The organism is Burkholderia sp. L-4, assembly GCF_056856535.1.
In genome coordinates this window covers 456543-567598 of sequence record NZ_JBXEOX010000002.1, presented here as the reverse complement: position 1 = coordinate 567598, position 111056 = coordinate 456543, and the positions used below count along the sequence as shown (strand labels likewise).

The 111056-nt window shown below is 68.5% G+C and carries 109 protein-coding genes (2 of these 109 cut by a window edge); 58 read left to right on the top strand and 51 right to left on the bottom strand.

Features of this window, described 5'->3' with window-relative positions; translation table 11 throughout:
* Positions 1-1103, bottom strand: the start of a protein-coding gene (locus AC1VVG_RS19310; protein WP_482836040.1) for a heavy metal translocating P-type ATPase. Its footprint begins 1945 nt before the window's first position; the window shows 1103 of its 3048 coding nt (coding positions 1-1103); the start codon lies at positions 1101-1103; the stop codon falls past the left edge of the window.
* Between the two features lie 343 nt (positions 1104-1446).
* On the opposite strand from AC1VVG_RS19310, the gene AC1VVG_RS19305 reads away from it, so the two are divergent.
* Both AC1VVG_RS19305 and AC1VVG_RS19300 read left to right on the top strand, forming a co-directional pair.
* Positions 1447-2883: a DUF1254 domain-containing protein gene (locus AC1VVG_RS19305; RefSeq protein WP_482836039.1), complete on the top strand. Its 1437-nt coding sequence runs from the start codon at positions 1447-1449 to the stop codon at positions 2881-2883.
* 151 nt (positions 2884-3034) lie between these two features.
* Positions 3035-6850: a DUF748 domain-containing protein gene (locus AC1VVG_RS19300; protein ID WP_482836038.1), complete on the top strand. Its 3816-nt coding sequence runs from the start codon at positions 3035-3037 to the stop codon at positions 6848-6850.
* Between the two features lie 56 nt (positions 6851-6906).
* Here AC1VVG_RS19300 and AC1VVG_RS19295 read toward each other — a convergent pair whose 3' ends face one another.
* Positions 6907-7128, bottom strand: coding sequence for a hypothetical protein (locus tag AC1VVG_RS19295; protein ID WP_034187681.1), 222 nt, complete (start codon positions 7126-7128; stop codon positions 6907-6909).
* Between the two features lie 252 nt (positions 7129-7380).
* Between AC1VVG_RS19295 and AC1VVG_RS19290 the strand changes: the two genes are divergently transcribed.
* Positions 7381-9057 (top strand): alkaline phosphatase family protein, encoded by a 1677-nt coding sequence (locus AC1VVG_RS19290; RefSeq protein WP_482836037.1) that lies wholly within the window; start codon positions 7381-7383, stop codon positions 9055-9057.
* A gap of 100 nt (positions 9058-9157) precedes the next feature.
* Here the strand turns inward: AC1VVG_RS19290 and AC1VVG_RS19285 are convergent, their stop codons facing one another.
* Positions 9158-10054: a LysR substrate-binding domain-containing protein gene (locus tag AC1VVG_RS19285; RefSeq protein ID WP_034187683.1), complete on the bottom strand. Its 897-nt coding sequence runs from the start codon at positions 10052-10054 to the stop codon at positions 9158-9160.
* Positions 10055-10216: 162 nt separating this feature from the next.
* Between AC1VVG_RS19285 and AC1VVG_RS19280 the strand changes: the two genes are divergently transcribed.
* From AC1VVG_RS19280 to AC1VVG_RS19255, 6 genes are all read left to right on the top strand, one after another.
* Entirely contained in the window at positions 10217-11068 is an 852-nt protein-coding gene (locus AC1VVG_RS19280) for an ABC transporter permease (protein WP_482836036.1), read from the top strand.
* Positions 11069-11075: 7 nt separating this feature from the next.
* Positions 11076-12119 carry an ABC transporter ATP-binding protein gene (locus tag AC1VVG_RS19275; protein WP_034187685.1) on the top strand — a complete coding sequence of 348 codons (1044 nt, stop codon included), beginning with the start codon at positions 11076-11078 and terminating at the stop codon, positions 12117-12119.
* A 26-nt stretch (positions 12120-12145) separates the two neighbouring features.
* On the top strand, positions 12146-13234 hold the full coding sequence (locus AC1VVG_RS19270; protein WP_034187686.1) for an extracellular solute-binding protein: 1089 nt from the start codon (positions 12146-12148) through the stop codon (positions 13232-13234).
* 10 nt (positions 13235-13244) lie between these two features.
* A complete protein-coding gene (locus AC1VVG_RS19265; RefSeq protein ID WP_482836035.1) occupies positions 13245-14075 on the top strand; it encodes an ABC transporter permease in 831 nt (276 codons plus the stop codon).
* Positions 14076-14151: 76 nt separating this feature from the next.
* Entirely contained in the window at positions 14152-14607 is a 456-nt protein-coding gene (locus AC1VVG_RS19260; RefSeq protein ID WP_124608557.1) for a TIGR00725 family protein, read from the top strand.
* Positions 14608-14704: 97 nt separating this feature from the next.
* Positions 14705-14899, top strand: coding sequence for a YqaE/Pmp3 family membrane protein (locus tag AC1VVG_RS19255; protein WP_034187689.1), 195 nt, complete (start codon positions 14705-14707; stop codon positions 14897-14899).
* Between the two features lie 18 nt (positions 14900-14917).
* Here the strand turns inward: AC1VVG_RS19255 and AC1VVG_RS19250 are convergent, their stop codons facing one another.
* Positions 14918-15823: a LysR substrate-binding domain-containing protein gene (locus tag AC1VVG_RS19250; protein ID WP_482836034.1), complete on the bottom strand. Its 906-nt coding sequence runs from the start codon at positions 15821-15823 to the stop codon at positions 14918-14920.
* Between the two features lie 98 nt (positions 15824-15921).
* Here AC1VVG_RS19250 and AC1VVG_RS19245 point away from each other — a divergent pair, with 98 nt between their 5' ends.
* Positions 15922-16614 carry a hypothetical protein gene (locus AC1VVG_RS19245; protein ID WP_482836033.1) on the top strand — a complete coding sequence of 231 codons (693 nt, stop codon included), beginning with the start codon at positions 15922-15924 and terminating at the stop codon, positions 16612-16614.
* A 79-nt stretch (positions 16615-16693) separates the two neighbouring features.
* Here the strand turns inward: AC1VVG_RS19245 and AC1VVG_RS19240 are convergent, their stop codons facing one another.
* The 3 genes from AC1VVG_RS19240 to AC1VVG_RS19230 are packed head-to-tail and all read right to left on the bottom strand — an operon-like array spanning position 16694 to position 19294.
* Complete coding sequence (locus AC1VVG_RS19240) at positions 16694-16873, bottom strand: hypothetical protein (protein ID WP_034187692.1); 180 nt, start codon at positions 16871-16873, stop codon at positions 16694-16696.
* Positions 16845-17852, bottom strand: a complete 1008-nt coding sequence (gene cydB / locus AC1VVG_RS19235) for a cytochrome d ubiquinol oxidase subunit II (RefSeq protein ID WP_034187693.1) — start codon at positions 17850-17852, stop codon at positions 16845-16847. The genes AC1VVG_RS19240 and cydB overlap by 29 nt, the downstream gene beginning before the upstream one ends.
* A 29-nt stretch (positions 17853-17881) precedes the next feature.
* Entirely contained in the window at positions 17882-19294 is a 1413-nt protein-coding gene (locus AC1VVG_RS19230) for a cytochrome ubiquinol oxidase subunit I (protein WP_059559079.1), read from the bottom strand.
* Between the two features lie 503 nt (positions 19295-19797).
* Between AC1VVG_RS19230 and AC1VVG_RS19225 the strand changes: the two genes are divergently transcribed.
* The 3 genes from AC1VVG_RS19225 (at position 19798) to ltaE (ending at position 21825) form a co-directional block, all read left to right on the top strand.
* Positions 19798-20130, top strand: a complete 333-nt coding sequence (locus AC1VVG_RS19225; RefSeq protein WP_049033456.1) for a hypothetical protein — start codon at positions 19798-19800, stop codon at positions 20128-20130.
* 13 nt (positions 20131-20143) lie between these two features.
* Positions 20144-20695: a YMGG-like glycine zipper-containing protein gene (locus tag AC1VVG_RS19220; RefSeq protein ID WP_226252480.1), complete on the top strand. Its 552-nt coding sequence runs from the start codon at positions 20144-20146 to the stop codon at positions 20693-20695.
* A gap of 116 nt (positions 20696-20811) precedes the next feature.
* A complete protein-coding gene (gene ltaE / locus AC1VVG_RS19215) occupies positions 20812-21825 on the top strand; it encodes a low-specificity L-threonine aldolase (RefSeq protein ID WP_034187698.1) in 1014 nt (337 codons plus the stop codon).
* A 40-nt stretch (positions 21826-21865) separates the two neighbouring features.
* On the opposite strand, the gene AC1VVG_RS19210 is transcribed toward ltaE, so the two are convergent.
* Positions 21866-22774, bottom strand: a complete 909-nt coding sequence (locus AC1VVG_RS19210) for an HTH-type transcriptional regulator ArgP (protein ID WP_049028996.1) — start codon at positions 22772-22774, stop codon at positions 21866-21868.
* Between the two features lie 302 nt (positions 22775-23076).
* Here AC1VVG_RS19210 and AC1VVG_RS19205 point away from each other — a divergent pair, with 302 nt between their 5' ends.
* On the top strand, positions 23077-24147 hold the full coding sequence (locus AC1VVG_RS19205; protein ID WP_482836032.1) for an MBL fold metallo-hydrolase: 1071 nt from the start codon (positions 23077-23079) through the stop codon (positions 24145-24147).
* A gap of 121 nt (positions 24148-24268) precedes the next feature.
* On the top strand, positions 24269-24928 hold the full coding sequence (locus AC1VVG_RS19200) for a glutathione S-transferase family protein (protein ID WP_034187855.1): 660 nt from the start codon (positions 24269-24271) through the stop codon (positions 24926-24928).
* Between the two features lie 103 nt (positions 24929-25031).
* Here the strand turns inward: AC1VVG_RS19200 and AC1VVG_RS19195 are convergent, their stop codons facing one another.
* On the bottom strand, positions 25032-25724 hold the full coding sequence (locus AC1VVG_RS19195) for a phosphatase PAP2 family protein (protein ID WP_034187701.1): 693 nt from the start codon (positions 25722-25724) through the stop codon (positions 25032-25034).
* Positions 25725-26153: 429 nt separating this feature from the next.
* Positions 26154-27386 carry an MFS transporter gene (locus tag AC1VVG_RS19190; RefSeq protein WP_059559070.1) on the bottom strand — a complete coding sequence of 411 codons (1233 nt, stop codon included), beginning with the start codon at positions 27384-27386 and terminating at the stop codon, positions 26154-26156.
* Between the two features lie 101 nt (positions 27387-27487).
* On the opposite strand from AC1VVG_RS19190, the gene AC1VVG_RS19185 reads away from it, so the two are divergent.
* Positions 27488-28471, top strand: coding sequence for a LysR family transcriptional regulator (locus AC1VVG_RS19185; RefSeq protein ID WP_473375952.1), 984 nt, complete (start codon positions 27488-27490; stop codon positions 28469-28471).
* A 30-nt stretch (positions 28472-28501) separates the two neighbouring features.
* Here AC1VVG_RS19185 and AC1VVG_RS19180 read toward each other — a convergent pair whose 3' ends face one another.
* Both AC1VVG_RS19180 and AC1VVG_RS19175 read right to left on the bottom strand, forming a co-directional pair.
* Positions 28502-29140 carry a 2-hydroxychromene-2-carboxylate isomerase gene (locus tag AC1VVG_RS19180; protein WP_482836031.1) on the bottom strand — a complete coding sequence of 213 codons (639 nt, stop codon included), beginning with the start codon at positions 29138-29140 and terminating at the stop codon, positions 28502-28504.
* 142 nt (positions 29141-29282) lie between these two features.
* Positions 29283-30101: an IclR family transcriptional regulator gene (locus AC1VVG_RS19175; RefSeq protein ID WP_482836030.1), complete on the bottom strand. Its 819-nt coding sequence runs from the start codon at positions 30099-30101 to the stop codon at positions 29283-29285.
* Between the two features lie 172 nt (positions 30102-30273).
* Here AC1VVG_RS19175 and AC1VVG_RS19170 point away from each other — a divergent pair, with 172 nt between their 5' ends.
* The 4 genes from AC1VVG_RS19170 (at position 30274) to AC1VVG_RS19155 (ending at position 35063) form a co-directional block, all read left to right on the top strand.
* Complete coding sequence (locus AC1VVG_RS19170) at positions 30274-31260, top strand: hydroxymethylglutaryl-CoA lyase (protein ID WP_034187706.1); 987 nt, start codon at positions 30274-30276, stop codon at positions 31258-31260.
* The gene (locus AC1VVG_RS19165; protein ID WP_034187707.1) at positions 31257-32549 is read left to right on the top strand and encodes a CaiB/BaiF CoA transferase family protein; all 1293 of its coding nucleotides are present in this window, start codon (positions 31257-31259) and stop codon (positions 32547-32549) included. The genes AC1VVG_RS19170 and AC1VVG_RS19165 overlap by 4 nt, the downstream gene beginning before the upstream one ends.
* A gap of 83 nt (positions 32550-32632) precedes the next feature.
* Positions 32633-33940 carry an MFS transporter gene (locus tag AC1VVG_RS19160; protein WP_034187708.1) on the top strand — a complete coding sequence of 436 codons (1308 nt, stop codon included), beginning with the start codon at positions 32633-32635 and terminating at the stop codon, positions 33938-33940.
* A gap of 1 nt (position 33941) precedes the next feature.
* The gene (locus tag AC1VVG_RS19155) at positions 33942-35063 is read left to right on the top strand and encodes an amidohydrolase family protein (RefSeq protein ID WP_482836029.1); all 1122 of its coding nucleotides are present in this window, start codon (positions 33942-33944) and stop codon (positions 35061-35063) included.
* 15 nt (positions 35064-35078) lie between these two features.
* On the opposite strand, the gene AC1VVG_RS19150 is transcribed toward AC1VVG_RS19155, so the two are convergent.
* The 3 genes from AC1VVG_RS19150 to AC1VVG_RS19140 all read right to left on the bottom strand — a co-directional run bounded on the left by AC1VVG_RS19150 (position 35079) and on the right by AC1VVG_RS19140 (position 36505).
* Entirely contained in the window at positions 35079-35555 is a 477-nt protein-coding gene (locus tag AC1VVG_RS19150) for an SRPBCC family protein (RefSeq protein ID WP_034187710.1), read from the bottom strand.
* A gap of 127 nt (positions 35556-35682) precedes the next feature.
* Positions 35683-36168 (bottom strand): SRPBCC family protein, encoded by a 486-nt coding sequence (locus tag AC1VVG_RS19145; protein WP_059559063.1) that lies wholly within the window; start codon positions 36166-36168, stop codon positions 35683-35685.
* The gene (locus tag AC1VVG_RS19140) at positions 36140-36505 is read right to left on the bottom strand and encodes an ArsR/SmtB family transcription factor (RefSeq protein WP_482837186.1); all 366 of its coding nucleotides are present in this window, start codon (positions 36503-36505) and stop codon (positions 36140-36142) included. Before AC1VVG_RS19140 ends, AC1VVG_RS19145 begins: the two co-directional genes overlap by 29 nt.
* Before the next feature lie 205 nt (positions 36506-36710).
* Between AC1VVG_RS19140 and AC1VVG_RS19135 the strand changes: the two genes are divergently transcribed.
* The 3 genes from AC1VVG_RS19135 to AC1VVG_RS19125 all read left to right on the top strand — a co-directional run bounded on the left by AC1VVG_RS19135 (position 36711) and on the right by AC1VVG_RS19125 (position 38781).
* Positions 36711-37241 carry a GNAT family N-acetyltransferase gene (locus AC1VVG_RS19135; RefSeq protein ID WP_034187713.1) on the top strand — a complete coding sequence of 177 codons (531 nt, stop codon included), beginning with the start codon at positions 36711-36713 and terminating at the stop codon, positions 37239-37241.
* 11 nt (positions 37242-37252) lie between these two features.
* Complete coding sequence (locus AC1VVG_RS19130) at positions 37253-38038, top strand: YhfC family intramembrane metalloprotease (RefSeq protein ID WP_482836028.1); 786 nt, start codon at positions 37253-37255, stop codon at positions 38036-38038.
* Between the two features lie 164 nt (positions 38039-38202).
* Positions 38203-38781 (top strand): hypothetical protein, encoded by a 579-nt coding sequence (locus AC1VVG_RS19125; protein WP_482836027.1) that lies wholly within the window; start codon positions 38203-38205, stop codon positions 38779-38781.
* 15 nt (positions 38782-38796) lie between these two features.
* On the opposite strand, the gene AC1VVG_RS19120 is transcribed toward AC1VVG_RS19125, so the two are convergent.
* Complete coding sequence (locus AC1VVG_RS19120) at positions 38797-39381, bottom strand: TetR family transcriptional regulator (RefSeq protein ID WP_049030873.1); 585 nt, start codon at positions 39379-39381, stop codon at positions 38797-38799.
* Positions 39382-39719: 338 nt separating this feature from the next.
* Between AC1VVG_RS19120 and AC1VVG_RS19115 the strand changes: the two genes are divergently transcribed.
* Entirely contained in the window at positions 39720-40424 is a 705-nt protein-coding gene (locus tag AC1VVG_RS19115) for an SDR family oxidoreductase (RefSeq protein WP_034187716.1), read from the top strand.
* A 58-nt stretch (positions 40425-40482) separates the two neighbouring features.
* On the opposite strand, the gene fabV is transcribed toward AC1VVG_RS19115, so the two are convergent.
* Complete coding sequence (gene fabV / locus AC1VVG_RS19110; protein ID WP_034187717.1) at positions 40483-41685, bottom strand: enoyl-ACP reductase FabV; 1203 nt, start codon at positions 41683-41685, stop codon at positions 40483-40485.
* A 165-nt stretch (positions 41686-41850) separates the two neighbouring features.
* Between fabV and AC1VVG_RS19105 the strand changes: the two genes are divergently transcribed.
* The 6 genes from AC1VVG_RS19105 to AC1VVG_RS19080 all read left to right on the top strand — a co-directional run bounded on the left by AC1VVG_RS19105 (position 41851) and on the right by AC1VVG_RS19080 (position 47417).
* Positions 41851-42384 (top strand): GbsR/MarR family transcriptional regulator, encoded by a 534-nt coding sequence (locus tag AC1VVG_RS19105; protein ID WP_034187718.1) that lies wholly within the window; start codon positions 41851-41853, stop codon positions 42382-42384.
* Positions 42385-42472: 88 nt separating this feature from the next.
* On the top strand, positions 42473-43795 hold the full coding sequence (locus AC1VVG_RS19100) for an SDR family oxidoreductase (protein WP_482836026.1): 1323 nt from the start codon (positions 42473-42475) through the stop codon (positions 43793-43795).
* Entirely contained in the window at positions 43792-44262 is a 471-nt protein-coding gene (locus AC1VVG_RS19095; protein ID WP_034187719.1) for a DUF2269 family protein, read from the top strand. The genes AC1VVG_RS19100 and AC1VVG_RS19095 overlap by 4 nt, the downstream gene beginning before the upstream one ends.
* A 93-nt stretch (positions 44263-44355) precedes the next feature.
* A complete protein-coding gene (locus tag AC1VVG_RS19090; RefSeq protein WP_482836025.1) occupies positions 44356-45225 on the top strand; it encodes a thiol-disulfide oxidoreductase DCC family protein in 870 nt (289 codons plus the stop codon).
* Positions 45222-46721 (top strand): TIGR01777 family oxidoreductase, encoded by a 1500-nt coding sequence (locus tag AC1VVG_RS19085; protein ID WP_482836024.1) that lies wholly within the window; start codon positions 45222-45224, stop codon positions 46719-46721. Before AC1VVG_RS19090 ends, AC1VVG_RS19085 begins: the two co-directional genes overlap by 4 nt.
* 72 nt (positions 46722-46793) lie before the next feature.
* Entirely contained in the window at positions 46794-47417 is a 624-nt protein-coding gene (locus AC1VVG_RS19080; RefSeq protein WP_034187722.1) for a glutathione S-transferase family protein, read from the top strand.
* 81 nt (positions 47418-47498) lie between these two features.
* Here the strand turns inward: AC1VVG_RS19080 and AC1VVG_RS19075 are convergent, their stop codons facing one another.
* On the bottom strand, positions 47499-48911 hold the full coding sequence (locus AC1VVG_RS19075; RefSeq protein ID WP_482836023.1) for a serine hydrolase domain-containing protein: 1413 nt from the start codon (positions 48909-48911) through the stop codon (positions 47499-47501).
* A 242-nt stretch (positions 48912-49153) separates the two neighbouring features.
* Between AC1VVG_RS19075 and AC1VVG_RS19070 the strand changes: the two genes are divergently transcribed.
* From AC1VVG_RS19070 to AC1VVG_RS19050, 5 genes are all read left to right on the top strand, one after another.
* Positions 49154-49573 carry an HIT family protein gene (locus AC1VVG_RS19070; RefSeq protein WP_034187724.1) on the top strand — a complete coding sequence of 140 codons (420 nt, stop codon included), beginning with the start codon at positions 49154-49156 and terminating at the stop codon, positions 49571-49573.
* Positions 49574-49826: 253 nt separating this feature from the next.
* Positions 49827-49991, top strand: coding sequence for a hypothetical protein (locus tag AC1VVG_RS19065; RefSeq protein WP_167361907.1), 165 nt, complete (start codon positions 49827-49829; stop codon positions 49989-49991).
* A 155-nt stretch (positions 49992-50146) separates the two neighbouring features.
* Positions 50147-50806 (top strand): methyltransferase family protein, encoded by a 660-nt coding sequence (locus tag AC1VVG_RS19060; protein WP_069705710.1) that lies wholly within the window; start codon positions 50147-50149, stop codon positions 50804-50806.
* Positions 50807-51185: 379 nt separating this feature from the next.
* Complete coding sequence (locus tag AC1VVG_RS19055) at positions 51186-51626, top strand: hypothetical protein (RefSeq protein WP_034187726.1); 441 nt, start codon at positions 51186-51188, stop codon at positions 51624-51626.
* Positions 51627-52412: 786 nt separating this feature from the next.
* A complete protein-coding gene (locus AC1VVG_RS19050) occupies positions 52413-53249 on the top strand; it encodes a bifunctional allantoicase/(S)-ureidoglycine aminohydrolase (RefSeq protein WP_034187727.1) in 837 nt (278 codons plus the stop codon).
* A gap of 114 nt (positions 53250-53363) precedes the next feature.
* Here the strand turns inward: AC1VVG_RS19050 and AC1VVG_RS19045 are convergent, their stop codons facing one another.
* A complete protein-coding gene (locus tag AC1VVG_RS19045; RefSeq protein WP_034187728.1) occupies positions 53364-54299 on the bottom strand; it encodes a LysR family transcriptional regulator in 936 nt (311 codons plus the stop codon).
* A 377-nt stretch (positions 54300-54676) separates the two neighbouring features.
* Between AC1VVG_RS19045 and AC1VVG_RS19040 the strand changes: the two genes are divergently transcribed.
* From AC1VVG_RS19040 to AC1VVG_RS19030, 3 genes are read left to right on the top strand one after another with little or no spacing between them, the layout of a single operon-like run.
* Positions 54677-56113, top strand: coding sequence for an NAD-dependent succinate-semialdehyde dehydrogenase (locus AC1VVG_RS19040; protein WP_059559038.1), 1437 nt, complete (start codon positions 54677-54679; stop codon positions 56111-56113).
* Between the two features lie 12 nt (positions 56114-56125).
* Complete coding sequence (locus AC1VVG_RS19035; protein WP_482836022.1) at positions 56126-56503, top strand: carboxymuconolactone decarboxylase family protein; 378 nt, start codon at positions 56126-56128, stop codon at positions 56501-56503.
* Entirely contained in the window at positions 56500-57495 is a 996-nt protein-coding gene (locus AC1VVG_RS19030) for an NAD(P)H-quinone oxidoreductase (protein WP_034187731.1), read from the top strand. Before AC1VVG_RS19035 ends, AC1VVG_RS19030 begins: the two co-directional genes overlap by 4 nt.
* 177 nt (positions 57496-57672) lie before the next feature.
* Here the strand turns inward: AC1VVG_RS19030 and AC1VVG_RS19025 are convergent, their stop codons facing one another.
* On the bottom strand, positions 57673-58473 hold the full coding sequence (locus AC1VVG_RS19025) for an aminoglycoside phosphotransferase family protein (protein ID WP_175029330.1): 801 nt from the start codon (positions 58471-58473) through the stop codon (positions 57673-57675).
* Between the two features lie 243 nt (positions 58474-58716).
* On the opposite strand from AC1VVG_RS19025, the gene AC1VVG_RS19020 reads away from it, so the two are divergent.
* Both AC1VVG_RS19020 and AC1VVG_RS19015 read left to right on the top strand, forming a co-directional pair.
* The gene (locus tag AC1VVG_RS19020) at positions 58717-60837 is read left to right on the top strand and encodes a penicillin-binding protein 1A (RefSeq protein WP_482836021.1); all 2121 of its coding nucleotides are present in this window, start codon (positions 58717-58719) and stop codon (positions 60835-60837) included.
* Between the two features lie 8 nt (positions 60838-60845).
* Positions 60846-61457: a trimeric intracellular cation channel family protein gene (locus tag AC1VVG_RS19015; RefSeq protein WP_034187733.1), complete on the top strand. Its 612-nt coding sequence runs from the start codon at positions 60846-60848 to the stop codon at positions 61455-61457.
* 31 nt (positions 61458-61488) lie between these two features.
* On the opposite strand, the gene AC1VVG_RS19010 is transcribed toward AC1VVG_RS19015, so the two are convergent.
* From AC1VVG_RS19010 to AC1VVG_RS18965, 10 genes are all read right to left on the bottom strand, one after another.
* On the bottom strand, positions 61489-61872 hold the full coding sequence (locus tag AC1VVG_RS19010; RefSeq protein ID WP_034187734.1) for a VOC family protein: 384 nt from the start codon (positions 61870-61872) through the stop codon (positions 61489-61491).
* Between the two features lie 83 nt (positions 61873-61955).
* The gene (locus AC1VVG_RS19005; RefSeq protein ID WP_069705715.1) at positions 61956-62777 is read right to left on the bottom strand and encodes a heme ABC transporter ATP-binding protein; all 822 of its coding nucleotides are present in this window, start codon (positions 62775-62777) and stop codon (positions 61956-61958) included.
* 19 nt (positions 62778-62796) lie between these two features.
* A complete protein-coding gene (locus AC1VVG_RS19000) occupies positions 62797-63885 on the bottom strand; it encodes a FecCD family ABC transporter permease (protein ID WP_034187736.1) in 1089 nt (362 codons plus the stop codon).
* 15 nt (positions 63886-63900) lie between these two features.
* Positions 63901-64818, bottom strand: a complete 918-nt coding sequence (locus AC1VVG_RS18995) for a heme/hemin ABC transporter substrate-binding protein (protein WP_301741392.1) — start codon at positions 64816-64818, stop codon at positions 63901-63903.
* Positions 64815-65906 carry a hemin-degrading factor gene (locus AC1VVG_RS18990; protein WP_034187859.1) on the bottom strand — a complete coding sequence of 364 codons (1092 nt, stop codon included), beginning with the start codon at positions 65904-65906 and terminating at the stop codon, positions 64815-64817. Before AC1VVG_RS18990 ends, AC1VVG_RS18995 begins: the two co-directional genes overlap by 4 nt.
* Before the next feature lie 49 nt (positions 65907-65955).
* On the bottom strand, positions 65956-68226 hold the full coding sequence (locus AC1VVG_RS18985; RefSeq protein WP_482836020.1) for a TonB-dependent hemoglobin/transferrin/lactoferrin family receptor: 2271 nt from the start codon (positions 68224-68226) through the stop codon (positions 65956-65958).
* A gap of 235 nt (positions 68227-68461) precedes the next feature.
* Positions 68462-68689: a hypothetical protein gene (locus tag AC1VVG_RS18980; RefSeq protein ID WP_049034581.1), complete on the bottom strand. Its 228-nt coding sequence runs from the start codon at positions 68687-68689 to the stop codon at positions 68462-68464.
* A gap of 196 nt (positions 68690-68885) precedes the next feature.
* The gene (locus AC1VVG_RS18975) at positions 68886-69278 is read right to left on the bottom strand and encodes a DUF6232 family protein (RefSeq protein WP_482836019.1); all 393 of its coding nucleotides are present in this window, start codon (positions 69276-69278) and stop codon (positions 68886-68888) included.
* Positions 69279-69375: 97 nt separating this feature from the next.
* A complete protein-coding gene (locus AC1VVG_RS18970; RefSeq protein WP_011548992.1) occupies positions 69376-69636 on the bottom strand; it encodes a DUF2866 domain-containing protein in 261 nt (86 codons plus the stop codon).
* Between the two features lie 206 nt (positions 69637-69842).
* Complete coding sequence (locus AC1VVG_RS18965) at positions 69843-71000, bottom strand: porin (RefSeq protein ID WP_034187741.1); 1158 nt, start codon at positions 70998-71000, stop codon at positions 69843-69845.
* 308 nt (positions 71001-71308) lie between these two features.
* On the opposite strand from AC1VVG_RS18965, the gene AC1VVG_RS18960 reads away from it, so the two are divergent.
* The gene (locus tag AC1VVG_RS18960) at positions 71309-72115 is read left to right on the top strand and encodes a MetQ/NlpA family ABC transporter substrate-binding protein (RefSeq protein ID WP_034187742.1); all 807 of its coding nucleotides are present in this window, start codon (positions 71309-71311) and stop codon (positions 72113-72115) included.
* Between the two features lie 135 nt (positions 72116-72250).
* On the opposite strand, the gene AC1VVG_RS18955 is transcribed toward AC1VVG_RS18960, so the two are convergent.
* From AC1VVG_RS18955 to AC1VVG_RS18940, 4 genes are all read right to left on the bottom strand, one after another.
* The gene (locus AC1VVG_RS18955; protein WP_034187743.1) at positions 72251-73366 is read right to left on the bottom strand and encodes a succinylglutamate desuccinylase/aspartoacylase family protein; all 1116 of its coding nucleotides are present in this window, start codon (positions 73364-73366) and stop codon (positions 72251-72253) included.
* A gap of 226 nt (positions 73367-73592) precedes the next feature.
* Positions 73593-74375, bottom strand: a complete 783-nt coding sequence (locus AC1VVG_RS18950) for an ABC transporter substrate-binding protein (RefSeq protein WP_034187744.1) — start codon at positions 74373-74375, stop codon at positions 73593-73595.
* A 226-nt stretch (positions 74376-74601) separates the two neighbouring features.
* Positions 74602-75522 carry a LysR substrate-binding domain-containing protein gene (locus AC1VVG_RS18945; RefSeq protein WP_034187745.1) on the bottom strand — a complete coding sequence of 307 codons (921 nt, stop codon included), beginning with the start codon at positions 75520-75522 and terminating at the stop codon, positions 74602-74604.
* Positions 75523-75589: 67 nt separating this feature from the next.
* Positions 75590-76537, bottom strand: a complete 948-nt coding sequence (locus AC1VVG_RS18940) for a GlxA family transcriptional regulator (protein ID WP_059559017.1) — start codon at positions 76535-76537, stop codon at positions 75590-75592.
* Between the two features lie 110 nt (positions 76538-76647).
* Here AC1VVG_RS18940 and AC1VVG_RS18935 point away from each other — a divergent pair, with 110 nt between their 5' ends.
* Together AC1VVG_RS18935 and AC1VVG_RS18930 are read left to right on the top strand one after the other, a co-directional pair.
* Positions 76648-76956: a DUF3817 domain-containing protein gene (locus AC1VVG_RS18935; RefSeq protein ID WP_069707120.1), complete on the top strand. Its 309-nt coding sequence runs from the start codon at positions 76648-76650 to the stop codon at positions 76954-76956.
* Positions 76953-77342, top strand: a complete 390-nt coding sequence (locus tag AC1VVG_RS18930) for a CopD family protein (RefSeq protein ID WP_482837184.1) — start codon at positions 76953-76955, stop codon at positions 77340-77342. Before AC1VVG_RS18935 ends, AC1VVG_RS18930 begins: the two co-directional genes overlap by 4 nt.
* Before the next feature lie 9 nt (positions 77343-77351).
* On the opposite strand, the gene AC1VVG_RS18925 is transcribed toward AC1VVG_RS18930, so the two are convergent.
* The 3 genes from AC1VVG_RS18925 to AC1VVG_RS18915 form a co-directional block, all read right to left on the bottom strand.
* Positions 77352-77945 (bottom strand): hypothetical protein, encoded by a 594-nt coding sequence (locus tag AC1VVG_RS18925; RefSeq protein WP_124608540.1) that lies wholly within the window; start codon positions 77943-77945, stop codon positions 77352-77354.
* A gap of 224 nt (positions 77946-78169) precedes the next feature.
* Positions 78170-79558 (bottom strand): NCS2 family permease, encoded by a 1389-nt coding sequence (locus tag AC1VVG_RS18920; protein WP_034187749.1) that lies wholly within the window; start codon positions 79556-79558, stop codon positions 78170-78172.
* Positions 79559-80095: 537 nt separating this feature from the next.
* A complete protein-coding gene (locus AC1VVG_RS18915) occupies positions 80096-80773 on the bottom strand; it encodes a TetR/AcrR family transcriptional regulator (RefSeq protein WP_482836018.1) in 678 nt (225 codons plus the stop codon).
* A gap of 48 nt (positions 80774-80821) precedes the next feature.
* Between AC1VVG_RS18915 and AC1VVG_RS18910 the strand changes: the two genes are divergently transcribed.
* Positions 80822-81487, top strand: coding sequence for an O-methyltransferase (locus AC1VVG_RS18910; RefSeq protein ID WP_175029023.1), 666 nt, complete (start codon positions 80822-80824; stop codon positions 81485-81487).
* Between the two features lie 122 nt (positions 81488-81609).
* On the opposite strand, the gene AC1VVG_RS18905 is transcribed toward AC1VVG_RS18910, so the two are convergent.
* The 6 genes from AC1VVG_RS18905 to AC1VVG_RS18880 all read right to left on the bottom strand — a co-directional run bounded on the left by AC1VVG_RS18905 (position 81610) and on the right by AC1VVG_RS18880 (position 86973).
* A complete protein-coding gene (locus AC1VVG_RS18905; protein ID WP_124608542.1) occupies positions 81610-82128 on the bottom strand; it encodes a DUF3455 domain-containing protein in 519 nt (172 codons plus the stop codon).
* 187 nt (positions 82129-82315) lie between these two features.
* Positions 82316-83431 (bottom strand): alkene reductase, encoded by a 1116-nt coding sequence (locus AC1VVG_RS18900; protein ID WP_059559006.1) that lies wholly within the window; start codon positions 83429-83431, stop codon positions 82316-82318.
* Positions 83432-83496: 65 nt separating this feature from the next.
* Positions 83497-84303 carry a 2,5-didehydrogluconate reductase DkgB gene (gene dkgB, locus AC1VVG_RS18895; RefSeq protein ID WP_482836017.1) on the bottom strand — a complete coding sequence of 269 codons (807 nt, stop codon included), beginning with the start codon at positions 84301-84303 and terminating at the stop codon, positions 83497-83499.
* Between the two features lie 150 nt (positions 84304-84453).
* On the bottom strand, positions 84454-85404 hold the full coding sequence (locus AC1VVG_RS18890) for an LLM class oxidoreductase (protein ID WP_482836016.1): 951 nt from the start codon (positions 85402-85404) through the stop codon (positions 84454-84456).
* A gap of 13 nt (positions 85405-85417) precedes the next feature.
* Positions 85418-85741 carry a MoaF-related domain-containing protein gene (locus AC1VVG_RS18885; protein ID WP_034187756.1) on the bottom strand — a complete coding sequence of 108 codons (324 nt, stop codon included), beginning with the start codon at positions 85739-85741 and terminating at the stop codon, positions 85418-85420.
* Between the two features lie 29 nt (positions 85742-85770).
* Positions 85771-86973, bottom strand: coding sequence for an MFS transporter (locus AC1VVG_RS18880; RefSeq protein WP_034187757.1), 1203 nt, complete (start codon positions 86971-86973; stop codon positions 85771-85773).
* A 100-nt stretch (positions 86974-87073) separates the two neighbouring features.
* Between AC1VVG_RS18880 and AC1VVG_RS18875 the strand changes: the two genes are divergently transcribed.
* The gene (locus AC1VVG_RS18875) at positions 87074-88018 is read left to right on the top strand and encodes a LysR family transcriptional regulator (protein WP_034187758.1); all 945 of its coding nucleotides are present in this window, start codon (positions 87074-87076) and stop codon (positions 88016-88018) included.
* A gap of 83 nt (positions 88019-88101) precedes the next feature.
* Here AC1VVG_RS18875 and zwf read toward each other — a convergent pair whose 3' ends face one another.
* Positions 88102-89577, bottom strand: coding sequence for a glucose-6-phosphate dehydrogenase (gene zwf, locus AC1VVG_RS18870; protein ID WP_034187759.1), 1476 nt, complete (start codon positions 89575-89577; stop codon positions 88102-88104).
* A gap of 187 nt (positions 89578-89764) precedes the next feature.
* Between zwf and AC1VVG_RS18865 the strand changes: the two genes are divergently transcribed.
* Complete coding sequence (locus AC1VVG_RS18865) at positions 89765-90343, top strand: TetR/AcrR family transcriptional regulator (RefSeq protein ID WP_482836015.1); 579 nt, start codon at positions 89765-89767, stop codon at positions 90341-90343.
* A 167-nt stretch (positions 90344-90510) separates the two neighbouring features.
* Entirely contained in the window at positions 90511-91386 is an 876-nt protein-coding gene (locus AC1VVG_RS18860; RefSeq protein ID WP_034187761.1) for an SDR family NAD(P)-dependent oxidoreductase, read from the top strand.
* A 337-nt stretch (positions 91387-91723) separates the two neighbouring features.
* Here AC1VVG_RS18860 and AC1VVG_RS18855 read toward each other — a convergent pair whose 3' ends face one another.
* Positions 91724-92644: a LysR family transcriptional regulator gene (locus AC1VVG_RS18855; protein WP_034187861.1), complete on the bottom strand. Its 921-nt coding sequence runs from the start codon at positions 92642-92644 to the stop codon at positions 91724-91726.
* A 109-nt stretch (positions 92645-92753) separates the two neighbouring features.
* Here AC1VVG_RS18855 and AC1VVG_RS18850 point away from each other — a divergent pair, with 109 nt between their 5' ends.
* The 6 genes from AC1VVG_RS18850 (at position 92754) to AC1VVG_RS18825 (ending at position 99591) form a co-directional block, all read left to right on the top strand.
* Entirely contained in the window at positions 92754-93491 is a 738-nt protein-coding gene (locus AC1VVG_RS18850) for an SDR family oxidoreductase (RefSeq protein ID WP_482836014.1), read from the top strand.
* 56 nt (positions 93492-93547) lie between these two features.
* A complete protein-coding gene (locus tag AC1VVG_RS18845) occupies positions 93548-94630 on the top strand; it encodes an alkene reductase (protein ID WP_034187763.1) in 1083 nt (360 codons plus the stop codon).
* A gap of 161 nt (positions 94631-94791) precedes the next feature.
* Positions 94792-95628 (top strand): alpha/beta fold hydrolase, encoded by an 837-nt coding sequence (locus AC1VVG_RS18840; protein ID WP_034187862.1) that lies wholly within the window; start codon positions 94792-94794, stop codon positions 95626-95628.
* 76 nt (positions 95629-95704) lie between these two features.
* Entirely contained in the window at positions 95705-96094 is a 390-nt protein-coding gene (locus tag AC1VVG_RS18835) for a limonene-1,2-epoxide hydrolase family protein (RefSeq protein ID WP_034187764.1), read from the top strand.
* A 921-nt stretch (positions 96095-97015) separates the two neighbouring features.
* Positions 97016-98206 carry a M20 aminoacylase family protein gene (locus tag AC1VVG_RS18830; RefSeq protein WP_124670363.1) on the top strand — a complete coding sequence of 397 codons (1191 nt, stop codon included), beginning with the start codon at positions 97016-97018 and terminating at the stop codon, positions 98204-98206.
* Positions 98207-98259: 53 nt separating this feature from the next.
* On the top strand, positions 98260-99591 hold the full coding sequence (locus tag AC1VVG_RS18825) for an MFS transporter (RefSeq protein ID WP_069246018.1): 1332 nt from the start codon (positions 98260-98262) through the stop codon (positions 99589-99591).
* A 34-nt stretch (positions 99592-99625) separates the two neighbouring features.
* Here the strand turns inward: AC1VVG_RS18825 and AC1VVG_RS18820 are convergent, their stop codons facing one another.
* Positions 99626-100546: a LysR family transcriptional regulator gene (locus AC1VVG_RS18820; protein WP_034187767.1), complete on the bottom strand. Its 921-nt coding sequence runs from the start codon at positions 100544-100546 to the stop codon at positions 99626-99628.
* A 136-nt stretch (positions 100547-100682) separates the two neighbouring features.
* On the opposite strand from AC1VVG_RS18820, the gene AC1VVG_RS18815 reads away from it, so the two are divergent.
* Positions 100683-101456: a transporter substrate-binding domain-containing protein gene (locus AC1VVG_RS18815; RefSeq protein WP_069707130.1), complete on the top strand. Its 774-nt coding sequence runs from the start codon at positions 100683-100685 to the stop codon at positions 101454-101456.
* 65 nt (positions 101457-101521) lie between these two features.
* Positions 101522-102637, top strand: coding sequence for a succinylglutamate desuccinylase/aspartoacylase family protein (locus tag AC1VVG_RS18810; protein ID WP_069707131.1), 1116 nt, complete (start codon positions 101522-101524; stop codon positions 102635-102637).
* Positions 102638-102722: 85 nt separating this feature from the next.
* Here AC1VVG_RS18810 and AC1VVG_RS18805 read toward each other — a convergent pair whose 3' ends face one another.
* A complete protein-coding gene (locus tag AC1VVG_RS18805; RefSeq protein ID WP_049030051.1) occupies positions 102723-103709 on the bottom strand; it encodes a LysR family transcriptional regulator in 987 nt (328 codons plus the stop codon).
* Between the two features lie 151 nt (positions 103710-103860).
* On the opposite strand from AC1VVG_RS18805, the gene AC1VVG_RS18800 reads away from it, so the two are divergent.
* Together AC1VVG_RS18800 and AC1VVG_RS18795 are read left to right on the top strand one after the other, a co-directional pair.
* Complete coding sequence (locus AC1VVG_RS18800; protein WP_482836013.1) at positions 103861-105180, top strand: MFS transporter; 1320 nt, start codon at positions 103861-103863, stop codon at positions 105178-105180.
* Between the two features lie 101 nt (positions 105181-105281).
* Positions 105282-106793, top strand: a complete 1512-nt coding sequence (locus AC1VVG_RS18795) for a M81 family metallopeptidase (protein WP_034187772.1) — start codon at positions 105282-105284, stop codon at positions 106791-106793.
* A gap of 15 nt (positions 106794-106808) precedes the next feature.
* Here the strand turns inward: AC1VVG_RS18795 and AC1VVG_RS18790 are convergent, their stop codons facing one another.
* Positions 106809-107597 carry an IclR family transcriptional regulator gene (locus AC1VVG_RS18790; RefSeq protein ID WP_049028801.1) on the bottom strand — a complete coding sequence of 263 codons (789 nt, stop codon included), beginning with the start codon at positions 107595-107597 and terminating at the stop codon, positions 106809-106811.
* A gap of 226 nt (positions 107598-107823) precedes the next feature.
* Between AC1VVG_RS18790 and pcaF the strand changes: the two genes are divergently transcribed.
* Entirely contained in the window at positions 107824-109026 is a 1203-nt protein-coding gene (pcaF, locus tag AC1VVG_RS18785) for a 3-oxoadipyl-CoA thiolase (protein WP_034187773.1), read from the top strand.
* Positions 109027-109125: 99 nt separating this feature from the next.
* On the opposite strand, the gene AC1VVG_RS18780 is transcribed toward pcaF, so the two are convergent.
* The 3 genes from AC1VVG_RS18780 to AC1VVG_RS18770 all read right to left on the bottom strand — a co-directional run.
* Positions 109126-109647, bottom strand: coding sequence for a 2-thiouracil desulfurase family protein (locus AC1VVG_RS18780; RefSeq protein ID WP_482836012.1), 522 nt, complete (start codon positions 109645-109647; stop codon positions 109126-109128).
* An 84-nt stretch (positions 109648-109731) separates the two neighbouring features.
* A complete protein-coding gene (locus AC1VVG_RS18775; RefSeq protein WP_482836011.1) occupies positions 109732-110292 on the bottom strand; it encodes a GNAT family N-acetyltransferase in 561 nt (186 codons plus the stop codon).
* Positions 110289-111056, bottom strand: the 3' portion of a protein-coding gene (locus AC1VVG_RS18770; RefSeq protein WP_367188777.1) for a class I SAM-dependent methyltransferase. The gene runs 90 nt beyond the window's last position; 768 of the gene's 858 nt are visible here — the last part of the coding sequence; its start codon lies beyond the right edge, outside the window; its stop codon occupies positions 110289-110291. The genes AC1VVG_RS18775 and AC1VVG_RS18770 overlap by 4 nt, the downstream gene beginning before the upstream one ends.

Below are 111056 nucleotides of genomic sequence, written 5' to 3'. Positions count from 1 at the left end.
TCGCGGATGGCTTCGCGGCGCTTGCGTGCATCGGCATCCTGCGCGGGGCGGGCCGGTGGCGCGTCGGCGCCGGCCGACGGCGCGGCGACGAGCGATGCCTGGTAGCCGGCCGTGGTGACCGCCGCGATCAGCGTGGCAGCGTCGAGTGCGCCGGCGCCGTGCACCGATGCGCGCTCGGTCGCGAGATTGACGGACGCGCGTGCGACGCCCGGGACGGCGGCCAGCGCCTTTTCGACGCGGCCGGCGCAGGACGCGCAGGTCATGCCGCCGATCTCGAGTTCGAGGTCGGCGGAGGCGGGCGAGGCTGTGGCCGGCGCGGCGGCGGCGACCGGCGTCGCGCCATAGCCGGCCTGCTTCACGGCGTCCGCCAGTTGCGATGCCGAAACGCCCGCCGCCGCGTCGACGGTGGCACGTTCGGTCGCGAGGTTGACCGACGCGCGCGTGACGCCCGGCACGTTGGCCAGCGCCTTTTCGACGCGCGACACGCACGACGCGCAGGTCATCCCGTCGATATCGAGTTCGATGCTGGCAGGCGTGGCGGGGGCGGCGCTCGGAATGGCGATATCGGGCGCCGTCGGCGTCGCGCCATAACCGGCCTGCTTCACGGCATCCGCCAGTTGCGACGCGGAGACGCCCGCCGCTGCGTCGACGGTGGCACGTTCGGTCGCGAGGTTGACCGACGCGCGCGTGACGCCCGGCACGTTGGCCAGTGCCTTTTCGACGCGCGACACGCACGACGCGCAGGTCATCCCGTCGATATCGAGTTCGATCGTGGCCGCCGGGGCACGCGCCGTCGCGGCCGCGGACGGCGTGTCGTCATGCAACCCGTGAGCCGCGTGCGTCGTCGCGCCGGCTTCGAGCGCCGCGTCGCGCACCGCCGCGCGGTAGCCGGCCTCGCCGATTGCGTCGACGAGCCGGCCCGGCTCGACCGTGTCCTGCGCGGTCACCGTCGCCGTGTGCGTGTCGAGATCGACTACCGCATCGACGACGCCCGGCACGGCGGCCAGCGCGCGCTGCACGCGGCCCGTGCAGCCGCCGCAATGCATGCCGTCGACGCTCAGTTCGATCGTTTGCAGCGCCGCGGAGGCAAGTGGTTCAGTCATGTCGGATTCCCCAGAAACGCGGTTCGTGCCGCGAATGATTCCAGTATCAACATTCCCATGATGGCAAGGTCAAGCGTCTGCGACGGTCTCATCCATCATTTGAATGGGGGTTGGATCACTCCGAGCCAGCGCCGCCCTTGCCGATCGCGCTCGAACTACCGCCCGCCCCGTTATTCGGCATATTGGGGGATGCCCTTAGGCGCTATGATACCGGCCTGACATCAGCGCCCACCGTTGCGAAACGTTGCAAAACGGCATCCGGGCAGGCTGGGGTGCCTTGCATTCGCCGTTCGCGAGACGAACAAGGCGTTGACTCAAAAGAACGATATTCGGCCAGTAATCGATGATTGAAAACCTGCAGGAATCAGTTTCGCTGCGGCGCGCGTGCGCGTCGCTGGCCATGGCGGTGGTGCTCGCGGGGTGCGCGTCGCAACCGGACGCGATCCAGCGGAAAACCGGCTGGATGCGCGCCGAAGTCGCCGACTCCTATGTCTATGCGTATCCGCTCGTGCTGATGGACGTCGCGAAGGAAGCGGCGACGGGCGGTGACGGCGCGCAACCGGGGCAGGCGCCGCTCAACACGCTGCGCCACGCACAGGCGCTGCCGCCCGTCGGCGCGGTCAATCCGCCGCTGCCGGGCGTCGACACGCTCGATTCGACCGGCTGGCTCGACGTCGCCGCCGAACCCGTGATCGTCACGCTGCCCGATACCCGCGGCCGCTACTGGGACGCGCGCGCACTGGACATGTGGACGAACGTGTTGTGGTCGTCGTCGAGCGTCGCGGCGCGGGGTGCCCGCGGCGGCGCGCGGGCGCAAACGATTGCCTTCGCCGCGAAGGACTGGCAGGGCACGCTGCCGAAGGGCGCGCTGCGGGTCGACGTGCCGTCCGCCAGCGCATGGCTCGAAGTGCGGCTGCAGACGAGCGGCGGGCGCGACCTGACGAACGTGAAGAAACTGCAGCGCGCGATTCGCGTGGTGCCGCTGTCTGTTTACACGGGTGCCGCGCGCGGCGCGTCGGTCGCGGTCCATGCGGGCAGTGCGCCGGCCGAAGCGGTGAGCGGCGGCACGCCGGCCGAGCAGGTGGCCGCGCTCGACCCGAAGGCGTTCTTCACGCGCTTCGCGCAGGCGCTGCAGGACAACCCGGCGCCGGCCGACGACGCGCATGCGCAAGAACTCCTCGGGGACATCGGCGTGACGGCCGGCTATCCGGTGCTGTGGACGGGCGACCGCCTCACGGCCGCGACGGCCGGCGTGGCCGAGGCGCGCGCGCGGCTCGTGACGCCGCCGTCGAACCTGCTGAACGCGAACGGCTGGAGCTGGATCGGCGACACGGCTGGCAAGTACGGCCAGGACTACGCGCTGCGCGCCTATGCGGCCTACACGCAGTTCGGCACCGCGACGCGCGACGACGAGACGCTCGCGGTCGTCCGCGTCGACAGCGACGGCCATGCGCTGAACGGCGCGAACCGCTACGTGCTGCATTTCGCGCCGGGTGCGCTGCCGCCGGTGCGCGCATTCTGGACGCTCACGCCCTATACGACGAGCGGCGCGCTGCCCGACGTCGGGTCGGCGCGCCGCTCGCTCGGCGATCGCGACCGGCTGCGCCGCAACCACGACGGCTCGATCGACATCGTCGTATCGGCGTCGCCGGGCGCCGCGCATGCGGGCAACTGGCTGCCGGCGCCGCGCACCGATTTCGCGCTCGCGTTGCGCCTGTACGCACCGAAGCCGCAGGCAAGCGACGGTACGTGGATGCCGCCCGTCGTCGTCCGGAAATGAACGGTTGACCACCGCGGTTGTCCGACCCGCGGGCGCGGCGGCCGCATCCGACCCTCGTACCGTCACTACCTGAGCCTATACTTTCGGGATAGCGTGCGCGGCCGCCCGGTTGTCCGGCGCGGCCCGGCATCCATTCCCGAGGCATTCAAGCATGGCAAGCGCAGACAAAGAAACCGTACCCTCGACCCTCCATGCCCTCGGTGGCATTGCACGCTCGCGCCGGACCCGGCGTATCGGCATCGGCGTGCTGATCTTCCTCGTATTGTTCGGACTGCTCGGGTTCTTCGCGGCGCCGCCGCTGATCCGCCACGTCGCCGAACAGCAACTGAGCAAGCAGCTCGACCGGCCGGCCACGATCCGGCGCATCGCACTGAACCCGTACACGCTGAACCTCGAGGCCGACGGCATCCACCTCGGCGAGCGCGGCGGCCAGGGCGACTTCATCGACATCGGCAAGCTCGTCGTGAGGCCGTCGTGGTCGTCGCTGTTCCGCGGCGCGCCGATCGTCAACGAAATCCGGCTTGATTCGCCGCGCTTTCACGTCGTCCGCTACGACGCGCAGCGCTTCAACTTCACCGACCTGATCGAGAAGTTCTCCTCCGGGCCGTCGCCGAAGCCCGACAGCAAGCCGACGCAGTTTTCGGTGTCGAACATCCAGGTCAACGACGGCCGGATCGACTTCGACGACCGCCTGCTGAATGAGAAGCACGTGGTCGACAACTGGACGCTCGGGATCCCGTACATCGCGACGCTGGCCTCGAAGACCGACATCTTCGTCGAGCCGAAGCTGCGCGCGCGCTTCGACGGCAGCCCGATCTCGATCGACGGCAAGACCAAGCCGTTCGCGCAGTCGCGCGAATCGGAGGTCGCGCTGAAGTTCGATCGCCTCGACGTGCCGAAGCTGATCTCGTACGTGCCGGCGAAGCTGCCGGTGGCCGTGACGAGCGGCCTGCTGAGCAGCAACCTCACGGTCAATTTCGTGATGAGCGGCGAGACGCCCGCGCTGCGCGTGTCGGGCACCGTCGACCTGAACGACGCGAAGGTGACGGACCTCGCGTCCGCGCCGCTGTTCGCCGCGCGCGGCGTCCATGTCGCGGCGGCCAGCCTCGAGCCGCTTCGCAACGCGATGCACTTCGACGAGATCAGGATCGACCAGCCGGTGGTCGACCTGTCGCGCGACAAGCAGGGTGTGCTGAACGTCGAGAAGCTCGCCGCGCAGCCGGCCGCCGCGCCGAAGGCCGAAGCCGGCAAGCCGGCCGCGTCGGGCGCTGCCGCCGCTTCCGGTGCCGCGGTCGCCGCGGCCAGCGGCGCGAAGGCCGACACCGCCGCCGCCGCCGCGAAGGAAGCGCCGCCGCTCGACCTGACGATCCGTCATTTCGCGATCGACGGCGGCACGGTCAACGTCGACGACCGCGTGCCGGCGACGCCGACCGCGATCTCGCTGACGAAGCTCGCCGCGACGCTCGACGGCTTCTCGCTGCTGGGCAAGACGCCCGCGAAATACACGGTGTCGACGTCGCTGTCGCGCGGTGGCGACCTGACGGCCGAAGGCGCGTTCAGTCTCGCGGCGAAGCAGGCCGACACGAAGCTGACGGTCGCCGCGCTCGCGCTGCCGGCGCTGCAGCCGTACCTCGGCGAGGCGACGCGCGCGCGCGTGCTCGACGGCACGCTCGGCGCGACCGTCAACGCGAAGACCGACTGGGGCAAGACGCCGCTCGCGGCGGAAGTCGCCGACAGCTCGGTCAGCCTGAAAACGCTGAAGATTGCCGCACCCGACAACAAGGCGGCCGCGATCGTGCTGCCCGACGCGAGCGCGAAGATCGCGAAGGTCGACGTTGCCGCGCGCACCGTGGAGATCGCGAGCGTCGACGCGAGCGGGCTGGCACTCGACGTGAAGCGCCTGAAGGACGGCAAGATCGACCTCGCGGCGCTGGCCGAACCCGCGCAGGCGGCCGTGCCGAAGCGCACGGTCGCGCGCAAGGCCGCGGCCGCCGCGCCGACGTGGCACTACCGGATCGACGCGCTGAACGTGAAGGATGCGTCCGCGAACTTCACCGACCTGTCGACGCCGCGCCCGGTGAAGCTGGCGATCAAGCCGCTGGAGCTGTCGGTGCAGAAGCTGAGCGACGACATGACGAAACCGCTGCCCGTGCAGCTGAAGGCGACGCTGAACCGCAAGGGTTCGCTGAACGTGACGGGCGACGTGACCGCGCAGCCGCTCAAGCTCGGCCTGAAGATCAACGGCAACCGGCTGGATGCGGCCGCGTTCGAGCCGTACTTCGGCAGCGCGCTGAACGCGACGATCGCGAGCGCGCTGCTCAACGCGCAGGGCAACCTGACGTTCGCGCAGGTGAAGGACACGCCGCGCGCGACCTATCGCGGCGACGTCGCGCTGGTCGACGTGCGGATGCTCGACAAGGCGACGTCCGACCCGTTCGCGGGCTGGCGCTCGCTCGCGCTGTCGAACCTGAAGGCGAACTACGACGAGAAGGGCACCGATGTCGACGCCGCGCGCGTGACGTTCTCGAACTTCTACGGCCGCGTGCTGCTCGATGCGCAGGGGCGGCTGAACCTGAAGGACGTGGTCGCGAAGGAGACGGGCCCGGCGCAGTCGCTCACGCGCGACGCGAGCAAGGGCGAACCGGTGCCGCTGTCGCCGGGCGTGACGCCGCCCGCCGCCGCGCAGGCCGCATCGGCTGCCGCCGCCCGGCAGGCGTCCGCGCCGGCGGCTGCGTCGGCGACGGTGGTCGTGAAGGCCGCACCGCAACCGCAGAATCCGGTGCGGATGCACTTCGGCCAGCTCGTGCTGCAGGACGGCCGCGTGACCTACACGGACAACTTCATCAAGCCGAACTACACGGCGAACCTCGTCGCGATCAAGGGCACGGTCGGCGCGTTCGGCACGGATTCGACGACGTCCGCGCCGGTCGACGTGGCCGCGAACCTCGCGGGCAACGGCCCGATCTCGATCAAGGGGTCGGTGAACCCGCTGATCGAGAAGCCGGCGCTCGACCTGACGGCCACCGCGCACGACATCGAGCTGACCAACCTGACGCCGTACTCGGCGAAATACGCCGGTTATCCGATCACGAAGGGCAAGCTCAACGTCGACCTGCATTACCAGCTCGCGAACGACCAGCTGTCGGCGAACAACCACATCTTCATCGACCAGCTGACGTTCGGCGACCGCGTCGAGAACGACACCGCGACGAAGCTGCCGGTGAAGCTCGCGATTTCGCTGCTGAAGAACACGCGCGGCCAGATCGACGTGAACCTGCCGGTGTCGGGGTCGCTGTCGAATCCGGAATTCAGCGTCGGCGGGCTGATCTGGCACGCGGTGCTGAACCTGATCGCGAAGGCCGTCACGTCGCCGTTCACGCTGCTCGCGAACGCGTTCGGCGGCGGCGGCGAGGATCTCGGTTACGTCGAGTTCGCGCCGGGTTCGTACGAGCTGACCGACGCGCAGCAGAAGAAGCTCGACACCGTCGTGAAGATGCTGACCGAGAAGTCGTCGATCCGGCTCGACCTGATCGGCCGCGTCGATCCCGCGCAGGACACGCCGGGGCTGCGCGACGCGTACGTCGAGCGTCTGGTGCGCCAGCAGAAGCTGAAGGACGTGGTCGGCCAGGGCGAGAGCATCGATCCGATGTCGGTGAAGGTCGACAAGGCCGAATACTCGAAGTACCTGACGCGCGCGTACAAGGCCGCCGACTTCAAGAAGCCGCGCAACCTGGTCGGGCTGCAGAAGACGCTGCCCGATGCGGACATGAGGCAGGCGCTGGCCGATCACGCGCCGGCCGACGACAACGCGCTGCGTGCGCTCGCGCAGCAGCGCGCGCAGGCCGTGCGCCAGTACCTCGACGGGAAGATCGACTCGAGCCGCGTGTTCGTCGTCGCGCCGAAGCTCGACGCGAAGGGCATCTCGGACAAGGGCGCGACGACCCGCGTCGACTTCGGGCTGCAGTAAGCCTTGCCGCGATCAGCCGCCGCGCCCGCACCGGTCGGGCGCGGCGGCTTTTTTTGTCAGCGCGCGGCGATCGCCGGTTCGCGCTTGTCCAGTTCCTTCCTCGCGGCCAGCGGCAGACGCGCGTCGTCCCACTGCGTCAGCCATTCGACTTCCTTCGCGGTGAACACCTGTCCGTAGTTGCGCAACGCGTACTGCAGCGCGTCGACGACGTGGTGGCGAATGATTTCGGGGGTGCGTGCATCGTCCAGCACGAACCGGAGAGCTTCCAGGGTCGACATACTCGTGCTCCGGGTCAGGGAAAACCCTTTATCACACACCAATAGTCGCGGGCCAAGCCGAAAAAAAATCCGGCCGCACGGGTCGGCGCACGCAAGGGCCGCGTATTGCGACCGATTCTTGTCATTTGCGATTGGTTACGTTTGACAGAGAACAGAAAGCCTCGCTTCATGCGACCGCCGCACGATCCGGCGATATTTTGCGCGCCGGATGGCAAGTCGTGCAGTTCAAACGTCAATCGATGAGGTGGGGTGATGATTTCCAGGTTCGTCAAGCAACGAAACATGGCGGTGATGGTGGCGGGCGCGCTGACGCTCGCAAGCGCGGGCGCGCATGCGGCGCAGCAGGACGGCGACAGCCAGGGCGAGGGCAACGGCCATGCGGGCCGCGTCGTGAAGCACGTGCTGCTGCTGAGCGTCGACGGTCTGCACGAGCAGGATCTCGCGCGCTGCATCGGCGCGAATACGTGCCCGAACATCGCGGTGCTCGCGAAGAGCGGCGTGACGTACGCGAACGCCTATACGCCGGGCCTGTCGGATTCGTTCCCGGGCCTCGCGGCGCTCGTGACGGGCGGCTCGCCGAAGACGGCCGGCCTGTTCTACGACGTGTCGTATGACCGCAACCTGTATGCGCCGGGCGATACGACATGCTCGGGTAAACAGGGCTGGAACGTCGTGTTCGACGAAACGACCGGCATCGACGCGATCGACGGCGGCAAGCTCGTGCACCTTGACGGCGGCGGCGCGTTCAACCCGCAGGCGATTCCGCACGCGCGCGTGAACGGCCGGTGCGTGCCCGTTTATCCGCACAACTACGTGAAGACCAACACGGTGTTCGAAGCCGTGAAGGCCGGCGTGCCGAACGCGCGCACCGCGTGGGCCGACAAGCATGCGTGGGGCTACGACTGGCTGAACGGCCCGTCGGGCACCGGCGTCGACGACCTGATGCGCACCGAGATCAACTCGATCGACCCGGCGACGAACACCGACTACACGGATGTCTACTCGCACACCGCGCGCTTCGACAACCTGCACGTGCAGGCGCTGGTCAACCAGATCGAAGGCCGCGACTCGACCGGCACGAAGAGCGCGCCGGTGCCGACGCTGTTCGGCGCGAACTTCCAGACGCTCAGCGTCGCGCAGAAGTCGCCGGTCGCGAAGGGCGGCGGCTATCTCGATGCCGACTTCACGCCGAACGGGCAGGTCGCGAACGCGATCACGTACGTCGACAACGCGATCGGCCGTATCGTCGCGACGCTGAAGCAGGCCAACCTGTACACGTCGACGGCCGTGATCGTCACGTCGAAGCACGGCCAGTCGCCTTCCGATCACGCGAAGCTCGTGAAGAACGGCGACACGCTGACGAAGCTGCTCGAAACGAACAACTACCTCGACCCGAACGGCAACTTCGGCCAGAACAGCACGGCGACGGGCAACCTGAACGACGGTTCCGGCCTGGTCGGCACGGGCTTCGTGCAGACCGACGACGTCGGCCTGATCTGGCTGCGTGACCGCAGCCAGCGCACGGCCGTGGTCGAGACGCTGAAGGCGAACCTGGGTTGCAACGCGCCGGGGATCTGCGCGGACGGTGCGCAGGCGTCCATCCTGTACGGCGCGGCGCTGGCCGATCGCTTCGGCGATCCGGCCAACGGCCGCACGCCGGACATCATCGTCCAGCCGAATCCGGGCGTGATCTACACGTCGAGCACGAAGAAGGACGAGGAGCACGGCGGCAACGCGCCGGACGACAGCCACCTCGGCCTGCTCGTGTCGTATCCGGGCGTCCATCGCGCGCGCACCGTGAACGATCTCGTGGGCACGAAGCAGGTCGCGCCGACGATCCTCGCGCTGCTCGGCGCCGACCCGCGCCTGCTGCATGCGGTCGTGGCCGAGAACACGCGCGTGCTGCCGGGGCTCGGTATCGGGCGTTGACGCGGCAGGCCGGATGCCGCCGCCGGGCGGCGTCCGGTGCAGGGCGCGCGCGGCCGGCGGCGGCGCGCGCCGTTCGTTTTCAGGGCGGCGTGGGGCGACCCTACGCGCGCCCGGCTTCGTCCAGCATCCAGTCCCTGAACCGTCTCAACGCATCGCTCGTGTCGAGGCGCTCCGGCGCGTAACACAGGTAATGCCCCTGCGCGTCGACGTCGACCGGTGCGTCGAACGGCTCGACCAGCGTGCCCGCCGCGAGATTGTCGAGAATCAGGAAACGCGGCACGAGGGCCATCCCGAGCCCGGCCTGCGCGGCCTGGATCAGCACCGAATACTGCTCGAAGCGCGGGCCGGCCAGTGCGTTCATCTGCGACGCGCGATGACGCTCCGCCCACGCGGACCACGCGATTTCGGCCTGTTCGTGCACGAGGCGCGGTGCGGCGACCGCATCGGCGGGCGTATGCAGCGCATGCCGGGCGGCGAATTCGCGCGAGCAGACGGGCACGAAGGTGCGCCCGCCCAGGTAGTCGCTGCGCACCCCTTCCCATCCGCCGTCGCCATAGCGGATCGCCGCGTCGAGTCCGAACGGGAACACGTCGCCGGGCGCGAGATGGCGGCGAAAGCTCAGCGTGACGCCCGGCGCGGCGGCGAGAAAGCGCGTGAGGCGCGGCAGCAGCCACTTGGTCGTGAACGTCGGCACGCTCGCGATCGTCAGCAGGTCGCTGTTCTCGCGCGCGCTCAGCAGCTCGATCGACGCGTTGCCGATTTCGCGCAACGGCCCGACGACGCGTGCGTGATACACCTGGCCCGCCCGTGTGAGCGCGAGGCCGCGCCCCTCGCGCACGAACAGCTTCACGCCGAACAGCGCTTCGAGGTTCGCGATCTGCCGGCTGACCGCGCTCGGCGTCAGGCCCAGTTCGCGGGCCGCGTAGGAGAAGTTCAGGTACTTCGCGGACGCGGCGAATGCGTGCAGCTCCGCCACGTTCGGATACAGGTGCTTCATGGCGGGCTGTTCCGTCCTTGCACAGGTCGATGCGCGCTTTTTACGTTTTTTTCATGACGATGCCATGTCGAAACCGCACACTGCGCCGGCTTCGACAACGCAAGCCGGCCTCGCCCGGCGGGCGTCGCACGAAGTTTTCCCCGATCGTCAGCGAGTGTGCTCATGCATCCGTCAACCACCCCGGCATTGGCCGACGGTGTTCCGATTCGTCGTAACAGAACAGCGCATCCGCGTGTCGGCCGCCTGCTGCTGCAGGCGCTGCTCGCGGTGTTCGCGCTCTACCTGCTGCTGCCGATCGCGTTGCTGCTGATCGGCTCGGTGGGCGCATCGTGGACGAACACGTTGCTGCCCTCGGGTGTCACCGGGCACTGGTTTGCCGACCTGGCCGCGAACCGGAGCTTCACCCGCGCGTTCGGCGTGAGCTTCATGGTGGCGCTGGCGTGCTGCGCGCTCAACGCGGTGATCGGCCTGCCGCTCGCGTACGCGCTGCATCATCGCGCGCAGGCCGGCGGCGGGTTCGCGACGCGCGTCGTGATGCTGATGCCGGTCGCCGTGCCGGCGCTGACGCTCGGTTTCGGCTACATCGCGATCTTCAGCGGCGACACGCTGCCGTGGCTCGGCACGCTGCCGCTGATGATCGCGGCGCACGCGGTGCTGACGTTGCCGTATCTGCTGCAGACGCTGCTCGGCGACCTGCGCCACCTCGGCCTCGCGCGGCTCGAGGCTTGCGCGGCGACGCTCGGCGCGCCGCCGTTGCGCCAGTTCGTCACGATCGTGCTGCCGAACCTGCGGCACAGCCTGTTTTCCGGCCTCGTGATGGTGGCGGCGCTGTCGATCGGCGAATTCCAGATCTCGAACCTGATCGCCGGCTTTCGCTACCGGAATTATCCGATCGTGCTGCTGCAGGCGTTCTACGGCGCGACCGGGATGGCATGCGCGGCCACCGTCGTGCTGCTCGTGCTCGCGGTGCTCGCGACGCTCGTGTCCGTCGGCACCGTGCAACGTCTGAAGTGAGTCATCCATGAGTCTCGAATTCGAACACGTCAGTTTCCAGTATCCGGGCGCCCGCCATGGCGTCGACGACGTCACGTTGTCCGCCGCGCAGGGCGAACTGCTCGCGGTGATGGGGCGCAGCGGCTCCGGCAAATCCACGCTGCTGAGGCTCGCGGCCGGGCTGCTCGACGGCTGGCGCGGCCGCATCGCGATCGGCGGCGCCGACGTGGCCGGCGTGCCCGTGTGGCGTCGCGAAGTGGGGATGGTGTTCCAGCATTACGCGCTGTTCCCGAACCTGTCGGTCGTCGACAACGTCGCGTACGGGCTGCGCATGCGCGGCGTGGCGGCCGACCTGCGGCGCCGGCGCGCGCTCGACATGCTCGAGCGGGTCGGGCTGGCGGCCCATGCGACGCGCGGCGTCGCGATGCTGTCCGGCGGCCAGCAGCAGCGCGTCGCGCTCGCGCGGGCGCTCGTGATCGAGCCGAAGCTGTTGCTGCTCGACGAGCCGCTGGCGGCGCTCGATGCCGGCATCCGCCACCAACTGCGCGACGAGATCCGCGCGCTACAGCGCGCATGCGGCGCGACGACGCTGTTCGTCACGCACGACCAGGACGAAGCGCTGAGCATGGCCGACCGCGTCGCGATCGTCGACGGCGGCCGCGTGCTCCAGGCCGGCACGCCGCGCGACCTGTACGAACGCCCGGCCACCGCGCAGGTCGCGCGCTTCGTCGGGCATTCGACGCTGCTGCGCGGGCAGGTGCGCGCGCACGGCGAGATCGACGTGCGTTTCGCGACCCTGCGTGCGGAAACGGGTGCGCATCGGCCGGGCGACGCGATCGCGGTGCTCGTGCGGCCCGAGCACGTGCAGGCCGATCCGCCGGCGCACAGCACGAATCGCATCGAAGGCCGCCGCGGCGACGTGCGGTACTTCGGCGCGACGCAGCGCTACGACTTCATTCCGGACGGCTCGGCCGACGTGCTGCTGTGCGAAGGGCGCGAGCCGGCCGTGCGCAGCATCGCGCTCGACCCGCGCCATCTGCTCGTGCTGCCGGCAGCGCCGGACGCGCACTGATTCCTTTCGTTTAACGGAGATTCACGATGCTTGCAGGTTCCCCTCTTGTGAAAGCCATGCGCGCCCGCGTGCTGGCGCTGTGTGCGCTCGCGGCGCTCTCTTGCGCGGCGGCGCAGGCCGCGCCGCTGTACCCGGGCGAAGACGCGCTGTACGCGAAGGCGGCCGACGAAGGGCTCGTCGTGTCGTTCGACACCGGCCCCGAATGGGCGAACTGGAAGGCGCTGTTCGCCGAATTCCGCAAGCGCTATCCGAAGGTCGAGATCACGTACAACGACATCGGCTCGGCCGCGACCGTCGTCGCGCTCGACAAGTCGCGCCGCCGCCCGCAGGCCGACACCGCGTACTACTTCGCGGCGTCGGCGCTCGATGCGGCCGGCAAGGATGTCGTCGCGCCGTTCCGGCCGGTCAATTTCGACAAGCTGCCGGGCGTGTTCCGCGCGACCGACGGCCGCTGGTTCGCCGTGCATTCGCTGAACATCGCGTTTCTCGTCAACCGGAAGCTCGTCAAGAACGTGCCGCAGCGCTGGTCCGACCTGCTGAAGCCCGAGTACCGCAACGCGGTGGTCTATCTCGATCCGCGCTCCACGGGGCAGGGCCAGGTCGCGGTGTTCGCGGCCGCGTATGCGAACGGCGGCAGCGTCGAGAACCCGAAGCCGGGCGCGGACTTCTTCGGCAAGCTGAAGCAGGCCGGCAACGTGCTGCGCGTCGAGGGCACGACGCCGTACGCGAAGTTCGTGAAGGGCGAGATCCCGATCCTGATCGGCTACGAGAACGACGGACTCAAGGCGAAGTACGCGGACGGCATGGGCGACGCGGCCGACATCGTGATTCCGCAGGACGGCAGCGTGTCGGCGCCCTATGCGATGAGTCTCGTGAAGAACGGCCCGAATCCGTCGGCCGCGCAGCTCTGGCTCAACCTGGTGATGAGCGACGTCGGGCAGGCGCTGTTCGCGCAAGGCTACGTGCGCCCGGCGGTGCCCGGCACGCCGGTCGCACCGGAGGTCGCGGCGAAGCTGCCGAACGCGCCGCAGGTGCGCCCGCTCGACGTCGCGAAGGCGGCGGCGCGCAAGGCCGAGGTCGACCAGCTCTGGTCGCAGGCCACGCTCGGCCAGTAAGGGGCACGGAATGCAGGCCTCCTTACCGGCGCGCGGCGTGCTGCGCCGCTTCGGCGCGCTGCCCGCCGCGGCCTTGCTCGCGGTGTGCTTCGTGCTGCCGCTGGCCGCGCTGGTCGGCGCCGCGTTCGACGGCGGCGGCCGTGCGTTCGCGGCGGTGTGGCGCGATCCGCTCGTCGCCGACGCGATCGCGCGCTCGCTCGCGCTGGCGATGAGCGCCGGCACGCTGTCGGTCGGCGTCGGCGTGCCGGTCGCGTTCGCGCTGGCCGGGCAGTCGCCGGCCCGCCGCCATTGGTCGCTCGCGCTGCTCGGCATGCCGCTCGCGTTCTCCGGGCTGGTGATCGCGTACGGCTTCATCCTCGCGTTCGGCCGCGCGGGCTTCGTGACCACGCTGCTGGCCGCGCTGGGGGCCGATCCGACCGTGGTCGGCGGCGCGATCTACACGATGCCGGGGCTCGCGTTCGCCTACGCGTACTACCTGATTCCGCGCGTCGCGCTGATGATCTACCCGGCGCTCGCGAATCTCGACCGGCGGCCGCTCGACGCCGCGCTGACGCTCGGCGCGCGGCCGTGGCGCGCGTGGCTCGACGTCGCGTGGCGCGAGCTGTGGCCGTCCGTCGCGTCCGCCTGGTGCCTCGTCACCGCGATCGCGCTCGGCACCTACGGCACGGCGATCGCGCTGGCCGGCACGCAGATCAACATCCTGCCGCTGCTGATGTATCTGAAGCTGTCGGACGGGCAAACCGATTTTTCGCAGGCAGCCGTGCTGTCGATCGTGCTGACGGCGATCTGTACCTGCGTTCTGGCACTGGGAGAAGGCCTTGTTCGCCAACGACGTCATTGAATGCGCGTGGTCCGAACCGGCGCGCGACGCGCTCGCGCGGCTGGCGCAGCGGCAACGCGGCGCGCACCGGCACCGGATGCCGGCGGGCCTGATCGGCCCGCGCGACGCGACCGACGAGCAGATGCGCGTCGCGGAACGGATCGCGCACGCGGTGGCGTCGACGGGCGTGGCGCTCGTCGGCGGCGGCAAGCAGGGCGTGATGGAGGCCGCCGCGCGCGGCGCGCATGCGGCGGGCGGCTGCGCGATCGGGCTGTTGCCCGAGGACGATGCGACGCTGGCGAATCCCTACCTGAGCGTCGCGCTGCCGACCGGGCTCGGCATCACGCGCAATGCGCTGGTCGCGCGTGCGTCGCTGTGCCTGATCGCAGTCGGCGGCGGGCTCGGCACGCTGTCCGAAATCGCGCTCGGGTTGCAGTGGGGCAAGCCGGTATTCACGATCTGCGGTGCGCCGCAGGTAGCGGGCGTCGAGTGCTTCGACGAAGCGGACGCGCTCGTCGCGCGCGTCGCGCAGTGGCTGGCGGATTCGGCGTAGCGCCGATGGGGCGCCGGGCACGGGCTTGAAATGACGGGCGCCACCCGTCATATTGGCTGCGCATCACCCGTTCAACGACGCACCGAGAGGATCGTTCATGCGCCTTCTGCTTGCCCTGCTGCTGCCGTGGTTCCAGTTTTTCACGATCGGCCGCCCGATCGCCGGGATCATCTGCCTGGTCCTGCAAATCACGATCATCGGCTGGCTGCCGGCCGCGATCTGGTCGGTGTATGCGTTGAGCCAGTACAAGACCGACCGCAAGATCGACGCGGCGTTGCGCGAGCGGCGGTGACGCGGGCATCGCCGTCCGTTACCGCGGCGGCGGGCCGTCCAGTTCCTCGGCTCGCGCGAACAGCCAGTCGACGAACGTGCGCAGCGCCGGATCGCCGTCGTTGCGATACAGGCAATGAAACGGCGGCCCTTCCAGGTGCACTTCCGGAAACAGGGCAACCAGCCGGCCGCTCGCGAGCGCGTCGCGCACCACGGCGCGTGGCGCGAGGCACACGCCGAGCCCGCTCGCGGCCGCCTGGATCAACAGGAAGAACTCGCGATAGAACGGCCCGCGCAGCGTTTCGGTGACGTCCGTGCCGGCCTGGTGGAACCAGTATTGCCACGCTTGCGGCAGCCCGGCGTAGTGGAGCAGCGGCGCGTTGCGCAGGTCCGCCGGCACGCACGCCCGTTCGAGCACCGGATGGCCGGGCGCACACACGGGGAGCGCGACGTTCGCGAGCAGCGGGCGCGACACGAAGCCCTTGCGGCGGAGCTCCGGCGTGTACCGGCGGATCACGATGTCGCACGTTTCGTCGATCTGGTCGCGCTCGGCATCGGCGTTCGTGACGAGTTGTACGTCGATATCGGGATGCGCGGCCTGGAACGCGGCCAGTTGCGTCAGCAACCATCCATGCGCGAACGACACCGAGGCATTGACCCGGATCGCATGGCCGCCGACGGGCTCGAACATCTGCCCGGTCGCCTGCGCGAGCCGGCCGAGGCAGCTCGCGACGTCGACGAGGTAATGCCGCGCGCGCGGCGTGAGCCGCAGCGAACGCCCGTCGCGTTCGAACAGCTTCTGTCCGAAGAACGATTCGAGCACGCGGATCTGCTGCGCGATCGCGCTCTGGGTCACGTTCAGTTCCTCGGCGGCGAGGGTGAGGCTCTGCAGGCGGCCGGCGGCTTCGAAGCTGCGCAGCGCGTTCAGGGGCGGCAATCGGCGCATCGTGAGATCGCGAAGAAAAGCTACACAGTGAGTCTGAAAATGTCGTTTGTCGCGGCTGTGGCGCGTCCCTAAGATGACGCCGACAGGAGAAAACCGCGATGACGATCATAGCGCCCCCCGATTGCCGATCAACAGGAATTCGCCGCCGCCTTCTCGACCGCCGCACGGCGCGGCGCGCGATGCGCCGCGTGGCGGCGGTGCCGCCGGTGCGCGGTCGCGGTGTGCTGGCGCTCGCCTGCGCCGGGCTGCTGGCGATGCTGGCCGGGTGCGCGGCGAAGCCGCAAAACGAACGTCAGATCGGCAGCGGCGGATCGCTGGTGCGCTACAGCGCCAGCCAGACCGAAGTCGACCTGACGGACAGCGAACAGCAGACGCTGCGCATGATGAGCGATCGTTGTTATGCGGGGGCGACGCAGGCGCGCACGCTCGACGCGGCGGCGGCCGTGCTGCGCGCGCAGGGTTATGCGCCGGTGACGGTCGACCGCGATATGGGGCTGATCGAAGGCGGCCGCAGCGACACGCTGGTTCCGAAGTGGCGGCAACTGCTGCGCGGCGCGCTGAAGGCGAGGATCGGCGGCTTGCCGGCCAAACCGGATCACGAGCGCGTGGCCGCCGTCGTCGCGGTTCGCGTGACGCCGGCGCGCGACGCGATCGTGCGCGCGCGTTTCGACCGCACGGTATGGGACAGCAACGGCGATTCGCGGATGAAGACCGTCGTCGAGCCCGATTACTACCGGGCCTTCTTCAGCGCGATGGACAAGGCGATGTGCACGACGTCGTGCGAGCGGTGACCGGCTCGAAGCCGCGACCGCCAACGACAACGAAAAAACGGCCGCCCCGACCGTCGTTCGACCGGGGCGGCCGCCTGGCTTACTTCACGGCGAACAGCGTCAGGTTCATGAAGATCTTGAACGCATAACCGAGCGTGACGGCGCCGATCACGCCGCCCGCCCACAGCACGACGAACCACATCCAGCCGCGCATCCGCGGCCGTGGCGCCTCGGGCGGGCGATCGGCGGAATCAGTGGTGGTAGTAATGCTGGTCTTCATGGCGCACCTTGCCTCGGAATACCCAGTAACCCATCGTCGTGTAGGCGATGATGATCGGGAGGATAACCGCTGCGCCGACCAGCGTGAAGGTCTGGCTCGAACGCGGCGCCGCCGCTTCCCAGATCGTCATCGTCTGAGGAATCGCATACGGGAACAGCGTGACGAGCAGGCCGACATAGCCGAGCAGCACCAGCGCCAGCGCGAGCACGAACGGCGTCATGTCGTGCCGGTCGCGTACCGCGCGGCGCATCCACACCGCGCACCCGGCGACCAGGAACGGCACCGGCAGCAGGCGCCAGAACAGCCCCGAGTCGAACCAGCGCTGCGCGATGGCCGGATCCTGCAGCGGCGTCCACAGGCTGACGACCGCGATGAAGCCGAGCAGCACGACGGTCAGCGGCCACACGACGCGATGCAGGCGGCGCTGCAGGTCGCCTTCGGTCTTCGCGACGAGCCAGCAGCAGCCGAGCAGCGCATAGGTGACGATCAGGCCGAGGCCCGTCAGCAGGCTGAACGGCGTGAGCCAGTCGAACGCGTCGCCGGCGAACACGCCGTCCTTCACGTTGATGCCCTGCAGGAACGCGCCGAGCGCGATGCCCTGGAACAGCGTCGCGCCGGCCGAGCCGCCGATGAACGCGAGATCCCACAGCTGCTTCGTGCGGCGCGCCTTCGCGCGGATCTCGAACGACACGCCGCGAAAGATCAGACACACCAGCATGAAGATCAGCGGCAGGTACAGCGCGGACAACACGGTCGAATAGACGATCGGGAACACCGCGAACAGCCCCGCGCCGCCGAGCACGAGCCACGTCTCGTTGCCGTCCCATACGGGGGCGACCGTGTTCATCATCAGGTCGCGTTCCTTCTCGTCCGGGAAGAACGGGAAGACGATGCCGATGCCGAGGTCGAAGCCGTCGAGCACGACGTACATGAAGAGCCCCAATGCGATGATCGCGGCCCAGATTACGGTGACGTCCATAGATTTTCTCGTATGCGGATGGGGTGGGCTCAGACGGTCTCGATCAGCTCGTCGACGGCCGACATCGGGCGGCGCGCGGTGTGATCGGGGCGCGTGTCGGGCGTGTCGTCGTGCTTCACGTCGGGCAGCGCGGGGCCGGCCTTCATCAGCTTGAGCATGTAGTACACGCCGGTGCCGAACACGAGGAAGTACACGATCACGAACGTCATCATCGACAGGCTGACCTGCTGCACCGACAGCGGCGACACGGCCTGCGCGGTACGCATCACGCCGTACACGACCCACGGCTGGCGGCCCGCTTCGGTCGTCACCCAGCCCGCGAGCAGCGACACGAAACCGGTCGGGCCCATCACGAGCGCGAAGCGCTGGAACCCCTTCGATTCATACAGGCGGCCGCGGCGGCGCAGGAGCCACGCGAGCGCGGCGAGGCCGATCATCGCGAAGCCGAGGCCGACCATGATCCGGAAGCTCCAGAACACGACCGTCGAGTTCGGGCGGTCTTCCGGCGGGAACTCCTTCAGCCCGCGGATTTCGCCGTCCCAGCTGTGCGTGAGGATCAGGCTGCCGAGGTGCGGCACCTGCACCGCGTAGCGCGTCGTTTCCGCCTTCATGTCCGGGATGCCGAACAGGTTGAGCGCCGTGCCGCCCTTTTCGGTTTCCCACAGCCCTTCGATCGCGGCGATCTTCGCGGGCTGGTGCTTCAGCGTGTTGATGCCGTGCTGGTCGCCGATCACGGCCTGCAGCGGCGCGAGCACGAGCAGCAGCCACAGCGCCATCGAGAACATCTTCTTCACGCCCTTGTCGCGGCGGCCCTTCAGCAGGTGCCACGCGCCCGTCGCGGCCACCACCAGCGCCGCGACGATGAACGCGGCGATCGCCATGTGGAACAGGCGGTACGGGAACGACGGATTGAAGATGATCGCGAACCAGTCGGTCGGCACGACGCGGCCGTCGACGATCTCGAAGCCTTGCGGCGTCTGCATCCAGCTGTTCGACGCGAGGATCCAGAACGTCGAGATCAGCGTGCCGATCGCGACCATCAGCGTCGCGCCGAAGTGCGCGCGCGGGCTCACGCGGTTCCAGCCGAACAGCATGATGCCGAGGAAGCCGGCTTCCAGGAAGAACGCGGTCATGACCTCGTACATCAGCAGCGGCCCGGTGACGGCGCCGGCGAAGCTCGAGAAGCCCGACCAGTTCGTGCCGAACTGGTAGCTCATCACGACGCCAGAGACGACGCCCATCCCGAAGGCGACCGCGAAGATCTTCGACCAGAACAGACAGAGGGTCTTGTAGTACTGCTTGCCGGTCTTGAGCCAGCGGTATTCGAGCACGGCGATGAAGCTGGCGAGGCCGATGCTCAGTGCCGGAAAGACGATGTGAAAGGAGACGGTGAACGCGAATTGCAGGCGGGCCAGATCGAGGGCCGAAAGTGCGGTGTCCATACCAGATGACCGAAGCTGACGATACCCGCCGGCGGGTGCCGGCGGACCCCGGCGGACAGGCGTCGGGGTTGGCTGGAGTATGCGTCGCGATGTTGCACCGCGAAATGCGCCAACTCGTCGCAGATGTCCAGCCCGCCGCGCGCGATGTCGGGATAAATCGTTGATTCGTATCAAGAAGCCTGTTCGCGGCGCGGACGACCATGGCGTGGCGGTCTGACGCACGTGCGTCAATATGGCGCGCCGCGTCATCGGAACGGTTTCGATCGTCCGGAAACGGCGCGGCGGGCAGCCCGTGCGCGGCGCGCGAGGCAGCCGATCCGTTTCGGCGCGTTAGCGCGTAATGCACGCGGCCGTGGCGGCGGGGCGGTGCCGGGAGCGGCTGTCACACGGGTAACGCCGCGCAACATTGGCGCGGCCGGCCGTAATGGATGCCGGATCGCGCGCGGCGTAGCGTTTCGGGTGTCGGGTTCGTATCGGCGAACCGGCCTGCTGGAGAACGTGACGTGAATGGATTGAAGCTCGCGCTGGGCGCGGCAGCCGCGGTGGCGCTCGCGACGGGCGGCGTCGCGCATGCCGCCCGGGTCGGGGTCTATGTCGGCCCCGGCTTCGGCTACCCGTATTACTACCCTGTCGTCCCCGCGCCTTACTACTACCCGCCGCCCGTCGTCGCGGTACCGGTCGATCCGCCGCCGCCGCCCGAATATGTCGAGAAGGGCCAGCCGCAGGACAACGGCGACGCGAACCTCTGGTATTACTGCGACGCGTCGAAGCACTACTACCCGTATGTGAAGACCTGCAAGTCGGGCTGGCGATCGGTGCCGGCGCGGCCGCAGTGACGGAGGCGCGACGATGACATCCGCATTTCGATTCTTGCGCGTGCCGGCCGCGCTGGCGCTGGCCGGCTGCCTCGGCGCATGCGCGTACCTGCCGACCGGGCCGAGCGTGATGGCGCTGCCGGGCACCGGCAAGTCGTTCGACCAGTTCCGCGCCGATGACGGCAACTGCCGCCAGTACGCGTTCGGGCAATCGGGCGGCGTGAGCGCCGGGCAGGCGTCGACCGCCAGCGCGGTCGGCAGCGCCGCCGTCGGCACCGCGCTCGGCGCGGCGGCCGGCGCCGCGTTCAACGGCGGCACCGGTGCGGCCGTGGGCGCCGGCGCGGGGCTGCTCGCGGGCAGTGTCGTCGGCGCGGGCGCCGCGCAGGGCTCGGCCTACGACGTCCAGCGCCGCTACGACTACGCGTATCTGCAATGCATGTACGCGACGGGCAATCGCGTGCCGGTGCCGGGCGGAATGAGCGGCGGCAGTGGCGGCGGGTATGGCGGCGGCGGATACGGCGGCGCGCCGCGCGCGGCGCCGCCGATGCCGCCGGCCGGCGTCCAGCCGCCGCCGCCGCGATACTGACCATGCGATTGCCGCTCGACGGGCGGCACGCGCTGCGTGAATTGCGTACACTCTGAGTCTCGTTTCGGCAGGGCCGGGCGCAGCGATGCCGGCCCGCGTTTACTCAGGGCATAGCGATGATCGATTTACGCAGCGATACCGTGACACGTCCGAGCCAGGCAATGCTGGCCGCCATGACTGCCGCCGAGACCGGCGACGACGTGTGGGGCGACGACCCGACCGTGCTGCGCCTGCAGGCGGTGACGGCCGAGCGCGCGGGCAAGGAAGCCGGCCTGTTCTTCCCGAGCGGCACGCAGAGCAACCTGGCCGCGCTGATGTCGCATTGCGAGCGGGGCGACGAGTACATCGTCGGCCAGCTCGCGCACACCTACAAGTACGAAGGCGGCGGCGCGGCCGTGCTCGGCAGCATCCAGCCGCAGCCGATCGAGAATGCGCCGGACGGCACGCTGCCGCTCGCGAAGATCGCCGCGGCGATCAAGCCGCTCGACAATCACTTTGCCCGCACGCGCCTGCTCGCGCTCGAGAACACGATCGGCGGCCAGGTGTTGCCGGACGGTTATGTGCAGGAAGCCGTCGCGTTCGCGCGCAGCCGCGGGCTGTCCGCGCACCTCGACGGCGCGCGCGTGTGCAACGCGGCCGTCGCGTCGGGGCGCCCGATCGCCGAGCTGTGCGCGCCGTTCGACACCGTGTCGATCTGCTTCTCGAAAGGGCTCGGCGCGCCGGTCGGCTCGGTGCTGGTCGGCAGCCGCGCGCTGATCGAACGTGCGCAGCGCTGGCGCAAGGTGCTGGGTGGCGGGATGCGGCAGTCGGGCATTCTCGCGGCGGCGTGCCTGTATGCGCTCGACCACAACGTCGAGCGGCTCGCGGACGATCACGCGAATGCCGCGCATCTCGCGGCAGGCCTCGCGCGCATCGACGCGGTGAAGGTGCTGTCGCATGCGACGAACATGGTGTTCGCGCAATTTCCCGAAGCCGATTGCGCGCCGCTCGAGGCGTGGCTCAAGGCGCGCGGGATTCTCACGCAGATGTTGTATGCGTCGCGCTTCGTCACGCACTGCGACGTGTCGCGCGCGGATATCGATACCTTCCTCGGCGCGGTCGGCGACTACTTCTCGCAGCGGCGCGCGTAACGGCCGCGAGCCGGCTTCGTCGCCAGCGCGCCGCCTCAGGTCATGTCGGCAGCGGCGCGAGCAATCGGCGCGCCGCTTCGACGACGCGCGCCGACAGCGACGCCATCGTCGGCGACTGCACGGTCCACGCGTGCCAGTACAGCGTGACATCGGTCGGATGCGCGGGCGCGAGATCGACGAGCCCTTGCGCATCGAGCGGCGTCGCGCCGATCAGCGGCTCCGGCACCATCGCGTAGCCGAGCCCGTGCCGCACCGCCGCGAAGTGCGAGTGGGTGCCGGGCACGTAGTGGCACGGGTACGCGCCGTCCGGCAGCCCGAACTTTTCCTTCAGGAACGACGACTGCAGCGTGTCGCGCCGTGAATACGCGACGACGGGCGCCTTGCGCGCGCTCGTGCGGTTCAGCCCGCGCGGGAACCAGCGCACCGCGAACGCGGCGGCCGCGAGCAGCCGGTAGCGCATCGTGCCGAGCGGCGTCGCGATGCAGCCGCGCATCGGCTTCGGTTCGGTCGTCACGCAGCCGACCGCCATCCCGCTTTCGAGCAGCGCGAACGTATGGTCCTGATCCTCGACGATCAGCTCGAACAGGATGCGCTCGCCCGCGAGCACGGATGTCAGCGCGGGCAGGAACCACGTGCCGAGGCTGTCGGAATTCAGCGCGATCGTCACCGAGATCGGCGATTCGCGCTCGGTCGCGAGCGTGCTTTGCAGGTCGGCCTGCAGCAGCGCGACGCGGCGCAGATGCTGCAGCACGCGCTGGCCGGCCACCGTCGGTCGGCATGGCCGCGTGCGCAGCACGAGCGGCGTGCCGAGGCTGGCTTCCAGCGCGCGGACCCGCTGCGTGACGGCGGACGCGGTCACGTGCAGGCGCACGGCCGCCTGCTCGAAGCTGCCGGTGTCGGCGACGGCCAGCAGCGCGGCGGCCTGCTTCGGATCGATCGTCATCGACATGTCGGTGGCATTCCTGTGAACTGTGACGAAAACAGGCCGTAGTGTAAGGCAGTGCGCGCAACCATCCGGGCGTGGCGAATCGTCCCGGCGTGTGCGATTCGTCTTCGGAATCGGTCGCCGCGCACCGTACCCCGGCGGCGCATGCATTTTGATCTACGCTGTAGGGAGGGCGAAACGCAACGCGCGCGATGCCGCTCGCGCGACGGCGATGTCATCATGCCGACGCCGGTGCCGGACGACGATGTGCGGCACGCAGGCCCGCCCCCACCTCACCGAAGCACCGGCGACGGAGAACCCGAGCGATGATCTTCCGGCAACTTTTCGATCCGCAATCGTCGACTTACACGTATCTGCTCGCCGACCGCGCGTCGCGCGAAGCGCTGCTGATCGACCCGGTGTTCGAGCAGGTGCGCCGCGACGCGGCGCTGCTCGACGAACTCGGGCTGCGGCTCGTCGCGACCGTCGACACGCACGTGCATGCCGATCACGTGACCGGCGCGTGGCTGCTGAAACAGCGCACGGGCAGTGCGATCGCGATCTCGGCCGCGAGCGGCGCGCGGGGCGCCGACCGCTACCTGAACGACGGCGACCGCTGCGCGTTCGGCGCGCGTTACCTGACCGTGCGCGCGACGCCCGGCCACACGAGCGGCTGCATCAGCCTCGTGCTCGACGACGAATCGATGGCGTTCACCGGCGATTGCCTGCTGATCCGCGGCACCGGCCGCACCGACTTCCAGCAGGGCGACCCGCGCGCGCTGTATCGCGCGGTGCACGGCCGGCTCTTCACGCTGCCGGCCGCCTGCCTGCTCTATCCGGCGCACGACTATCGCGGGCTCACGGTGACGAGCGTCGGCGAGGAGCGCCGTTTCAATCCGCGCCTCGGCGGCGACCTCAGCGAGGACGATTTCGCGGGCTACATGCGCAACCTCGGGCTCGCGCACCCGCGCCAGATCGACGTCGCGGTGCCGGCGAACCTCCAATGCGGGGTCGCCGCGAACGCGCCCGATGCCCAGGCGGCGCCCAATTGGGCGCCCCTCGTCTATACGTTCGCCGGGTTCTGGGAAATCGATCCGCAGTGGCTCGAGGATCATCTGTCGGCCGTGCAGGTCGTCGACGTGCGCGAGCCGGACGAATTCACGGGCCCGCTTGGGCACCTGCCCGGCGCGACGCCGATTCCGCTCGGCGAGCTGGCCGCACGCGCCGGCGAGATCGCGCGCGACCGGCCGGTCGTGACCGTGTGCCGGGCCGGCGGACGCTCCGCGCAGGCCACCGTGATCCTGCTGAAGGCCGGCTTCGACGCGGTCGCGAATCTCGGTGGCGGGATGCTGCGCTGGCGCGCCGAGGGGCGCGTCGTGATGGACGGCCGGTCGTAGCGATCCGAAGCCGAAAAAAATGCCGGACCGATGTCGAAACGGCCCGGCGCCGTTCGTCGTCCAGGTATCCGACCACGTGGCGCCGCACGACGCGGCGCCCACCACCCAGAGAGGCCGCGCGATGATGCCGACGCTTTACGCCCATCCCTTTTCGTCCTACTGCCAGAAGGTGCTGACCGCGCTGTACGAGAACGGCACGCCGTTCGAGTATCGACTGCTCGCGCACGACGATCCGAAGCCGATGCAGGAACTGACCGCGCTGTGGCCGCTGAAGCGCTTTCCGGTGCTGGTCGAGGCGGGCCGCACGGTGATCGAGGCGTCGATCATCATCGAGTATCTCGGCCTGAACCATCCGGGCCCCGTGCGCCTCTTGCCCGACGATCCGCACGCCGCGCTCGAGGTGCGGATGATGGATCGCTTCTTCGACAACTACGTGTCGACGCCGCAGCAGAAGGTCGTGCACGACGCGTTGCGCCGGGAAGGCGAACGCGATGCACGCGGCGTCGCCGATGCGCGCGCGATGCTCGATACGTCGTATGCGTGGCTGGACCAGAAGATGGCCGATCGCGAATGGGCGGCCGGCGATCATTTCAGCCTCGCCGATTGCGGCGCGGCGCCGTTCCTGTTCTACGCGGACTGGACGCACCGGATCGATCCGCGGTTCGCGAACGTGATCGCGTACCGCAAGCGTCTGCTCGCGCGGCCGTCGTTTGCGCGGGCGGTCGACGAGGCGCGGCCGTTTCGCGCGTTCTTCCCGCTCGGCGCGCCCGATCGCGACTGACGTGCGCGGCCGGCGCGCGGCGCGCCGCTGCCGCGCAGGGCCGGCAGCGCATGCCGGGGCGACGGAACGACAGCAGCAGGGGCAGCATCGCGGCACCGGCCCGTCACATCGTCTGCGTGACCGACTGCGCGAGCGTCAGCAGTTCGTCGAACTGCGTGATCAACTCGAAGCACAGCAGGAACGCGAGCGTATAGGCCGGCGCGGGGAAGCGCCGGATCGTCTCCAGCACCTGCGGCGCGAAGCGCGACCGGATCGCGTCGCGCGTCAGCAGCCACGCGATCGCGATGCCGATCGCGGCGCCCGCGATCAGGTCGGTCGGGTAGTGGAAGCCGAGATACGCGCGCGGCAGGCAGATGAAGACGACCGAATACAGCAGCGCGACGATGCCGATGCGGCGCGCGATGATGAAGATACCGGTCGCGATCGCCATCCACAGCATCGCGTGATCGCTCGGAAACGAACTCCATGCCTGCAGCGTCGCCGCGCGCAGTCCGGCCGACGGGAAGTGCAGGTGGAGATCGGGGTTGTAGATCGGCCGCACGCGGAACGGCAGCACCTGGGCGAGCACCCGGCCGATCGCGAGCGCGACGAGCCCGCTCGCGATCGTCGCGACGACCAGCTCGCGTTGCCGGTCGCGGTTCGGGCCTGGCTGGAACCACAGCCAGCACAGCACGGGAATGAGCACGAAGCCCTTGAACGTGTACAGGCCGGCAATCACGCGAATCGCGTGATTCATCAGCGGGCCGAACGTCACGTGGGTGAGGAAGATCTGGATCGAGGTGTCGAAATCGTTCATGTTCCGGGCGACCCGGGCGGACGCGCAGCGCATGACAGGCGGCCGGCAGGATCGGAAAGCGCGCTCGCACCGGAGCGCAACGGGGGCCAGTATGTCAGCCGTTATTTCGAAGAAAATGCGAAAAAATACCGGGAATCCCCTGATAAAACGGGGTTGTGCGATGGGGTCGGATGGCAACGCGCCGCGCGGTGCGGCAGGGGCGAATCGTCCGACGTTTGCGTGCAGGCGTGCACCGCTGTTGCAAAAATTAATCGGTTGAACTGGCTAATTCGTCAGGCGGATGCGGATCTTGCACCGAATGAACGAATGCGCGCGTCGGTGCGTCCGAATCTGCCGGGCCGTGCGGCATCATGCATGCGCCGATCGAAAATAAAAGAAAAGGCGGGCAAGCCCGTGGGCCTGCCCGCCTCGTCCTCGCGACGGCGGATGTCAGTTGCGCCAGATCCGCACCGCGAGCGCGGCCAGCGACGTCGCGACGGCCAGCGCGGTCACGGCATTCCAGCCCAGTTGCGCGAGCAACAAACTGCCGATCGCGGCGCCGGCCGCCATCCCGATGAACATCCCGACGAACAGCACCGCGTTGAGGCGGCTGCGCGACGCGGGATCGATCCGGTAGACGATGGCCTGGTGCGCGATCAGCGTCGCCTGCACGCCGAGATCGAAGCCGATCGTCGCGAGCGCGAGCAGGACGAGCTGCGCATGCGGCGACATCAGCGGCGCGGCGGCCATCGATGCGAACGACAGCGTCGCGATGCCGATACCGATGCGCGTGACGCGCTCGGGGCCGTGGTGGTCGGCCAGGCGTCCGGCGATCGGCGCGGCCAGCGCGCCGGCGGCGCCCGCGAGGCCGAATGCGCCGGCAGCCGCGCTGCCGAGATGGAACGGCGCGCCGTGCAGCATCACCGCGAGCGTCGACCAGAATGCGCTGAAGCCGATGGCAAGCAGCCCCTGCGCGAGCGCGGCGCGACGCAGAGCCGGATGATCGCGCCACAGCGCGCCGAGCGAGGCGATCAGCGCGCGGTACGGCAGCCGCGTGGTCGGCTCGAAGCGCGGCAGCCCGCGCGCGGCCACCCAGCCGATCACCGCGACGCTGACGGCCGCGAGCGCGAACATCGCGCGCCAGCCGGCCGTTTCGGCGATGAAGCCGGCCACGACGCGCGACAGCAGGATGCCGAGCAGCAGCCCCGTCATCACCGTGCCGACGATGCGGCCGCGATGCGTGTCGTGCGCGAGCGTCGCGGCGGCCGGCACGACGTCCTGCGCCATCGTCGCGGCGAGGCCGATCGCGAAACTCGCCGCGAGCAGCAGCCCGAGAGACGGCGCGATCGCCGCGAGCAGCAGCGCGACGACCAGCGCGGCAGCCTTGGTCACGATCACGCGGCGCCGGTCGAAGCGGTCGCCGAGCGGCGCGAGCAGCAGGATGCCGAGCGCATAGCCGAGTTGCGTGAGCGTCGGCACGAAGCCGATCGCGCGCGCCGATGCGCCGAGATCGGGCCCGAGCGCGCCGAGCATCGGCTGCGCGTAGTAGAGCGGGGCGACGGCGAGGCCGGCGGCGGCCGCGAGCAGCAGCACGAGCCGGCGATCGGGCATCGAATGAGCGGCCGGATGGGCCGGGGCGTGCGCCACACGGGGCGCGGCGTCGAGACGGGTCGGGGTGGACATGGTGTGCATCCTTGGTTGGATAACGGGATGGACGCGAGTGTGGCGGTACGCGGCCGGCCACGGTAGTGCCGCCTCGCGCAGATTTGTTATACGCTGCACGAATGACCGAAAAATCTTCTGCTTCTCCCGCCGCTGGCGGGTCTCAGCGCGTTCAGGCCGTGCCGGTGGACGGCGCCGGCTATCGTTTCGAGCTGATGGAAACGTTCGTGCGCATAGTCGAGGCCGGCAGCCTGTCGGCGGCCGCTGCGCAACTGCATACGACGCAGCCGACCATCAGCCGGCGGCTGCAGGCGCTCGAACGGTCGCTCGGCATGCGGCTGCTGCAACGGACGACGCATACGATGCGGCTGACCGTCGACGGCGAGCGTTGCCTCAAGCGGGCGAAGGAGCTGCTGGCGAACTGGGCGGCGTTCGAGGCCGATTTGCGCGGCGCGCAGGAGGAGCCCGACGGGCTGCTGCGCGTCGCGGTGCCGCACGCGTTCGGGCAGGAACGTTTCGTCGCGCCGCTCGCGCAGTTCCTGCGCGACTACCCGCGCGTGTCGGTCGAGTGGCTGCTGCAGGACGAGGTGCGCGATTTCGTCGGCAGCGGCATCGATTGCGCGATCCAGGTCGGCGAGCCGACCGATCCCGGCGTGGTCGCGATCCGGCTGACGAAGGTGCCGCGCTTCGTGGTCGCCGCGCCGTCGGTGCTGAACGGCGCCGATCTACCGGGCGACCCCGACGCGCTGGCCGGGCTGCCGTGGCTCGCGTTGCGCACCTACTACCGCAACGAACTCGCGCTGACGCACGCGGTCACCGGCGACACGCGACGCATCGCGATCCGGCCGCGCATCACGACCGCGAACCTGTATGCGCTGCGTAGCGCGGCGCTGCTGGGCGTCGGTGCGTGTGTCGGCTCGTCATGGATGCTGGCCGGCCATCTCGCGCGCGGCGAGCTCGTGCATCTCGCGCCCGAGTGGCAGGCCGCGCCGCTGCCCGTCTATCTGACCTATCCGCACGCGCAGTTCTATCCGTCGCGGCTCGTGCGGTTCGTCGCGATGATGCGCGAGGCCGTGCCGACGCTCGTCGAAGGGCGCGAGGCATGATCGCGCAGGCGCGCGACGGCGGCCGTGCCGTCAGCCGCGCCGGATGCCTTCCGGCAGCGCGCTGATGCGGCGCACCTCGGGCGAGTCGAGCCACGCGCGCGACGTCGCGCAGTCGACGAACATGTCGGTCGCGTCCTCGCCCCAGAACAGGTCGCCGTCGAGCGCGAAGGTCGGCACGCCGAATACGCCGTCGGCGATCGCCCGATCGGTGTTCGCGCGCAGCGCGTCCTTGACCGGCTGTGCCTCGGCGGCCGTCACGCCTTCCGGAAAGCCGACGGCTTCGCATAGCGCCGCGAAGCTGTCGGGCGTCGATACGTCGTGGCCGTCGCGCCAGATGTGCCGGAAGATGCGCCGGATCGCGTCGCGCGAACTGCCCATCGCGATCGCGAGGCGCAGCGGCCTGATCGGGTTGAACGGGTGCGCGGGCGGCATCCGGAACGCGATGCCGAGCTTGTCCGCGCGATATTGCGCGTGACGATAGGTGAAGACGCGTTTGGCCGCGATCTCGGCCGGTGCTTTCTGGCCCCAGTGCGTGAGCAGCGCGCCGAGCACGATCGGCCGCGGCTCGAACGCGGCGGCCGGCGGCAACCGGTCGAACTGTTCCTGCTGCAGATAGGCGAACGGCGAAACGAAATCGAAATACCAGGCGGCGGGGCGTGCGGCGCTCATCGCGATTGTCTCCTCGTGCGGGTCCGGTTGGCGGTTATACGCCCGGTGTGCATGCGAGTGGCACACCGGGCGTGCATCGTCGGCCAGTGTCGCATGCGGCGGCCCGTCGTGCCGTCGCATCGCCGCTGTCGTGCGCAATCGCCTACGACCGTGCAGCGTCGTCGGCCGACGACGCGAGCCGGGCGAGGCTGTCGCGCACGGCGGCCGCGTCGTAGCGCGTGCCCGCGCCGCCGAGCGCGACGGTCGCCTTCTGCGCGAGCGGCAGCAGCATGGCGAGCGCCGCGGCCATCGCCGGCGCGGAGGCGAGCCGCGATTTCGGGCCCGACACCGTCAGCGCGCCGACGCATTCGCCGGCCGCGCCGAACACGGGCACGGATGCCGATGCCGTCTCGGGGTCGCGCTCGCCGTACGACGCGGCCCACAGCTGTTCGCGCACGTCGTCCCAGCGGGCGTCGTGGGTGTCGGTGAAGGCCAGCAGCACCTTCCCGGACGCGCCCTGGCGAACCGGAAATTCCTCGCCGACGCGAATCGACACGCGCACGGCGCGGGCCGGTTCGACGCGATAGAGCACCGAACGCATGTCGCCCTGGCGCACGTAGAACGAAGCCGTTTCGCCGAGTTCGCGGCTCAGCGCCTCGAGCAGCGGCTCGATCACCGGGCCGACGCGGAACGAACGCTGGTACAGCGCGGCGAGCCGCAGCGGCTCGTGCCCGATCGCGTACTGGCCGTCGTCGAGCTTGCGCATGAAGCCGCCGTGTTCGAGCGCCGCGAGCAGGCGCAGGATCGTGCTCTTGTACAGCCCGGTGCGGCGCGACAGCTCGGCGAGCGACAGCCGGTCGTCGGTCTGGCCGAACGCACGGAGGATCGCGAACGCGCGATCGAGCACGGCGACGCCGCTGGATGCTTCTTCGGCCGCCGGATCGGGCGTGTCGCCGGTGTGACCTGCTTGATGCGTGGGCACTGACTGCTTCCTTCGAATGATGGTCGGCCCACTATATCGTTCTGTCTGACAGAACTCAAGTTCCATAAAATCGCGATTTCACGGGTATACCCCGCTTACCGCTCGTTCGCAGCCCGCCTAAAGTTCTGTCAAACAGAATGATGTTCTTTCAGATAGAACGATGAGGTGTCGAATGAGCGTTTCCGAATATCCGAAGGTGCTGGTCAGCGAGGTCGGTCCGCGCGACGGGCTGCAGAGCATCAAGGCCGTGATGCCGACGGCCGGCAAGCTGCGATGGATCACCGCGCTGGCCGCGGCCGGCCTGCGCGAGATCGAGGTGGGGTCGTTCGTGCCGGCCCGGCTGTTGCCGCAGATGGCCGACGTGCGCGAAGTCGTCGCGCATGCGCGGGCGATTCCGGGGCTGCACGTCGCCGCGCTCGCGCCGAACCTGCGCGGTGCCGAAGGGGCATTCGACGCGGGCGTGCACAAGCTGACGCTGCCGGTCTCGGTCACGGAAGCGCATTCGCTGGCGAACATTCGCAAGACGCCCGCGCAGATGATCGACGAAGTGCGCGCGATCGTCGCGCTGCGCGATGCGCGGTATCCGTCGGTGCAGATCGAGGCCGGCGTGTCGGTCGCGTTCGGCTGCACGATCGCGGGCGCCGTCAGCGACGACGAGACGATCGCGATGGCCGCCGCGATGGCCGAATGCGGTGTCGACGAAATCGGCCTGTCCGATACCAGCGGTTATGCGAACCCGGCCCAGGTGCGCCGGCTGTTCACGCGGCTGCGGCGTGAAGTCGGCGACAAGGCGGGCGGCGCGCATTTCCACAACACGCGCGGGCAGGGGCTGGCGAACGTCGTCGCGGCGCTCGACGCGGGCGTGACGACGATCGACGCGAGCCAGGGCGGCCTCGGCGGGTGCCCGTATGCGCCCGGCGCGACTGGCAACATCGTGACCGAGGATCTCGTGTTCCTGCTCGAAGCGATGGGATACGACACGGGGGTCGACGTCGACGCGCTGCTCGCCGCGCGCGCGATCCTGCATGCGGCGTTGCCCGCCGAGGCGCTGTACGGCCACGTGCCCGATGCGGGTTTGCCGAAGGGTTTCCGCTATGCGGACGGGCGTGTCCCGTCGGCCGCGCAACCGGAAGGATGCCTGGCGGGAGTCGCGCAATGAACGAACGCCAACCGGCCTCGGCGCTGCCGTACGCAGGCGTGCGCGTGATCGAGATGACGCACATGGTGATGGGCCCGACCTGCGGGATGCTGCTCGCGGATCTCGGCGCGGAAGTGATCAAGATCGAGCCGATCGCGGGCGACGGCACGCGGGCGCTGCGCGGTTCCGGCGCGGGCTTCTTCGGGATGTTCAACCGCAACAAGAAAAGTCTCGCGGTCGACGTGAAGGATCCGCGCGGGCTGGAGATCGTGCTGCGGCTCGTCGCCACGGCGGACGTGTTCAGCGAGAACTTCAAGAGCGGCACGCTGGACCGCCTCGGCCTCGGCTATCCGTCGCTGCACGCGCTGAATCCGCGCCTCGTGTACGTGTCGCACAAGGGCTTCCTGCCGGGCCCGTACGAGCATCGCACCGCGCTCGACGAGGTCGTGCAGATGATGGGCGGCCTCGCCTACATGACGGGCCCCGAAGGGCGGCCGCTGCGCGCGGGTGCGAGCGTGAACGACATCATGGGCGGCATGTTCGGCGCGATCGGCGCGATGGCCGCGCTCGCGCAGCGCGAGCGCACGGGCCGCGGCCAGCAGGTGCAGAGCGCGCTGTTCGAGAACAACGTGTTTCTGGTCGCGCAGCACATGATGCAGTTCGCGGTGACGGGGCAGGCCGCGTCGCCGATGCCGAGCCGCATTTCCGCGTGGGCCGTCTATGACGTGTTCTCCGTCAAGGACAACGAACAGATTTTTCTCGCGGTCGTGTCGGACACGCAATGGGCGCTGTTCTGCGATGCATTCGGCCTGGCCGCGCTGAAGGACGATCCGCGCCTCGCGACCAACAACCTGCGCGTCCAGGCGCGCGAATGGCTGCTGCCCGCGTTGCGTGCGCGGCTGGCGTCGTACTCGGCCGCCGAGATCGGCGCGATCTTCGAGTCGACCGGCCTGCCGTACGCGCCGATCACGAAGCCGCAGGACCTGTTCGACGATCCGCATCTGCGCGCCACGGGCGGCCTCGAAGCCGTGACGCTGCCGGCCGACGCGAGCAGCGCCGGGCGGCCGGTGGACACGCGCACCGCGCTGCTGCCGCTCACGCTCGCGGGCGAGCGCCTGCGGCTGCGCTCGGCGCCGCCCGCGATCGGCCAGGACACGCATGCGCTGCTCGGCGAGCTCGGCTACACGCCCGACGACGCGCGTGCGCTGATCGACGCCGGCGTCGTCGCGGGCCGGGGCGGCGCGGACGACGCGGCGCACGGCGACGGGCCGGGCGGCGCGCCTTCGCCGACTGAAGTGGCGAGCGCGTAGCGCGGCCGCGATCCCCCGAACGAACACAGGCAGCCCGGCCGCGCCATGCGCGGACGAGGACCGCCGTATCCATGGAGACGAACATGACATCCGCTTCCCCGGCGCTCGCCGCCGACCGCGAGACCGACACGTCGGCCGAGCAGCGCGCCGTGCGCAAGGCCGCATGGCGCTTCATCCCGCTGCTCGCGCTCGCGTACTTCTTCAACTACCTGGATCGCACGAGCGTCGGGTTCGCGGCGCTCACGATGAACCGCGATCTCGGGCTGACCGCGACGCAGTTCGGCTGGGGCGCGGGGATCATGTTCGCGGGCTACTGCGTGTTCGAGGTGCCGAGCAATCTCGCGCTGTACCGCTTCGGCGCGCGCCGCTGGCTCGCCCGCATCATGATCACGTGGGGGCTGATGGCGGCCGCGACCGCGCTCGCGACCGGGCCGACGAGTTTCTACGCGATCCGGCTGCTGCTCGGCATCGGGGAGGCCGGCTTCTTCCCGGGCGTGATCTTCTTTCTCGCCGTGTGGTTTCCGGCGAGCTACCGCACGCGCGTGCTGGCGTGGTTCACCGTGTCGACGCCGCTGTCGTCGCTGATCGGCGGCCCGCTGTCGACGTGGCTGCTGCAGCTCGACGGCGTGCTCGGGCTCGCCGGCTGGAAATGGATGTTCATCGTCGAAGGGCTGCCGGCGTGCGCGCTCGGTTTCCTCGTCCTGAAGCTGCTGTCCGATTCGCCGGCGCATGCCGCGTGGCTGTCGGACGACGAGCGCGCGGCGCTGCAGCGCGCGTTCGAGCGCGAAGGCGCGGCGGCCGGCCGCAAGAAGGGCTTCGGCGTCGCGTTGCGCGACGTGCGCGTGTACGTGCTGGCGCTGATCTCGTTCGGCTTCACGATGGGCTCGTACGGGATCGGCATCTGGCTGCCGCAGATGCTGAAGGCGCACGGCATGTCGACGATGCAGACGGGCTGGCTGTCCGCGGTGCCGTACTGCTTCGCGACGGTCGCGCTGCTGTGGTGGGCGAAGCGGGTGGACCGTCGCGGCGGCCCGGTCGCGAACCTGGCCGTGGGGCTGTGCATCGGCGCGGTGGCGCTGGGCGTGTCGACGCATTTCCTGACGCTCGGGCCGGCGCTCGTCGGCATCACGTTCGCGTTGATCGGCACGATTGCCGGCCGCACGATCTTCTACACGCTGCCGTCGCGCTTCCTGTCCGGCCAGGCGGCGGCCGGCGGGCTGGCGCTGATCAACTCGATCGGCGCGCTCGGCGGCTTCGCGGGCCCCTATCTCGTCGGCTACCTGAAGGACAGCTTCGGCACGTTCACGGCCGGCATGCTCGGCCTCGCGATCGTGCTGGCGATCACGACGCTGCTCACGCTGTCGCTGTACGCGTTCGACCGGAGCGAATGACATGGATACGATTTCGATCAAGCGACGCCGGTTGCTCGGCGCGGCCGCGGCCTCGTTCGCGCTGCCCGCATGCGCCGACACGCCGGCCCACGATGGAGCTTCCCGCATGACGACGCAAGGCAACTATCTCGCGGTCCGCCCCGACTGGCTCGCGTCGGCGCTCGAACCCGCGCTCGAGCCCGACCTGCCGATCGTCGACGCGCATCATCACTTCTACGAACGGCCGGGCTGGATTTACATGCTCGACGACTATCTGCAGGACGCGCGCTCGGGCCACCACATCCAGGCGTCCGTCTACATGCAGGCGCAGACGCGCTATCGCGATTCGGGGCCGGCCGAACTGAAGCCGGTGGGCGAGACGGCCTACGTGGCCGGCGTGACCGAGCCGCTGCAGCACGGCCCGGTGGCCGTCGCCAAAGGTATCGTCGGCCATGCGGACCTGCGGCTCGGCGCACGCGTGCGCGAGGTCCTGGAAGCGCATCTCGAAGCCGGACGCGGCCGGTTCCGCGGCGTTCGGCACCTGACCACGTGGGATGCCGATCCGACGCTCGCGAATCCGCTGTCGGCGGTGCCGCGCGGGCTGCTGCTCGATCCCGCGTACCGGGCCGGCGTCGCGCAGCTCGCGCCGCTCGGGCTGTCGTACGACGCGTGGCTGTTCTTTCCGCAACTCCCCGAACTGTTCGACCTCGCGAAGGCAAACCCCGACACGCGGATCGTCGTCAATCACTGCGGCGGCGTCGTGCGGATCGCCAGCTATGCGGACAAGCGGCCGGAGGTGTTCGAGCGCTGGTCGGCGTCGATGCGTGAGCTCGCGCAACTGCCGAACGTGTACGTGAAGGTCGGCGGCCTCGGGATGCGCATCAACGGGTTCGATTTCGAGAAGTGCGCGACGCCGCCGTCTTCCGTGCAGCTCGCCGACGCGTGGAAGCCGTGGATGATGACCTGCATCGACGCATTCGGCCCCGGCCGCTGCATGTTCGAGAGCAATTTCCCGGTCGACAAGGGCTCGTATTCGTTCGTCAACGGCTGGAACGCGTTCAAGCGGCTGACCGCGCAGGCCAGCCGGGACGAGCGCGACGCGCTGTTCCGCGGCACGGTCACGCGCGCCTACCGGCTCGGCTGACGCGCGTGCGCGGCGTCACCCCGCTTCCACCAGCGCGGCCAGCCGCGCCAATGCCATCCGCCAGCCCGTTTCGTTGTCGGCGGCCGGCACGCCGGGCGGCACCCCGTCGTGCACGGCATCCACGCGCGTGCCGCCGGCTTCGTCGGACAGCGTGATGGTGATCGTCATCGCGCCGCGCAGCATCGGATCGTCGGTTTCGAACACGTCGATCTCGACGATCCGCTCGTCCGGCACGAGCGTGACGAAGCGGCCGTGATAGGTATCGGTGCGCGCGGTGGTCTTGCCGGTGTCGGCCGACGGCGCGTCGTAGCTCAGCGACACCCGCAGCGCGCCGCCTTCGCGCGCATCGTACGCGTGCACGCGGCACGTCATGCCGTCGGGCACCTTCCACTGCTCGACCGCGTGCGGATCGAGCAGCGCGCGGTAGACGCGCCCGCGTGGTGCGTTCAGGTGCCGGCTGACCCGGGTGGAATGCGTGTGCGTGTGCAACATGTGGCCTCCCGCGGAACGCGCGCGACGGTGCACGCCGGCGGCCGGCGTGTCGTCATGCTTCCTTCAGGAATCCTAGGCGCGGGCGCGGCGGCATGCAATGGCTGCCCGCGCGGGCGCGTTCAGCCGTTCAACGCAGGGCGGCGGCGAAGGCATCGAGCTGCGTGATGCAGGTGTTCCAGCCCTCGAAAAAGCCGAGCGCTTCATGGCGCTCGCGCGTCGCGGCATCGGGATGCATCACGCGCGCCTCGTAGCGGCTGCCCGCGTCGTCGTCGGCCATCGTGACGATTGCCGTGAAGCCCATCCACGGCGTCTGCGGCCGCCAGCCGCCCGCGAGCATCGACGTGAACGCGATGCGCGATTCCGGCACGATCTCGAGAAAGCAGCCGGGATTGTCGCTCGTGCCGCCGTCGGGGCCGCGCATGAACGTGTGGAAGGCGCCGCCCGGGCGCAGGTCGAATGCGCGCACGTCGGTGGTCCACGGCTTCGGGCACCACCACTCCTTCAGCAATTCGGGGTCGGTCCACGCGCGCCACAGCGCACGGCGCGGCGCGTGCAGCGTGCGCGTGATGACGAGATCGTGGGCTTCAGCGGGGTCGACGGGACTGGCTGACATCGTGCTCCTCCTGATGATGGCGTTCGACGAATTCGACGAGGCGGTCGGATCGCGCCTCCCACAGCGCGCGCTGGGCGGCGAGCCATGTTTCGGCCTCGGTCACCCGGCTGACCACCAGCGCGCAGGTGCGCGAGCGGCCGGTTTTCCGGGTCTGCACGAGGCCGCTGCGCTCGAGCACCGCGACATGCTTCATGAACGACGGCAGCGCCATGTCGAACGGCGCGGCCAGCGCGGAAACGGTTCGCTCGCCTTGGCCGAGCGCGCTGACGATCGCGCAGCGCGTCGGATCGGCGAGGGCGTGGAACACGTCGCTGATACCGGGTTGAAAGTTATCCATTCGGCTAAGTGTAGGCGACGTGACGGGTGATGCAGCGGAAATTTTCATCGCGTACGATGATGGGGCGGTAACGCGCGCCGACCGGGCGCGGCGTTGCCGGACGCCTGCCGCCGTTGCCTGAGCCTCGACGACCGGCCGGCGTGCGTTTGGGATCCCGGCCCATGCCGAAACCGTGCGTGCGGCCTGCCTGACTACCGGAGAGGGCATGACCGAATCTGTTACCGTCCGTCGGATCGACGCACGCGACGCGATGCGCTGCGTCGACGCGCTGGCCGACCTGTTGATCGATTGCGTGGAAGGCGGCGCATCCGTCAGCTTCATGTTGCCGATCGCGCGGCCGACCGCCGTCGCGTTCTGGACGCGCGTGGCCGAGGGCGTCGCGAACGACGAGCGCATCCTGCTCGTCGCCGAGGATGCGGCGGGCCGGATCGTCGGCACGGTGCAGGTCGTAACCGCGCAGCCCGAGAACCAGCCGCATCGCGCGGATATCGCGAAGATGCTCGTCGCGCGGCACGCGCGCCGGCAGGGCATCGCCGCGCGGCTGATGGCGGCGGCCGACGCGGCCGCGCGCGACGCCGGCAAGACCGTGCTCGTGCTCGACACCGTGACGGGCGGCGACGCCGAGCGGCTGTACGAGCGGGCCGGCTGGCAGCGCGTCGGCGTCGTGCCGAACTACGCGCTGATGCCCGACGGCGCGCTCTGCGCGACGACCTATTTCCACAAGCAGCTCGCGTAACGACAGCCGTCATGCATCCCGTCGCCCCGGCGCTGCTGTGCGCCACGCTGGCGGCCGGTGTCGCGGCACTGATCGCGCCGGTGTGGCTCGCGGTCCGCTGGCGGCGCCGCACGCAGGTGCCGCTGCGCGTGTTTTGCTACGGCATGCTGACCTTCTTCGTGTTCCAGTCGCTGCTGCGCCTGTCGTGGCAGGCGCCGCTGTTCCACTGGCTCGGAACCAGTCCGCGCTGGCATCTGCCGATGCTCGTGTTCGCCGCGTTGACGGCCGGGCTCTTCGAGGAATGCGGGCGCTGGGTCGCGTTCCGGTATCTGCTGCCGAAGCGGCACGATGCGCGGACGGCCGTGATGCTCGGGCTCGGGCACGGCGGGCTGGAAGCGATGCTGCTGGTCGGCGTGGGGTTCGTCGCGCTCGGCACCGGCTACCTGCTCGCGCACGCGGGTGTCGTCGTGCCGGCCGGCATGCGCTCGCTGATCGGGTCGGAGTTCGCGGGGATGACGCTCGTGTCGCCGCTGCTCGCGCTGTTCGAGCGCGTGAGCGCGATGGCCGCGCATGTCGGGCTGTCGCTGATCGTGCTGCAGGCGTTCGTGCGCGGCGCGAAACGCTGGCTCGCGTATGCGATCGCGTTCCATTTCATGTTCGACCTTGTCGCGGTGCTGCTGACGCGGTACTGGCACGTCGAGACCGTGCTGGTCGAGTTGCTCCTGTTCGTGTGCAGCGCGGGATTGCTGTGGCTGGGCGTGCGCGTGAGCCGTCGCGGAGCGGGCGCGGGCTCGGTGCGCAGCGAGCATGCCGCGTGACGCGTGGGGTCGGCCGCGGGCGTACGCGGCGCCTTCCTGGTCGCACCGCGAACTGCCCGGCGGCCGGTTTTCCCGCGGCATGAAAAGCCGGGCCGGAAGCGCCGCCGGTCCGATACCATGCACGCCGGAAGACTTCAACGAAACGCCAGGGAACCTCCGCCTCGATGAAACGCTCACACGTCGCCTTCGCCCTCACGGGCCTGCTCGTTGCGCTGCCGATTGCCGCGTATGCGCTCGTCAAGCCGCTGCGCATCGTCGCGCCCGCGCTGCTGCCCGGCGTGTCATGCCCGAGCGCCGACATCTGCACGGACGATGCCGCGAAGCTCGGCGACGCGCAGCGGCTGTATCGCGACGGCTATGCGCGCGCGGCGGCGGCCGTCGGCCCGTTTCACGATGCGCCGCGCGTCGTGTTCTGTTCGACGCGCGCGTGTTCCGACGCGTTCGGCCTGGGCGCGCGCGCGGCGCTGACACTCGGCAATTTCGGGGTGGCCGTCGCGCCGCGCGGCTGGACCCCCTATTTCATCGCGCACGAGCTGATCCATCATCGTCAGGCCGAAGTGCTCGGCAACCTGGCCGTCGCGACCAAGCCGCGCTGGCTGATCGAGGGGATGGCGTATTCGCTCAGCGACGATCCGCGCCATCCGCTCGCGCAGCCGTTCGAAGCGTGGCGCACGCGTTTCGATGCGTGGCATGCGGCGCTCGGCGGGCAACCGCTGTGGGATGCCGCGCGGGCGGTCGAGTAGCGCGGGAGGGCGGCGTTACGCAGGCGTGCCCGGATCGCCGCGTCCGGCGCCCAGCGTCTTGCGTCCCGCGTCGAGGATCTCGTCGGCCAGCGCGCGATCGGTGCCCGCGACCGCGCGCGACAGCACGAGCGCGCCGACCATCTGGCTGAAGACCGCCAGCGTGTCGCGACGCGTCTGCTCCGGCGTCGCGCCTTCCGCCGCCACCATCGGCGCCAGCCGGTCGAGATACGCGGCGAGACCGTGCGCGTAGCATGCGCGCGCCGCGTCGGTCAGCCGCGCCGCGTCGCCGGCGAAGCCGGACAGCGGGCACCCGGCCTCGATGTTGTCGCGATGCGCGGCCGACAGGTACGCCGCCACCTGCGCGTCGAGACTGCCGGCGTTCGGCGAATCGGCGCGGTCGTGCATCGCCTTTTCCATCACTTCGGCGACGAGCGCGTCTTTCGACTTGAAGTGGTTGTAGAAGCCGCCCTGCGTGAAGCCGGCTTCCTTCATCAGCTCCGTCAGCCCGACGGCATCGACGCCGCGCGCGCGGAACAGCCGCTCGGCGGCCGCGACGATCGCGCTCCGGTTCTCGGCGGCCTGCTGTCTTGATACGCCCATCGATCTCTCCCTGATTTTGCCGATCGCGTCGATTGGAAAACACAATTGCGATCACCATTGACATGAGGGCGTGGCGCGAACAGAATGCACCGCAAAGACAATGGTGATCAACATTGACATCGAGTGTAGTCGACTTGGCCGGCGATGCAAAGCCACGGCCGGACACGGATGGCAGTCGGTTGGCGTCTTTGGCGCCGCGGCTATCGGGCGGCGGACGGCTCGCCGCCCGCCGTCGGCGGCGCACCGGTTCGGCAAGCAATGGCAACCTCGTTTTCCACCGGATCTCATGCGCGCGGCGAGCCGGCGCGCAGGCGATTCATCATGCGAAAGGAACGATCATGAAGATCGAAGGTGCAGTCGTTTTCGTGACGGGCGCGAACCGCGGGCTCGGGCTCGAGTTCGCGAAGCAGGCGCTCGCCAGAGGCGCGCGCAAGGTCTATGCGGCGGCGCGCGATCCGGCCACCGTGACGCTGCCGGGCGTCGTGCCCGTGAAGCTCGACGTGACCGATCCGGCGGCCGTCGCCGCGGCGGCCGATGCGGCCCGCGACGTCACGCTGCTGATCAACAACGCCGGCATCGCGCGGCTCGGCAGCCTGACGGACGACGGCGCGCCCGACGCGCTGCGCGAGCACTTCGAAACCAACGTGTTCGGGATGCTGGCGATGTCGCGGGCGTTCGCCGGCACGCTCGCCAGCCACGGCGGCGGCGCGATCCTGAACATCCTGTCGGTCGCGAGCTGGGTGAACCGGCCGATCCTGTCGGGCTACGGCGTGTCGAAATCGGCCGCGTGGGCGCTGACCAACGGGCTGCGCCATTCGCTGCGCGAACAGCATACGCAGGTCGTCGGGCTGCATGCGGGATTCATCGATACCGACCTGACGGCCGGCCTCGACGTGCCGAAGGCCACGCCGGCCGACGTCGTGCGCCAGGCCTACGAGGCAATCGAAGCAGGAGAAGAGGAGGTGTCGACCGACGAATTCACGCGGCAGGTGAAGGCCACGCTGTCGTCGGGCGTCTATCTGGAAGAGCCGGCGCCGCGTTGACGCGGCCGGCAACGCGGCCCCGCCGCCCGCTCGATGAGCGCGGCGGCGGGGCGTTTCGTCAGACCGTCGTGTCGATGATGCCCGGGATCTTCACGTCCGGGTTCACGTCCGCGTCGTAGTCGACACCGGCGATCTCGAAGCCGAACAGCCGCAGGAAGTCGGTCTTGTAGCCGGCGAAGTCGGTCATCTCGTACAGGTTCTCGTTGGTCACCTTGTCCCACATCGCGACGACCTTCTCCTGCACCTGCGGATCGAGCTCCTTGTAGTCCGCGCGCAGGCGGCCTTCCGCGTCGATGTGCGGCGTCGCGCCGTACAGGCTGTCCTTCAGGAGCCCGTACACCTGCTCGATGCAGCCTTCGTGCGTGCCGGCTTCCTTCATCACCTTGAACAGCAGCGACAGGTACAGCGGCATCATCGGGATCGCCGAGCTGGCCTGCGTGACGACGGCCTTCAGCACCGACACGCGGGCATCGCCGCCGTGCGCGGCCAGCTTGTCGCGGATCGACAGCACCTTCTTGTCGAGATCCTTCTTCGCTTCGCCGATCGAGCCGTTCCAGTAGATGTCGTGCGTGATCTGCTCGCCGAGATACGTGAACGCGGTGGTCTTCGCGCCGTCGGCCAGCACGCCGGCGTCGGCCAGCGCGTCGATCCACATCTGCCAGTCCTCGCCGCCCATCACCGCGACGGTGCCGTCGATCTCTTCCTGCGTCGCCGGTTCGAGCGCGACGTCGCGGATCACTTCCTTGTCGGTGTCGAGGCCGCGGAACGTGACGGCCTTGCCGACCGGCTTGAGCGTCGAGCTGATCGTCTCGCCCGTCTTCGGATGCGTGCGGCGCGGTGCCGCGAGGCTGTAGACGACCAGATCGACCTTGCCGAGATCCTGCTTGATGGTGTCGATCGTGACCTGCTTGACCTTGTCGGAGAATGCGTCGCCGTTGATGCTGCGCGCATAGAGCCCCTTTTCGGCGGCGAATTTCTCGAACGCGGCGCTGTTGTACCAGCCGGCCGTGCCGGGCTTCGTTTCGCTGCCGGCGCGCTCGAAGAACACGCCGAGCGTGTCCGCGCCCGAGCCGAATGCGGCCGAGATCCGGGCCGCGAGGCCATAGCCGGTCGACGCGCCGATCACGAGCACCTTTTTCGGGCCGTTGGCGATCGGGCCGTGCGAAGTCACGTAGTCGATCTGTTCCTTGACGTTGGCCTCGCAGCCGACGGGATGAGTCGTCACGCAGATGAAGCCACGCACGCGCGGTTTGATGATCATGGAAAAACCTCTGTCTATCAGAAAGGCGGGGACGGCCTGAAATCGGAAAATCCCGCGCATTGTAAAGGAAGCGGCCGATCGCGGGCGGGCGCGGCCGGACGGTGTCGGATCGCCCCGGTTATTTCTCTCTTGACAGAAATAACTGAAATGAATAAATTTCCTGACATGGAACTCACACCGATTGCCGAACGATTCATTCTCCACTGGGGCGAAATGGGCTCGCGGTGGGGCGTCAACCGTACCGTCTCGCAGATTCACGCGCTGCTCTACCTGGCCGGCCGGCCGGTCGCGGCCGACGAGATCGCCGACACGCTCAACGTCGCGCGCTCCAACGTCAGCACGAGCCTGAAGGAGCTGCAGGCGTGGCGGCTCGCGAAGGTCGTGCACGTGCTGGGCGACCGCCGCGACCACTTCGAGACGTCGACCGACATCTGGGAGTTGTTCAAGCTGATCGTCGAAGGGCGGCGGCAGCGCGAGATCGAACCGACGCTCACGGTGCTGCGCGATTGCCTGACGAGTCCGGAGATCGCGAACGAAAGCCGCGAGACCGAACAGCGTATCCGCGACACGCTGCAGTTCGTCGAGACGCTCACGACCTGGTCGGACGAGATGCTGCGGCTCAAGCCCGATACGCTGATGAAGGCGCTCGGCATCGGCGCGAAGATCAGCCAGACGGTCAGGCGCAAGCCGTCGAAGTAAGCGGTAGCGGAAGTGCGGGCGGGCAGCCCGCTTTTTTCGGGGTTGATATTTCTGTCTTTACAGAAATAACTGTAAATAGAGGATGAAGATGAACGCAATCCTGCCGTCGGCCCGACAGCACGATCGCACCGGCGCGCGCAGTATCACCGTGCTCGTCTGCGGCGCGAGCGGCTTCATCGGGCGGGCGCTGTGCGCGCAGCTCGAAGCCGGCGGCCATCACGTGCTGCGCGGCGTGCGTCACGCGGCCGGCCCGCGCGACATCGCGATCGACTTCGCGCGGGACGTCGATCCGCAGGCGTGGCTGCCGCGGCTGACGGGCGTCGACGTGGTGGTCAACGCTGTCGGCATCCTGGCCGACCGACGCGGCGCGACGCTCGACGCCGTGCACCGCGCCGCGCCGTGCGCGCTCTTCACCGCATGCTGCCGCGCCGGCGTGCGGCGCGTGATCCAGATCTCGGCGCTCGGCGTCGAGCGCGGCGAGACGCGGTACTTCGCGAGCAAGCACGCGGCCGACCGGTTCCTGCGGACGCTGCCGATCGATTCCCGCATCGTGCGCCCCGCGCTCGTCTACGGCGCGGCCGGCGCGTCGGCGCGGTTGTTCCGGATGCTCGCGAGCCTGCCCGTGCATGTGCTGCCGGCGGGCGGCCGTCAGCGGCTGCGCCCCGTGCACGTCGACGATCTCGCGGAAGTCGTCGCGCGGCTCGTCGTGCAACCGGACGATGCGGCGGAGGCCGGCAACCGGGTGATCGACGTGGTCGGCGGCGACGAAGTCGAATACCGCGAGATGCTGGCCTGCTACCGGGCCGCGCTGGGGTTTCCGCCGGCTGCGCGCGTGACGCTGCCGGGCCCGCTGGCCGGCGCGGCGGCCGTCCTGTCCGGCATGCTGCCGGGCGCGCTGTTCACGCGCGACACGTGGACGATGCTGCGCGCCGGGAACACCGGCGATCCGTCGGCCACCGCGGCCGTGCTCGGCCGGCCGCCGCGCGGCCTCGGCGGCTTCATCGGCACGGAAAGCGCTGCCGCGCTGCGCCGCGAGGCGCTCGCGATGTGGCGGCGCCCGTTGCTGCGCGGCGCGCTCGCGATCGTGTGGATCTGGACGGCCATCGCGAGCGCGTTCATCCATCCGCTGCACGCGAGCCTCGCGCTGCTCGCGCCTGCGCACCTGACGGGGCTGCCGGCGTTGCTTGCGCTCTATGGGGCCAGCGCGCTGGACTTCGCGTTCGGCATCGCGACCGTCGCCGCGCCTTCGCGGCGCCTGTGGGCTGCGCAAGCGGCGCTGATCGTCGCGTATTCGGCTGTGATCGCGGTCACGATGCCGGGCCTGCTGGCCGAACCGTTCGGTCCGGTGCTCAAGAACGTGCCGATTCTCGCCATCCTGTTGATCCTCTTTTCAGAAGAAGAACGCGCATGAATACCTATCTCGTCATCAAGGCGCTTCACATCCTGTCCTCGGTGCTGCTGGTCGGCACGGGGTTCGGCACCGCGTTCTACCTGTTCTTCGCGAACCGCACGCGGTCGGTGCCCGCGATCGCGGCCGTGTCGCGGCTCGTGGTGCGCGCGGACGGGTGGTTCACGACGCCGGCCGTGATCTTCCAGCCGGCGTCCGGCTTGTGGCTCGCGCACACGGCCGGCTGGCCGTGGCATACGCCGTGGCTGCTCGCGTCGATCGTGCTGTACGCGGTCGCCGGTGCGTGCTGGCTGCCGGTCGTGTGGCTGCAGCTCGAACTGGCATCGATGGCGAGGCTCGCGCACGCGAACGGCGATGCCGCGCTGCCCGAGCGCTACTGGCGCTACGCGAAACGCTGGGAACTGCTCGGTTATCCGGCGTTTTTCGCGATGCTGACCGTCTACTTCCTGATGGTGGTCAAGCCGATGTAAGCGTGTCGCCGCCGTGCGGGCGCGGCGGTTCGAGGCATCGGCATGCAGTCGATCGATTCATGATGCTTTCGATAAAAAGAAGGAGTGCAAATCATGAGCGCAAGTGAACTGGAAGTTTACTTCGACGGGCGATGTCCGTTATGCGTCGCGGAAATTCGGCGTCTCGCGGCGCGCGACGCGCGACACCGGCTGATGTTCGTCGATATCGCCGAACCGGGCTTCGACCCGGCGCCGCTGGGCGTCGACCTGCCCGCGCTGAATCGCGAACTGCATGCGCGCCTGCCTGACGGACGCATGCTGACCGGCGTCGACAGCGTCGCGGCCGCCCACGCGCTGGCCGGGCGCCGCTGGCTCGCCTGGCTGCTGCGCGTGCCGGCCCTGCGCGGCGTGCTCGCACCGCTGTATCGCCGCTTCGCACGCAACCGGCAGGCCGTTTCGCGCTGGCTCGGGTATCACGCCGAAGCGCGCTGCGACGACGCGGCGTGCGGGATCGGCGAGGCCGCCGGACGCAGGGCATCAGCGCGCCCCGCACGCGACACCCAGCGCCGCATCGTCGTGAACTGGATGGGGGCGGTCGCGATCGTGCACCTGCTGGTCGGCGCGGTCGTGCCGTGGATGGCCGGCGCGCCGTGGCTCGATGCCTATCACCGCGGCATCGAACTGCATTTCTGGGCAGGAACGGCGCCCGACGCCGCACGTGCCCAGCAGGTCTGGTGGATGTCGCTGGCCGGCGCGACGGTACAGTGCGCGTCGGTCTGGATGCTCGCGCTCGTCCACCTCGGCAGCCGGTTGCGCAAACGGGAAGTGTGGGGCTGGCTGCTGGCCGGCCTGTCGATCTGGGCGCCGCAGGACATGCTGTTGTCGTGGCAGGCGCATGTGCGGGGCCACGTAGCGATCGACCTCGTCGCGCTCGTCGCGATGGTGCCGCCGCTCGTCTGGCTGTGGAGGAGGGATACCGTATGAACACCTTGCCTGCTTTCGACTGGGCGCTCAACCTGCTGATCGTGCAGGGCGCGATGGGCGCCTTCGATACGCTTTATCACCACGAACTCACGCAGGACCTGCCGCACAGCCCGCGCGCGCGGCTCGAACTGGCGATTCATGCGGTGCGTTCCGTGTTGTACGGCCTCGTGTTCGCATCGATCGCGAACGTTGCGTTTCACGGGGCGTGGGTGGCAGCGCTCGCGGCGGTCGTACTCGTCGAAGTGTCGCTGACGTTGTGGGACTTCGTCGTCGAGGACCAAAGCCGCAAGCTGCCGGCCACCGAGCGCGTGCTGCACACGCTGCTTGCCGTCAACGGCGGCGCGCTGTTCGGGATGATCGCGATGCAACTGGCCGTGTGGGCGCACGAGCCGACCGCGCTGCAGCCGCTCGATCCCGGCTGGCGCGGCTGGCTGCTCAGCCTGTTTGCCGTCGGCGTGACCATATCGGGTGTGCGCGACGGGATCGCCGCGTGCCGGATCGCGCGCCGTGTGCCGGCCGCCAATCCGTTCGCGGGTCAGCCGCCCGGCCACGTGCTCGTGACCGGCGGGACGGGCTTCATCGGCGAAACGCTCGTGAACCGGTTGCTCGATGCCGGGCATACCGTCACGCTGCTGGCGCGCGATCCGCTGCGCGCGGCCTACCTGTTTGATGGCCGCGTGCGCAGCGTGACGTCCGTCGAACAACTGCGGCCGCACGAGCGTGTCGACACGGTCGTCAATCTCGCGGGCGCGCCGGTGCTGGGCGCACGCTGGAGCAAGCGCCGGCAGGCGCGGCTGCTTGCGAGCCGCGTCGGCGTCACGCAGGCGCTGACGCGCTGGGTCGAGACCGCCGAGATCAAGCCGCGCACGTGGATCCAGGCATCCGCGATCGGCTACTACGGCGTGCGTCCGGCCGACGAACGGCTCGACGAGGCCAGCAGCGCCGGCACCGGCTTCATGTCCGAACTGTGCCGGCAGTGGGAGCGTGCCGCGCAGCCGCTCGAACGCCACGGCGTGCGCACAGTGGTGCTGCGGCTGGGCATCGTGTTCGGCCCCGGCGGCGCGTTGCGCCCGATGCTGCTGCCGCATTACTTCGGGATGGGCGGGCGATTCGGCGACGGCGCGCAGGTGATGAGCTGGATTCACCGGGACGACGTGCTGCGGATCATCGCGCGCGCGATGTCGAGCGCGGGCATGCGCGGCGTCTACAACGCGGTCGCGCCGGTGCCGCTGACCCAGCGCGCGTTCGTGCAGGTCGTGTCGAAGGTGCTGCGCCGCCCCGCGTGGCTGCACGTGCCGGCCGCGCCGCTGCGCGTCGCGATGGGCGAGATGGCCGAGCTGCTGCTGGACGGGCAGCGCGTGATGCCGGCGCGGCTGCATCGGGAAGGATTCATGTTCCGCTTCCCGACGGCCGAGCATGCGCTGCGCGACCTGACGAACCGGCCGCACGCCGATTTCGCGGGGCCGGCCTGCCGTTTGCCCCGCCGTCGTGTATAAATTCGGCGTGAACGTGCGCGGGGCGTGTCCTGCGTCCCGCGCGCTCCGCATCCGACCTCACAAGGAGACTGCATGCTGCACGTCCTCGGCAAGATCCCGTCCATCAACGTCCGCAAGGTGCTGTGGCTGTGCACCGAACTGAACCTGCCGTTCGAACAGGAAGACTGGGGGGCGGGCTTCCGCACGACCCACGATCCGGCCTATCTCGCGCTGAATCCGAACGCGCTCGTGCCGGTCATCAAGGATGACGACTTCGTGCTGTGGGAATCGAACACGATCATCCGCTACCTCGCGAACCGCCATGGCGGCGACGCGCTCTATCCGGCCGAGCCTCAGGCGCGCGCACGGGTCGACCAGTGGATCGACTGGCAGGGCTCGGACCTGAACCGCTCGTGGGTCGGCGCATTCCTCGGCCTCGTGCGCAAGTCGCCCGATCACCAGGATCCGGACGGCATCGCGCAGTCGATCGCCGGCTGGACGAAGCACATGCAGGTGCTGAATGCGCAACTCGACAAGACGGGCGCGTACGTGGCCGGCGATACGTTCACGCTCGCGGACATTCCGATCGGCCTGTCGGCGAACCGCTGGTTCGGCACGCCGTTCGCCCATCCGGAATTGCCGGCGGTGTCGCGCTATATCGAACGTCTTGCGACGCGCGAAGGCTTCAAGCAGTACGCGGGCAGCGCGAATCCGTAAAGCCGGGCAGGCCGCGCGTGAAGCGGCGGCGTTGCAAGCGCTGCCGCTTCACGCGCGCGTCATCGATTCGCGCGCCCGCCGTCACGCGCCGGGCGCCGGCACCGCATCGAGCACGCGCGCGAGAAACGCCTCGTGATTCCACGCGGCCTCCGGCCGCGACAGCCCGAGCCGCACGACCACCAGCTGACGGCTCGGCACCACGCTCACGAACTGCCCTTCATGGCCGACCGCATGAAACGCGTCGGCCGGCATCGCGGGCGCGTTCGGATCGCGATCGTTGAACGGCTCCGGCACCTTGACCCACAGTTGCGCGCCGAACGTCTGCCGTGCCGACTGCGGCGTCGCGCGCGTCAGGTAACGCACCCAGCCCCGCGGCAGCAACTGCTGCCCGTTCCACCTGCCGTCCTGCAGCAGCAGTTGCCCGAAGCGCGCCCAGTCGCGCGCGTTCGCATACAGGTACGACGGCGCGACGAGCGTGCCGGATGCATCGGGCTCGAACACCGCGCTGCGCATCCCGAGCGGCGCGAACAACGCGCGGCGCGGATACGAGAGATAGTCGCCGTCGCTGCCGCCGAGCGCTTCGCGCATCACACGCGCGACGATCGCGCTCGTGCCGCTCGAGTAGTACCACTGCGTGCCGGGTGTCGCGGCGAGCGGTTTCGCCGACGCGAACCGCGCCATGTCGGGCTGCGTGAACAGCATCACGGCGACGTCGGAGAGCGGGTCGTCATAGTCCTCGTTGAACTGCAGGCCGCTCGTCATCCGCAGCAGCTCGTCGAGCGTGATGGCCGCGCGTGCGTCGCCGCTGCCGCGCCATTCGGGCAGCAGCGCCGACGCATCGGGCGACAGCTTGTGCTGCGCGACGAGCGTGCCGATCAGCGCGGCCGTCACGGTCTTCGTCATCGACCAGCCGGGCAGCGGCGTATCGGCCGTGAAGCCGGGCGCGTAGCGTTCGGCGATCACCTGGCCGCGCCACATCACGACGACCGCGCGGGTGCGCCGCGGCCGCGCCGGATCGGGTTCGTCGAACGCGCGGTCGAGCGCGGTCCGCAGCTTGTGCGCGTCGATGCCGGCGGGCGGCGTGGCGGGGGCGGGCGGGGTGGCCGGCGGGTCGGGAAGCGGCGGCAACGCGGCCGGCAACGGGGTCGACGTCGCGCCGGGCGAGGGTCCGGGCGCGAGCGTGCAGCCGAGCCCCGGCCGGAAGTCGGCTTCGCGCTCGGCGAAACCGGCGAAGGTCGCCGTCGCGCGATGATGGTCGGGATCGATCGACGGGCGCACCAGCTTCAGCAGCGGATGCACGCCGGCCATGATGTCCACGTCGATCACGGACGCGGCCGGCCGGCCCGATACGAACACGCCCGAACACAGCGCCTTGGCCGCATAGCCGGTCGCGATCGGCGCGAGCCGGGACAGCATGTAGCCCGTGTAGCCGATCGCGGCAACGAGCGCGAGTGCGACACCGCGCAGCATCAGCTTCTTGAGGGGGATCGTCATGCGCGAGCGTCCTCGGTGGCGTGCCGGCCGGCAACGATCCGGCAGTGTCTCAGGTTTGGGCGATGCGTTGCAATCGCGGCCGCGTGACGTGCGATGACGACCGCATGCGTTCGCGTGGCCGCGTGTCCGGCGGTTCGCCCCGTGTTGCGCGTCGCGCAAGTTGATGTCCGGGCGGCCATCGGCCGATAATCGTCCGGCATTGGCCACCCGGCCCAACTGTCCAACCGAGATCGGAAAACGCCATGACCTACGACAACGACAACCCGTTCGCGAAAATCCTGCGCGGCGAACTGCCTTGCGTGAAAGTCGCCGAAGACGATGCGACGCTCGCGATCATGGACCTGATGCCGCAGGCCGACGGTCACGTGCTCGTGATCCCGAAGGAGCCGGCCGCGCAGATCTTCGAGCTGTCCGGCGACGCGGCCGCGGCCGGCATCCGCATGACGCAGCGCGTCGCGGCGGCGGTGCGCGCGGCGCTCGAGCCGGACGGCGTGTTCATCGGCCAGTTCAACGGCGCGGCGGCCGGCCAGACGGTCCCGCACGTGCATTTCCACGTGATTCCGCGCCGGGAGGGCGTCGAGCTGCGGATGCATGCGCGCGAGATCGCGGACGCCGCGACGCTCGAGGCGCTCGCGCAGCGCATTCGTGCGCATTTCGTGTAACGGATCGATTGCATGCGGCCCGGCAAGGGCCCGGCGGCCGGCCGCCGCCCCGCACCCGACTGTTTCAGCGGTCATGCGAGGTAACACGTGTAACCGCCGGCGAAACTCGGCCGGCCAGGCCCGGCGCTAGACTCCGCGCATTGCATCATCGAGCGACACGAGAGGCGGATCGCCTCGTCGTGCCGGCCGCCGCCCGTCGCGGCGGCGCGGCCTTCGCGAGATGCCGTTCGTCTTTCGCGCCGGGAACCGAGCCATGTCCAGAATTCTCATCACGCTTGCCCTGATCGGCGGCCTGTCAGGCTGCTACGTCGCGCCGCCGTACGGTTACGCGCCCGCGCCGGCCTACTACGGCTATGCGCCCGCGTATTACGCGCCGCCCGTCAGCGTCGGGATCGGCGGCAACTTCCGCATCCGCTGATCGCCTCCGGGCGGGCGTTCCGGCCGCAGGGGCACGGTGCGCCGCCTTTCGCCGGGCGATCCGCCGGGCGTCGCGTGCCGCATGACGGCGGCGCACGGCGCTTCGCGAGCGCGCTTCCTATACTTCACGGGAAAGCGCATCCCCGCGAGGCCGTCATGGCAGTGACCCCCAAGGTCGTCGTCCTGTCGAGCGTATCCACGCTCGTCTATCTCGGGCTCGCCGTTCTCGGTATCGGCGGGTTCGCCGCGTTCTTCTCGCATCCGCAGCTGACCGTCGTCGCGATCGCGACGCTCGCGATGGCCGTGGCCGCGCTGTTCACCGAAGGCAACCTGAGCAGCGGCGAGCGTGAAAATCGCGACAACCGCTGGGTGCTCGCCGCATTCGCGGTGAGCGGATTCCTGCTCGCCTACGTACCCGCGCTGACCGACCGGCTCGATGTCTGGACCTTCGGCGGCGACACGGTGCGCTGGCTCGGTGTCGTGCTGTACCTCGCGGGCGGTGCGTTGCGTATCTGGCCCGTGTTCGTGCTCGGCAGGCGCTTCAGCGGGCTCGTCGCGATCCAGCCGGGCCATACGCTCGTGACCGACGGCATCTACCGCCATATCCGCAATCCGAGCTATCTCGGCCTGCTCGTCAATTCGGTCGGCTGGTCGCTGGTTTTCCGCTCGGGCATCGGCCTGCTGCTGGTCGGGCTGACGCTGGTGCCGCTCGTCGCGCGGATCCGCTCGGAGGAGGCGCTGCTGCGCGCGCATTTCGGCGCCGAATACGACGCGTATTGCGCGCGGACGTGGCGGTTGCTGCCAGGCGTGTACTGACCCCGTCATCCTTCCCCGTTGCCGTCGTTCGGGCGCCTGCTCACGACGCGTGCCCGATGTGTTGCCACGTGTGTCTCGAACGTGCGACGACGCGCAGGGCCGGGCTCTCTCCGCGCTGGTCGGGACCCTCGCCGGAGCCAATGCCGGCGCGGGTTTGGCGCAATTTCGGGGTGCCCGTCCGACCTTCGTTATTCGTAAACAACTTGTTACCAGAATGTCCACGGCAAGGCGGCGGGACCGATGCTATTCTTCGCCGCAAGCTCATTGAAATGAATTGGTCCGCGGTTCGGCACAATGCCTGACCCGACGTCGATCGATTCAGATCGTCGTAGCGAGCGGACCTTCGATAACCAGATTGCGAACAAGGAAGAATACGGGAATGTGGAAGAAAATCGCCCCCGCTCTCGTCGTCGCCGCGCTGACCGGCACGACTGCACTGCCGGCGCTGGCCGGTGACATGAACAACGCGCTTGGCGGCGCGCTCGGCGGGGTAGCCGGCGCGGCAGTCGGCGGTGCGCTCGGCGGCAGCACGGGCTCGGTGATCGGCGGCGCCATCGGCGGCGGCGCGGGTGGGGCGGTGACGTCGAACCGTCGCGAGCGCACCGGCGCGATCATCGGCGGCGCACTCGGCGGCGGCGCGGGGACCGCGGCGGGCAACGCGATGGGCGGCCGCACGGGCGGCCTGCTGGGCGCGGCCGTCGGCGGCGGCGCCGGCGCGGCGCTCGGCGGCAACATGTCGCGCAGCTCGTACGAGCGCGACTACGGCGATCGCGGTTATCGCCACCGCAAGCATCGTCACCACCACCGCGACTGGGACTGATCGCCGCGAGCGCGGCACGGTGCGCGACATGCGCACCGGCGCGCCGACGGCGTCGGCACCCGACGCGAGATTCGGCCCGGCGGCCTGCCGGGCCGTCATCGCCGGCCTCACCGGCGTGTCCCTTCGGCTTCATCAGCCGCCGCCTTGCGCCCGATCGACGGGCCGGCCATCCATCTCCCCCCGTGTTTCCCCGTTGCTCGACGACCTGACCTGCCGCGCATGAACGCGTCCGGGCAGAATCGGCGTGCGCCATCGCGGATCGTTCTTCCGTCCGTTTCAGCCTGACGACCCCGTCGCAGCGATCCGCTGCCGCAAGCCCGTCGTTTCCCCCTCGATTCGCATGACCGGACATGACCTGGCCGTTGCCTGGCCGTCAGGATTTCCCTGATGGCCCGCCCGCCGCGCCATGGCCCTTCACCGCGCATCGCGGGCGCCGGCGGGTAGTGGGAAATCGAATGGATGTCATCGCAACATTTAATTGGTCGATCGCGATCGACTTCGCTATCGTCGGCGGTGCCCGCGTACGGAGTCGAACCGTGCCGCCCGCCGCGCCTCGCCGCATGACCGCGAGCGCCGCGGCCGGCCGCCGGACCCGACAACCCGGGTCGCCGCGTCCGATGAACCGGACGGACCCGACGCGAAGCCTGGCCGACCGAACGAAGGCGCACGCGCTTTCAAGCCACCCCGGCAACGATGTCCCGCCGCCGCATGCGTGCCCCACGCGCGTGCGAACCGCCCGATGCCGTTTGCGCCAGGGGCCGGACCAACCCATTGCCTGGATGCACTATGTCTAAGACAACGTATTACGCGCCGCATGGCGGCCACCCGCCGCAGACGGATCTGCTGACCGATCGCGCGATGTTCACCGAGGCGTACGCGGTGATCCCGAAGGGGGTGATGCGCGACATCGTCACGAGCTGGCTGCCGTTCTGGACGAACACGCGCCTGTGGGTGATCGCCCGCCCGCTGTCGGGTTTCGCCGAAACCTTCTCGCAGTACATCGTCGAAGTGAATCCGGGCGGCGGCAGCGACAAGCCCGAGCAGGACAAGAACGCCGAAGCCGTGCTGTTCGTCGTCGAAGGCGAGGCCGAGCTGACGCTGCAAGGCAAGCAGCACACGCTGAAGCCGGGCGGTTACGCGTTCATTCCGCCGGGCGCGGACTGGACGCTGCACAACGTCAGCGATGCCGCGGTGCGCTTCCACTGGGTGCGCAAGCACTACCAGGCCGTCGACGGCATTCCGCTGCCGGACGCATTCGTGACCAACGAGCAGGACGTCGAGCCGATCCCGATGCCGGGTACCAACGGCGCATGGGTGACGACGCGCTTCGTCGACATGAGCGACATGCGTCACGACATGCACGTGAACATCGTGACGTTCGAGCCGGGCGGCGTGATTCCGTTCGCGGAAACGCACGTGATGGAGCATGGCCTGTACGTGCTGGAAGGCAAGGCCGTCTATCGCCTGAACCAGGACTGGGTCGAGGTCGAAGCGGGCGACTTCATGTGGCTGCGCGCGTTCTGCCCGCAGGCCTGCTACTCGGGTGGCCCCGGCCGCTTCCGCTACCTGCTGTACAAGGACGTGAACCGTCACATGAACCTGTTGCTGAACCCGGCGCGCTAACGCGCCGCCACGCAGGTCGGACACGCAAGCCCGCCGGTGCAAGCCGGCGGGCTTTTCTTCATGGGTTTCCGTGAGTGTCCGGCGCGGCCCCGACCACGCCGACCGTGAAGCCGGTCATGCGACCGCGATGGCGAGTTCCTCCGCATACGCATTCAAGCGGTCACCGACCCGCACCTTCAGGACATCGATGAACCGTTTGATCTTCGCGTCGACGAACTGACGGGACGAATACACCGCATACACGTTGCGCTGGGCGGTGTGGAATTCGGGCAGGACGCGAACGAGCGATCCTTTGCGCAAATCGTCGATCGCCGAGAAGGCGGCGATCAGTCCGATCCCCGCGCCCTCCTGCAGTACCGTGGACATCGCATCCATGTCGTTGATACTGAAGTGCGATCCCGACGGACGATACACGGCCTCGCCGGCCTTGCCTTGCAGATGCCATTCGTCCGGTGCGTAATCGACCGTGCTGAGGCGCACGCACGTGTGATCGGCGAGATCTTCCACGCACTCGGGCGCCGGATGCCGCGCCAGATAATCGGGCGACGCCGCCAGAATGCAGTGGCTTGCGCCGATCTTCTGGCTCACGTACGCCGAGTCCGGCAGCGTGCGGGCAATCACGACCGCCACGTCGAGCTGCTCTTCGAGCAAATTCGGCATCCGCTGCGACAGCATGAGATCGACCGATACCTCCGGGTAGGCGCTCCGATAGGCCAGCACGGCTTGCGCAACAAGTTGGCGGCCCAATCCCGGAACCGCATGCACGCGCAATACACCACGCGGCTCCAGCAGCGCATCGCGGGCTTCCGCTTCCGCCCGTTCGATGTCCGAGAGGATCGCAACGCTGCGCTCGTAAAAACGCCGCCCCGCATCGGTCACCACGAGCCGTCGCGTCGAGCGCTGCAGCAACCGCGTGTTGAGATTGTCCTCAAGTACCGATACCGCTCGGGAAATGTTGCCGACAGTCGTATCGAGGTGGTTCGCGACCGCCGTGAAACTGCCCATCTCGACCACTTTCGCAAACACCGACATGGTGTGAACCTTGTCCATTACGCACCCTGGCTTTGAATTTTTCGTCGAATCGCCGCGTTCCGGCCCGCGCGAGCCTGTGATGATAGGGCCCGTGCCTGTTTCGTGCCGTCAGCGTGAAGTCCCGTGTCGTTTTTATGCATCCTTTCAATATGCCTTCGTGCCGACGGGGCGATTTTCTCTCCACAGACAAGATTCATTCTTTCCGGCCCCTCTAAGTTGCCGCCCGCTTCACGCCTAGACTGAGTCCCGAAGTCAGGCAGTCGGAGCACCGACGTTTCGAACCCGGGCCCAGCCCGATGCGGCGGATCATCCCGACACGGCGTGGCGCGGGTTCTCCTGTCCGGCTCGCCGCGAACTTAAATTGAATCGTAATCCTAAACATAGAGGTCAATGCCATGGACATCACGTACGACGCACTTCATCTTTTCATCAACGGCGAATGGATCGACGCGGGCGAACGCGAAACGGCGCCGGTGATCAACCCCGCCACGCAAATCGAGATCGGACGCGTCCCGCTGGCGACGGCAGCCGATCTGGATCGCGCCCTGCAAGTCGCCGCCCAGGCGTTCGACGTCTGGCGCCGCACCGTGCCGGCCGAACGCGCGCGCATTCTCAAGCGCGGCGCGGAACTGATGCGCGAGCGTGCCGAGCACATCGCTACCGTCATGACGCTCGAGGAAGGCAAACCGCTGGCGGAAAGCCGCGACGAAGTCCTGCGTGCGGCCGACTACTTCGAATGGTTCGCCGAAGAGGCGCGCCGCATCGACGGCCGCGTCGTGCCGTCCAACCGCCCGGGTGTGCAACAGCTCGTGAAGAAACAGGCGATCGGGCCGGTCGCCGCATTCACGCCGTGGAATTTTCCGGCGATCACCCCGGCGCGCAAGCTCTCGGCCGCACTCGCCGCCGGATGCAGCGTCATCATCAAACCCGGCGAGGAAAGCCCCGCCACGGCGCTCGCGCTGGCGCGCGCACTGGATGACGCCGGTTTGCCGAAGGGCGTGCTTCAAGTCGTATTCGGCGTGCCCGACCAGGTGTCGAAGCACCTGATCGCGTCCCCGGTCATCCGGAAGGTGACGTTCACGGGCTCGGTGCCGATCGGCCGTCTGCTGTCGGCGCGCGCGGCCGAAGGCGTCAAGCCCATCACGCTGGAACTGGGCGGCCACGGGCCCGTCCTCGTATTCAACGATGCGGATGTGGAGAAGGCCGCGGTCGAAGGCGCGGCGAATCGCTTTCGCGGCACGGGCCAGATCTGCATCTCGTCGACGCGCTTCCTGATCCAGCGCGACGTCTACGACGCGTTCGCCGGTCACTTCGTGCGTGCGGCCAACGCGCTCAAGGTCGGGAACGGCATGGAGGCCGGCACGCAGGTCGGGCCGCTGGCGAATCCGCGCCAGCTTGCCAAGATGGAGGAACTCGTCGCCGACGCGGTGGAACGTGGCGCAACGGTTCTCGCCGGCGGAAAGCGTATCGAGGGCGAAGGGTACTTCTTCGAGCCCACGGTCCTCGCCGACGTGCCGAAGGACGCGCGCGTGATGCACGAAGAGCCGTTCGGCCCGATCGCGGTGCTGATGCGCTTCGATGGCCTCGCCGACGGGCTCGCCGAAGCGAACCGGTTGCCGTACGGGCTCTCCGCCTATGCGTTCACGAGCAGTGCGCGCATGGCCATCGATGTCGCGGACGGTCTCGAGGCCGGCATGATCGGCATCAACCAGTACCGCATCGTTTCGACCGAACTGCCGTTTGGCGGCATGAAGGAAAGCGGCCACGGCTCGGAAGGCGGTGCCGAGGGCATCGAGTACTACCTCACGCACAAGTTCGTCAGCCAGGCTTGAAGGGGAATCGCCATGTCTCACGCAGATTTCGGCAGCCCGCGGGAAGCCGCCCGCGCCTTTACGCCGACGCTCTCGGCATTCGTCGACGACACGCTCTATCCGCGAATCTGGAGCGATCCGGCGCTCTCGCCGCGCGACCGCAGCCTCGTGACCGTCGCCGCGCTGATCGCGGGGGGCCACCTCGACGAGTTGCCGGCGCACCTGCGCCGCGCGTTGACGAACGGCGTAACGCGCGAAGAACTCGCCGCGGCGATCACTCACCTCGCGTTCTATGCGGGGTTCCCCGCGGCGATCTCGGCATCCGCCGCGGCGCAGGCGACGCTTGGCGCACCAACCCGGTCCGACGATTTCGCCGGCCTTTCATCCACGACGCAGGAAGGTTCGAAATGAAAGCCATCACATTCAACGAATTCGGCGAGGCCGAGGTTCTCCAGCTCGCCGAGGTCCAGGCACCCGAGGTTCGTCCCGACGATCTGCTGGTACGCGTCCATGCCGCGGGCGTGAATCGCGCGGATCTGACGCATCGGCGAGGCGGATACGGCCGGCCGAACTTCGGCGACTCGACGATCATGGGGCTCGAAATCGCCGGCGAGGTGATCGAGACCGGACCTGCCGTGCAGGGTTACAAGGTCGGCGATCGTGTCATGGGCGTCGTGGGCGGCGGGGCCTATGCGGAACTGGCGCGCATCGACTGGAGAATGGCGATGCCCATTCCGGCGACGATCGACTACGTGCATGCGGCTGCCATACCGGAAGTCTTCGTCACCGCGCACGAAGCGTTGTTGCATCTTGGCCGCTTGCAGCGCGGCGACTCGGTGCTCATTCATGCCGCGGCGGGCGGGGTCGGTTCCGCGGCGGTCCAGTTGGCCTATGCAACCGGTGCGACGATATTCGCGACTGCCGAAGCTTCGAAGCTGGAACGGATCGTTCAACTGGGTGTGGACCATGCGATCGACTACAAGACGCAGGATTTTTCGGAAGTCGTTGCCAGCAGGACGGACAAACGCGGTGTCGATGTCGTGATCGATTTCGTGGGCGCGCCGTATTTTTCCCGGAATGTCGCGTCATTGGCAAACGGTGGCCGGCTGGTGCAGGTCGGCATACTCGGCGGCGGCGGTGACGTGAGCGTGGGTCTCGAACAGATCCTGTACCGTCATCTGCAAATCATCGGCACGGTGATGAAGTCGCGCGACCCGCGCGAGAAACACGCGATGGTGCGGCGGTTTCGCGAACATTGGCTGGACCGCTTCGCGGGCGGGGCAGGCCTGGAGCCGGTCGTCGACAGCGTGTTTCCGCTCGCCGATGCCGCGGCCGCTCATCGACGGATGGAGTCGGCCGTGAACGTGGGCAAGATCATCCTGACGATGAACGAAAACAGCTGACGTGACGCTTGTTCACGTCGCATGCCGGCGCATGAAGCCGTCCGGCAGTTGCGTGGAGCGAAGCGGCCCCTCGGCGCAACCAGCGCGAGCGACCGCTTCCGGCCGGATACCGGTTGTCCTCGCCGCTTTCCCTTGGAAATCCGGTATGGACCCGCTCTTCACGGTCGGGGCGTATTGCTACAGACCGAGCGCGATTGCCGCGAGTTGCGCAACCTGCAGCCGCGTATCGGGCGGCAGGCCGTCTTCCATCAACCATACGGCCGACAGGCCCGACCACGCGAGAATCCATTGCAGCAGCCGCTGCCGGTCGAGTTGCGCGGCGTCGGTCACGAGCGCGACGCGCCGCTCGAAACGCGCGGGATCGACCGCGATGTCGTGCGCGGGATTGCAGAACAGGTTCGCGTAGTCGAACGTGCGCTCGCCGCGCAGCCCCTTCGGGTCGATCGCGAGCCAGCCGCGATCGCCGAAATGCAGGAGGTTGCCGTGATGGATGTCGCCGTGCAGGACGACTTCGTCGACGGTCGGGGCGGTTTCGGTCAGCAGCTGGCGTGCGACCGCGGCCGAGCGGCGCAGCACGTCGTCGCCCGCGTCACGCGACAGCCATGCATGGAACCACTCGTGCAGCGGCACGACCGGCGGCAACCGCGGCGCACGATGCGCGTGCAGCCGCGCGACGACGTTGCAGGCGATGCGTATCGTGTCGTCGTCGTGGCCCGCTGCCGACAACGCGGTGAGCGTCGGCGCCGGCTGCGCGCGTTCGAGCAGGATCGCGTCGCCGTCGTGCAGCCACACGCGGGCGGCGCCTTGCCCGTGCCACCAGGCCATCAGTGCATTGCCGCGCCGCTCCTCGTCGCAGGTGGCGACCTTCAGCATCGCGGGCCGGCCCTGCCAGACCACGGGCAGCAGGCCGCCGCTCGCGGTCAGGATCGCGCCGCCGTCGGGAACGAGGCCCCACAGGCCAAGGTATCGATCGAACATCACACGATGGTACAAGCGAACCGGAGCGTGTGCCGCGTGCGCGCTGCGGCGACGATACGCCGCAGGCCCGCACATGCCGCGCGGAAGGCTTCCGGCGCGCTTTCCTGAATAAAATTTAGCCTGCCAAACTTTGGCTAAAGAATGTTCCGGTTTCGGGTGATCCCTTCGACAATGCGCGCCTTCCGTGAACAGTCGGCGCTCCTCTCGCGCCGGCCGTCGCGGGCACTGAAGAAGGAGCCCGACATGACCGACCACACCGCCAACCCGCCACCGCCACCCGCCCCGCCGCCGCGCCGCGGACGCGTGTGGCGCACGCTCGCGGGCGTGCTGCTGGGCCTGACGCTTGCGTGCGCGGGCATCGGCGTTTGGACGATCAATCGCATCTGGACGCAACTGCCGTCCGTCGAGCATCTGGCCGTCTATCGTCCCGCGCTGCCGCTGCGGATTTTCTCGCGCGACGGCGACCTGCTGGCCGAATACGGCGTCGAGCGGCGCGAGTTCGTGCCGCTCGAACGCATCCCGCCGCTGATGCGGCACGCGCTGCTCGCGGCCGAGGACGCGAAGTTCTACGCGCACGGCCCGGTCGATGTCGGCGGCCTCGCGCGCGCGACGTTCGCGAACGTCGTGACGGGGCAGCCCGGGCAGGGCGGCAGCACGATCACGATGCAGGTCGCGCGCAACTTCTACCTGACGCGCGACAAGGTGCTGAGCCGCAAGCTCGCCGAGATCCTGATGGCGGCCAAGCTCGAGCGCGAGTACAGCAAGGACAAGCTGCTCGAGCTGTACATGAACGAGATCTACCTGGGCGAGCGCGCGTACGGTTTCGCGGCCGCCGCGAACGTGTATTTCGGCAAGCCGCTCGACGCGCTGAGCGCGGGCGAAGCGGCCGTGCTCGCGGGGCTGCCGAAGGCACCCTCCGCGTTCAACCCGGTCGTCAACCCGGCGCGCGCGACCGCGCGGCGCAACTACGTACTCGGCCGCATGCATGCGCTCGGCCAGCTCGACGACGCGACGTATCGCGCGGCCGTCGATGCGCCGATCGCGCTGGCGACCACGCCGCCGCCGGGGATCGTCGCGGCGCCGTACGTCGCCGAGCGCGCACGCCGGATGATGGTCGAGCGGTTTCACGACGACGCTTACACGCTCGGCCTCGACGTGACGACGACGATCTCGATGCGCGACCAGCGCGCGGCCGAAGCGGCGCTCGAGCGCACGCTGAACCGGCAGCCGCGCGCGAAGCGCGATGCGCGCAACGGGCTCGAGGGCGCGCTCGTGTCGCTCGATGCGGCAACCGGCGACATGCTGGCACTGGTCGGCGGCGCGAATTTCAATCGCAACGTGTTCGACCATGCGCTGCAGGCGTATCGCCAGCCGGGCTCGAGCTTCAAGCCGTTCGTCTATTCGGCGGCGTTGGAGAAGGGCTACTTCCCGGGCGTGCTGGTCGACGACACGCAGCGCACGCTCACGCGCGCGGAAACCGGCGCGCAGCCGTGGCGGCCACGCAATTTCGGCAACCGCTACGAGGGCTTCATCCCGGTGCGGCGGGGGCTCGTGCGCTCGAAGAACCTGGTCGCGGTCAGCCTGATGCAGGCCACCGACGCGCGTTACGTGCAGCAGCATGCGGTGCGTTTCGGTTTCGACGCGCAGCGCAATCCGGCGTCGCTGCCGCTCGCGCTCGGCGCGGGCGCCGTGACGCCGCTCGAACTCGCGAGCGCCTACAGCGTGTTCGCGAACGGCGGCACGCGGATGGAGCCGCGCCTGATCCTGTCGGTGAAACAGCGTCACGGCGGCGCGATGTACGAGGCGACCGCGCCGTCGGGCGAGCGCGTCGTCTCGGCGCGCAACGCGTTCGTGATGGACAGCATGCTGCGCGACGTCGTGCGCGCCGGCACCGCGCGCGGCGCGCTCGCGCTGCGCCGCGACGACGCGGCCGGCAAGACGGGCACGTCGAACGGGTCGAAGGACGTATGGTTCGCCGGCTACTCGTCGGGCATCGTCGCGGTCGCGTGGCTCGGCTACGACACGCCGCGCCCGATGGGGCGCGCGACCGGCGCGACGCTCGCGCTGCCGGTCTGGCTCGACTACATGAAGACGGCCGTCGACGGGCGCACGTCGGTCGACGCGACGCCGCCGCAGGACGTCGCGCTCGTCGATGGCGACTTCGTCTACGCCGAATACGCGCACGGCGCCTGCACGGCCGACGTGCCGGCGTATATTCGCAGCCGCTTCGCGTGCGGCGGCGCGCCGGCAACCGACAAGCCCGACGCGAAGGGCGACAGCGGCAAGCCCGACGCGCCGATGCCCGCGGCTGTCGATGCGGCCGAGCGCGAACGTGTGCTCGACCTGTTCCGGACCGACGACTGACGCGCGCCATGCATACGCTTTATCTGATTGCGATCGTCGCGGAAGCGATGTCGGGGGCGCTGATGGGCATGCGCCGCGGGATGGACCGTTTCGGGCTCGCGCTCGTCGGCGCGGTGACGGCGCTCGGCGGCGGCACCGTGCGCGACGTGCTGCTCGGCCACTATCCGCTCGGCTGGATCGCGCATCCGGAGTATCTGGTGATCACGCTGGTCGCGGCGACCGTCGCGTCGTGGGCCGCGCGGCACGTCGCGCGGATGAAGACGCTGTTCGTCACCGTCGATGCGATCGGCCTCGCGGCGTTCACGATCATCGGCTGCGACGTCGGCGCGTCGACCGGCATCGCGCCGATCATCGTCGTGCTGGCCGGCGCGATCACGGGCGTGTGCGGCGGGATGCTGCGCGACCTGCTGTGCAACGAGATGCCGCTGATCCTGCGCGAGGAGCTCTATGCAAGCGTCGCGTTCGTCACCGGTGCGCTGTACGTCGGCATGCCGCATCTCGGCATCGACGCGGATGTCGCGACGATCGTCGCGCTCGCGACCGGGTTCTCGATGCGGATGCTCGCCGTGCGGCTCGGCTGGAAGATGCGGACGTTCGGCGCGGCGGACCTGGAGCACTGAGCGCTCGCGGCCACGTCGACCGGGACGGTGTTCAGTCGGGCTGCATCATCTGAAAGACGTTTCCTTCCGGATCGATGCCGTCGACCATCCGGTACGGGAAGCCGTCGTAGCGCTTGAGATCGCGCACGGCCACGCCGTCGCGGGCGAGCCGGTCGCGATGCGCGTCGATATCGGCATCAATCCGGAAGACGAGCTTGACGTGACGGGTGCCGGCGTTCGCGTGCGCGGGCACGGCCGTGTGGCGGAACGCCGGGCCGGCCCGATGCAGCGCGAGTTCGACCGCACCGGCGTCGAGCACGACCCATTCGCCGTCGATCTCCTCGATGACGGGCAACGCGAAATACCGCTGGTAGAACGCTTTCAGCAACGCGACGTCGTGGACGTACAGGATGATGCGAGTCATCGGAACGGGCATGGGGCGCCTCGAAGGAAAGGGGCAAACGATCTCGAATGAAAGCGGCGGACGATCGCGGGCATCGAGCCGTGCGGCGCCCGGCGCTACGCGGGCACCATCACCGGCGGCGCACCGTCGCCGGTGTCCACCATCTTTACCGCGAATCCATAGCATTGCGCGATATGCGCGGGCGTCATCACGTCGCGCGGTGCGCCGTGCGCGACGATCGTGCCGTCGGCGAGCATCGCGATCGTATCCGCGTGCCGCGCGGCGAGGTTCGGATCGTGAACGATCGCGAGCACGCCGAGCTGCCATTCGCGTGCAACCGCGCGCACGGTGTCGAGCAGGCGATGCTGGTGCGCGAGATCGAGCGCGGCGGTCGGCTCGTCGAGCAGCAGGTAGCGCGGGCCGCGTTCCGCTGCGTCGTCGTCCGGCCACAGCTGCGCGAGTACGCGGGCGAACTGCACGCGTGCGAGCTCGCCGCCCGACAGCGTCGTCACGTCGCGGCCGACGAGCGCATCGGCGCCCGCGCGTTCGAGCGCAAGCCACGCGATGTCGCGATCGCGGCGGGACGTCGCGCCGCTGCGTCGCGCATGCGGATAGCGGCCGAGCAGCACGATTTCGTCGACGCTGAACGGGAACGCCGGCTGCGCGGCCTGCGGCAGCACCGCGCGCAGGCACGCGAGCCGCGGCGCGTCGATGCATTGGAGCGGCTCGCCGTTCAGCGTGACGTCGCCCGTCACGCGCACGCCGTTCGGCGCGACGCTGCCGGTCAGTTCGCCGGCGAAGGTTTTCAGCAGCGTGCTCTTGCCCGCGCCGTTGCGGCCGAGCAGCGCGGTCACGCGGCCGGGTTCGATCGACAGCGACAGGTCGCGCAGGATCGCGTGGTGCCGGCGGGCGACGTCGAGGTGGTGGGCGGTCAGCATGGTCGTCGTGAGGAAGGGATTACCCGCCGAGCGCGCCGCGGCTCTTCCACAGCAGCGCGAGGAAGAACGGTGCGCCGAGCAGCGCGGTCAGCACGCCGAGCGGAATGTCGGCCGGCGCGGCGACGGTGCGCGCGGCGAGATCGGCGGCGAGCGTCAGCAACGCGCCGAGCAGGGCGGCGCCGGGCAGCACGATGCGCTGGTCGGGGCCGCACGCGAGCCGCACGCAATGCGGCGCGACGAGCCCGATGAAGCCGATGATGCCCGCGCACGAGACGAGCGCGCCGACCGCGAGCGCGACCGCGACGAGCACACGCCGCTTCAGCCGCTGCACGGGCACGCCGAGATGCAATGCCTCGGTTTCGCCGAGCTGCAGTGCGTTCAGCGCGTCGCGTTCGCGCGCGAGCAGCACGCAGCCGATCGCGACGCATGGCGCGACGGCCGCCAGCGCGGGCCATTGCGCGCCGCCGAGGCTGCCGAGGCTCCAGAAGGTCAGCGAGCGCAACTGCGCGTCGTCGGCGACGAACGTGAGCAGGCCGATCGCCGCGCCGGCCAGCGCGTTGATCGCGATGCCGGCGAGCAGCAGCAGCGGCAGCGCGAGCCGGCCGCGCGACGCGGCGAGCCGATAAACGAGCGCGGCGACCGCGAGCGCGCCCACGAACGCGGCGACGGGCAGCGCGGCCGCGCTCACGTGCGCGGCAAAGAGCGCGGGGCCGAGCACGATCATCGTCGTCGCGCCGAGCGCGGCGCCGCTCGACACGCCGACGAGGCCCGGATCGGCGAGCGGATTGCGGAACAGCGCCTGCATCGCGGCACCGGTCGCGCCGAAGCCGCCGCCGACCAGCAGCGCGAGCGCGACGCGCGGCGCGCGGATGTCGAGCAGCACCGCACGCGCCTGCTGCGCGGCGGCATCGCCGCTCAGGGCGGCCCAGGCCTCCGCGAGCGGAATGCGATACGCGCCGACGCACAGCGCGACGACGGACATCGCGCACACGAGCACGGCGAGCGCGGCGAGGGTGAACGGCGCCAGGCGGCGCGACGTGCCGACGCGCGCGGCGCCGGCGCGCGAGGCGGGCGACGGCGCGGAGAAGGGCGAAGCGTGAGCGGGCATCGAGATGATCCGGAATCAGGCGAGCGCATCCGACAGGCGTCGGTGCAGGGTCGTGACGGCGAGCGGCAGGCGCGGGCCGAAGCCGAGCAGCAACAGCGCGTCGAGCGACACCACGCGCCGCGCGCGGCCGGCCGGCGTCGCACCGAAACCCGGCGTTGCCAGTAGCGCGGCGCGACCGCCGACGGCGGCCAGCCCTTCGTCGGAGATCAGCACGACGTCGGGCGCGGCGGCCGCGAGTGCCTCGGTCGTCAGCGGCTTGTAGTGATCGAAGCCCTGCATCGCGTTGCGCGCGCCCGCATAGCGGATCATTGCGTCGGCGGCCGTGCGCTGGCCGGCGACGAGCGCCTGGTTGCCGGTATGGTTCAGCACGAACAGCACGCGCGGCGGTTGCACGCCGGCAGGCGCGCGCGCGGCGACCGCGTCACGCGCGGCCTGCCAGTCGCGATCGAAACGTTGCAGCAACGCGGTGCCGGCCTCGCGCACGTCGAGCGCCTGCGCGATGCCCGTGATCTTCGCGCGCACCGATTCGACGTCGTGGCGTTCGTCGAACGTCGTGATCGTGACGCCGGCGCTTTTCACCTGCGCGATCGCGGTAGGCGGGCCGGCTTCCGCCGACGCGAGCACGAGATCGGGGCGCAGCGACAGCAGCCCTTCGGCCGACAGCGCGCGCTGGTAGCCCACTTTCGGCAAACGCTTCGCGGCGTCGGGATACGTGCAGGTCGTGTCGGCGCCGACGAGCCGGTAGCGCGGCGTCTCGGCACCGCCGAGCGCGAACGCGGTTTCCGCGAGCGCGCCGCCGATCACGACCACGCGCTTCGGGGCGGCCTGCGCAGCCTGGGCGAGCACGCTGCCGGGCAGCGCGCCCGCGAGCGCGCCGGCCGCCGCGCCCGCGAGCACGGCGCGGCGGCGCGGATCGAACGGCCGCGCGCTCACCGCGCGCCCCCGCGTGCGGCCGCCGGCAGCGTCGCGACGAGCGCACGCCAGTCGTCGCGTTCGACCTTGCCCGGCTTGCGTTCGCCGAACAGCAGCGCGACGTGGTCGCCCTGCCGGTCGAACAGTTCGAGCGACGTGACGATGCCGTCGCTCGTCGGTTTCTTCACGACCCAGGCGGCGGCGATCAGGTCTTCGCGGACATGCAGGTTGAAGCCGGGGTCGAGCACGTTGATCCATGCGCCGACCTCGCGCACGTTCGCGACGGGACCCGTGTGGATCTGGATCATCCCCGCGTTGCCGACGAATACCATGATCGGCTGGCCGCTTTGTGCCGCCTGCTGAAGCACGTGGCGCAGCGCATGCGCGGTTTCGACCGGATATGCATGGTGCGGCTCGGCGAGACGCAGCGCCTGCATGCGGCTCACGCCGAAGCGCTGCGTGATGCCGAAGAACTGGTGCGTGTCGGTCATCGCTTCCCACGCGGCGCGGAAGCCCGCGACGTCGATCTCGGTGTCGGCACGCTCGGGTGTTTTCGGTGCGGCGGGCGCGACGTCGAGGCCCGGCTCCTGCGACGGCGCACGCCAGCGTTCGACGAACGCGTCGTACGCGGCGTGGTCGCTGTGCGCGCGCAGGTACACCTTGTGGATCGCATGGCCTTGCGCGTCGAAGAACTGCAGGCTCTTCAGCGGGCCGTGCGCGGTTTCGTCGCGCACCGCGAACGCCGACACCCAGTGACGATAGAAGATGCGCAGGTCGATGTCGCCGAGCGCGAGGCCGACCGGGCCGTCGTGGCTCATCTGCGCATATTCGCCGTCCTTCTCGTGGACGGCCGTGTCGTTGCGCGTGAGCGCCATCACGCGGCCGAGGCGCGGCATTTCCTCGAACATCGCCGGGAAGCGCGCGTCGAGCCGCACGACGTGCTCGCCGACGAACGCGGCAAGCGCCTCGCCTTCGCTGACGCCGAGCGCCTGGGCGACGTCGCGGTTGCGTAGCTGACGCTCGGTCTTGAGCTTGATGAATGCGTCGCGCAGCGCGGCGGCCGCACGGGCCGGGCCGGCCGATTGACCGGGAAGGGCGGATTGCATCATGTCGGACTCCTTCAAGTAGCGGTTGGGGTGGGTGCGCGGGCGATGCGCATCAGAAATCCACTTTCATGCTGACGGCGACCGTGCGGCCGGGCGACGAATACGCGTCGAGCACCTGCGAATCGGCCGCGATGCCGCGCACGTCCGACCAGTTCCAGTACTTGCGGTCGAACAGGTTGCGGATGCCGATCGTCGCGCTCACGTGCTTGTTGAAGCGGTAGCCGCCGCGCAGGTCGACGACCAACGACGACGGCGGCGTGAAGCACGCCTTGTTCGAGCAATCGGACTTGTCGACGTCCTTGTCGCGTTTCGCGGCCTGGAACAGCAGGTCGGTCTGCACGAACCAGCGCTCGCTCGGCTCATAACGCACGCCGAACACGGCGGAGAAAGGGTTGACGGTGTTCAGCGGCTGGCTGGCCGCGCCGTCGTTCTGCGTCGAGCCCTTCGTGAACGCCATCGCCGTCTTCAGCGTGATGCCGTTCGGCATCACCCATTCGGCGCGGCCTTCGAGGCCGTGGATGCGCGCGTCGGCGAAGTTCACGTACTGGAACACGAACGGGTCCGACGGCCGGCCGGCGCCGGCGATCGTCGTGCGCGAGATGAAGTTGCGGTAGCGGCCCGTGAACGCGGCCGCGCTGTAGCGCACGACGCCGTAGCCGGAGCCGGCCTTGCCGCGCAGGCCGGCTTCGAACGTGTCGCTCGTCTCGGGCTTCAGGTTCGGATTGCCGATCGACGTGTAGCCGTACACGGGGTTCGAGAAGCTGCTGTTCACCTGGTCGGGCGTCGGCGCGCGGAAGCCGTGCGCGTACTGCACGTACGGAATGACGGCCGGCGTGATCTCGTAGAGCACGGCGACGCGCGGCGACAGTTCGTTCGCACTCGTCGACACGGCCTTGCCGGTGAACAGCGGATCGTTTTCGGTCGGGCTCAGCCGGTACGTGTCGAAGCGCAGGCCCGGGGTGACGAGCAGGCGGCCGTAGCCGATCTGGTCCTGCACGAACGCGCCGAACAACGTGTAGTCGGTGTCGGGGAACGCCTTGTTCGGGAACGCTTCGCCGACGCCCGGCACCGTGCCGTCGCGCAGGTTCGTCACGCGCGACAGGCTGCCGTCGACGCCATACAGCAGCTTGTGCGCGAACGGGCCGGTCGCGAAGCCGCTTTCGGCGAACGCGGAGCCGCCGAACGTGCGTTCCCGGTACTGGTTGTCGCGCGAACGCGATTTCAGCGGCGCGCCGCGCGTCTCGAACGCGTACTGGTCCTGCTTCGCGTCCTGGTAGTAGAACTGCAGGTGCGCGGTCTGGAACCAGCGGAACGCGTCGTCGCGGAAGTCGTAGTCGACGCTGAAGCGGTTGCGCTCGAGCCGGTCGTGGGTCGTGAGGCCGAGCGTGGTCGGCGGGTTGATCGCCGACAGCACGTCGGTGCTCACGCGCCGCTGCACCGTTTCCGCGGTGAACTTGAAGGTGTCGCGCGTGGTGGGCGTCAGCACGAGCTTGCCGAGCAGCGATTCCGAATAGACGTCCTGCGGGTTCGATGTCGTGCGCAGCGTGCTCGCCGAATGGTTGCTGCCGCGCGTATCGACTTCGTGGCCGCGCCGGCCGTCGGCGATGATCATCCCCTGGATGCGGTCGTTGCCGCCCGCGGCCGACACGGTCGCGCCGATGCTGCGGTCGGCCGAGTCGTAGCTTGGCCGGAACGAGAAGTAGTACGGCTTGTCGTAGATCGACAGCAGGTCGCGCGGGTCCTTCGTGATGAAGTTCACCGCGCCGGTCAGGCCGTCGCTGCCGTACAGCGCCGATGCCGGCCCGCGCAGGATCTCGATGCGCTTGAGCGTGTCGAGGTCGGCGTAGTCGCCGCGCCCCGCTTCGAGCGGGCCGAACGAGAACGCGTTCGGCAGGCGGATGCCGTCTTCCATCAGCAGCACGCGGTTGCCCTCGAGGCCGCGGATGTTGATGCTCGAATCGCCGTCGCGGCCGCCGCCGAGCGCGGCGCTGCCCGGCCGGTACGCGGTGCGGCGCACCGTGATGCCGGGCTCGTAGCGCAGTGCATCCTTGATGTTGGTGGCCTGCTGTTCCTCGAGATCCTCGTCGGTGATCACCGACACGGATGCCGCCGTGCGGCTCGCGGCGGTGGCGGTGCGGGTGGCCGTGACGGTGACGGGGTCGAGCAGCGCCGCGTCGCCGCGCGCGGACGCGGCGACGAGGACGGCGGAAGGCGGGTTGGCGCCTTGCGGCGACGAATCGGCGTGAGCCGTGGCGGCGGACAGGCCGAACGCGCCGAACAGCGCGGCACAGATCGGCCGCCGCGCCAGCGAATAACAATGCACAGGTGGTCTCCCATTGACGATAACAAGCCCGAAGGCTGGCTGGGTGACGCGTTCACCTGGCTGGCCCGTTTGCGCGCGGCAGGCGGCAAACGGCGAATTGAAAGGCAACTGACAACTTTACCAGTGTAAATGAGAATTATTATCAATACAAGGACGAAAGGCGGCGTGAGTGAGCGCTCGCGTGCGCGGCTCGCACGCGCCGCGGCAGCCCTTTCGGGAGCCGTGCGCGCGCCGGTCAGGCCAGCGCTTCGATGCGGATCAGTAGGTTGCGCGCGTGCGCGATGAACGCTTCGTGCGTCGCGCGATCGCTGTGGACGTCGAGGCCGGCCTGTTCGGCGAAGACGATCTGTTCGGTGTAGAGGTCGACGAGCGCGCGGCGTGCGTCAGGGGGCAGCGCGCGGATCATCGACACGATCAGCAATTCCTGCGCGCGAAGCGTGCCGGACAGCGACTGGACGTTCATGCTGGCCTCCTCGGACGATGCGGCGGCGCGCCGCTCCTTCCATACTAGGCGGTCGGCGCGCGCGGCGCAGGCGCGGGGCGGGCGATGACGTGCGGGAATACGGTTCGCCGAGGCTGCCGCACGTGCCGACACGTGCCGGCACGCACCGCGTGCGTCCGGCAACCGTGAATCGAAGCGTGCAGCCGCGTGAAGGGGATCAGTTGGCGGGAGTGGCGGTCCTGGCGGCCTGTGCATCGCGCACGACCTGCGCGACGCGTTCGACGAACGCGGCGTCGGTGCTCGACAGCGCTTCGCGCTCGCCGTCGGGCATCTCGACCATCAGCCGGTACGTGATGTCCTGCGTGGCCCAGGCGAGGTAGCCGACGACGACGAGCATCACGCCGACGACGAGCGCGGCGCTCGATGCGCCGATGCCGCCTGCGACGGCGATGGCCGCGCCGATCAGCGAGATCAGCGACGGAACGAGGCGGTTCTTGGGAATCTTGACGACATCGACGTGACGGATGTCACGCAGTGCGAATACCTGCCCGGCGGCCGACAGGCCGTTGCGCGTGACCATGACGCCACGTTCGTTGAATGCGTTTTCCATCGTGTGTTGCGTGGACGAAAACGCGCAGCGTAGCAGGTTTCGTTGCCGCGTCAAACGAGACCGACTGCCGCACGATGCGGGCGGCGCGGGAGCGCGGTCAGAACTGCAGCCGGCCGTCGCCGTAAAGGCGGCCCGGCACGTGCGAGGCGACGACCTCGGCGATCTCTTCGTCGGTCGATTCGGCCGGCACGATCTGGCGCCGTGCGGGGGCGTCGAGATGCATCGTCCATTCGACGAGCCGATACGGTCGGCCCCACGGGCGCTGCATTTCGACCGAGACGCGGCAACTCTGGACCGGCAGCGAGTGTTGGCACGTCAGAATCGCGTGCAGATGGCTGAAAACGGTATCTTCGATCATCATGGCCTCCGATCCTGTCTTGTGGGCAATCGATGGCGGCGCCGTCGGCATTTAAAAAAAAAGCCGCCGATGCTCAGGCGGCCAACAGGGGGGGTGAGAGCATCGTCTCAGCCCAGAATTAAGCGAAACTTAAAAGCCCATAAAAAAGCGCCCCGCGTGGAGCGGGGCGCTTCTTGCCGTCGTGATCCGCGAGTTAAGCGGACGCTTTAGAACTTGTGACGGATACCGATACGAGCGGCGATCTGGTTCTTCGAACCCGTGCCCGACGTGTTGAAGTAGCTCGTGCTCGAGCCGATCTGCGCTTGCACGCCCTTGCCCGAAGCCTGCTGGTACACGACCAGGCCGTACACGTCCGTCCGCTTGCTGAGTGCGTAGTCGGCGATACCGTTGACCTGGTTCCAGTGCCACGAATTGCCGTTCTGCGTCGCGTTCGTGTACGTGTAGCCGAGGCCGCCCGACAGGGCCGGCGTGAACGCGTACTTCGCGCCTGCTTCGTATGCGTTGTAGAACGTGCCGCCCGCGCCCGAAACGGTCGAGAACTGCGTACGCGTCCACAGCAGCCATGCCGTTGCCGGACCCCAGACGTAGCGGCCGCCGACGCCGTACGTGCGCAGGTCGCGGACGTTGCCCGTGCTCAGGTTCGCGATCGTCGTCGAGAAGGCCGGCGACGACTGGCTCGGGTAGCGGATGTCCGTGTAGGCGGCGCCGACCGAGACCGGGCCGTTCGCGTAGTTCAGGCCGAAGCTGTATGCGCGCGACGAGCCTGCCGTCGTCGTCGTGCCCGACGTCGTGGCCGGTGCGCCCGCGAAGTCCGTCGAGTTCGAGAAGCCGTACAACGCGCCGAACGTGAAGCCCGAGTAGTTCGCGCTCTGGAACTTCACGGCGTTGTTGATGCGGCTCGACGTGAGCTGGTCGATGTCGTTCACGTGGTACGCGTAGTTGCCCGCGACCGTGTTGCCGCCCGTCGAGTAGTTCGAACCGAGGATGTCGGTCGAGAACGAGTACTGGCGGCCGAACGTGACCGTGCCGTACTGCGACTGGCTCAGGCCGACGTAAGCCTGGCGGCCGAAGATCGCGCCACCCTGGCCGATCGTGCCGTTGCCGCTGTTGAAGCCGTTTTCGAGCACGAAGATCGCCTTCAGGCCGCCACCGAGGTCTTCGGTGCCGCGCAGGCCCCAACGGCTGCCCTGGGCAACGCCGTCGTCGTACTTGAACAGCTTGCCCGTGCCGCCGTTGGCGGTCTTGCTGTGGTTCACGTAGCTGATACCGGCATCGATGACGCCGTACAGCGTCACGCTGCTTTGTGCATGCGCCGTGCCGGCCGTTGCTGCCAGGGCGGCGATGGTCAACAGTTTCTTGTTCAAAGGATTCTCCGAGCGAATAAATGGCGTGTCCAGTTGCGGTTCCGGCGCTCTCTCTGGGCGCTTTCACGGACCGGCCGCAACTTTATCGGCGGGGCACGTAATGAATATGACAGCGACTGTCATATGAAGAATGTGTGGCGCCGATGCGACACCGAATTCTGCCCGGGTTGGCCAGCGGGGGTTATACCGATTTCGGCAGAGAATCGATCCCGATCCGGAATATGCACATGAAATAAGCTTGGTTTGTCGCGTTCGGGCCCCGTGTCACGATCCGTGCTCCAACAAACGACACGGGACAAGAGGACACCATGCGACGTTCGATCCTGACCGGCCTCGGCGCACTCGCCGCCGCGCTGGCATTCGCGGCGCCCGGCGCGCACGCCGATCCGCAAACGCTGAAGATCGGCACGATGAGCGGCCCCGACGCGCAGATCTGGACCGAAGTGACGAAGGTCGCCGCGCGCGAAGGGCTCGCGATCAAGGTCATCGAATTCAACGACTACGTGCAGCCGAACGCGGCGCTCGATTCGGGCGACCTCGACGCGAACGGCTTCCAGCACCAGCCGTTCCTCGACAGCCAGATCAAGCAGCGCGGTTACAGGATCGTGAACGTCGGACTCACCTACACGGCGCCGATGGGTTTCTACTCGAAGAAGCTCAAGTCCCTGAAGGACTTGCCGGTGGGGGCGAAGGTCGGCATCCAGAACGACCCGTCGAACGGCAATCGCGCGCTGCTGCTGCTGCAGAAGTACGGCGTGATCAAGCTGAAGCCGGGCGTCGGCACGAACGGCGTGAACGCGACGCCGCTCGACGTCGCCGAGAACCCGAAGAAGATCAAGATCGTCGAACTCGACGCCGCGCAGTTGCCGCGCGCGCTGCCTGACGTCGATGCCGCGTCGATCAATACCGACTACGCGGTGAAGGCCGGGCTGACGCCGGTGAAGGACGCGATCGCGATCGAGGACCTGCGCGGGCCGTACGCGAACCTGATCGCGGTGCGTGCGCAGGACAAGGACAAGCCGTGGGTGAAGAAGCTCGTCGCGGCCTATGAATCGGACGACGTGCGCAAGTTCATCGACCAGAAGTTCGGCGGCGCGATCGTGCCGGCATTCTGAACGGTCTTCACGCCGAACGGCCGGCGGCCGTCGCCGGCCGCCGACGTGCCCTCCGGAAAGCCAATCGCCCGCGCAAGCGGGCGATTTCGTTGGTGCGTGCGCTGCGCGCCGTGGCCCGGCGCGCGGGCCGCGCGCTCAGGCCGACAGCAGCGAACCCGTGCGGATCGCGGTCGCGCCGGCGACGCGCGCGACTTCCATGCCGGCCGTCGCGAAGCGCACGATCTGGCGCGCGTACAGCACGCCCGATACGCTGCTCTTCAGCGTGACGACGCGATCGGTCAGCGGATCGACGATGTCGGCCACGGCCTGGCCCGCCTCGATCATCGCGCCGACCGGCGTGCGGAACACGATCACGCCCGATACCGGCGCGACAAGCGGATCGGTGCCCGCGAGCGGCGTGGCCGGATGCGCGAGCGGCGGCAGCGGCGCCGGCGTGCCGTCGACGATGCCGCGCTCGGTCAGGTACTCGACGATGGCCTGTGCGTCCTTTTCGGCGAGTTCGTACGACACATCGCGTTCGCTGCGCAGTTCCACCGTGACGGAAATCGCGCCGTTCGGGATCGGGAAGCGGTCGCCGAAACGGCTGCGCAGATCCGACCAGCAGAAGCTGTGGATTTCGTCGAACGGGTTGCCGACCGAATTCAGCGCGAGCAGCGACGCCTGCGCGTCGAGATAGCGCGACAGCGGCTCGACGTCCGGCCAGAGGTCGGGATTCGTGTAGAGGTGCATCACCGCATCGCTGTCGCAGTGCAGGTCGAGCACGATATCGGCGTCGAACGACAGCTTCTGCAGCGCGAGGCGCTGCGAGTCGAGTTCGGTGCGCGGCTTCTGCTCGTCGAGCGCTTCGCGCATCGCGGCGCGCACGGCGACGAGGTTGCGCTGCGCGTCGTTCGTGAGATGGTGTTCGACGCGCGGCAGCACCAGTGCCGCGAGATCGTAGAAATTGCGGTTGAAGTTCTGCATCGAGCCGAGCTCGAAGCGGCCGAGGTGATCGCCGAACACGTGCTGCGACAGGCCGATCGGGTTCGGCACGGGCACGACCACGATTTCGCCGCGCAGCTTGCCGGCCGTCTCGAGCGCGGCGATCTTGCGGCGCAGCAGCGTGGCGACCAGCATGCCGGGCAGTTCGTCCGCATGCAGCGACGACTGGATGTAGACCTTCTTGCCGCCGCGCGGGCCGTAGTGGAAGCTCGTGATCTGGCGTTCGGTGCCGACGGCGGGGGAAATCAGCGGATGGGTCTGCGTTTGCATGATGGGGGAGTGCGGCGCAGCCGCGAAGGATCCGGTGTGCGTGGAAGGACGATTGTACGTTGCCTGCGTCGTCGCCATCAAACCGGTACCGGAACGCGCGGATTTTCCTTGCGAATCATCGGTTTGGTACGGAAAAAATAACGTCGCCCAACCCGCGCGCGCAAAAAAAAACGGGCTCCTCGCGGAGCCCGTTTCATCGCGGCGCGCGGCGCGCCGGCTGGCCGTATTACTTGCCGTAGACGTCGAAATCGAAGTACTTCTTCGCGATCTTGTCGTACGTACCGTCCTTGCGCATGCCGGCGATCGCGCCGTCGATCTTCGCCTTCAGGTCGGTGTCTTCCTTGCGCAGGCCGATACCGGCGCCGTTGCCGAGCGTCTTCGGATCGTCGATGTCCTTGCCGGCGAAGTCGAAGTTCGCGCCGCGCGGCGTCTTCAGGAAGCCGATCTCGGCTTGCACCGCGTCTTGCAGCGCGCCGTCCAGACGGCCGGAGATCAGGTCGGCGTAGACCTGGTCCTGGTTCTGGTAAGGCACGACGTTCACGCCCTTCGACGCCCAGTACGTCTTCGCGTAGGTTTCCTGGATCGTGCCCTGCTCGACGCCGACCGACTTGCCCTTCAGCGATTCGGCCGTCGGCATCAGGCCCGTGCCCTTCTTCGTGACGAGGCGCGTCGGCGTGTTGAACAGCTTCGCCGAGAAGGCGATCTGTTCCTGTCGCGCCGGCGTCATCGACATCGACGACAGCACGCCGTCGAACTTGCGGGCCTTCAGCGCCGGGATCATCCCGTCGAAGTCGTTTTCGATCCACACGCACTTCGCGTGGATGCGGCGGCAGATTTCGTTGCCGAGATCGACGTCGAAACCGACAACCTTGCCGTCGGCGCCTTTCGATTCGAAAGGCGGGTAGCTGGCGTCGACGCCGAACCGCACGGTCGACCAGTCCTTCGCGTACGCGCTGCCTGCCGATACGGCGAGCAGGGCAACGGTCACAGCCGCAAGAATCTTTTTCACTCGGTGACTCCTCGTTTTGTTCGATGGGTGCGCGGTTGTGCCGCGCCGTAAGCCTTCGGTCCGCCGCGGCTTCGCGTCGGACAGTCCGTTTCGCCCACCCGATGCGGGTGCGCGACGTGCGCAAGATTATCAAGACAAAATACCGGCAGGGCGCCTAGGACAAGCCCCGATACCGGGCCCGGCGGCGGCGCGTTGCGGGCGCCGCCGTTTCAGACACAGGAACGATTCAGCCGAGCGTTTCGTTGACCGCGCGCCGCAGGCACGTGACGAATTGCGACACGGCGGGCGTGGGCAGCAGGTCGCGCCGCGCGATGATCGACAGGTCGAAGCGCGGCATGCTTTCGTCGAGTTCGGCCGTGCGGATGCCGAGCGGCGCGACCATCGCGGCCAGCGGGCGCGTGAAGCAGCCGATCACGTCGGAGCGCGCGACGAGCCCGAGCGTCACCGCGAACGACATCGGCGAGCGCAGCAGGCGTTTCGGCAGCGGCAGCCCGTGCTTCTCGAACATCCCGACCATCACGCTGTGCGGAAACTGCTCGGCGCCGACGGTGACGATCCACTCGGCATCGAGCAGTTCCTCTAAACGGCGCGCATGCGCGAGCGGGTGGCCGTCGCGCATCACGATCGTGAATTCGGTCGACAGCAGCGGCGATTGCGTGAAATCGCGGTCGAGCGCGGGCACATGGTGCATCGCAGCGATGTCGAGCGTGCCGTTGCGCAGCTGCGCGAGCGCGTCGGGCACCGTCACTTCCTCCAGATGGAGGCTCACGTTCGGCATCGACCGGCGGAACGCCGTCACCGCGTGCGGCAGCGCGGTCAGCGCGATCGACGGCATCGTGCCGACCGCGACGCGCCCCGACATCTCGCCTTTCACCTGCTCGACGGCCTCGACCGTGCGGCGGATGTCGCCGAGCAGCTGCTCGGCGCGCGGCAGCAGCGCGTGACCGCATGCGGTCAGCTCGACGCCGCGCACGCTGCGCGCGAGCAACTCCGCGTTGAGCGCCGTTTCGAGTTCGCGGATCGTGTGCGTGATCGCGGGCTGCGTGACGCCGAGTTCGCGCGCGGCGGCGCGCAGGCTCTTGAGGTGCGCGGCGGAGACGAACGCCTGGAGCTGCGCGATGTTCAGCGGGTTGCGGATGCGGGTCATCGGTCGGGTCCGGTTGGCGCGAAAGGGGGCGACGGTTTCATGCTTCGGATGGCGGTCCTGGGGAACGTCATGCGCCGGCGCGTGCGCGGAACGTCTGGCGATAGCGTTGCGGCGACGTGCCGACGATGCGCGCGAACCGTTCGCGAAACGCGGTGACCGAACCGAACCCGGCTTCCGTCGCGACATGTTCGATCGACAGCTCCGTCACCTCCAGCAACTGCTGCGCGTGCCGGACGCGAGCGGTCTGCAGCCATTGGCGCGGCGACGTGCCCGTCTGCGCCTGGAAGCGCCGCGTCAGCGTGCGTACGCTCGTCGACGCCTTGCGGGCCATCGCATCGAGCGTGAGCGGCTTGCGCAGGTTCGCCTGCAGCCAGTCCATCAGGTCTTGCAGCCCGTCGCCGCCGGCAGGCCATTCCGGCGCGATGAACTGCGCCTGCCCGCCTTCGCGCACGCGCGGCGCCACCGCACTGCGTGCGGCGTCGACGGCCACCGCCGCGCCGTAGTCGGCCTGGATCATGTGCAGGCACAGGTCGAGGCCGGCCGCCGCGCCGGCCGACGTCAGGATCTGTCCGTTGTCGACGAACAGCACGTTCGGATCGACGTCGACGTGCGGATGGCGGCGTGCGAGTTCGGCGGCCGCGAGCCAGTGCGTCGTCGCGCGCAGGCCGTCGAGCAGCCCGGCTTCCGCGAGCACGAACGCGCCGCTGCAGATCGACGCGATCCGGCTGCCGCGCGCGGCCGCTTCGCGGAGTGCGGCGAGCACGCGGCGCGGCGTCGGCGCGAGCGGCACGGACGTGCCGGGGACCATGATCGTATCGGCGTCGGCCAGCGCGTCGAGACGAAACGGCGGGCGCAGCTCGAACAGGTCGCCGGCGACGCGCGGCTGCTCGCTACACACGCGCACGCGGTAGGCGGGCGCGCCGTCGGGCAACCGCACGCGCGCGAACGTGTCGCACGCGATGCCCAGGTCGAACGGGACGACATCGGGCAAGGCGAGAACGGCGACCGTGTGCATGGCGTTCGCGGCCGTGGCCGGAATCCGTTGAAAGATGTCATTCTAGCCAATGGCCGGAACCCGCACCACACGCGACAATCGCGGCGGATCAACCTGGATGGAGCCGGCCGATGACACAAGACGATCGCAACGCGTTGCGGAACCTGCAGTACCTGTCGTTGCTGGAGGCGGCCACGCTCGTCGTGCTGGTGTGCGTCGCCGTGCCGCTCAAGCATCTGGCCGGTTATCCGGCCGCGGTATCGATCATGGGGCCGGTGCATGGCATCGCGTTCGCGATGTACGTGTGGGCGCTCGCCGGCACCGCCTCGAGCGGGCTGTGGCGCGGGCGCGAGGTCGCGCGACTCGTGCTGTCGGCCGTCGTGCCGTTCGCGGGGCTGGCGAGTGCGGGATGGATCGCGCGCCGGCGGCACGCGCGATGATCTACCTGGTGCTGAAGGCCGTGCATGTTGCGGCTGTCGTCACGTTCGTCGGCGGGCTGCTGATGTTGTCCGTCGGTGTCCGGATCGCGAACCTCGCCGTGCATCGCGCGGTGCGGCGCTGGGATCGCACGGTGACGGCGCCGGCCCTCGCGATCGTCTGGGTCACGGGGATCGCGATCGCGCTGAGCGGTCACTGGTTCGGCGCGGCGTGGCTGTCGGCGAAGCTTGCCGTCGTCGTCGCGCTGTCGGCGCTGCACGGCACGCTGCGGCGCATGGCGCGCGACGATCTCGCCGTCGCGCCGGCGGCGTGGCTCGGGCAGGCGGCGGGCGCGGTCGTGGCCGCGGCTGCGATCGTCGTCGGGCTGGTCGTGATCAAGCCGTTCTGACCGGCCGGCTCAGGCCAGCGCCGTCTCCACCGCCGCGAGCGTGCGGCGCCGGATCCAGCCGCTCCCCAGCCGGATCGCGAGCCAGTACGGCGTGAGTAGCCAGCGCGTGCGCTCGCTCGGGCAGTGGATGAACGTTTCCGTGCGCAGCATGTGCGCGCCCGAGGCGAGGCCGACGACCTCGAACCGGAGCACCAGCTTCGCATCGCGCGGGTCGTCGTGCCGGACGAAGGCGGCGGCATCGGCGATGGCGCGCACGTCGGGCGCGGGACGCCAGAAGCGGCCGACGAGGCCGAGCGACAGCGACGTGTCGTCGCGATGCAGCGGCGTGAATGCATGGAGGCCGAAGCGTTCGCGTTCGCGTCGCGTGGTGCCGCGGCACAGCGAGGCGGCAAGCGCGGCCGGGAATTCGCGGAGGCTGAGCAGCGTATCGACGACCGGATCCGTGCGCATGTCGATCGCGGAGACCGCATCGATGATGCGCGCCGGATCGGCATCGATCGGCTTCGATTCGTGTATTTCGTAAAAGCCGAACGACGGGATGAACGGCGGCTTGCGCGCCGAGGTCCTGCTGTCCGATTCGGAGACGATGCCGAGCGCGTTCATGTCTGCTCCGGAACACAAAACGCGATCGTAGCACCGGCGGCGGATTCGCAGCGCGGCGGCAGTGCGGCGGCGATGCGGCGCTTCGCCGCGTCGCGCGCACCGGCAAAAAAAGCCTGGAAACTCGCGTTCCCAGGCCTGGAGACCATCAACGATGATGGTGGAGGAGACGTCGTCGTCCCGATGCGCGCCGCCCTTCTGCAGGCGACGTCGCGCATGTGTCGCGGTCAGATGGCCCAGCCGCCGAGATAGAAGGCGACGAGCACGGCCGCGATGAGCACGGTGCCGACGTTGAGCTTGCGGAATTCGCCGCTCGCGATGCGGCCGATCACGAGCGTCGAGAAGCCGAGCATGATGCCTGTCACGATGTTCGCGGTCAGCACGATGAACACCGCGCACACGAGGCCCGACATCGCATCGACCATGTCGTCCATGTGCAGCTTGCTCACGCTGCCGAGCATCAGCAGGCCGACGTACATCAGCGCGGGTGCGGTGGCGTACGACGGCACCAGGCCCGCGAGCGGCGAAAAGAACATCACGACGAGGAACAGCAGGCCGACCACGGCGGCTGCCAGGCCCGTCTTCGCGCCGGCGGCCACGCCGACGCTCGACTCGATGTAGGCCGCCGCCGGCGCGCCGCCGAGGAAACCGGAGAAGATCGAGCTGATCGAGTCGGCCGTCAGCGCGCGGCCGCCGTTGATGATGCGGCCGTTCTCGTCGAGCTGGCCGGCCTGCCCGGCGACCGCGCGGATCGTGCCGGTCGCGTCGAACACGGCGGTCATCACGAGTGCCAGCACGCTCGGCAGCACGGCCATCGACAGCGCGCCCTTGATGTCCATCGCGCCGATCAGCGATTCGTGCCCCGGTGCGCTCAGCGACGGCAGCGCGAAGATGCCGTGGTACTTCACGGCCGGATCGAAGATCAGGCCGAAGATCGAGATCGCGATCACGACGAGCAGGATGCCGCCCGGCACGCGGCGCTTCTCGAGGCCGAAGATCGCGGCGAGGCCGACGATCGACATGATGACCGGAAGTGCGGTGATCTGGCCGAGCGAGACCGGCAGGCCGGCGCCCGGGTTCTTGATCACGAGGCCGACGTCGTTCGACGCGATCAGCAGCAGGAACAGGCCGATGCCGATGCCCGTGCCGTGCGCGACGCCCGCGGGCAGGTTGCGCAGGATCCACGAACGCACGCCGGTGACCGAGATGCCGGTGAACACGAGGCCCATCAGGAACACCGCGCCGAGCGCGACCGTCGGATGCAGGCCCTTGCCGAGCACGAGGCCGAACGCGGTGAACGCGGTCAGCGAGATCGCGCAGCCGATCGCGATCGGCAGTTTCGCCCACAGGCCCATCAGCAGCGAGCCGAACGCGGTGGTGAGGCAGACCGCGACGAACACGGCGCTCGTGTCGAAGCCGGCCTTGCCGAACATGCCGGGCACGACGAACACGGAATAGACCATCGCGAGGAAGGTGGTGACGCCGGCAATGATCTCGCGGCGCTGCGTGCTGCCGCGCGACGAAATGCCGAAGTACCGGTCGATCACTCCCGGGGTGCCAAAGTCCGTTTCTGCCGCGCCGACGTCGACCGTCGGCTGCACCGGGGTATCACTCATGAGCTTGCTCCTTTATCAGCATGCTGAAACGGCTCGTCGCGAACCGTCGTCAGGGTGTCTCGTATCTAGTTGGGATTGTTCGGCAACGTCGTGGGGACGAATGACGCGTGATGCGTGTCGTTACGCGCGAATCGAAACGATCGCGAGGGTGTCGCGCCGGACGACGCGTGGTGAGGGCGATCCCGTCACGTGTGCTTTGCCGTAGCGAAGGTTAGGCGAGCGGCCCATCACGTCCCATCGGGGGAAGAGCATGCAGCGCATGTCGCAGCGCTTATATCGGCGTGCAACGGGGCTTCGATGCGGCGACACGCGTGTATACGCCTAGTTCGAATCCGTTAAGGCGACTATTTGAATGCGGGGTCGACGGGCCCGGCGGAAGCGGGTGAGGTATCGAATATTACGAGTATCTTTCATCGGGGCTGCGCACGCGCAAGCGAACGGCGGCGGGCGGCGCGACCTGCGGCCATGCGCCAGCGGCAGCCGGATGATACCGGTGCCGCGCGCGGCTTGCGCGCACGCCTTTCGGCGCTCGTCGTGTCAGGCGCGCGCGAGATGCGCGAGGTACGCGCAGAACATGTCGGCCATCGCGGCCGAATAGGCGTCGATTTCCGCCGGCGTGCGCGCGGTTTCGGAGAAGGTCTTGCCGCCCGACGTGAGCGTCGTCATGACCAGTTCGCAGGCGAGCGCATGCGTGGCGTCGGGCACGCCGGGCAGCGCTTCGCGCATGAACGCGTTGAAGACCCGGTGGCCCTCCGCCCGCACTGCCTGCGCCTCGGGGGCGTCGCGATAGAGCGGCGCGGCGTCGTCGAGTGCGATGCGCATGCCCGCCTCGTCGCATTCCGAGCGGATGAACGCACGGACGGCCGTGCGCAGCCGCTCGGGCGGCGTTTTTCGCGTGTCCTGCAGTATCCGGCACAGCATGTCGGACGTCCGCCGCCATTCGTCGTGCTGCAGCCGGAACAGCACGGACGCCTTGTTCGGGAAGTACTGGTACAGCGAGCCGACGCTCACGCCGGCGCGCTCGGCGACGCGCGCCATCGTGAAGCGCTGCGCGCCTTCGGCGGCCAAAACCTGAATAGCGGCCTGGAGAACGTCTTCGACTAGACGGGTCGAGCGCGCCTGCCGAGGCAGCCTGCGCGTGGCGATCGGGGCGTTGCGGCGGTCGGTCATGGGCGGTTGGCCAATGCGAATAGTAAAACATGAATAGTTCGTCATATTCTAGTCGGGCGCACTGACGCACTCAACTTGACATTGGAGAACCGCATGACCACCCTGATTCACGATCCGCTGGCGTCGCTGCTCGCGCGCCTGTTCGACGAAGCCGAGGCGTCGTCGCCCGCGACGAGCCCCGGCTTCGCCGGCGTGTCGCGCGACGAGCAAGCGCGGCTGATGCGCAGCAAGACGGACTACGCCGATCTGTATGCGCGCCTGAAGGACTATCCGCTGGCCGTGTCGCGCGAGACGGGCTCGCTGCTGTACATGCTCGCGCGCAGCAGCGGCGCGCGGGCGATCGTCGAATTCGGCACGTCGTTCGGCATCTCGGCGCTGCATCTCGCGGCCGCATTGCGCGACAACGGCGGCGGCCGGTTGATCACAAGCGAGTTCGAGCCGTCGAAGGTCGTGCGCGCGCAAGCGAACCTGGCCGCGGCCGGGCTCGCCGATCTCGTCGAGATTCGCGAGGGCGACGCGCTGCGCACGCTGGCCGTCGATCTGCCGGATGCGGTCGACCTGTTGCTGCTCGACGGCGCGAAGGCGCTGTATCCGGAAATCCTGGCGCGGGTCGAGCCGCACCTCAGAACGGGGGCGTTCGTCGTGGCCGACAACGCGGAATACAGCCCCGACTACCTCGCGTACGTGCGCGCGCCGGAAAACGGCTATCTGTCGGTGCCGTTCGGCGGCGACGTCGAGTTGTCGATGCGGATCGGCTGAGCAGCCGGAACGAAGATGCCGGCGGTTTCACGCATCCGGGCCTGAAAGATAGGAAAACTGATTAACTGGTCGCGAGGGTGAAAGGTACCGGGTGATGCCCGGTGCCCGCGCCGCCGCGCGCATCACTTCAGGAACACGTATCGCGCGAAGTACGGGAAGCGCCCGACCGCGTGCTCGGTCGGGCACGATGCGGCCGGCGGCGTGCCGCCCGCCGTGTCGAGCCGCTGCACGAAGCGCACGCCGGCAAGCGTGCCCGTGGCGGCCGGCGTCGCCGCGAGCAGCAGTTGCGGAATGCTGGCGGGGCTCGCGCTCGGCGCTTCCGCGAGTTTCTTGCCGGTGATGCGGCTGCCGTCGAGCGCCTCCCACGACGGCCCCGCGCCATGCCGCACGACGAGCGTGCCGCCGCCGTCGAACAGCGTCGCCTCCGGACGCTGGAAGGCCCACGCGAGCCGATGGTCGGCATCGTATTCGCACGAATAGATCTGCACGCCGGTCGCGGTGGTCGACAGTACCGGCGCGGCCGGCGCCGGCGGCGCGAGGCCGGCAGCGTCGTCGGCCCGCGCCGGTGCGGCGAAGGCCGCCAGGGAAAGACCGGCCGCCAGGGCCAGCAGCATGTCGCGTGTCGGGGAACGGCTTGGCATGGCGGAGCGTCCTTTCAGGTCGGGTGGCGGTCGTGCGGAGGGGATCCTGTCAACGTTAGACGCCGAATGCACAGGCTGCCATTCGGAAATGACAATCGCGGCGATAGCGGCCGCGATCGTCGGGGGGGCGCAGGCGCGATCAGCGGATCGCGACCGGGTCGATGTCGACCTGCGTGGAGGACGGCGGTCAGGCCGCGGCTTGCGCGAGCGTCGGATAGTCGGTCAGGCCCCGGGCGCCGCCGCCGAACAGCGTGTTGCGGTCGTGCGGCGCGAGCGCGGCGCCGGTGCGCAGGCGTTCGGGCAGGTCGGGGTTCGCGACGAACGGGCGGCCGAACGCAATGAGGTCGGCCCAGCCGGCGGCGATCGCCTCGCGTGCGCGCTCGGCGGTGTACGCGCCGGCGTAGATCAGCACGCCCGGGTAGGCGGCACGCAGTTGCTGCTTGAAGGCGACCGGCATCAGCGGCGCGTCGTCCCAGTCGGCTTCCGCGATGTGCAGGTAGCCGACGCCGAGTTCGCCGAGCAGTTTCGCAGCCGCGAGATAGGTCGTTTCCGGATCGTCGTCGACGCAACCGTTCAGCGTGGTCAGCGGCGCGAGGCGGATGCCGACGCGCGCGGCGTCGCCGGTGCCGTCGATCAGCGCCTGCGTGACTTCGCGCAGGAAGCGCAGCCGGTTGTCGAGCGAGCCGCCGTATGCGTCGGTGCGCGTGTTGGCGTTCGAATCGATGAACTGGTTCACGAGGTAGCCGTTCGCGCCGTGCAGCTCGACGCCGTCGAAGCCGGCCTCGATCGCGTGGCGCGCGGCGGCGCGGTACTGGTCGACGATCTCGCGGATCTCGTCGATCGACAGCGCGCGCGGCTCGGATGCCTGCACGAAGCCCGGCGTGCTGCCGTCTTCACCGGCGATGAACACGTTTACGCCCTTCGCCTGGATCGGCGACGACGATACGGGTTGCGCGCCGCCGAGCAGGCTCGTATGGCTCAACCGGCCGACGTGCCACAGCTGCGCGAAGATGCGGCCGTGCGCGGCATGCACGGCGTCGGTCACCTTGCGCCAGCCGGCGACCTGCGACGGCGTGTGAATGCCGGGCGTCCACGCGTAGCCCTTGCCGAGCGGCGCGATATAGGTGCCTTCGCTGACGATCAGGCCCGCACTCGCGCGCTGCGCGTAGTACGCGGCCATCAGGTCGTTGGCTTCGTCGCCGGGCTGGCTCGCGCGCGAGCGCGTCATCGGCGGCATCACGATGCGGTTCGGCAGCGTCAGCGCGCCGAGTTGCAGCGGTTGAAAAAGCGGGTCCTGGGTCATGGTGGTGTCCTGTGGATGCCGCGGCCGGCTGGCCGCGGACGGGTCGATGAGGCGGGGCGGCGCGCTTAGTCCCACTGCGGCGCGAGGCCGGCCGGGTCGACTTCGCGGCCGTTGCGCTCGAGCGCGGCGATCTGCGCCATGTCTTCGTCGGTGAGGCGCAGCGTCTGCGCGAGCAGGTTGCTTGCGAGGTTTTCGCGCTTCGTCGACGACGGAATCACCGAGTAGCCGAGCCGCAGCGCCCACGCGAGCGCGACCTGGGCGGGCGTCGCGTCGTGACGGCGGGCGATCGCGCCGAGCACCGGGTCGCCGAGCACCTTGCCGTACGCGAGCGTCATGTACGACGTCACGTGGATGCCTTCGCCGTTCAGGAACTCGACGAGCTTGCGGTTCTGCAGGTACGGGCTCAGTTCGATCTGGTTCGTGGCGATCGCCTCCTTGCCGACGGCCGCGATCGCTTCCTGCGTCAGTTCGATGTTGAAGTTCGAGATGCCGATCTGGCGCGTGAGGCCTTTCGCCTTGGCGTCGGCGAGTGCGGTCATGAATGCCTGGATCGATACGCCGTTGCCCGTGGCCGGCCAGTGGATCAGCGTCAGGTCGACATGGTCGGTGCGCAGCTTGCGCAGGCTGTCTTCCAGGCTTGCGCCCAGCTTTTCCGGCGCGTAGTTGTCGACCCAGATCTTCGTGGTCAGGAACAGGTCTTCGCGGCGCACGCCCGAGGCGGCGATCGCTTCGCCGACTTCGGCTTCGTTGCCGTAGATCTGCGCGGTGTCGATCGCGCGGTAGCCGACTTCGAGGCCGTTGCGGACCGAGTCGATGACAACCCGGCCTTGCAGGCGGAAGGTACCGAGGCCGAATGCGGGAATCTTGCTCATCACGTGCTCCAGGGAGGGTGAAACGATTACGGGTCAGGCGTCATTCTGGCGTCTTGGACTGATGAAATAAACGCCTATAGAAGTCAATGATATTTGACTTGAAATCAAATATAAGTCCTGCGGCTGGCCCGCCGCAGGCCGTTGCCGGCCTTATGCGGCGCGCGTCTGCACGTTCGTCGCCGGATGAAAGACGGGCAGCACGTCCGATGCGATCTCGGCCATCGTCTCGTCGAGCGGGCGGCGGTTGCGGCGGAAATGCAGGCCGATGTGCCGCACGCCGGCGTCGCGCATCGCCGCCAGTTCTTCCGTCAGCGCGATGCGGCCCGCGCGGGCGCCGAAGCGGTGCCGCTGCAGGGGCTCGTGCGGATCGTCCGCGAGGTCGAGGTGGATGAAGCTCACGTACGGCTTGTCGCCGGCCACCGCGCGCCAGTTCGCGGCGCGCTGCGCGTGGTCGGCCGGCGTGCCCGGATACGCGAGGCAGCCGTCCATGTGCTCGCCGATCCACGCGGGCGTCTGCTGCGCAAGGCCCGCGACGAGCAGCGGCACCGGCGAACGGGCGACCGGCAGCACGTCGAGGCCGGGCGGCAGGTGGCCGCGCGCGCCGTCGCGCAGCAGCGCGATCTGGTCGCGGAAATTCGCGCCGCGCGACGCGAAATCGCGGCCGAACAGCGGATACTCGACCGGCCGGTCGCCGCTCGCGACGCCGAGCATCAGGCGGCCGCCGCTCAGTTCCTGGATCGTCGCGGCCGATTTCAGCGTCAGCAGCGGCTCGCGCAGCGGCAGCACGACGGCTGCCGTGCCGAGCAGGATGTCGTTCGTGATGCCGGCGAGGTAGCCGAGATACGAGAACGTTTCGAACACCTGCGCGGCGTCGCCGAACGACGGGTCGTATACCGGCACGTCGCGTACCCAGAGCGCGCGGAAGCCGAGCGTGTCGGCCAGTTGCGCGAGCTCCGCGTGGATCTCCAGGTCGGGCACGCCGGGGCGGCGGCCGTGGTGCTGGCGCTTCGCGTCGCCGGCCGGCGACCAGTCGTTGTCGAGCGGCAGTTCGATGCCGACGCTGAAGCCGCCGTCGGCGAGTTTCTCGAGTGAAGTGGACATGTTCGGGCTCCGTTCAGACCGCGCGCAGGCTGCCTGCGAGGCGGTGGAAATCGAGCGACGGCGCGGTGAAGAACGCGCGCGACGTGCCGGCGGCGAAATCGTCGATGTGCACGACCGTCGCGCGGTCGGCTTCCTGCCACGCGATCGCATAGGTCTCGCCGGCGACGGGCTGCCACGCGTATTCGACTTCCCCCTTCGCGCCCGCGTACGGGCCTTCGGTGATCTCGTAGCGCATGTGGAGGCCGTCCTCGTCGTACGCGTTGAGCGCGGTGAGGCCGTCGTAACGGACTTCGAAAGTCTTGCCGGCGAACGGCGGACGTCGGGTCGATGCGTTCATGCGGGTGGACTCCTGCAAAAAAGTGACGTTCAGTGGGCGAGTTCGACGGGTTCCGCCGTGCGTTCCGGCAGCCCGTGGCGACGGTCGAGGCGGCCGCTCAGCGCGGTGAGCGCGAATGCGCCGAGCGTGACGAGCGCGGCGATCCACGGCGTGTGGCCGAGGCCGACGTTCGCGACGATCAGGCCGCCGAGCGACGAGCCGCCGGCCACGCCGAGGTTGAACGCGGCGATGTTGAAGCCCGAGGCGACGTCGGCGGCGTCCGGCGCGAAGTGGCGCGCCTGCTTGACGACGTACACCTGCAGCCCCGGCACGTTGCCGAACGCGACCGCCCCCCAGGCGAGCATCGTCAGCACCGCGAGCCATTTCACGTGGATCGTGAAGGTCAGCGCGAGCAGCACGATCGCGAGCAGCAGGAAGATCCGCTTGAGCGCCTTCACGGGGCCGACGGCATCCGCGAGCTTGCCGCCCCACACGTTGCCGAACGCGACCGACACGCCGTAGCCGACGAGCACGAGGCTGACCTGCGACGGCGTGAAGCCGGCGATCTGTTCGAGCAGCGGCGCCATGTACGTGAACGCGATCAGCGAGCCGCCGTAGCCGACGGCCGTCATCGCGAAGACGAGCAGCAGCCGCGGCTGGGCCAGCACGCGCAGCTGGCGGGCGAGCGGCGCCGGCGGCGTCCGCGGCAGCCCGCGCGGCACGAAGGCGACTGCGCCGAGGAACGCGACGAGGCCGAACAGCGCGACGATCAGGAACGTCGCGCGCCAGCCGAAGTGCTGGCCGATGAAGGTGCCGAGCGGAATACCGGCGACGAACGCGACGGTCATCCCGCTGAACATCGTCGCGATCGCGCTCGCGGCCTTGTCCTTCGGCACGAGCGTCGTCGCGATGATCGAGCCGACCGAGAAGAACACGCCGTGCGCGAGGCCGGTGAGGACGCGCGCGACGATCAGCGATTCGTAGCCCGGTGCCTGCCAGGCGACGAGGTTGCCGACGGTGAAGAGGGCCATCAGCCCGGCGAGCAGCGTCTTGCGCGGCACGCGGCCGGTGAGCGCGGTGAGCAGCGGCGCGCCGATGGCGACGCTCAGGGCATAGAGGCTGACGAGCAGGCCGGCCGACGGCAGGCTGACGCCGAGATCGGCGCCGATCGTCGGGATCAGCCCGACGATCACGAACTCGGTCGTGCCGATGGCAAACGCGCTGATGGTCAGCGCAAGCAGGGCGAGTGGCATGGTGGATCCTGGTTCCGGTAAGGATGGATCGCAGTGTGCCGACTTTACTTTTGCGGAAAAACTGGTCTATAAACCAAATTGTTTTGATTTCAGATCAACAATGAAGATCACGCTCGACGAACTCCAGGCCTTTGCCGCCGTGGTCGACACCGGCTCGATCACCGCTGCGTCCCAGCAGCTCGACCTCACCGTGTCGGCGACGAGCCGCACGTTGGCGCGGCTCGAGGAGAAGCTGAAGACCACGCTGCTGCGCCGGACCACCCGCCGGCTCGAACTGACCGAGGAGGGGCGTGCGTTCCTGCAGGATGCGCGCGCGATCATCGAATCGGTCGAGAATGCGGAGGAGCAGATGCTCGCGCGGCGCGAGATGCCGTCCGGGCGCCTGCGCGTCGACGCCGCGACGCCGTTCATGCTGCACGTGATCGTGCCGCTCGTGCGCGGCTACCGCGCACGCTTCCCGAAGGTCGAGCTGGAGCTGAACAGCAACGAGGGCATCATCGACCTGCTGGAGCGGCGTACCGACGTCGCGATCCGGATCGGCCGGTTGAAGGATTCGACGCTGCACAGCCGGCGCATCGGCAACAGCCGGCTGCGCATTCTGGCGAGCCCCGCCTATATCGAAGCGCACGGCCAGCCGCGCAAGGTCGAGGAGCTCGCCAGGCACGCGCTGCTCGGCTTCACGCAGCCCGAGTCGTTGAACGTGTGGCCGATCCTCGGCGCCGACGGCGAAGCGTGCCGCATCGAGCCGGACGTCAGTTCGTCGAGCGGCGAGACGCTGCGGCAGCTCGCGCTGGAGGGCGCGGGCGTCGTCTGCCTGTCGGATTTCATGACCGCGCAGGATCGCGAGGCGGGGCGGCTCGTGCAGGTGCTCGCGCGTCAGACGCTCGAGGTCGAGCAGCCGATCCATGCGGTGTATTACCGCAATACCGCGATCTCGTCGCGGATCGCGTCGTTCGTCGACTACATGATCGAGGTGCTGGGCGGCAGCAGCGGCGGCGGCGGGACGCCGACGCGGCGCAAGGCCGCGTGGCTGGAGCCGCAGTAGCGGCGCCTCGCGGACGGGAAGACGGCGGGCGCCGCCCCCGTTGATCCGGCGTGCCGCGCGGGCGGCACGCCGTCATGCGGCCGTTACGCCTCTTCGGCCCAGGACATCCCGTCGCGCGCGAGCAGCGCCGACGAAGCGGCCGGCCCGAACGTGCCGGCCGTATAGAGGCGCGGCCGGTCGCCGAGCTGCTTCCAGCCGTCGAGGATCGGCTCGACCCACGTCCACGCGGCTTCGAGCTCGTCGCGACGCATGAAGTGCGTGAGGCGGCCGCGGATCACGTCGATCAGCAGCCGTTCGTACGCTTCCGCGCGCCGCTCCGGAATCGCCTGCTGCAGGTCGAGGTTCAGGTTGACCGGCACCATGTTCATCCCGCTGCCCGGTTCCTTCGCGAGCATCTGCAGCTGGATCGACTCTTCCGGCTGGAGCTGGATCACGAGGCGGTTGCCGTAATGGCGCGGGCCGTTCGGGATGATCGAGAACGGCATGTCGGCGAACTCGACCACGATTTCCGACTGGCGGCGCTGCAGCCGCTTGCCGGTGCGCAGGAAGAACGGCACGTTCGCCCAGCGCCAGTTGTTGATGTGCGCGCGCAGCGCGACGAAGGTTTCCGCGCGGCTGTCCGCCGGCACGTTGTCTTCCTCGAGGTAACCCTTCACCGGCTGGCCGTCGACCGCGCCGGCCGTGTACTGGCCGCGCACCGTGTCGCGCGCGACGTCCGACAGCGACATCGGCCGCAGCGAGCGCAGTACCTTCAGCTTCTCGTCGCGCACCGCGTCCGGGTCGAGCGACACGGGCGGCTCCATCGCGACGATGCACAGCAGCTGCAGCAGGTGGTTCTGCACCATGTCGCGCAGCGCGCCCGTATGGTCGTAGAAGCCCGCGCGGCTGCCGACGCCGACCGTCTCCGCCACCGTGATCTGCACGCTGCGGATGTTCGGCGCCTGCCACAGCGGCCCGAAGATCGGGTTGCCGAAGCGCAGGACCATCAGGTTCTGCACGGTTTCCTTGCCGAGATAGTGGTCGATCCGATAGATCTGCGATTCCTCGAAGTGCTTGCCGACCGCATTGTTGATCGCCTTCGCGGACGCAAGATCGTGGCCCAGCGGTTTTTCGAGGACGACGCGCGAGCGCGCGTCGACCAGGTGCGCGGCCGACAGGTTGTCGCAGATCGTCGTGAACAGCTCCGGCGACGTCGACAGGTAGAACACGCGGATCGCCTCGCCGCGCGCCGCTTCGGCGAGGCGCTGGTAGTCGTCGGGCGCGTTCACGTCGATCAGCACGTACTTGAAGAGATCGAGGAAGCGGCTCCACGCGTCGGCGTCGAACGCCTTCGCGTCGATGAACGGGCGCGACTGCTCGTCCATGAACTTGCGATAGCCGTCGATGCCCCAGTCGCGGCGGCCGACGGCGATGATGCGCGTCTCGGGCGGAAGATTGCAGTGCAGGTGCGCCATGTACAGCGCGGGCAACAGCTTGCGGGCGGCCAGGTCGCCGCCGCCGCCGAAGATGATCATGTCGACGGGCCGGTCGGCCGCGGTCTGGGTAGGCTGATTCGTCATGGGAGGTTCGCGGTTTGAAGCGGTGAACGTGAAACGAACGTCGAGGGCGCCGGGCGCCGGCACGGCAAAACCCTAATAGTGCACGGTTTTGATGGATCGCGTGTGCGTTCGCCCGGATGTAACAGCGCTTGCGTTCCGGATGAAGGCTTGATTATGATTGAGTGCTCACTCATTAAAGGAATCGAACGTGGCTCGACCGCGCAGTCCCGACAAGCACGAAGCCATCCTCGCCGCCGCCGCCCGCGCGCTCGCCGAGGACGGCGCCACTGCGACCACCGCGCGCATCGCGCGGCTCGCCGGCGTGGCGGAAGGCACGGTGTTCACGTACTTCGAGACCAAGGATGCGTTGCTGAACGCGCTGTACCTGAGCCTGAAGGCCGACATGCGTGAAGCGATGATGACCGGATTTCCGGAACACGCGCCGGTCGAGCAGGCCGTGCGGCATGCGTGGAACGGCTATGTGTCGTGGGGCGTCGCGAATCCGGACGGGCGGCGCGCGCTGCAGCAGCTTGGCGTGAGCGGGCGCATCGACGACGCGCATCGCGCGGCCGGCGCCGAAGGCTTCGGCGGAATCAGCACGCTGCTGCGCGAGCAGATTGCCGCGTCGGGCGCGCTGAACCGCGACGAAGCGCATGCGTTCTGCGCGGCATTGTTTACGTCGATCGCGGAAACGGCGATGGAGTCGATCGCGCGCGATCCGGCACGGGCGGATGCCTATCGGGAAGCCGGGTTTCGTGCGTTGTGGGCCGTGCTGCACGCGGTGTGAGTGAAGGATTGCCGTCGTGGCGGCGCGTGCGGTTGCGCGTGTCGCGGCGGCGGCCGGCGGTGCGTTTCGGGCAGGGTGATGCAGGTCATGAAGGACCGAATCGTCGCCCTTATTAATGAGTGAGTAATCATTCATTTTTGTGATTTCACCACGATCAAGGAGTGAACATGTCGAAAGTCTGGTTGGTAACGGGGGCCGCGCGCGGCCTGGGGCGAGCGATTTCGGAAGCGGTGCTCGCGGCGGGCGACCGGTTGGTGGCCGGCGCCCGCGATCCGGCGCGGCTGGCCGATCTGGCCGAGCGGTATGGCGACCGGCTGCTGACGGTCGCACTCGACGTCACCGACGAAGCGGCGGCCGCGCAGGCCGTCGCGGCCGCACAGGCGGCGTTCGGCCGTATCGACGTGCTGGTGAACAACGCGGGTTACGGCCATACGGCGCCATTCGAGCAGATGGGCGCCGACGATTTCCGCGACCAGATCGAAACGAACCTGTTCGGCGTGATCAACCTGACGCGCGCGGTGCTGCCGACGCTGCGTGCGCAGCGTGCGGGGCACATCTTCCAGGTGTCGTCGGTCGGCGGGCGCACGTCGACGCCCGGGTTGTCCGCGTACCAGGCCGCGAAGTGGGCGGTCGGCGGGTTCAGCGACGTGCTCGCGAAGGAAGTCGCGCCGTTCGGCGTGCGCGTGTGCACGCTCGAACCGGGCGGGATGCGCACCGAATGGGCCGCGCAGGCGAAGCGCGACATCGACGAGCTGCTGCCCGATTACCAGCCGTCGGTCGGGAGGATTCTCGAGCTGCTCGGCACGTATGGCGGCCACGAGGTCGGCGACCCCGCGCGGATCGCGGCGCTGATCGTCGAGTTGTCGCGCCGCGACGATGTGCCGCTGCGTCTGCTGCTCGGCGGCGATGCGCTGTACGTGTGCGAGCAGGCGGAAACGCAGCGCGCGGAAGAGGCGGCGCGGTGGCGCGATGCGACGCTGTCGACGATGTTTCCGGATGCCAGGCTGCCCGACGGGCTCGATGCGCTGAAGGCGGTTGACTGAGCGATGCCGCGGGGGCTGCCCGGCTGTTCGCATCGTCCGGCATGGAGGTCGTGCCGGTGACGGGGCGAAAGGAGGCTGTGCGGATATGCTAGTTGATCGTAAATCTGCTCACGAACGCCGCTGAACGGCGTTCACCACTTAGCTCGCTGGTAGGATCGGCGAAACGTTCGCTTAAATCTTCGGCACGCTCCATTTCGCTGGCGTAGTGCAAGCTGAACTCTCGCGCTGTCGTCGGTAGCGCACTGAGCAATTCGGTCCGATCGACGAGTCTGCTCCGAGCAGATGCGGCTTACCTTCGGCCGCTCCTCTCGGTAATCCGAAAACCGTCGGCTGCTCGTCATTGGTCTGCCGCATACGAAGCAAAAACCTTTTTTAGATATGCCAAGAATACTTTGACGTTCGGGCTACCACGGCGGCTCTCCGGCCAAAGAGCCGTGATAGTGGAGCGCGGTTCGACGAACTCGGTGAGGATCGGCACAAGTTCCCCACGCCGAACGTACGATGCAGCGACATACGTCGGTGAAATTCCGACGCCTCCCCCAGCCGCCATGACAGCAGCAACCGCATCGCTGGTATCAACAATGATGCCTGCATCCGGCGTGAGGCTGAGCGACCCTTTGCCCGTGGAAAAAGTCCAGCGGAGGACTTGTCCCGAACTTTGAAAACGAAAATTCACACAATCGTGATCCACGAGGTCATCGGGATGCCTGGGAACCCCGCGTTTGGCAAGGTAGTCCGGCGACGCATAGGCTCCGATGTAGTGAGGCGAAAGCTCTCGCGAGACCAAACGAGAGCCCGCAAGATCCCCAACGCGAACAGCCACGTCGAAACCTTCACCGACGAGGTCGGTGAGATGATCGCCCAAACGTAGGTCAATCGACAGCTTTGGAAAACGCTTGCGAAATGCTGGTAGGGCGGGCGCGATGAGATGAACCCCGATTGGGAGCGGCGCGGTGACCTTCAGGATGCCCGCTGGTTCGGCTCGCGCCGAGGCGGCAACCTGTTCGATCGCCTCCATTTCCGACAGCAGGCGCAGCGTGCGTTCATGCAGGTCGCGCCCCTCCTGAGTCAGTGTTAACGACCGAGTCGTGCGGTTGAACAGTTTAAGCGCGAAGTGATGCTCCAGACGCTGGATACTTTTGCTTACAGCGGAAGGCGTCACGCCAAGCGCCCGCGCCGCAGCTGAATAGCTTCCCAATGATGCAGCGCGGCTGAATGCGATAAGACCGGTGAGGCGGTCCAGGCTGATTTGTTCCATGGCGGAAATATAGAAGGGAATCGGGCGCTGATTATCAATGTCGGCTGTCAAGTATAGAGTGCTCTGCACGGCGTCGATTTGAGTTGCGCCGGCTGACAGGACCCACTTCATGAACTCTGATTTCGATTCCCATCCACTCAAGAGCAAGTCCGTTCTCATCTTCGGCGGAACGTCCGGAATCGGCCTTTCGGCGGCAAAGCAGGCTAAGGCCGCTGGTGCAAGCGTCACGGTCGTCGGGTTCAACTCGGAGGGCGCTGAACAGGTCGCCATCGAGAATGGATTTGCGGGTTGGCGGAGCGCCGACGTGACCAAGCCGGAAACCATCGTCTCGGCACTCGTCGACATTGCTCACGTCGATCATCTCGTTCTCCTCGCGGGGACCTTTGTGGCCGGCAAGGTGCTGGAGGCGGATGTCGACTATCTACGACGGGCGTTCGACGAGCGCGTTTGGTCAGCCATCCATACCTTGCGCACATTGGGTGATCGCCTGGCCGTCGATGCCTCCGTCACGTTTATTTCCGGCGTGTTGGCCGACCGACCCAATGCCTACGGCACAGCCATTCTTGCATCCGCGTCGGCCGCGATGGAGGCGCTGGCCAGGGGGTTGGTTCTGGAACTTGCGCCTCGCCGTGTCAACACCGTTTCTCCCGGCACCACCGACACGCCGTTGCTGGCGCGCACGCTCGGCGAAGGTCGCGAGGCATACGTCAACGCACTGAAAGACAAATTGCCGCTGCATCGTTTGGTAACCGCTGCAGAAGTGGGCGCTGCAGTGGTGTTCCTCATGAGCAATGGATCAATGAACGGCGAGACGATTCATGTCGACGGCGGCGGCCGCCTTGTCTGAGCCGTGTAAAGGCTCGTTGGCATTTCCACGCTGGCAAAAATCGGAAGGAGGTTGGAGTGCCTACGCTGTTTGATCCCGTTCGACTCGGTGCAATTGAAGCGCCCAGCCGTATTCTCATGGCGCCGATGACGCGTGCGCGGGGAACACGCGAACACGTACCGACCGCGATAATGGCGGACTATTACAGTCAGCGTGCATCTGCCGGGCTCATTATCTCGGAGGCGATCGGTATCTCCCGACAGGGCTTGGGATGGCCTTACGCCACCGGGCTGTGGACGGCAACGCAAATTGCCGGCTGGCGCGAAGTAACCGATGCCGTGCACAAAGCGGGCGGCCGCATCATTGCGCAGCTTTGGCATATGGGGCGAGTCGTGCATCCGAGCTTTCTGGATGGTGCGCCGCCTGTCTCGGCGTCCGAAAGTACGGCACCCGGCCATGCTCATACCTACTCGGGCAAGCAGCCCTACACGCAGGCGCGCGCACTCGAGACGGACGAAATTCCCGCGATTATCGAGCAGTTCGCCGCCGCGGCACGTCATGCGCTGAAGGCGGGCTTCGACGGCGTACAGTTGCATGCGTCGAACGGATACCTGATCGATCAATTTCTGCGAGACAGTTCCAATTTCCGCAGCGACGCGTATGGCGGATCGATCTCGAATCGGCTCCGGTTTCTCATCGAGGCAACCCGGGCCGTCGCGGATGTAGTGGGTTCCGGCCGCACCAGCGTTCGCCTGTCTCCAAACGGCGAAACGCAGGGCGTGCGAGACAGCGATCCCTTGCCGTTGTTTATCGCGGCCGCCGAGGCGCTATCTGCAATTGGGATCGGGTTCCTGGAACTGCGCGAGCCTCCACTGAACGGCAGTTTCGGCGTCGGCTATCTCGATCCGCTCGCTGCGAAAATTCGACCGGCTTTCAAAGGACCGCTGGTGCTCAACTCGGATTTCGACGCCACTCGAGCTCAGGCAGAACTCGGTGCAGGCGTTGGCGACGCGGTTACGTTCGGTCGCCCGTTCATCTCCAATCCGGACTTCCCTCGGCGTCTGGCTGAAGCGATTCCGCTCGCGCCAGACGACCCGACAACATGGTTCACGCAAGACGCGGAGGGCTACATCGATTACCCGTTCGCGGAGTCGACGTAACCATACCTTCCTGAAGCGGCTCAAGATTGGACGGCACCCGCGGACGTTCTTTGCGCCGGCCTGCCGCGTTCCGGCGACAAACCCTCGATATCGCGTTGGCCGCGACGGCGACTTCCGCTGCAACAGTTACTTCCCTGCAACCGTACGAAAGGAACACGATCATGTCATTCATTACAACGCGGGACAGCGTAGACATTTTCTACAAAGACTGGGGACCCAAGGACGCTCAGCCGATCGTGTTCCATCACGGCTGGCCGCTCTCCGCGGATGACTGGGATGCCCAAATGCTCTTCTTCCTGTCGAACGGTTATCGCGTCGTTGCCCATGATCGGCGCGGACACGGGCGCTCGTCGCAGGTCGCTGAAGGTCACGACATGGATCATTACGCGGCGGACGTGTTTGCTCTCGTCGAGACACTGGACCTCAGGAATGCAGTGCATATCGGCCATTCCACCGGCGGGGGCGAAGTTGCGCGCTATGTTGCAAGGCACGGCGAGCCGGCGGGGCGTGTCGCAAAGGCCATTCTTGTGAGCGCCGTGACGCCGCTGATGCTGAAGACGCCATCGAATCCCGAAGGCCTGCCGCTGGATGTCTTCGACGGATTACGCAAGGGACTCGCTAAAAATCGCGCACAGTTCTTCGTAGACGTGCCTGCGGGTCCGTTCTACGGGTTCAACCGTCCGGACGCGACCGTTCATCAGGGCGTGATTCAGAACTGGTGGCGCCAAGGAATGATGGGTAGCGCGAAAGCCCACTACGACGGTATCAAGGCGTTTTCGGAAACCGACCAGACCGAAGATCTCCAGTTGATCGGCGTGCCGACGCTGGTGCTTCACGGCGAGGATGACCAGATCGTCCCGTACAAAGACGCGGCGCTCAAGGCAATCAAACTGTTGAAGAAGGGCAAGTTGAAAACGTTCCCGGGCTTCTCCCATGGGATGTTGACCGTCAACGCAGGTGTTTTGAACGAAGAACTTCTGGCATTCGTTCAAGGCTAAGGCTGGCGGGACATCGCGCACCTGCTTGCGCGTCATGTCCCGCGCCTGCTTTTCCCCCCTATTCTGAGGAGCCGAGATGACTACCGATGTTTTGGCCGTGGCGCTTCGATTCTTTTCGCTTTGGACCGAGAACCGCATCGACGACGCGCTGTCGATGCTCTCCGATGATGTCCTCTACGATAACGTTCCGTTCCCCGACATCGTTGGACGGGACAATGTTCGCAAATTCCACCGCGATTTCGGGATCGGTACGACGTTCAAGGTCGACTGGACAGTGACCCATATTGCCGCAGCGGGAAACGTCGTCCTCAATGAGCGGATCGACATCTTTCAACACGAATCAGGAGGAAAAATCACGCTGCCCGTGATGGGTACCCTCACCATCGTCGATGATCGAATCACGGTTTGGCGAGACTACTTTGATCCCGCGGATTTCGATCGGCAATTTAGCGCAATCAAGAAGTAGTTGCAAACTACTACAAAGATAAAAAGAGACAGCTCTTCATGTGTCGACCCTGGCACACTCATGAGAGCCGTCGCATTTTGCGTTCATGGTCGTACCATGTTTCACGATGATCATCGCATGATTTTTAATGCGCCAGAATAGTGCGCGAAATTTCATGGAGCACTCGCGGCACGATGAATACGGATTCCAGAATCCAAGCGCCACAACCAAGCGCTCATCGCACTGGTACAGCGACGCTGTGACGTCCTGTTGGCTAGCCCTTTCGGCATCTTCGGCTTGCGTCAGAATCGCGCCAAAAGTTCGAAACTGCCTACGGCATGCACATTGTCGCCAAAGGTGTTCACTCGCTGCGTTCATTGGGTCGTGAGTCCAGCCGGTCGGCGGCTCGTACAGGCGCGCGTTGCCTGCATACGAGTGTAGGTTCGGCGAAACGGCATGATTTGCCCAAAGTTGAACAAATCGGCTTTGCCATCCTGTTCTGGTATCGGCGAGACTCGAAAGCGGTTACGCCGATTTGCGGTGCTGTTCTGCTGCCAGCAGGGCGGACCGCTGCCGGTGCGGTGTCCGGAAGAGCCAGTTCGACTTCCCATTGGACCGTCTGTTGACTTGCGGGTAGAAATGCGCGGGGGCTTATCGGCCGAGGCTCAAAGCCGTTTTCGATTAGATGTGGATACGCCATGTACCGCGGGCGTACCGGGCCCGCATGGACGCCTGTATCTGCATCCGATCGCGAGTTGTATCCATATCTAATCGAAAGCTACACGTACAGCGCCACTCAGTATTAACCCTGATCAACAAATCTTATCGCGGTGAAAAATTCCGCATCTTATTGAATCGATATCGGCTCGATATAGTGGCTCGCTTTCCCGCACGCGGCCCCCGCATGCGGCTGACACGCTGACATCAGCAGGAGCCCTCTTGATGACCACCGATACCCGATTCACCGAAATCGAGGATCTGATGCCCGCCGCCGGCGGGCTGCGCGAGATCCGTCACCACATCCATCACCATCCCGAACTGGCGTACGAAGAGCACGACACGGCCGCGCTCGTCGCGGACAAGCTCGAGCAATGGGGCTGGCAGGTGACGCGCGGCGTCGGCAAGACGGGGGTGGTCGGCACGCTGCGCGTGGGCGACGGGACGCGCAGCATCGGCATTCGCGCCGACATGGATGCGCTGCCGATCGTCGAGGCGACCGGCCTGCCGTATGCGAGCGGCACGCACGGCAAGATGCACGCCTGCGGCCACGACGGCCACACGACGATGCTGCTCGGCGCCGCGCAGCATCTCGCGAAGACGCGCAACTTCTCGGGCACCGTGCACCTGTATTTCCAGCCGGCGGAAGAGCACGGCGTCGACAGCGGCGCGAAGAAGATGATCGACGACGGCCTGTTCGAGCGCTTCCCGTGCGACGCCGTGTTCGGCATGCACAACCATCCGGGCGCGGCGCCCGGCGTGTTCCTCACGCGGCGCGGCCCGTTCATGTCGGCCGGCGACAAGGCGATCATCACGATCGAGGGCGTCGGCGGCCACGCGGCGCGGCCGCACCTGACGGTCGACCCGGTGGTCGTCGCGGCGAGCATCGTGATGGCGCTGCAGACGATCGTCGCGCGCAACGTCGACCCGGCGCAGCCGGCGGTCGTCACGGTCGGCTCGATGCACGCCGGCACTGCGAACAACGTGATCCCGAACGGCGCGCGCCTCGAACTCAGCGTGCGCTCGTTCAGCCCCGATGTCCGCGCGCTGCTCAAGCGCCGCATCACCGAGCTGGCCGAAACGCAGGCCGCGAGCTACGGCGCGACGGCCAATGTCGAGTACATCGAAGGCTACCCGGTCGTCGTCAATACGGATGCCGAAACGGATTTCGCCGCGCGGGTCGCGCGCGAACTGGTCGGTGACGCGCAGGTGGTCGAGCAGACCGACCTGCTGATGGGCAGCGAGGATTTCGCGTTCATGCTGCAGCGGCGGCCGGGCTCGTTCGTGCGGCTCGGCAACGGCGAAGGCGAGGACGGCTGCATGGTGCACAACCCGAAGTACGACTTCAACGACCGAAACCTGCCGATCGGTGCGGCGTACTGGACGCGTCTCGTCGAGCGTTACCTCGGGCAGTGATCGCAGCGGCGCGCGGCCGGCGCTTCCGGCCGCATTGAGAAGAGGCGACAACGATGCAGAAAGACCATCTCGCGCTGCACCCCGCATCGGCGGGGACCGCCGAAACCGGCATGCCCGGCGCGCGTGCCGTCGCGCGGCGCGGCGCGATCGCCGCGGCCGTGATCGGCAACTGGCTGGAGTTCTTCGATTTCACCGTGTACGGCTTCTTCGCGGTGCTGATCGGCAAGCTGTTCTTCCCGTCGAGCGACTCGACCACGTCGCTGCTGCTGTCGGTCGCGACGTTCGCGGCCGGCTTCTTCACGCGGCCGCTCGGCAGCATCGTGCTCGGCGTCTATGCGGACCGCAAGGGGCGCAAGGCGGCGCTGAACCTGACGATCATGCTGATGGCGCTCGGCACCGGCCTGATCGCGATCGCGCCGACCTATGCGCAGGTCGGCGTGGCCGCGCCGCTGCTCGTCGTGTTCGCGCGGCTGCTGCAGGGCTTCTCGCAGGGCGGCGAATTCGGCGCGGCGACCACGACGCTGCTCGAACACGGCGGCACGTCGCGCCGCGCGTTCCGCGCGAGCTGGCAGCTGGCGACGCAGGGCGGCGCCGCGCTGATGGGCTCGGGCTTCGCGGCGCTGCTGTCGAACACGATGACGAAGGACGCGCTGGAAAGCTGGGGCTGGCGGCTGCCGTTCCTCGTCGGCGTGCTGATCGCGCCGGTCGGCATGTACCTGCGCCGCCGGCTCGCGGACGACGCGCCCGGCGACCGTCATCACGGAATCGAGCGCGGCGTGCTGCACGCGCTGTTCTCGAAGCACGCGCGCACCGTGCTGCTGCTGATGCTCACGGTGATGGGCGGCACGGTGTCGACCTACATCCTGACGTTCTACATGCCGACCTATGCGATCCACACGCTCGGCCTGCCGATGAAGCTGTCGATGTTCGTCGGCGTCGCGTCGGGCTGCGTGATGCTGGTCACGTGCCCGCTGTTCGGCTGGCTGTCGGACCGGCTCGGCAGCCGGCGCCTGCCGATCTTCGTCGGCCGCGGCGTGCTGGTCGTGCTGCTGTTCCCGGCGTTCTGGCTGATGAACCATCACCCGACGCTGTCGGTGATCCTGCCGCTGACCGCGCTGATGCTGCTGTTCTATTCGCTTGGCTCGGCGTCGGAAATGGCCTTGATGTGCGAATCGCTGCCGCGCCACGTGCGCGCGACCGGCATCTCGATCGCGTATGCGCTCGCGGTGACGATCTTCGGCGGCACCGCGCAGCTGATCGCGACCTGGCTCGTGAAGACGACCGGCAGCAAGCTCGCGCCGGCCGGCTACGTGGCCGCGTGCGTGGTGCTGTCGCTGATCGCGGTCGCGATGCTGCGCGAGACGGCCGGGGAGTCGCTGGACTGACGCGCGACGCGGGCGGCGGGGCGGTGCCGCGCGCTTACCGCCCGCGCACCATCCTCAGGTACGACGCGAGCATCGCCGCGAGTTCCTGCGCGGCCGGCGTCAGCGGCACGGCCGCGCGCTGCAGCAGGCAGATGTCCTGCGCTTCGGCCTGCTCGCGCACGGGCACTTTCGCGAGCGCGCCGGCGAACGGCCCGTGCCGCGTGATCGCTTCGGTTTCGAGCGCGAGGGAGTCGGTCTGCGTGACGATCTGCAGCGTCTCGAACATCCCTTCGACGGTGGCGAGCACCTTCGGCGGCGGCTGGCCGTGCGCGTCGAAGTACGCGAGCAGGCGGTTCACGACCGGGTCGGCGCTCAGGTTCGGCGAGCGCGTGGACACCCACGGGTAGCCGGCCAGCTCGGCGAGCGATTGCGCGTGCATCGCCGGATGCCCGCGGCGGCAGACGACCACCGGCGCCGACGCACGCAGCGGCGTCACCGCGAGATCGGTCGTGTCGGTCTGCTTCGCGACCAGCGCGATCGCGAAATCGACCGCGCTTTCCCGCAACCAGCCGACCATCATCCGCGACGTGCCGGTGCGCAGGTGCACGTCGACCTTGTCGAAGCGCGCGCGAAACGCGCTCAGCACCGGCGCGAACGCGTCGATCAGCGGCTCGGTCGCGAGCCCGAGCGTGACGGTGCCTTCGTACGCGCCGCTCAACTGGCGGATTTCCCGTTCGACCTGTTCGCATTCACCGAGGATCGCGCCGGAGCGCGCGAGCAGGCGCTGGCCGACGGCCGTCGGCACGATGCCGCGATTGGTGCGCGTGAACAGCGTCGCGCCGAGCGTGGCCTCGAGGCTCTGCAGCTGTTGCGTGACGCCGCTTTGCGCGAGATCGAGCGCGCGTGCGGCGGCGCGCAGGCTGCCGTGCTCGACGACGGCCTGGAAGATGCGGAGCTGGGACAGCGTGAACGCCATGGATGCGCGCGAGGCCGGTGATCGGAAATACCGATCATGATAAGGCAGGCGATGGTTCCGGCGGCGGCCCGTGCCGCCTACGATCGCAGGCAGTCCGGCTGATGCCGCTTGTTTCTCTTCCTGCCCTCCGTCGACCATGAAACGTTTCCTCGTCCCGCTCGTTTCCCTGTGCGTCGGCCTGGCCGCCACGTCCGCGTCCGCGCTCGACGCGCACGTCGTGCGGCTCGGCATCGATCCGACCTATCCGCCGATGGATGCGAAGGCGCCCGACGGCAGCCTGAAGGGCTTCGACGTCGATCTCGGCAACGAGATCTGCCGCCGCGCGCAGTTGCGCTGCCGGTGGGTCGAACTCGAATTCTCCGGGATGATCCCGGCGCTGCAGGCGCGCAAGATCGACGCGATCCTGTCGTCGATGGCGATCACGGCGAAGCGCGAGAAACAGATCCTGTTCTCGTCGAAGCTGTTCCGCTTCAAGTCGCGGCTCGTCGCGCGGCCCGGCCTCGGGCTCGGCGGCACGGCCGCGTCGCTGGCGGGCAAGCGCGTCGGCGTGCAGTCGGGCACCCAGTTCGAATCGTGGGCGCTCGCGCACTGGGCGACGGCCGGCGTGAGCGTGGTGCCGTACAAGAGCCAGGACGACGTGTTCGCCGATCTCGGGAACGGCCGTCTCGACGCGGCGCTGCTCGGCACGGTAGAGGCCGACTACGGGTTCCTGCGCCAGCCGCGCGGCAAGGGCTTCGCGTTCGTCGGCGCGCCGCTCGACATGGGCGATCGCGGCGTCGGCATCGGCATGCGGCAAGCCGATACGGCGCTGAAGGCGTCGATCGACGGCGCGATCGCGTCGATGCTGAAGGACGGCACCTACGACCGGATCGCGAAGCAGTACTTCGATTTTAACCCGTACGGCGACTGAGCGCCGCGCAGGCCCGTTGCCACGATCCCTCCGATGCCCCCGTTTTCATCCGTTCGAGACCATCGATGCAGATTCGCACCACGCCGCTCCTGTCGCCGTCGATCGGCACGCAGCGCACGCTGACGAGCTTTCATTTCGGGCCGGCCGACACCGGCCGCAAGATCTACCTGCAGGCCGCGCTGCACGCGGACGAGACGCCCGCGATGCTCGCGGCGTTCGTGCTGAAGCAGCGCCTCGCGCAGCTCGATGCCGACGGCCGGCTCGCGGCCGAGATCGTGCTCGTGCCGGTGTCGAACCCGGTCGGCCTCAATCATCATCTGCTCGGGCAGTTCATCGGCCGGTTCGACCTGGCGAGCGGCCGCAACTTCAATCGCGGCTTCATGCCGCTCGCGGAGATCGCCGCGCAAGCGCGCGACCGCCTCGGCGACGACGGCGTGCGCAATCGCGCGATCGTGCGCGAATGCGTCGGCGCGGCGCTCGACGCCGTCGAACCGCGTACCGAATTCGACGCGTTGCAGCTTGCGCTGCTGAAGCTGTCGCACGACGCCGAGGTCGTGATCGACCTGCATTGTTCGCTCGAAGCGGTGATGCACGTGTACACGAGCGACACTGCATGGCCGGAGATCGAGCCGCTGGCGCGTTATCTCGGGGCGGAGGCGTCGCTGCTCGCCGAGGATTCGGGCGGACAGGCGTTCGACGATGCGCATCACCTGCTGTGGGCGCGGTTGCGCCAGCATCTGCCGGAAGGCACGCCGATGGCGGCCGGCACGGTGGCCGTGACGGTCGAGTGCCGCGGCCAGCGCGACGTGACGTACGAATACGCGCAACGCGATGCCGACGCGCTCGTCGACTATCTCGTCTGGCGCGGCGCGGTGCACGGCGAACGCACGCCGTTGCCGCCGCTGGCCGCGCCCGCCACGCCGCTCGCGGGCAGCGAGCAGTTCTACGCGCCGGTCAGCGGGATCCTCGTGCATCGTGCGGCGATCGGTGCGACGATCCGCGCGGGCGAGCCGCTGTTCGACATCGTCGATCCGCTGACCGATGCGATCACGACGATTTCGAGCGCGACCGACGGCGTGTTCTACATGCGGCGCGCGATCCGCTTCGTGACGGCCGGCGCGCCGCTCGGCCGCGTGACGGGCACGGTGCCGGTGCGCACGGGGATGCTGCTCGGCGCGTGAGCGCGGCGCCGGACGCGCGGCGGTTCGATCGCGGCCTGCGCCGGGCCGGCCGCGACGCGAGGGCCGGCGCGGCCGGTGCGGCCGGTCACGGCTCGCCGCGATGCGCGGCGGCACGTTTGCCCGCCCGGCCGCGCGCGGTTGTCTTGCCGCTGCGCGCGCCCGCGTTCGAGAACATCTTCATCTCCTGCAGGATGCCGCGCAGCAACGTATCGGCCGCGACGCCGAGCGTCCGTCCCGCCTTGACCAGCAGCCGTGCGTTGGCCGCCTCGAGCAACGGATGCGCGACGGGCACGGCGACGAGCTCGCCTGCCGCCAGTTCCTGATACGCCGCGAAGGCGGCGAGCAGCGTGACGCCGTCGTTGCGCTTCACGAAGTGGCGCAGCACGGCGAGCGAGTTGGTGGTGAGCGTCGGGTGGAGGTGGATGTTCTCCGCGTAGGCAAGCATCTGCACGGCCTGTCCGAGACCGAACGCGGGCGGCATCAGCGCGAGCGGATACCCGGCGAGTTCGCGTACCGCGACGGGGCGGCCGCGCACGGCGAGCGGGTGCCCGGGATGGACGAGCGCCACCACCGGCTGCGACGCGGTGGCGACGTACTCGATGTCCGGATGCGCCGGCGGGTTGTAGGCCAGGCCGATATGCGCGCGGCTTTCGGCGACTTCCTGCAGCAACGTGCTGACCGGCAGGAGATCGACGGTGACGTCGAGCTTCGGGTAGCGCGCGCAGAAATCGGTGAGTACCTCGTCCATCAGGCAGTCGATATAGCCTTCGCTGGCCACGATGCGGATCTGGCCGTGCTGCAGCCCGCGAAGCGCCTGCAGGCGATCTTCGAAGAGCTCCTGCTGGGAACGGCAGCCGCGCCAGTATTCGAGCAGGTGTGCGGCGGCCTCGGTCGGCTGCACGCCGCGCGGCTGGCGCTCGAACAGCGGGGCGCCGATTTCTTCCTCGAGCAGGCGGATCTGCCGCGTGATGACGGACGGCGACGTGTTGATGCTGTCGGCCGCGCCGCGGATGGAGCCGTGCGTCAGGACTTCGTGGAAATAGCGCAGGCGGCGCTGGTTCAGTTCGCGCATGGTGTCGGTCCGTGTGCCTTCGAAGTGTTGCTCATTGAGCAACGATAACTCGCTTAGGTTGCTATTGCGCCGCTTTTTCGTCTCCTCGACGATTCGAACAGCGTTGAACATCGTTGCGGGATTCGAAGCAATAGGCCCTAAAGGAGAGCGCATGTCCGCCATTCCATCCCCTCAAGACCCGGTCGCGCCCGGCAGCCCGGCGCATCAGGCCCTCTACCGCAAGCTGAACTGGCGCCTGCTGCCGTTCCTGCTGCTCTGCTACACCTTCGCGTATCTCGATCGCGTGAATATCGGGTTCGCGAAGCTCGCGATGCAGAGCGACCTGGGTATCTCCGATGCGGTGTACGGGCTGGGCGCGGGCATCTTCTTTCTCGGCTACGTCCTGTTCGAGATCCCGAGCAACCTGCTGCTGCCGCGGATCGGCGCCCGCAAGACCATCAGCCGGATCATGGTGCTGTGGGGCCTGACGTCGGCCGGCATGATGTTCGTCCACGACGAGACCACGTTCTACGCGATGCGCTTCCTGCTCGGCGTGTTCGAGGCCGGCTTCGCGCCGGGAATGATCTTTTACCTGACGTACTGGTATGGCCAGCGCCGGATGGCCGGCGTGATGGCGGTCGTCATGCTCGCTGGCCCGATCGGCGGCGCGTTCGGCTCGCCGCTGTCGGCGTGGCTGATGACCGGGCTGTCCGGTGCCCACGGCCTGGCCGGCTGGCAGTGGATGTTCGTCGTCGAAGGCCTGCCGTGCGTGCTGTTCGGAGTGCTCGCGCTCAAGGTGCTGTCCGATCGGCCGGCCGATGCGAAATGGCTGACCGACGACGAGAAGCGGCTGCTCGCCGCCGAGCTGCACACCACCGATGCGGGCCATCACTCGTTCGGGCAGGTGGTGCGCGATCCGCGCGTGTACCTGCTGGCGTTTGCGTACTTCACGATCATCTGCGGGATCTACGCGGTGAGTTTCTGGCTGCCGTCGATCATCAAGGCCGACGGCGTGACCGACACGATGCAGATCGGGCTGTACTCGATGATTCCGTACGTGTGCGCCGCGATCGCGATGGTCGTCATCGGCCGCCGGTCGGACCGTCGCGGCGAGCGCCGTTTCCACAGCGCGGTGCCGGCCCTGATCGGCGCGATCGCGCTGGCCGTGGCGACGACGGCCAACGGCAATCTTGCCATCTCGCTGGTCGGCATGACGATCGCCACGTCGATGATCTGGGCCGCGTACACGGTGTTCTGGGCGATTCCGTCGCAATACCTGAAGGGCGACGCCGCGGCGGGCGGCATCGCGTTGATCAACACGATCGGCCTGATCGGCGGCTTCCTGAGCCCGACCATCATCGGTGCGATCCACTCGGCGACCGGCAGCATGGCCGCGGGGCTGCTGGTCATGGTCGCACTGCTCGTCGCCGGTGCCGCGGTACTCGTGGCGAACCGGCTTCCCGCATCCCGCGACGCGCTGGCGACAGCCTGACGTCACGGGCCCGCGGGCATTCCAATATCCAGCGCGCCGTCGCCCGCCGGCCCTGACGGCGGGGTGCCGGCGCCTTGACGGCCTTTTCCGGAGACACATTTTTGAACACGCGCATCCTGATCGCCGGTTTCCAGCATGAAACCAATACGTTTGCACCGTCGAAAGCCGCATACGCCAACTTTGAGCGGGGCGAAGGCTTCCCGGCCATGGTGCGCGGCGAGGACGTGCTCGCGCTGCGCGACGTCAATATTCCCGCCGGCGGCTTCATCGCCGCGGCCGAACGGCGTGGCTGGACCTTGCTGCCGGTCATCTGGGCGGGCGCGAGCCCGTCGGCCCATGTGACCGAGGACGCGTTCGAGCGCATTGCCGGAGAAATCGTCGCGGCGGTTCGCCGCGGAGGCTACGACGCGGTGTACCTCGACCTGCACGGCGCGATGGTCGCCGAGCATACCGACGACGGCGAAGGCACGTTGCTCGAGCGCGTGCGCGCGGCGGTCGGCCCGGACGTGCCGGTGGTCGCGTCGCTCGACCTGCATGCCAACGTCACCGCGCGGATGCTGCGCGAGGCCGATGCGCTGGTTGCCTTTCGTACCTATCCGCACGTCGACATGGCCGAGACCGGCGCGCGCGCGGCCGCGCTGCTCGAGCGCCTGTTCGACGCGCGGGCGGGCCGCCGCCCGCTGCATCGCGCCGCGCGCCGGCTGCCGTTCCTGATTCCGATCAACGGCATGTGCACGCTGCTCGAACCTGCGCGCGGCATGTACGCGCGGCTCGCGGCGCTGGAGACCGGGGCCGTGGCGTCGCTGTCGTTCGCGCCGGGCTTTCCGGCGGCCGATTTCCCCGAATGCGGCCCGGTCATCTGGGGCTACGGCGACGACGCCGCGTCGGCCGAGGCGGCCGTGCAGGCGCTCCACGACAAGATGCTGGCGGACGAAGCCGCGTGGCAGGTGCCGTTCCTGTCGCCCGACGATGCCGTGCGCGAGGCCATGCGGCTGTCCGAGGGGGCCGGCAAGCCGGTCGTCATCGCCGATACGCAGGACAATCCCGGCGCGGGCGGCGACTCGAACACGACGGGCATGCTGCGGGCGTTGCTGCGCAACGGCGCGAAAGATGCCGCGATCGGCTTGATCTGGGACCCGGCGGCCGCGGCCGCGGCCCACCGTGCCGGTGTCGGCGCGTTCATCGACGTGGCGCTCGGCGGTGTCTCCGGCGTGCCCGGCGACGCGCCGCACCACGCGCGTTTCGAGGTCGTGCACCTGTCCGACGGGGTATGCCGGTATGACGGCCCGATGATGAACGGCATGCGCGCGGATGTCGGCCCGGTCGCGTGCCTGCGGATCGACGGCGTGCTGATCGTGGTGAGCAGCGGCAAGGCGCAGATGCTCGACCGCAATCTCTATCGCGTGGGCGGGGTCGAGCCGGAATCGATGAAGATCCTCGTCAACAAGAGCTCGGTGCACTTCCGCGCCGATTTCCAGGATATCGCCGAGGCGGTGCTGGTCGCCACGGCGCCTGGCCCGATGACGGCCGATCCGGCCGAGTTGCCGTGGACCCGGCTGGCGCCGGGAATCCGCATGAAGCCGACGGGAAAGGCGTTCGCCGGCAACGGCTGACGCGCGGCCGGCCGCTCAGCCGCGCCGCGCGACCAGTTCCGATACCGTCTGCGCGGCCTGCTGCAGCGGCCCGAGAAACTCCTTCACCATCTGTTTCGCGGTGTGCCGCTGCGCGTTGCCGCTGATGTTCATCGCCGCGATGATCTGCCCGCGCCGGTTGCGGATCGGCGCGGACAGCGACATCAGGCCCACTTCGAGTTCCTGGTCGACCACGGCCCAGCCCTGCTGGCGCACCTGCGCGATCGTTGCCTTCAGTTCGCCGAGATCCGTGATCGTGCGCGGCGTATGCGCGCGGATGCTGCTCTGCGCGAGCGTTTCGTCGAGCGCCGCGTCGTCGAGCGCGGACAGCAGCACGCGGCCCATCGACGTGCAGTACGCGGGCAGCCGGCTGCCGATCGACAGGTTGATCGTCATGATCTTGTGCGTCGGCACGCGCAGCACGTAGACGATCTCGGTGCGGTCGAGCACCGCGGCCGAGCAGCTTTCGTGGATCTGCGCGGACAATTGCTCCATCACCGGATCGGCGAGATTCCAGAACGGCATCGACGTGAGGTACGCGAAGCCGAGCTCGAGGATTTTCGGCGTGAGCCGGAACAGCCGGCCGTCGGCCTCGACATAGCCGAGCGTCTGCAGCGTGAGCAGGATCCTGCGCGCGCCTGCACGCGTGAGCCCGGTGGCCGACGCAACTTCGGTGAGCGTCTGCTCGGGCCGGGCCGCGTCGAACGCGCGGATGACCGCGAGGCCGCGCGCGAACGACTGCACATAGGAGTCGCCGGGTTTCGTCTGGGTGTCTTCGGTTGTCATGAGCGCTTGGAATATCGTGCAGCCGAGAAGATAGCGCATGGGGCCTGACACGCCAACCGCGCGGCAGGCCGCGCGCTTGACAGGTCGTCCCCGCACTCCCTATGATGCGTTGAACGTTCGATACACGATCTTATGTTCGTATATAGAACATTTAAGCGCATCCCGGCGGGCAATGCAAGGGGCGCGCCCTGTTCATTTCCCAGCTTTCATGGGACCGGAGACACTGATGACCGAAGCTTTTCTGTGTGATGCGATCCGTACGCCGATCGGGCGTTACGGCGGTGCACTGTCCGGCGTGCGCGCCGACGATCTGGGCGCGGTGCCGCTCAAGGCGCTGGTCGAGCGCAACCGCGACGTCGACTGGACGGCGATCGACGACGTGATCTACGGCTGCGCGAACCAGGCCGGCGAGGACAACCGCAACGTCGCACGCATGTCCGCGCTGCTCGCGGGCCTGCCGCAGGGCGTGCCGGGTTCGACGATCAACCGCCTGTGCGGTTCCGGGATGGATGCGGTCGGCGTGGCCGCGCGCGCGATCAAGTCCGGCGAAGCCGCGCTGATGGTCGCGGGCGGCGTCGAGAGCATGACGCGCGCGCCGTTCGTGATGGGCAAGGCCGCCAGCGCGTTCGCGCGCCAGGCCGACATCTTCGATACGACGATCGGCTGGCGTTTCGTCAATCCGCTGATGAAACAGCTGTACGGCGTCGACTCGATGCCGGAAACGGCCGAGAACGTCGCGGTCGACTACCACGTCAGCCGCGCGGATCAGGACCTGTTCGCGCTGCGCAGCCAGCAGAAGGCCGCGCGTGCGCAGCAGGACGGCACGCTGGCCGAGGAGATCGTGTCGGTCACGATCCCGCAGAAGAAGGGCGATCCGGTGGTCGTGTCGCGCGACGAGCATCCGCGTGAAACGTCGCTCGACACGCTCGCGAAGCTGAAGGGCGTCGTGCGCCCGGACGGTTCGGTGACGGCCGGCAACGCGTCGGGCGTCAACGACGGCGCCGCCGCGCTGCTGCTCGCGAACGAGGAAACCGCGAAACGCTTCGGCCTGACGCCGCGGGCACGCGTGCTGGGTATCGCGACGGCCGGGGTGGCGCCGCGCGTGATGGGCATCGGCCCGGCGCCGGCCACGCAGAAGCTGCTCGCGCGGCTCGGGATGACGATCGACCAGTTCGACGTGATCGAGCTGAACGAAGCCTTCGCGTCGCAGGGCCTCGCGGTGCTGCGCATGCTGGGCGTCGCCGACGACGATCCCCGCGTGAACCCGAACGGCGGCGCGATCGCGCTCGGCCACCCGCTCGGCGCGTCGGGCGCGCGTCTCGTGACGACCGCGATGTACCAGTTGCATCGCACGAACGGCCGCTTCGCGCTGTGCACGATGTGCATCGGCGTCGGCCAGGGCATCGCGATCGCGATCGAACGCGTCTGATCGGTATGACGCGGTGACGCGGCCGGCCATGCGCCGCGTCACTGTCGCTCCGCTTCGCAACGATGGGCGGCACGAGGAGGCTCGTGCCGCCCATCGTCGTTAACCGCGGAGCTGTTTGAGGCGCGCGTCGAGCGCGTCGATCTCGGTGTCCGCGAACACCTCGATGCCGTGCGCGCGCAGCAACGCCGCCGTGACGCCGGCGCCCGCATGCCGCCGGTGCGCGAAATGCCCGTCGTAAATGAACGTGCTGCCGCACGACGGAATGCCGTCGGCGAGGATCGCGAAACGGCAGTCGTGCGCCTGCGCGAGCGCCAGCGCGGTGCGCGCGCCGGATACGAAGGGCGCCGTCACGTCGGCGCCGTTCACGTCGACGATGCGTGCGGTACCCGACAGAACCTGCTGCCCCGATCCGCCTTCGGCGATTTCGGCGGGCGGGCGCGGCACGCCGAGGCCGCCCGCGAGTTCCGGGCAGACCGGCACGAGACGCCCCTCACGCTGCCACCGCGCGAGCGCTTCGTGCGCGGCGGTCTTCGCCGAGCCGTTGTAGCGGACCGAATGGCCGATCACGCACAGGCTGACGAGGATCTTCGGGGCGGCTGGCGGTGGCGGGTCGTGCTTCAATGTCGCGCTCCATGGCGGTTAATGGCGGCTGTTGGTCGCTTCGGCAGGGGGGGGAAATTCCCTGTGCCATCGCGCGTCGGGCCGTCAGGCCGCCGGTCCTTCCAGATGGAGGTCCTCGGGCTCGAGCGCGTAAAGCTCGGGGTCGGGCGACGGGCTGATCGTGAAGCCGAGCCGCAGGTAGAAGTCGATCGTGTTCCGCGACGGCGTGGCGGACACATACAGGCGGCGCGCGCCCATCGCGCGTGCCTGCCCCTGCGCCGTGCGGTAGAGCTGCTCGCCGAGCCCGCAACCGCGCCAGTCGTGGCTCACGTGCAGGAACTTCAGTTGCAGCATGTCGCGTTGCGGGCCGAGCGGCCGGCTGTCGACGATCACCGCCGCGACGAGCCGTGCATCGTCGAACCTGCCGAGGAACCAGCCGCCGCGATCGTGGCAGTCGAGCAGGATCGGCGTGTAGTGGTCGGCTTCGCCGTCGGGCCAGCCGGCGACGTCGTAGAACTCGGGCACGACGTGCAGCGTGCCGTCGCGCAGCACGTATAGGTGCTCGATGATCTCGCGCCGGTCGATGGTCCACACGAGCGGCACGTCGTCGCGTGCAAGGAGGCGGGCGGACAGCGCGTCGCGGTCGGCGGCGGTGCGGCGCGTCATGCGGCCACCCGGTGCGCGGCGATCGCGTACATCAGCGGCAGGCGCGGCATGCCGTCGGGCGGCACCATCCGGCGGCCAGCCCGCTCGCGCATGCCGTCGAAGCCCTTCCAGCCGTTCGCATACGGATATTCGTTCAGGCGGTCGATCGCGAGCCCGGCCGACACGAGCGCGTTCACCACGTCGCCGATGCCCCACATGAACTCGTAGCTCGGGTGCGGATTCGCGAAATCGACGATGCCCGGATGATCGTGCCGCGCGCCGAGCCCGGTGCCGGACACCGCGACGTAGTCGCCGACGCCTGCCGGCTCCTCGGTCGCGTCGCGCTGGAAGTAGTCGTAGTGCGGCTGCCAGTGTTCATCGAAAACCAGCGCGAACGGATGGAACTCGACCATCGCGAAGCGGCCGCCCGGCGCGAGCAGCGCGGCGATTCCGCGCGCCCAGACGGTGAGGTCCGACAGCCAGCAGATCGCGCCGTACGACGTGAACACGCGGTCGAAGCGCTCGCCGCGCGCGGCCGCTTCGGGCATCCAGTCGAGCACGTCGGCGCGCTCGAACCGCGCCGGCAGCCCCGCATCGGCCGACAGCTGCCGCGCGAAGCCGATCGCCTCGTCGGAGATGTCGACGCCGGTGGCATCCGCGCCTTCGCGCACGAGGCTCAATGTGTCCTGTCCCGCGTTGCATTGCAGGTGCAGGAGCCGCAGGCCGGCGAGATCGCCGAGCAGCTCTCGTTCTTCCGGAAACAGCGTCGTGCCGCCATCGCGGAA

Coding starts and splice junctions, on each gene's coding strand:
- AC1VVG_RS18930 (WP_482837184.1), top strand. CDS start 76,953: ATGATCTACCTGGTGCTGAAGGCCGTGCATGTTGCGGCTGTCGTCACG.
- AC1VVG_RS19295 (WP_034187681.1), bottom strand. CDS start 7,128: ATGTCGACCCTGGAAGCTCTCCGGTTCGTGCTGGACGATGCACGCACC.
- ltaE (WP_034187698.1), top strand. CDS start 20,812: ATGATCGATTTACGCAGCGATACCGTGACACGTCCGAGCCAGGCAATG.
- AC1VVG_RS19285 (WP_034187683.1), bottom strand. CDS start 10,054: ATGAAGCACCTGTATCCGAACGTGGCGGAGCTGCACGCATTCGCCGCG.
- AC1VVG_RS19050 (WP_034187727.1), top strand. CDS start 52,413: ATGTCTAAGACAACGTATTACGCGCCGCATGGCGGCCACCCGCCGCAG.
- AC1VVG_RS19000 (WP_034187736.1), bottom strand. CDS start 63,885: ATGCCCGCTCACGCTTCGCCCTTCTCCGCGCCGTCGCCCGCCTCGCGC.
- AC1VVG_RS18860 (WP_034187761.1), top strand. CDS start 90,511: ATGTCGAAAGTCTGGTTGGTAACGGGGGCCGCGCGCGGCCTGGGGCGA.
- cydB (WP_034187693.1), bottom strand. CDS start 17,852: ATGGACGTCACCGTAATCTGGGCCGCGATCATCGCATTGGGGCTCTTC.
- AC1VVG_RS18805 (WP_049030051.1), bottom strand. CDS start 103,709: ATGCGCGAACTGAACCAGCGCCGCCTGCGCTATTTCCACGAAGTCCTG.
- AC1VVG_RS19085 (WP_482836024.1), top strand. CDS start 45,222: ATGAACACCTTGCCTGCTTTCGACTGGGCGCTCAACCTGCTGATCGTG.
- AC1VVG_RS19010 (WP_034187734.1), bottom strand. CDS start 61,872: ATGCCCGTTCCGATGACTCGCATCATCCTGTACGTCCACGACGTCGCG.
- AC1VVG_RS18960 (WP_034187742.1), top strand. CDS start 71,309: ATGCGACGTTCGATCCTGACCGGCCTCGGCGCACTCGCCGCCGCGCTG.
- pcaF (WP_034187773.1), top strand. CDS start 107,824: ATGACCGAAGCTTTTCTGTGTGATGCGATCCGTACGCCGATCGGGCGT.
- AC1VVG_RS18800 (WP_482836013.1), top strand. CDS start 103,861: ATGTCCGCCATTCCATCCCCTCAAGACCCGGTCGCGCCCGGCAGCCCG.
- AC1VVG_RS19290 (WP_482836037.1), top strand. CDS start 7,381: ATGATTTCCAGGTTCGTCAAGCAACGAAACATGGCGGTGATGGTGGCG.
- fabV (WP_034187717.1), bottom strand. CDS start 41,685: ATGATCATCAAACCGCGCGTGCGTGGCTTCATCTGCGTGACGACTCAT.
- AC1VVG_RS19145 (WP_059559063.1), bottom strand. CDS start 36,168: ATGTCAGCCAGTCCCGTCGACCCCGCTGAAGCCCACGATCTCGTCATC.
- zwf (WP_034187759.1), bottom strand. CDS start 89,577: ATGACGAATCAGCCTACCCAGACCGCGGCCGACCGGCCCGTCGACATG.
- AC1VVG_RS19070 (WP_034187724.1), top strand. CDS start 49,154: ATGACCTACGACAACGACAACCCGTTCGCGAAAATCCTGCGCGGCGAA.
- AC1VVG_RS18850 (WP_482836014.1), top strand. CDS start 92,754: ATGAACTCTGATTTCGATTCCCATCCACTCAAGAGCAAGTCCGTTCTC.
- AC1VVG_RS18885 (WP_034187756.1), bottom strand. CDS start 85,741: ATGAACGCATCGACCCGACGTCCGCCGTTCGCCGGCAAGACTTTCGAA.
- AC1VVG_RS18945 (WP_034187745.1), bottom strand. CDS start 75,522: ATGACCCGCATCCGCAACCCGCTGAACATCGCGCAGCTCCAGGCGTTC.
- AC1VVG_RS19115 (WP_034187716.1), top strand. CDS start 39,720: ATGAAGATCGAAGGTGCAGTCGTTTTCGTGACGGGCGCGAACCGCGGG.
- AC1VVG_RS18775 (WP_482836011.1), bottom strand. CDS start 110,292: ATGACGCGCCGCACCGCCGCCGACCGCGACGCGCTGTCCGCCCGCCTC.
- AC1VVG_RS18875 (WP_034187758.1), top strand. CDS start 87,074: ATGAAGATCACGCTCGACGAACTCCAGGCCTTTGCCGCCGTGGTCGAC.
- AC1VVG_RS19140 (WP_482837186.1), bottom strand. CDS start 36,505: ATGGATAACTTTCAACCCGGTATCAGCGACGTGTTCCACGCCCTCGCC.
- AC1VVG_RS19260 (WP_124608557.1), top strand. CDS start 14,152: ATGCCGGCGGGCCTGATCGGCCCGCGCGACGCGACCGACGAGCAGATG.
- AC1VVG_RS19035 (WP_482836022.1), top strand. CDS start 56,126: ATGTCTCACGCAGATTTCGGCAGCCCGCGGGAAGCCGCCCGCGCCTTT.
- AC1VVG_RS18910 (WP_175029023.1), top strand. CDS start 80,822: ATGACCACCCTGATTCACGATCCGCTGGCGTCGCTGCTCGCGCGCCTG.
- AC1VVG_RS19150 (WP_034187710.1), bottom strand. CDS start 35,555: ATGTTGCACACGCACACGCATTCCACCCGGGTCAGCCGGCACCTGAAC.
- AC1VVG_RS18790 (WP_049028801.1), bottom strand. CDS start 107,597: ATGACAACCGAAGACACCCAGACGAAACCCGGCGACTCCTATGTGCAG.
- AC1VVG_RS18970 (WP_011548992.1), bottom strand. CDS start 69,636: ATGATCGAAGATACCGTTTTCAGCCATCTGCACGCGATTCTGACGTGC.
- AC1VVG_RS19130 (WP_482836028.1), top strand. CDS start 37,253: ATGCATCCCGTCGCCCCGGCGCTGCTGTGCGCCACGCTGGCGGCCGGT.
- AC1VVG_RS19185 (WP_473375952.1), top strand. CDS start 27,488: ATGACCGAAAAATCTTCTGCTTCTCCCGCCGCTGGCGGGTCTCAGCGC.
- AC1VVG_RS19255 (WP_034187689.1), top strand. CDS start 14,705: ATGCGCCTTCTGCTTGCCCTGCTGCTGCCGTGGTTCCAGTTTTTCACG.
- AC1VVG_RS19060 (WP_069705710.1), top strand. CDS start 50,147: ATGGCAGTGACCCCCAAGGTCGTCGTCCTGTCGAGCGTATCCACGCTC.
- AC1VVG_RS18905 (WP_124608542.1), bottom strand. CDS start 82,128: ATGCCAAGCCGTTCCCCGACACGCGACATGCTGCTGGCCCTGGCGGCC.
- AC1VVG_RS19030 (WP_034187731.1), top strand. CDS start 56,500: ATGAAAGCCATCACATTCAACGAATTCGGCGAGGCCGAGGTTCTCCAG.
- AC1VVG_RS18820 (WP_034187767.1), bottom strand. CDS start 100,546: ATGGCGTTCACGCTGTCCCAGCTCCGCATCTTCCAGGCCGTCGTCGAG.
- AC1VVG_RS19275 (WP_034187685.1), top strand. CDS start 11,076: ATGAGTCTCGAATTCGAACACGTCAGTTTCCAGTATCCGGGCGCCCGC.
- AC1VVG_RS19045 (WP_034187728.1), bottom strand. CDS start 54,299: ATGGACAAGGTTCACACCATGTCGGTGTTTGCGAAAGTGGTCGAGATG.
- AC1VVG_RS19240 (WP_034187692.1), bottom strand. CDS start 16,873: ATGAAGACCAGCATTACTACCACCACTGATTCCGCCGATCGCCCGCCC.
- AC1VVG_RS18915 (WP_482836018.1), bottom strand. CDS start 80,773: ATGACGAACTATTCATGTTTTACTATTCGCATTGGCCAACCGCCCATG.
- AC1VVG_RS19205 (WP_482836032.1), top strand. CDS start 23,077: ATGATCTTCCGGCAACTTTTCGATCCGCAATCGTCGACTTACACGTAT.
- AC1VVG_RS19015 (WP_034187733.1), top strand. CDS start 60,846: ATGCATACGCTTTATCTGATTGCGATCGTCGCGGAAGCGATGTCGGGG.
- AC1VVG_RS19280 (WP_482836036.1), top strand. CDS start 10,217: ATGCATCCGTCAACCACCCCGGCATTGGCCGACGGTGTTCCGATTCGT.
- AC1VVG_RS19005 (WP_069705715.1), bottom strand. CDS start 62,777: ATGCTGACCGCCCACCACCTCGACGTCGCCCGCCGGCACCACGCGATC.
- AC1VVG_RS18955 (WP_034187743.1), bottom strand. CDS start 73,366: ATGCAAACGCAGACCCATCCGCTGATTTCCCCCGCCGTCGGCACCGAA.
- AC1VVG_RS19020 (WP_482836021.1), top strand. CDS start 58,717: ATGACCGACCACACCGCCAACCCGCCACCGCCACCCGCCCCGCCGCCG.
- AC1VVG_RS19220 (WP_226252480.1), top strand. CDS start 20,144: ATGACATCCGCATTTCGATTCTTGCGCGTGCCGGCCGCGCTGGCGCTG.
- AC1VVG_RS19230 (WP_059559079.1), bottom strand. CDS start 19,294: ATGGACACCGCACTTTCGGCCCTCGATCTGGCCCGCCTGCAATTCGCG.
- AC1VVG_RS19135 (WP_034187713.1), top strand. CDS start 36,711: ATGACCGAATCTGTTACCGTCCGTCGGATCGACGCACGCGACGCGATG.
- AC1VVG_RS18815 (WP_069707130.1), top strand. CDS start 100,683: ATGAAACGTTTCCTCGTCCCGCTCGTTTCCCTGTGCGTCGGCCTGGCC.
- AC1VVG_RS19160 (WP_034187708.1), top strand. CDS start 32,633: ATGACATCCGCTTCCCCGGCGCTCGCCGCCGACCGCGAGACCGACACG.
- AC1VVG_RS18810 (WP_069707131.1), top strand. CDS start 101,522: ATGCAGATTCGCACCACGCCGCTCCTGTCGCCGTCGATCGGCACGCAG.
- AC1VVG_RS19075 (WP_482836023.1), bottom strand. CDS start 48,911: ATGACGATCCCCCTCAAGAAGCTGATGCTGCGCGGTGTCGCACTCGCG.
- AC1VVG_RS19200 (WP_034187855.1), top strand. CDS start 24,269: ATGATGCCGACGCTTTACGCCCATCCCTTTTCGTCCTACTGCCAGAAG.
- AC1VVG_RS18980 (WP_049034581.1), bottom strand. CDS start 68,689: ATGAACGTCCAGTCGCTGTCCGGCACGCTTCGCGCGCAGGAATTGCTG.
- AC1VVG_RS19265 (WP_482836035.1), top strand. CDS start 13,245: ATGCAGGCCTCCTTACCGGCGCGCGGCGTGCTGCGCCGCTTCGGCGCG.
- AC1VVG_RS18990 (WP_034187859.1), bottom strand. CDS start 65,906: ATGATGCAATCCGCCCTTCCCGGTCAATCGGCCGGCCCGGCCCGTGCG.
- AC1VVG_RS19300 (WP_482836038.1), top strand. CDS start 3,035: ATGGCAAGCGCAGACAAAGAAACCGTACCCTCGACCCTCCATGCCCTC.
- AC1VVG_RS19095 (WP_034187719.1), top strand. CDS start 43,792: ATGAATACCTATCTCGTCATCAAGGCGCTTCACATCCTGTCCTCGGTG.
- AC1VVG_RS18940 (WP_059559017.1), bottom strand. CDS start 76,537: ATGCACACGGTCGCCGTTCTCGCCTTGCCCGATGTCGTCCCGTTCGAC.
- AC1VVG_RS19210 (WP_049028996.1), bottom strand. CDS start 22,774: ATGTCGATGACGATCGATCCGAAGCAGGCCGCCGCGCTGCTGGCCGTC.
- AC1VVG_RS18920 (WP_034187749.1), bottom strand. CDS start 79,558: ATGAGTGATACCCCGGTGCAGCCGACGGTCGACGTCGGCGCGGCAGAA.
- AC1VVG_RS19195 (WP_034187701.1), bottom strand. CDS start 25,724: ATGAACGATTTCGACACCTCGATCCAGATCTTCCTCACCCACGTGACG.
- AC1VVG_RS18900 (WP_059559006.1), bottom strand. CDS start 83,431: ATGACCCAGGACCCGCTTTTTCAACCGCTGCAACTCGGCGCGCTGACG.
- AC1VVG_RS19305 (WP_482836039.1), top strand. CDS start 1,447: ATGATTGAAAACCTGCAGGAATCAGTTTCGCTGCGGCGCGCGTGCGCG.
- AC1VVG_RS18975 (WP_482836019.1), bottom strand. CDS start 69,278: ATGGAAAACGCATTCAACGAACGTGGCGTCATGGTCACGCGCAACGGC.
- AC1VVG_RS18925 (WP_124608540.1), bottom strand. CDS start 77,945: ATGAACGCGCTCGGCATCGTCTCCGAATCGGACAGCAGGACCTCGGCG.
- AC1VVG_RS19025 (WP_175029330.1), bottom strand. CDS start 58,473: ATGTTCGATCGATACCTTGGCCTGTGGGGCCTCGTTCCCGACGGCGGC.
- AC1VVG_RS19270 (WP_034187686.1), top strand. CDS start 12,146: ATGCTTGCAGGTTCCCCTCTTGTGAAAGCCATGCGCGCCCGCGTGCTG.
- AC1VVG_RS19090 (WP_482836025.1), top strand. CDS start 44,356: ATGAGCGCAAGTGAACTGGAAGTTTACTTCGACGGGCGATGTCCGTTA.
- AC1VVG_RS19055 (WP_034187726.1), top strand. CDS start 51,186: ATGTGGAAGAAAATCGCCCCCGCTCTCGTCGTCGCCGCGCTGACCGGC.
- AC1VVG_RS19080 (WP_034187722.1), top strand. CDS start 46,794: ATGCTGCACGTCCTCGGCAAGATCCCGTCCATCAACGTCCGCAAGGTG.
- AC1VVG_RS19245 (WP_482836033.1), top strand. CDS start 15,922: ATGACGATCATAGCGCCCCCCGATTGCCGATCAACAGGAATTCGCCGC.
- AC1VVG_RS18890 (WP_482836016.1), bottom strand. CDS start 85,404: ATGTCCACTTCACTCGAGAAACTCGCCGACGGCGGCTTCAGCGTCGGC.
- AC1VVG_RS18855 (WP_034187861.1), bottom strand. CDS start 92,644: ATGGAACAAATCAGCCTGGACCGCCTCACCGGTCTTATCGCATTCAGC.
- AC1VVG_RS19180 (WP_482836031.1), bottom strand. CDS start 29,140: ATGAGCGCCGCACGCCCCGCCGCCTGGTATTTCGATTTCGTTTCGCCG.
- AC1VVG_RS18830 (WP_124670363.1), top strand. CDS start 97,016: ATGACCACCGATACCCGATTCACCGAAATCGAGGATCTGATGCCCGCC.
- AC1VVG_RS18835 (WP_034187764.1), top strand. CDS start 95,705: ATGACTACCGATGTTTTGGCCGTGGCGCTTCGATTCTTTTCGCTTTGG.
- AC1VVG_RS19190 (WP_059559070.1), bottom strand. CDS start 27,386: ATGTCCACCCCGACCCGTCTCGACGCCGCGCCCCGTGTGGCGCACGCC.
- AC1VVG_RS19170 (WP_034187706.1), top strand. CDS start 30,274: ATGAGCGTTTCCGAATATCCGAAGGTGCTGGTCAGCGAGGTCGGTCCG.
- AC1VVG_RS19065 (WP_167361907.1), top strand. CDS start 49,827: ATGTCCAGAATTCTCATCACGCTTGCCCTGATCGGCGGCCTGTCAGGC.
- AC1VVG_RS19120 (WP_049030873.1), bottom strand. CDS start 39,381: ATGGGCGTATCAAGACAGCAGGCCGCCGAGAACCGGAGCGCGATCGTC.
- AC1VVG_RS18825 (WP_069246018.1), top strand. CDS start 98,260: ATGCAGAAAGACCATCTCGCGCTGCACCCCGCATCGGCGGGGACCGCC.
- dkgB (WP_482836017.1), bottom strand. CDS start 84,303: ATGAGCAAGATTCCCGCATTCGGCCTCGGTACCTTCCGCCTGCAAGGC.
- AC1VVG_RS19040 (WP_059559038.1), top strand. CDS start 54,677: ATGGACATCACGTACGACGCACTTCATCTTTTCATCAACGGCGAATGG.
- AC1VVG_RS19250 (WP_482836034.1), bottom strand. CDS start 15,823: ATGCGCCGATTGCCGCCCCTGAACGCGCTGCGCAGCTTCGAAGCCGCC.
- AC1VVG_RS19165 (WP_034187707.1), top strand. CDS start 31,257: ATGAACGAACGCCAACCGGCCTCGGCGCTGCCGTACGCAGGCGTGCGC.
- AC1VVG_RS19105 (WP_034187718.1), top strand. CDS start 41,851: ATGGAACTCACACCGATTGCCGAACGATTCATTCTCCACTGGGGCGAA.
- AC1VVG_RS19125 (WP_482836027.1), top strand. CDS start 38,203: ATGAAACGCTCACACGTCGCCTTCGCCCTCACGGGCCTGCTCGTTGCG.
- AC1VVG_RS19100 (WP_482836026.1), top strand. CDS start 42,473: ATGAACGCAATCCTGCCGTCGGCCCGACAGCACGATCGCACCGGCGCG.
- AC1VVG_RS18935 (WP_069707120.1), top strand. CDS start 76,648: ATGACACAAGACGATCGCAACGCGTTGCGGAACCTGCAGTACCTGTCG.
- AC1VVG_RS18880 (WP_034187757.1), bottom strand. CDS start 86,973: ATGCCACTCGCCCTGCTTGCGCTGACCATCAGCGCGTTTGCCATCGGC.
- AC1VVG_RS18840 (WP_034187862.1), top strand. CDS start 94,792: ATGTCATTCATTACAACGCGGGACAGCGTAGACATTTTCTACAAAGAC.
- AC1VVG_RS19155 (WP_482836029.1), top strand. CDS start 33,942: ATGGATACGATTTCGATCAAGCGACGCCGGTTGCTCGGCGCGGCCGCG.